Source organism: Pseudomonas sp. EL_65y_Pfl1_R83, assembly GCF_963970695.1.
Lineage (GTDB): Bacteria > Pseudomonadota > Gammaproteobacteria > Pseudomonadales > Pseudomonadaceae > Aquipseudomonas > Aquipseudomonas tritici.
Genome location: NZ_CAXAQI010000003.1, coordinates 171,323 through 283,360, shown reverse-complemented (window position 1 = coordinate 283,360; position 112,038 = coordinate 171,323). Strand labels below are relative to the sequence as shown.

108 protein-coding genes, 1 other RNA gene, 3 pseudogenes and 1 riboswitch (2 of these 113 only partly in view) are annotated in these 112,038 nt (G+C 59.8%); of the genes and pseudogenes, 43 read left to right on the top strand and 69 right to left on the bottom strand.

The features are described from left to right. From AACY08_RS05740 to AACY08_RS05715, 6 genes and pseudogenes are all read left to right on the top strand, one after another. Nucleotides 1-800, top strand: partial view of an efflux RND transporter periplasmic adaptor subunit gene (locus tag AACY08_RS05740; RefSeq protein ID WP_339468531.1) — the 3' portion only. It extends 367 nt beyond the left edge of the window; 800 of the gene's 1,167 nt are visible here — the last part of the coding sequence; its start codon lies off the left edge, out of view; the stop codon is at nt 798-800. Next, complete coding sequence (locus tag AACY08_RS05735; protein WP_339468529.1) at nt 797-3,895, top strand: multidrug efflux RND transporter permease subunit; 3,099 nt, start codon at nt 797-799, stop codon at nt 3,893-3,895. The genes AACY08_RS05740 and AACY08_RS05735 overlap by 4 nt, the downstream gene beginning before the upstream one ends. Before the next feature lie 31 nt (nt 3,896-3,926). After that, nucleotides 3,927-4,016, top strand: a pseudogene (locus AACY08_RS05730) (DNA-binding response regulator); the annotation flags it as partial. Further along, nucleotides 4,016-4,363, top strand: a pseudogene (locus AACY08_RS05725) (histidine kinase dimerization/phospho-acceptor domain-containing protein); the annotation flags it as partial. The pseudogenes AACY08_RS05730 and AACY08_RS05725, both read left to right, overlap by 1 nt. Before the next feature lie 312 nt (nt 4,364-4,675). Further along, nucleotides 4,676-5,998: an OprD family porin gene (locus AACY08_RS05720; protein ID WP_339468528.1), complete on the top strand. Its 1,323-nt coding sequence runs from the start codon at nt 4,676-4,678 to the stop codon at nt 5,996-5,998. Between the two features lie 84 nt (nt 5,999-6,082). Then, nucleotides 6,083-7,585, top strand: a complete 1,503-nt coding sequence (locus AACY08_RS05715) for a GGDEF domain-containing protein (protein ID WP_339468526.1) — start codon at nt 6,083-6,085, stop codon at nt 7,583-7,585. Nucleotides 7,586-7,779: 194 nt separating this feature from the next. Here AACY08_RS05715 and lpxC read toward each other — a convergent pair whose 3' ends face one another. From lpxC to rsmI, 18 genes are all read right to left on the bottom strand, one after another. Beyond that, nucleotides 7,780-8,691, bottom strand: coding sequence for a UDP-3-O-acyl-N-acetylglucosamine deacetylase (lpxC, locus tag AACY08_RS05710; RefSeq protein WP_003171886.1), 912 nt, complete (start codon nt 8,689-8,691; stop codon nt 7,780-7,782). Between the two features lie 112 nt (nt 8,692-8,803). Further along, on the bottom strand, nt 8,804-10,000 hold the full coding sequence (gene ftsZ / locus AACY08_RS05705) for a cell division protein FtsZ (RefSeq protein WP_339468525.1): 1,197 nt from the start codon (nt 9,998-10,000) through the stop codon (nt 8,804-8,806). Between the two features lie 130 nt (nt 10,001-10,130). Beyond that, nucleotides 10,131-11,393, bottom strand: a complete 1,263-nt coding sequence (ftsA, locus tag AACY08_RS05700; protein ID WP_339468524.1) for a cell division protein FtsA — start codon at nt 11,391-11,393, stop codon at nt 10,131-10,133. A gap of 15 nt (nt 11,394-11,408) precedes the next feature. Beyond that, nucleotides 11,409-12,278, bottom strand: coding sequence for a cell division protein FtsQ/DivIB (locus AACY08_RS05695; protein WP_339468522.1), 870 nt, complete (start codon nt 12,276-12,278; stop codon nt 11,409-11,411). A 3-nt stretch (nt 12,279-12,281) separates the two neighbouring features. After that, nucleotides 12,282-13,238 (bottom strand): D-alanine--D-alanine ligase, encoded by a 957-nt coding sequence (locus tag AACY08_RS05690; protein WP_339468521.1) that lies wholly within the window; start codon nt 13,236-13,238, stop codon nt 12,282-12,284. Then, the gene (gene murC, locus AACY08_RS05685; RefSeq protein ID WP_339468520.1) at nt 13,235-14,695 is read right to left on the bottom strand and encodes a UDP-N-acetylmuramate--L-alanine ligase; all 1,461 of its coding nucleotides are present in this window, start codon (nt 14,693-14,695) and stop codon (nt 13,235-13,237) included. The genes AACY08_RS05690 and murC overlap by 4 nt, the downstream gene beginning before the upstream one ends. Further along, on the bottom strand, nt 14,688-15,758 hold the full coding sequence (gene murG / locus AACY08_RS05680) for an undecaprenyldiphospho-muramoylpentapeptide beta-N-acetylglucosaminyltransferase (protein ID WP_339468519.1): 1,071 nt from the start codon (nt 15,756-15,758) through the stop codon (nt 14,688-14,690). Before murG ends, murC begins: the two co-directional genes overlap by 8 nt. Next, the gene (gene ftsW, locus AACY08_RS05675; protein ID WP_339417582.1) at nt 15,748-16,971 is read right to left on the bottom strand and encodes a putative lipid II flippase FtsW; all 1,224 of its coding nucleotides are present in this window, start codon (nt 16,969-16,971) and stop codon (nt 15,748-15,750) included. Before ftsW ends, murG begins: the two co-directional genes overlap by 11 nt. Then, nucleotides 16,968-18,314 (bottom strand): UDP-N-acetylmuramoyl-L-alanine--D-glutamate ligase, encoded by a 1,347-nt coding sequence (murD, locus tag AACY08_RS05670; protein ID WP_339468518.1) that lies wholly within the window; start codon nt 18,312-18,314, stop codon nt 16,968-16,970. The genes ftsW and murD overlap by 4 nt, the downstream gene beginning before the upstream one ends. Before the next feature lie 6 nt (nt 18,315-18,320). Continuing rightward, nucleotides 18,321-19,403, bottom strand: a complete 1,083-nt coding sequence (gene mraY, locus AACY08_RS05665) for a phospho-N-acetylmuramoyl-pentapeptide-transferase (protein ID WP_065875052.1) — start codon at nt 19,401-19,403, stop codon at nt 18,321-18,323. Further along, nucleotides 19,403-20,776, bottom strand: a complete 1,374-nt coding sequence (locus tag AACY08_RS05660; RefSeq protein WP_339468517.1) for a UDP-N-acetylmuramoyl-tripeptide--D-alanyl-D-alanine ligase — start codon at nt 20,774-20,776, stop codon at nt 19,403-19,405. The genes mraY and AACY08_RS05660 overlap by 1 nt, the downstream gene beginning before the upstream one ends. Next, entirely contained in the window at nt 20,769-22,232 is a 1,464-nt protein-coding gene (locus AACY08_RS05655; RefSeq protein ID WP_339468515.1) for a UDP-N-acetylmuramoyl-L-alanyl-D-glutamate--2,6-diaminopimelate ligase, read from the bottom strand. The genes AACY08_RS05660 and AACY08_RS05655 overlap by 8 nt, the downstream gene beginning before the upstream one ends. Beyond that, nucleotides 22,232-23,974 carry a peptidoglycan D,D-transpeptidase FtsI family protein gene (locus tag AACY08_RS05650; RefSeq protein WP_339468674.1) on the bottom strand — a complete coding sequence of 581 codons (1,743 nt, stop codon included), beginning with the start codon at nt 23,972-23,974 and terminating at the stop codon, nt 22,232-22,234. Before AACY08_RS05650 ends, AACY08_RS05655 begins: the two co-directional genes overlap by 1 nt. Further along, nucleotides 23,974-24,267: a cell division protein FtsL gene (gene ftsL, locus AACY08_RS05645; RefSeq protein WP_339417576.1), complete on the bottom strand. Its 294-nt coding sequence runs from the start codon at nt 24,265-24,267 to the stop codon at nt 23,974-23,976. Before ftsL ends, AACY08_RS05650 begins: the two co-directional genes overlap by 1 nt. Then, nucleotides 24,264-25,211 (bottom strand): 16S rRNA (cytosine(1402)-N(4))-methyltransferase RsmH, encoded by a 948-nt coding sequence (rsmH, locus tag AACY08_RS05640; RefSeq protein WP_445261416.1) that lies wholly within the window; start codon nt 25,209-25,211, stop codon nt 24,264-24,266. Before rsmH ends, ftsL begins: the two co-directional genes overlap by 4 nt. Continuing rightward, complete coding sequence (mraZ, locus tag AACY08_RS05635) at nt 25,208-25,663, bottom strand: division/cell wall cluster transcriptional repressor MraZ (protein ID WP_003171868.1); 456 nt, start codon at nt 25,661-25,663, stop codon at nt 25,208-25,210. The genes rsmH and mraZ overlap by 4 nt, the downstream gene beginning before the upstream one ends. A 354-nt stretch (nt 25,664-26,017) precedes the next feature. Further along, nucleotides 26,018-26,371, bottom strand: an RNA gene (rnpB, locus tag AACY08_RS05630) — RNase P RNA component class A. Nucleotides 26,372-26,467: 96 nt separating this feature from the next. Beyond that, nucleotides 26,468-27,373, bottom strand: coding sequence for a 16S rRNA (cytidine(1402)-2'-O)-methyltransferase (rsmI, locus tag AACY08_RS05625; protein WP_339468514.1), 906 nt, complete (start codon nt 27,371-27,373; stop codon nt 26,468-26,470). Between the two features lie 176 nt (nt 27,374-27,549). On the opposite strand from rsmI, the gene AACY08_RS05620 reads away from it, so the two are divergent. The 4 genes from AACY08_RS05620 (at nt 27,550) to AACY08_RS05605 (ending at nt 30,996) form a co-directional block, all read left to right on the top strand. Then, nucleotides 27,550-29,361: a penicillin-binding protein activator gene (locus AACY08_RS05620; protein ID WP_339468513.1), complete on the top strand. Its 1,812-nt coding sequence runs from the start codon at nt 27,550-27,552 to the stop codon at nt 29,359-29,361. Beyond that, nucleotides 29,361-29,732, top strand: coding sequence for a YraN family protein (locus AACY08_RS05615; RefSeq protein WP_339468512.1), 372 nt, complete (start codon nt 29,361-29,363; stop codon nt 29,730-29,732). Before AACY08_RS05620 ends, AACY08_RS05615 begins: the two co-directional genes overlap by 1 nt. Nucleotides 29,733-29,824: 92 nt before the next feature. Continuing rightward, nucleotides 29,825-30,418, top strand: a complete 594-nt coding sequence (locus AACY08_RS05610; protein WP_007904374.1) for a phosphoheptose isomerase — start codon at nt 29,825-29,827, stop codon at nt 30,416-30,418. Beyond that, complete coding sequence (locus tag AACY08_RS05605; protein ID WP_065875057.1) at nt 30,415-30,996, top strand: BON domain-containing protein; 582 nt, start codon at nt 30,415-30,417, stop codon at nt 30,994-30,996. The genes AACY08_RS05610 and AACY08_RS05605 overlap by 4 nt, the downstream gene beginning before the upstream one ends. A gap of 126 nt (nt 30,997-31,122) precedes the next feature. Here AACY08_RS05605 and AACY08_RS05600 read toward each other — a convergent pair. The 3 genes and pseudogenes from AACY08_RS05600 to AACY08_RS05590 all read right to left on the bottom strand — a co-directional run. Beyond that, nucleotides 31,123-31,758, bottom strand: a pseudogene (locus AACY08_RS05600) (IS4 family transposase); the annotation flags it as partial. Between the two features lie 188 nt (nt 31,759-31,946). Further along, a complete protein-coding gene (locus AACY08_RS05595) occupies nt 31,947-32,720 on the bottom strand; it encodes an OmpA family protein (RefSeq protein WP_339417569.1) in 774 nt (257 codons plus the stop codon). Nucleotides 32,721-32,911: 191 nt separating this feature from the next. Further along, nucleotides 32,912-33,556 (bottom strand): MBL fold metallo-hydrolase, encoded by a 645-nt coding sequence (locus tag AACY08_RS05590; RefSeq protein WP_339417568.1) that lies wholly within the window; start codon nt 33,554-33,556, stop codon nt 32,912-32,914. Nucleotides 33,557-33,718: 162 nt separating this feature from the next. Between AACY08_RS05590 and AACY08_RS05585 the strand changes: the two genes are divergently transcribed. Genes AACY08_RS05585 through AACY08_RS05570 form a run of 4 tightly spaced genes read left to right on the top strand, consistent with a single transcriptional unit; the run spans nt 33,719 to nt 37,164 of the window. Then, nucleotides 33,719-34,309 carry a paraquat-inducible protein A gene (locus AACY08_RS05585; RefSeq protein ID WP_012722281.1) on the top strand — a complete coding sequence of 197 codons (591 nt, stop codon included), beginning with the start codon at nt 33,719-33,721 and terminating at the stop codon, nt 34,307-34,309. Next, nucleotides 34,306-34,950 carry a paraquat-inducible protein A gene (locus AACY08_RS05580; protein ID WP_339468511.1) on the top strand — a complete coding sequence of 215 codons (645 nt, stop codon included), beginning with the start codon at nt 34,306-34,308 and terminating at the stop codon, nt 34,948-34,950. Before AACY08_RS05585 ends, AACY08_RS05580 begins: the two co-directional genes overlap by 4 nt. Then, complete coding sequence (locus AACY08_RS05575) at nt 34,931-36,586, top strand: PqiB family protein (protein WP_339468509.1); 1,656 nt, start codon at nt 34,931-34,933, stop codon at nt 36,584-36,586. The genes AACY08_RS05580 and AACY08_RS05575 overlap by 20 nt, the downstream gene beginning before the upstream one ends. A gap of 17 nt (nt 36,587-36,603) precedes the next feature. Further along, the gene (locus AACY08_RS05570) at nt 36,604-37,164 is read left to right on the top strand and encodes a PqiC family protein (protein ID WP_339468508.1); all 561 of its coding nucleotides are present in this window, start codon (nt 36,604-36,606) and stop codon (nt 37,162-37,164) included. A 12-nt stretch (nt 37,165-37,176) separates the two neighbouring features. Here the strand turns inward: AACY08_RS05570 and AACY08_RS05565 are convergent, their stop codons facing one another. The 5 genes from AACY08_RS05565 to AACY08_RS05545 all read right to left on the bottom strand — a co-directional run bounded on the left by AACY08_RS05565 (nt 37,177) and on the right by AACY08_RS05545 (nt 46,177). Beyond that, the gene (locus AACY08_RS05565; RefSeq protein ID WP_339468507.1) at nt 37,177-39,906 is read right to left on the bottom strand and encodes a LuxR C-terminal-related transcriptional regulator; all 2,730 of its coding nucleotides are present in this window, start codon (nt 39,904-39,906) and stop codon (nt 37,177-37,179) included. Nucleotides 39,907-40,092: 186 nt separating this feature from the next. Further along, complete coding sequence (locus AACY08_RS05560) at nt 40,093-41,457, bottom strand: DUF1329 domain-containing protein (protein ID WP_339417560.1); 1,365 nt, start codon at nt 41,455-41,457, stop codon at nt 40,093-40,095. Between the two features lie 29 nt (nt 41,458-41,486). Next, nucleotides 41,487-43,355, bottom strand: coding sequence for a DUF1302 domain-containing protein (locus AACY08_RS05555; protein WP_339468506.1), 1,869 nt, complete (start codon nt 43,353-43,355; stop codon nt 41,487-41,489). 331 nt (nt 43,356-43,686) lie between these two features. Next, entirely contained in the window at nt 43,687-45,369 is a 1,683-nt protein-coding gene (locus tag AACY08_RS05550) for a fatty acid--CoA ligase (protein ID WP_339417557.1), read from the bottom strand. Nucleotides 45,370-45,544: 175 nt separating this feature from the next. Next, complete coding sequence (locus tag AACY08_RS05545; protein WP_339468504.1) at nt 45,545-46,177, bottom strand: LysE family translocator; 633 nt, start codon at nt 46,175-46,177, stop codon at nt 45,545-45,547. Between the two features lie 84 nt (nt 46,178-46,261). Here AACY08_RS05545 and AACY08_RS05540 point away from each other — a divergent pair, with 84 nt between their 5' ends. The 3 genes from AACY08_RS05540 to AACY08_RS05530 all read left to right on the top strand — a co-directional run bounded on the left by AACY08_RS05540 (nt 46,262) and on the right by AACY08_RS05530 (nt 49,102). Beyond that, nucleotides 46,262-47,227 carry a 2-hydroxyacid dehydrogenase gene (locus AACY08_RS05540; RefSeq protein ID WP_339468503.1) on the top strand — a complete coding sequence of 322 codons (966 nt, stop codon included), beginning with the start codon at nt 46,262-46,264 and terminating at the stop codon, nt 47,225-47,227. A gap of 30 nt (nt 47,228-47,257) precedes the next feature. Continuing rightward, the gene (locus AACY08_RS05535; protein WP_339468502.1) at nt 47,258-48,256 is read left to right on the top strand and encodes a class I SAM-dependent methyltransferase; all 999 of its coding nucleotides are present in this window, start codon (nt 47,258-47,260) and stop codon (nt 48,254-48,256) included. A gap of 51 nt (nt 48,257-48,307) precedes the next feature. Next, a riboswitch (yybP-ykoY riboswitch) is annotated at nt 48,308-48,429 on the top strand. Between the two features lie 88 nt (nt 48,430-48,517). Continuing rightward, nucleotides 48,518-49,102, top strand: coding sequence for a TMEM165/GDT1 family protein (locus AACY08_RS05530; RefSeq protein ID WP_339468672.1), 585 nt, complete (start codon nt 48,518-48,520; stop codon nt 49,100-49,102). A 75-nt stretch (nt 49,103-49,177) separates the two neighbouring features. Here the strand turns inward: AACY08_RS05530 and AACY08_RS05525 are convergent, their stop codons facing one another. Further along, entirely contained in the window at nt 49,178-49,996 is an 819-nt protein-coding gene (locus AACY08_RS05525; protein ID WP_339468501.1) for a M48 family metallopeptidase, read from the bottom strand. A gap of 242 nt (nt 49,997-50,238) precedes the next feature. Here AACY08_RS05525 and AACY08_RS05520 point away from each other — a divergent pair, with 242 nt between their 5' ends. Then, nucleotides 50,239-52,377 carry a methyl-accepting chemotaxis protein gene (locus AACY08_RS05520; RefSeq protein WP_339468500.1) on the top strand — a complete coding sequence of 713 codons (2,139 nt, stop codon included), beginning with the start codon at nt 50,239-50,241 and terminating at the stop codon, nt 52,375-52,377. 59 nt (nt 52,378-52,436) lie between these two features. On the opposite strand, the gene AACY08_RS05515 is transcribed toward AACY08_RS05520, so the two are convergent. Genes AACY08_RS05515 through AACY08_RS05505 form a run of 3 tightly spaced genes read right to left on the bottom strand, consistent with a single transcriptional unit; the run spans nt 52,437 to nt 53,548 of the window. Further along, on the bottom strand, nt 52,437-53,057 hold the full coding sequence (locus AACY08_RS05515; protein WP_339468498.1) for an SOS response-associated peptidase: 621 nt from the start codon (nt 53,055-53,057) through the stop codon (nt 52,437-52,439). A 36-nt stretch (nt 53,058-53,093) separates the two neighbouring features. After that, nucleotides 53,094-53,354, bottom strand: a complete 261-nt coding sequence (locus AACY08_RS05510) for a putative signal transducing protein (protein ID WP_339468497.1) — start codon at nt 53,352-53,354, stop codon at nt 53,094-53,096. Nucleotides 53,355-53,365: 11 nt separating this feature from the next. Further along, nucleotides 53,366-53,548, bottom strand: a complete 183-nt coding sequence (locus tag AACY08_RS05505) for a CPXCG motif-containing cysteine-rich protein (protein ID WP_339468496.1) — start codon at nt 53,546-53,548, stop codon at nt 53,366-53,368. 133 nt (nt 53,549-53,681) lie between these two features. On the opposite strand from AACY08_RS05505, the gene AACY08_RS05500 reads away from it, so the two are divergent. Then, a complete protein-coding gene (locus AACY08_RS05500; RefSeq protein ID WP_175402970.1) occupies nt 53,682-54,845 on the top strand; it encodes a 1-acyl-sn-glycerol-3-phosphate acyltransferase in 1,164 nt (387 codons plus the stop codon). A 119-nt stretch (nt 54,846-54,964) separates the two neighbouring features. On the opposite strand, the gene AACY08_RS05495 is transcribed toward AACY08_RS05500, so the two are convergent. Then, nucleotides 54,965-55,222 (bottom strand): hypothetical protein, encoded by a 258-nt coding sequence (locus AACY08_RS05495; RefSeq protein WP_339468494.1) that lies wholly within the window; start codon nt 55,220-55,222, stop codon nt 54,965-54,967. A gap of 183 nt (nt 55,223-55,405) precedes the next feature. Here AACY08_RS05495 and AACY08_RS05490 point away from each other — a divergent pair, with 183 nt between their 5' ends. Further along, complete coding sequence (locus AACY08_RS05490; protein ID WP_049709958.1) at nt 55,406-55,615, top strand: hypothetical protein; 210 nt, start codon at nt 55,406-55,408, stop codon at nt 55,613-55,615. Nucleotides 55,616-55,669: 54 nt separating this feature from the next. Here the strand turns inward: AACY08_RS05490 and AACY08_RS05485 are convergent, their stop codons facing one another. Next, complete coding sequence (locus AACY08_RS05485) at nt 55,670-56,257, bottom strand: YajG family lipoprotein (protein ID WP_065875075.1); 588 nt, start codon at nt 56,255-56,257, stop codon at nt 55,670-55,672. Nucleotides 56,258-56,451: 194 nt separating this feature from the next. Here AACY08_RS05485 and AACY08_RS05480 point away from each other — a divergent pair, with 194 nt between their 5' ends. Together AACY08_RS05480 and mqo are read left to right on the top strand one after the other, a co-directional pair. Then, nucleotides 56,452-56,685: a hypothetical protein gene (locus tag AACY08_RS05480; protein ID WP_339468492.1), complete on the top strand. Its 234-nt coding sequence runs from the start codon at nt 56,452-56,454 to the stop codon at nt 56,683-56,685. 726 nt (nt 56,686-57,411) lie between these two features. After that, nucleotides 57,412-58,920, top strand: coding sequence for a malate dehydrogenase (quinone) (gene mqo / locus AACY08_RS05475; protein WP_339468491.1), 1,509 nt, complete (start codon nt 57,412-57,414; stop codon nt 58,918-58,920). A gap of 68 nt (nt 58,921-58,988) precedes the next feature. Here mqo and AACY08_RS05470 read toward each other — a convergent pair whose 3' ends face one another. The 4 genes from AACY08_RS05470 to AACY08_RS05455 all read right to left on the bottom strand — a co-directional run bounded on the left by AACY08_RS05470 (nt 58,989) and on the right by AACY08_RS05455 (nt 60,956). Next, the gene (locus AACY08_RS05470) at nt 58,989-59,276 is read right to left on the bottom strand and encodes a PA4642 family protein (protein WP_339468490.1); all 288 of its coding nucleotides are present in this window, start codon (nt 59,274-59,276) and stop codon (nt 58,989-58,991) included. Nucleotides 59,277-59,406: 130 nt separating this feature from the next. Beyond that, complete coding sequence (locus AACY08_RS05465; RefSeq protein ID WP_339417538.1) at nt 59,407-59,892, bottom strand: hypothetical protein; 486 nt, start codon at nt 59,890-59,892, stop codon at nt 59,407-59,409. A gap of 35 nt (nt 59,893-59,927) precedes the next feature. Next, nucleotides 59,928-60,395, bottom strand: coding sequence for a WbuC family cupin fold metalloprotein (locus AACY08_RS05460; protein WP_339468489.1), 468 nt, complete (start codon nt 60,393-60,395; stop codon nt 59,928-59,930). A 3-nt stretch (nt 60,396-60,398) separates the two neighbouring features. Further along, on the bottom strand, nt 60,399-60,956 hold the full coding sequence (locus AACY08_RS05455) for a hypoxanthine-guanine phosphoribosyltransferase (protein ID WP_339417533.1): 558 nt from the start codon (nt 60,954-60,956) through the stop codon (nt 60,399-60,401). Nucleotides 60,957-61,119: 163 nt separating this feature from the next. On the opposite strand from AACY08_RS05455, the gene upp reads away from it, so the two are divergent. Continuing rightward, a complete protein-coding gene (upp, locus tag AACY08_RS05450; RefSeq protein ID WP_339468488.1) occupies nt 61,120-61,758 on the top strand; it encodes a uracil phosphoribosyltransferase in 639 nt (212 codons plus the stop codon). A gap of 2 nt (nt 61,759-61,760) precedes the next feature. Beyond that, entirely contained in the window at nt 61,761-63,035 is a 1,275-nt protein-coding gene (locus tag AACY08_RS05445) for a uracil-xanthine permease family protein (RefSeq protein WP_339417532.1), read from the top strand. Between the two features lie 65 nt (nt 63,036-63,100). Here the strand turns inward: AACY08_RS05445 and hisC are convergent, their stop codons facing one another. The 10 genes from hisC to AACY08_RS05395 all read right to left on the bottom strand — a co-directional run bounded on the left by hisC (nt 63,101) and on the right by AACY08_RS05395 (nt 71,331). After that, the gene (gene hisC / locus AACY08_RS05440; protein ID WP_339468487.1) at nt 63,101-64,153 is read right to left on the bottom strand and encodes a histidinol-phosphate transaminase; all 1,053 of its coding nucleotides are present in this window, start codon (nt 64,151-64,153) and stop codon (nt 63,101-63,103) included. Nucleotides 64,154-64,156: 3 nt separating this feature from the next. Then, nucleotides 64,157-65,476 (bottom strand): histidinol dehydrogenase, encoded by a 1,320-nt coding sequence (hisD, locus tag AACY08_RS05435; RefSeq protein ID WP_339468486.1) that lies wholly within the window; start codon nt 65,474-65,476, stop codon nt 64,157-64,159. 376 nt (nt 65,477-65,852) lie between these two features. Continuing rightward, nucleotides 65,853-66,488, bottom strand: coding sequence for an ATP phosphoribosyltransferase (gene hisG / locus AACY08_RS05430; protein ID WP_049709970.1), 636 nt, complete (start codon nt 66,486-66,488; stop codon nt 65,853-65,855). 165 nt (nt 66,489-66,653) lie between these two features. Continuing rightward, nucleotides 66,654-67,919 carry a UDP-N-acetylglucosamine 1-carboxyvinyltransferase gene (murA, locus tag AACY08_RS05425; RefSeq protein WP_339417528.1) on the bottom strand — a complete coding sequence of 422 codons (1,266 nt, stop codon included), beginning with the start codon at nt 67,917-67,919 and terminating at the stop codon, nt 66,654-66,656. Nucleotides 67,920-67,942: 23 nt separating this feature from the next. Next, nucleotides 67,943-68,182 carry a BolA family protein gene (locus AACY08_RS05420; protein ID WP_049709972.1) on the bottom strand — a complete coding sequence of 80 codons (240 nt, stop codon included), beginning with the start codon at nt 68,180-68,182 and terminating at the stop codon, nt 67,943-67,945. Nucleotides 68,183-68,296: 114 nt separating this feature from the next. Further along, nucleotides 68,297-68,602, bottom strand: a complete 306-nt coding sequence (locus tag AACY08_RS05415; protein ID WP_339468484.1) for an STAS domain-containing protein — start codon at nt 68,600-68,602, stop codon at nt 68,297-68,299. Beyond that, nucleotides 68,599-69,246, bottom strand: a complete 648-nt coding sequence (locus tag AACY08_RS05410) for an MlaC/ttg2D family ABC transporter substrate-binding protein (protein ID WP_339468483.1) — start codon at nt 69,244-69,246, stop codon at nt 68,599-68,601. The genes AACY08_RS05415 and AACY08_RS05410 overlap by 4 nt, the downstream gene beginning before the upstream one ends. Before the next feature lie 11 nt (nt 69,247-69,257). After that, entirely contained in the window at nt 69,258-69,725 is a 468-nt protein-coding gene (gene mlaD / locus AACY08_RS05405; RefSeq protein ID WP_339468482.1) for an outer membrane lipid asymmetry maintenance protein MlaD, read from the bottom strand. Next, complete coding sequence (mlaE, locus tag AACY08_RS05400; RefSeq protein WP_339468480.1) at nt 69,725-70,522, bottom strand: lipid asymmetry maintenance ABC transporter permease subunit MlaE; 798 nt, start codon at nt 70,520-70,522, stop codon at nt 69,725-69,727. Before mlaE ends, mlaD begins: the two co-directional genes overlap by 1 nt. Beyond that, nucleotides 70,522-71,331 carry an ATP-binding cassette domain-containing protein gene (locus AACY08_RS05395; protein WP_339417520.1) on the bottom strand — a complete coding sequence of 270 codons (810 nt, stop codon included), beginning with the start codon at nt 71,329-71,331 and terminating at the stop codon, nt 70,522-70,524. The genes mlaE and AACY08_RS05395 overlap by 1 nt, the downstream gene beginning before the upstream one ends. Before the next feature lie 298 nt (nt 71,332-71,629). Between AACY08_RS05395 and AACY08_RS05390 the strand changes: the two genes are divergently transcribed. The 10 genes from AACY08_RS05390 to AACY08_RS05345 all read left to right on the top strand — a co-directional run bounded on the left by AACY08_RS05390 (nt 71,630) and on the right by AACY08_RS05345 (nt 78,638). After that, the gene (locus AACY08_RS05390) at nt 71,630-72,604 is read left to right on the top strand and encodes a KpsF/GutQ family sugar-phosphate isomerase (RefSeq protein WP_339417518.1); all 975 of its coding nucleotides are present in this window, start codon (nt 71,630-71,632) and stop codon (nt 72,602-72,604) included. After that, on the top strand, nt 72,605-73,129 hold the full coding sequence (locus AACY08_RS05385) for a KdsC family phosphatase (RefSeq protein ID WP_339417516.1): 525 nt from the start codon (nt 72,605-72,607) through the stop codon (nt 73,127-73,129). Between the two features lie 8 nt (nt 73,130-73,137). Next, complete coding sequence (lptC, locus tag AACY08_RS05380) at nt 73,138-73,710, top strand: LPS export ABC transporter periplasmic protein LptC (protein ID WP_339417514.1); 573 nt, start codon at nt 73,138-73,140, stop codon at nt 73,708-73,710. After that, nucleotides 73,697-74,230, top strand: coding sequence for a lipopolysaccharide transport periplasmic protein LptA (lptA, locus tag AACY08_RS05375; RefSeq protein ID WP_339468478.1), 534 nt, complete (start codon nt 73,697-73,699; stop codon nt 74,228-74,230). The genes lptC and lptA overlap by 14 nt, the downstream gene beginning before the upstream one ends. Then, the gene (gene lptB, locus AACY08_RS05370; RefSeq protein WP_004372092.1) at nt 74,230-74,955 is read left to right on the top strand and encodes an LPS export ABC transporter ATP-binding protein; all 726 of its coding nucleotides are present in this window, start codon (nt 74,230-74,232) and stop codon (nt 74,953-74,955) included. Before lptA ends, lptB begins: the two co-directional genes overlap by 1 nt. Before the next feature lie 185 nt (nt 74,956-75,140). Then, the gene (locus AACY08_RS05365; RefSeq protein ID WP_339417510.1) at nt 75,141-76,634 is read left to right on the top strand and encodes an RNA polymerase factor sigma-54; all 1,494 of its coding nucleotides are present in this window, start codon (nt 75,141-75,143) and stop codon (nt 76,632-76,634) included. 74 nt (nt 76,635-76,708) lie between these two features. Next, a complete protein-coding gene (gene hpf / locus AACY08_RS05360) occupies nt 76,709-77,014 on the top strand; it encodes a ribosome hibernation-promoting factor, HPF/YfiA family (RefSeq protein ID WP_003171804.1) in 306 nt (101 codons plus the stop codon). A gap of 10 nt (nt 77,015-77,024) precedes the next feature. Continuing rightward, nucleotides 77,025-77,489 carry a PTS IIA-like nitrogen regulatory protein PtsN gene (ptsN, locus tag AACY08_RS05355; protein ID WP_339468476.1) on the top strand — a complete coding sequence of 155 codons (465 nt, stop codon included), beginning with the start codon at nt 77,025-77,027 and terminating at the stop codon, nt 77,487-77,489. A 2-nt stretch (nt 77,490-77,491) separates the two neighbouring features. After that, nucleotides 77,492-78,349, top strand: coding sequence for an RNase adapter RapZ (gene rapZ / locus AACY08_RS05350; RefSeq protein ID WP_049709982.1), 858 nt, complete (start codon nt 77,492-77,494; stop codon nt 78,347-78,349). Nucleotides 78,350-78,365: 16 nt separating this feature from the next. Then, nucleotides 78,366-78,638 carry an HPr family phosphocarrier protein gene (locus AACY08_RS05345; RefSeq protein ID WP_012722237.1) on the top strand — a complete coding sequence of 91 codons (273 nt, stop codon included), beginning with the start codon at nt 78,366-78,368 and terminating at the stop codon, nt 78,636-78,638. 48 nt (nt 78,639-78,686) lie between these two features. On the opposite strand, the gene AACY08_RS05340 is transcribed toward AACY08_RS05345, so the two are convergent. The 6 genes from AACY08_RS05340 to pmbA all read right to left on the bottom strand — a co-directional run bounded on the left by AACY08_RS05340 (nt 78,687) and on the right by pmbA (nt 83,941). Next, nucleotides 78,687-79,580, bottom strand: a complete 894-nt coding sequence (locus tag AACY08_RS05340) for a ZIP family metal transporter (protein ID WP_339468475.1) — start codon at nt 79,578-79,580, stop codon at nt 78,687-78,689. A 33-nt stretch (nt 79,581-79,613) separates the two neighbouring features. Further along, nucleotides 79,614-80,225 carry a superoxide dismutase gene (locus tag AACY08_RS05335; RefSeq protein ID WP_339468474.1) on the bottom strand — a complete coding sequence of 204 codons (612 nt, stop codon included), beginning with the start codon at nt 80,223-80,225 and terminating at the stop codon, nt 79,614-79,616. 1 nt (nt 80,226) lies between these two features. Then, on the bottom strand, nt 80,227-80,655 hold the full coding sequence (locus AACY08_RS05330; protein ID WP_339468473.1) for a hypothetical protein: 429 nt from the start codon (nt 80,653-80,655) through the stop codon (nt 80,227-80,229). 27 nt (nt 80,656-80,682) lie between these two features. After that, a complete protein-coding gene (locus tag AACY08_RS05325) occupies nt 80,683-82,059 on the bottom strand; it encodes a class II fumarate hydratase (RefSeq protein ID WP_339468472.1) in 1,377 nt (458 codons plus the stop codon). Then, nucleotides 82,052-82,447, bottom strand: coding sequence for a FagA protein (locus AACY08_RS05320; RefSeq protein ID WP_339437887.1), 396 nt, complete (start codon nt 82,445-82,447; stop codon nt 82,052-82,054). The genes AACY08_RS05325 and AACY08_RS05320 overlap by 8 nt, the downstream gene beginning before the upstream one ends. Nucleotides 82,448-82,594: 147 nt before the next feature. Next, the gene (gene pmbA / locus AACY08_RS05315) at nt 82,595-83,941 is read right to left on the bottom strand and encodes a metalloprotease PmbA (RefSeq protein WP_339468471.1); all 1,347 of its coding nucleotides are present in this window, start codon (nt 83,939-83,941) and stop codon (nt 82,595-82,597) included. A 108-nt stretch (nt 83,942-84,049) separates the two neighbouring features. Between pmbA and yjgA the strand changes: the two genes are divergently transcribed. Continuing rightward, complete coding sequence (gene yjgA / locus AACY08_RS05310) at nt 84,050-84,571, top strand: ribosome biogenesis factor YjgA (RefSeq protein WP_017738766.1); 522 nt, start codon at nt 84,050-84,052, stop codon at nt 84,569-84,571. 47 nt (nt 84,572-84,618) lie between these two features. On the opposite strand, the gene tldD is transcribed toward yjgA, so the two are convergent. The 8 genes from tldD to mreB all read right to left on the bottom strand — a co-directional run bounded on the left by tldD (nt 84,619) and on the right by mreB (nt 95,834). Further along, nucleotides 84,619-86,061, bottom strand: a complete 1,443-nt coding sequence (tldD, locus tag AACY08_RS05305) for a metalloprotease TldD (protein WP_339468470.1) — start codon at nt 86,059-86,061, stop codon at nt 84,619-84,621. 16 nt (nt 86,062-86,077) lie between these two features. Then, complete coding sequence (locus tag AACY08_RS05300) at nt 86,078-86,926, bottom strand: carbon-nitrogen hydrolase family protein (protein WP_339468469.1); 849 nt, start codon at nt 86,924-86,926, stop codon at nt 86,078-86,080. Nucleotides 86,927-86,974: 48 nt separating this feature from the next. Further along, nucleotides 86,975-90,790: a YhdP family protein gene (locus AACY08_RS05295; protein ID WP_339468467.1), complete on the bottom strand. Its 3,816-nt coding sequence runs from the start codon at nt 90,788-90,790 to the stop codon at nt 86,975-86,977. 76 nt (nt 90,791-90,866) lie between these two features. After that, nucleotides 90,867-92,324, bottom strand: a complete 1,458-nt coding sequence (gene rng / locus AACY08_RS05290) for a ribonuclease G (RefSeq protein WP_339468466.1) — start codon at nt 92,322-92,324, stop codon at nt 90,867-90,869. A 71-nt stretch (nt 92,325-92,395) separates the two neighbouring features. Then, nucleotides 92,396-92,992 carry a Maf family protein gene (locus AACY08_RS05285; protein WP_339468465.1) on the bottom strand — a complete coding sequence of 199 codons (597 nt, stop codon included), beginning with the start codon at nt 92,990-92,992 and terminating at the stop codon, nt 92,396-92,398. 51 nt (nt 92,993-93,043) lie between these two features. Beyond that, complete coding sequence (gene mreD / locus AACY08_RS05280) at nt 93,044-93,532, bottom strand: rod shape-determining protein MreD (RefSeq protein ID WP_339468464.1); 489 nt, start codon at nt 93,530-93,532, stop codon at nt 93,044-93,046. After that, nucleotides 93,532-94,656 (bottom strand): rod shape-determining protein MreC, encoded by a 1,125-nt coding sequence (gene mreC, locus AACY08_RS05275; protein WP_339468671.1) that lies wholly within the window; start codon nt 94,654-94,656, stop codon nt 93,532-93,534. The genes mreD and mreC overlap by 1 nt, the downstream gene beginning before the upstream one ends. Nucleotides 94,657-94,796: 140 nt before the next feature. Then, the gene (gene mreB, locus AACY08_RS05270; protein ID WP_002555108.1) at nt 94,797-95,834 is read right to left on the bottom strand and encodes a rod shape-determining protein MreB; all 1,038 of its coding nucleotides are present in this window, start codon (nt 95,832-95,834) and stop codon (nt 94,797-94,799) included. A 210-nt stretch (nt 95,835-96,044) separates the two neighbouring features. Here mreB and gatC point away from each other — a divergent pair, with 210 nt between their 5' ends. From gatC to AACY08_RS05240, 6 genes are all read left to right on the top strand, one after another. After that, complete coding sequence (gene gatC, locus AACY08_RS05265; protein WP_049709995.1) at nt 96,045-96,332, top strand: Asp-tRNA(Asn)/Glu-tRNA(Gln) amidotransferase subunit GatC; 288 nt, start codon at nt 96,045-96,047, stop codon at nt 96,330-96,332. 16 nt (nt 96,333-96,348) lie between these two features. Then, nucleotides 96,349-97,800 (top strand): Asp-tRNA(Asn)/Glu-tRNA(Gln) amidotransferase subunit GatA, encoded by a 1,452-nt coding sequence (gene gatA / locus AACY08_RS05260; RefSeq protein WP_339468463.1) that lies wholly within the window; start codon nt 96,349-96,351, stop codon nt 97,798-97,800. A gap of 10 nt (nt 97,801-97,810) precedes the next feature. Further along, nucleotides 97,811-99,256, top strand: coding sequence for an Asp-tRNA(Asn)/Glu-tRNA(Gln) amidotransferase subunit GatB (gene gatB, locus AACY08_RS05255; RefSeq protein WP_339417480.1), 1,446 nt, complete (start codon nt 97,811-97,813; stop codon nt 99,254-99,256). A 157-nt stretch (nt 99,257-99,413) separates the two neighbouring features. Then, the gene (locus AACY08_RS05250) at nt 99,414-99,785 is read left to right on the top strand and encodes a septal ring lytic transglycosylase RlpA family protein (RefSeq protein ID WP_339468462.1); all 372 of its coding nucleotides are present in this window, start codon (nt 99,414-99,416) and stop codon (nt 99,783-99,785) included. Nucleotides 99,786-99,843: 58 nt separating this feature from the next. Then, on the top strand, nt 99,844-100,890 hold the full coding sequence (locus AACY08_RS05245; protein ID WP_339468461.1) for a calcium/sodium antiporter: 1,047 nt from the start codon (nt 99,844-99,846) through the stop codon (nt 100,888-100,890). After that, nucleotides 100,887-101,270, top strand: a complete 384-nt coding sequence (locus AACY08_RS05240) for a carboxymuconolactone decarboxylase family protein (RefSeq protein ID WP_339417475.1) — start codon at nt 100,887-100,889, stop codon at nt 101,268-101,270. Before AACY08_RS05245 ends, AACY08_RS05240 begins: the two co-directional genes overlap by 4 nt. A 51-nt stretch (nt 101,271-101,321) precedes the next feature. On the opposite strand, the gene AACY08_RS05235 is transcribed toward AACY08_RS05240, so the two are convergent. The 5 genes from AACY08_RS05235 to kdgD all read right to left on the bottom strand — a co-directional run bounded on the left by AACY08_RS05235 (nt 101,322) and on the right by kdgD (nt 107,880). Continuing rightward, the gene (locus AACY08_RS05235; protein WP_339468460.1) at nt 101,322-102,263 is read right to left on the bottom strand and encodes an AEC family transporter; all 942 of its coding nucleotides are present in this window, start codon (nt 102,261-102,263) and stop codon (nt 101,322-101,324) included. 176 nt (nt 102,264-102,439) lie between these two features. Beyond that, nucleotides 102,440-103,993, bottom strand: coding sequence for a galactarate dehydratase (garD, locus tag AACY08_RS05230; protein ID WP_339468459.1), 1,554 nt, complete (start codon nt 103,991-103,993; stop codon nt 102,440-102,442). Between the two features lie 11 nt (nt 103,994-104,004). After that, a complete protein-coding gene (locus AACY08_RS05225) occupies nt 104,005-105,369 on the bottom strand; it encodes an MFS transporter (RefSeq protein WP_339417471.1) in 1,365 nt (454 codons plus the stop codon). Nucleotides 105,370-105,468: 99 nt separating this feature from the next. Beyond that, on the bottom strand, nt 105,469-106,914 hold the full coding sequence (locus AACY08_RS05220; RefSeq protein WP_339468458.1) for an aldehyde dehydrogenase family protein: 1,446 nt from the start codon (nt 106,912-106,914) through the stop codon (nt 105,469-105,471). A 54-nt stretch (nt 106,915-106,968) separates the two neighbouring features. Further along, a complete protein-coding gene (gene kdgD, locus AACY08_RS05215) occupies nt 106,969-107,880 on the bottom strand; it encodes a 5-dehydro-4-deoxyglucarate dehydratase (protein ID WP_049710004.1) in 912 nt (303 codons plus the stop codon). Between the two features lie 233 nt (nt 107,881-108,113). Between kdgD and AACY08_RS05210 the strand changes: the two genes are divergently transcribed. Together AACY08_RS05210 and AACY08_RS05205 are read left to right on the top strand one after the other, a co-directional pair. Beyond that, on the top strand, nt 108,114-109,271 hold the full coding sequence (locus AACY08_RS05210) for a phospholipase (RefSeq protein WP_339468457.1): 1,158 nt from the start codon (nt 108,114-108,116) through the stop codon (nt 109,269-109,271). A gap of 150 nt (nt 109,272-109,421) precedes the next feature. After that, on the top strand, nt 109,422-109,613 hold the full coding sequence (locus AACY08_RS05205; RefSeq protein WP_339468456.1) for a hypothetical protein: 192 nt from the start codon (nt 109,422-109,424) through the stop codon (nt 109,611-109,613). A gap of 9 nt (nt 109,614-109,622) precedes the next feature. Here the strand turns inward: AACY08_RS05205 and AACY08_RS05200 are convergent, their stop codons facing one another. The 4 genes from AACY08_RS05200 to AACY08_RS05185 form a co-directional block, all read right to left on the bottom strand. Then, nucleotides 109,623-110,372 carry a FadR/GntR family transcriptional regulator gene (locus AACY08_RS05200; RefSeq protein WP_339468455.1) on the bottom strand — a complete coding sequence of 250 codons (750 nt, stop codon included), beginning with the start codon at nt 110,370-110,372 and terminating at the stop codon, nt 109,623-109,625. Between the two features lie 158 nt (nt 110,373-110,530). Further along, nucleotides 110,531-110,950, bottom strand: a complete 420-nt coding sequence (locus AACY08_RS05195) for a ClpXP protease specificity-enhancing factor (RefSeq protein WP_339417464.1) — start codon at nt 110,948-110,950, stop codon at nt 110,531-110,533. Between the two features lie 17 nt (nt 110,951-110,967). Next, a complete protein-coding gene (locus tag AACY08_RS05190; RefSeq protein ID WP_339417462.1) occupies nt 110,968-111,585 on the bottom strand; it encodes a glutathione S-transferase N-terminal domain-containing protein in 618 nt (205 codons plus the stop codon). 149 nt (nt 111,586-111,734) lie between these two features. Then, nucleotides 111,735-112,038 carry the 3' end of a cytochrome c1 gene (locus AACY08_RS05185; RefSeq protein WP_065879619.1) on the bottom strand. Its footprint extends 476 nt past the window's final position, so the window shows 304 of its 780 coding nt (coding positions 477-780); the start codon falls outside the window, past its right edge; the stop codon is at nt 111,735-111,737.

Below are 112,038 nucleotides of genomic sequence, written 5' to 3'. Positions count from 1 at the left end.
AGGTCAACCTCAAGCGCTACAAGGAGCTGAGCATTGATGATGGTATCTCCAAGCAGACCTACGACCAGCAACAAGCGCTTGTCAACCAGCTGAAAGCCACGTTACAGGGTAATCAGGCCGCCATCGACGCGGCCCAGGTGCAACTGTCTTACACACAGATTCGCTCGCCCGTCACCGGCCGCGTCGGTATCCGTAGTGTGGATGAAGGCAACTTCCTGCGCATGAGCGATGCCCAAGGGCTGTTCTCGGTCACACAGATCGACCCGATTGGCATCGAATTCTCCCTGCCACAGCAGATGTTACCGACGTTGCAGGGCCTGATCGCAGCCGCTTATCCCGCCCGCGTGGATGCCTACCTGGGTGCCGATACCGAAGGCGACAACGCCGACCTGCTGGGCCAGGGCCGCCTGAGCCTGATCGACAACCAGATCAGCAGTACCACCGGCACCCTCCGCGCCAAGGCCGAATTCAGCAACAGCACACAGAAACTCTGGCCGGGCCAACTGGTGACGATCAAGCTCCAGACCGCCCTCGACCGCAACGCCCTGGCGGTTCCGCCAAGCGTGGTGCAGCGCGGCCTGGACTCGCACTTTGTGTACCGCGTCAACGGTGACAAGGTTGAAATCGTGCCGGTGCAAGTGGTGTATCAGGACAGTGAACGCAACATTCTCAAGGGCATCCAGGCGGGCGATGTGCTGGTCAGCGATGGTCAGTCGCGGCTCAAGGCGGGCGCCAAGATAGAGGTTCTCAAAGAACCACCCCAAGTGATCCAGACCGCTGACGTCAAGGTGCAGCCATGACGACATCCCGGGGCTCGATTTCCGCCTGGTGCATCGACCGCCCGGTCGCCACCCTGCTGCTCACCTTCGCCCTGGTGCTGCTCGGGCTGATTGCCTTTCCAAAATTACCCATCGCCCCACTGCCACAGGCTGAGTTTCCCACCATTCAGGTGACCGCACAGTTACCAGGCGCCAGCCCCGACACCATGGCATCGTCGATTGCGACCCCGCTGGAAGTGCAGTTCAGCGCAATCCCTGGCATGACTCAGATGACCTCCAGCAGTGCCTTGGGCTCCACTCTGCTGACCCTGCAATTCACCCTCGATAAAAGCATCGATACGGCTGCGCAGGAAGTGCAGGCAGCTATCAATACCGCTGCCGGCAAACTGCCGAGCGATATGCCGAGTCTGCCGACCTGGCGCAAGGTAAACCCGGCGGACAGTCCGATTCTGATCGTCAGTGTCAGCTCCCACGACATGCCCGGCACTGAACTGAGTGATTTGGTCGAAACCTTGTTGGCACGCCAGATCAGCCAGCTCGACGGCGTAGGCCAGATCAACATCACCGGCCAGCAGCGCCCGGCGATTCGCGTGCAGGCTTCTCCCGATAAGCTCGCCGCCATCGGCCTGACCTTGGCCGACATCCGCCTGGCGATCCAGCGATCCAGCCTCAACCTGGCCAAAGGGGCGCTATACGGCAAAAACAGCGTCTCGACCCTGGCAACCAACGATCAGCTATTTCACCCAGATGAATACGGCGACTTGATCGTCTCCTACAAGGATGGCGCCCCTGTTCAACTGCGCGACGTCGCCAAAGTCGTCAGCGGATCGGAAAACGCCTACGTTCAGGCGTGGGCCGTCGACACGCCTGGCGTTAACCTGGTAATTACCCGCCAGCCCGGCGCCAACATCGTCGAGACCGTGGAGCGCATCCAGGCCGAATTACCACGGCTGGAGGCCATGCTGCCGGCATCGGTGCAGGTCAGCGTGCTGATGGACCGTACCACCACCATCCGTGCCTCGCTGCACGAAGTGGAAATGACCTTGTTGATCGCCGTATTGCTGGTGGTCGGGGTGATGGCGATTTTCCTGCGCCAATGGTCGGCAACCATGATTGTCTCCAGCGTGCTGGGCGTATCGTTGATCGCGAGTTTTGCACTGATGTACGTGCTGGGCTTCAGCCTGAACAACCTGACCCTCGTAGCCATCGTGGTGGCCGTAGGCTTTGTGGTGGACGATGCGATTGTGGTGGTGGAGAACATCCATCGCCATCTTGAGACCGGTATGGACAAGCGCGAGGCGGCGATCAAGGGGGCCAGTGAAATTGGCTTTACCGTGGTGTCTATCAGTGTGTCCCTGGTGGCCGCCTTTATTCCGCTGCTGTTCATGGGCGGCGTAGTCGGCAGGCTGTTCAAGGAGTTTGCCTTGACTGCCACGTCGACCGTCCTGATTTCCGTCGTGGTGTCCCTGACGCTGGCGCCGACCCTGGCGGCATTGTTCATGAATGCACCGAACCACCGCGCGCATGACAAACCCGGCTTTGGTGAAAGACTGCTGGCAGCCTACGAAAGAACCTTGCGCCGCGCCCTGGCCCACCAGCGCACCATGGCTGGCATCTTCATGCTGACCCTGGCGCTGGCCGTGGCCGGGTATGTGTTTATCCCCAAGGGTTTCTTTCCGGTGCAGGACACCGGTTTTATCCTCGGCACCAGCGAGGCGGCGGCGGAGGTGTCTTACCCGGACATAGTCGCCAAGCACAAGGCGCTGGCGCAAATCATGAAGAATGATCCGGCTGTGCGAGCGTTCTCCCACTCCGTCGGTGTAACCGGTAGCAACCAGACCATCGCCAACGGGCGCTTCTGGATTTCCCTCGTACCCCGAGGTGATCGGGATGTGTCCGCCAGCCAATTCATCGACCGCATCCGACCCAAGCTGGCCAAGGTGCCTGGCATCGTGTTGTACCTGCGCGCGGGCCAGGACATCAACCTCAGCTCCGGCCCAAGTCGTAGTCAATATCAGTACGTGCTCAAAAGTAGCGACGGCGCGACGCTGAATACCTGGACCCAACGCCTGACCGAAAAACTGCGTTCCATTCCGGCGTTCCGCGACATATCCAATGACCTGCAACTGGGCGGCAGCATCACCCACATCACGATCGATCGCCGCGCTGCCGCACGGTTCGGGCTCACCGCCACCGACGTCGATCAGGCGCTGTATGACGCCTTCGGCCAACGCCAGGTCAATGAGTTCCAGACCGAAATCAACCAATACCAAGTGGTACTGGAATTGGACACCCAACAGCGCGGCAAGGCCGAAAGCCTGAATTACTTCTACCTGCGTTCGCCGCTGACCAATGAAATGGTGCCGCTGTCGGCATTGGCGCGCGTCGAAGCGCCCACTGTTGGGCCGCTTTCCATCAGCCACCACGGCATGTTCCCGGCCGCCAACCTGTCGTTCAACCTGGCGCCCGGTATTGCGTTGGGTGATGCGGTGATTCTGCTCAACCAGGCTAAAAACGAGATCGGCATGCCGGCTTCGATCATCGGCAATTTCCAGGGTGCGGCGCAGGCCTTTCAGAGTTCGCTGGCCAGCCAGCCGTGGCTGATCCTTGCGGCATTGGTGGCGGTCTATATCATTCTCGGCGTGCTGTATGAGAGCTTCGTGCACCCGCTGACGATCATCTCGACGTTGCCCTCGGCAGGCCTGGGTGCGCTGGTCATGCTGTGGCTGTTGGGCCAGGATTTCTCGATCATGGCGCTGATCGGCCTGGTGCTGTTGATCGGCATCGTCAAGAAGAACGGTATCCTGCTGATCGACTTCGCGCTGGACGCCCAGCGCACGCGTGGGTTGTCACCGCAGGATGCGATCTTCGAAGCCTGCATCACACGGTTCCGACCGATCATCATGACGTCCTTGGCCGCGCTGCTCGGCGCCCTGCCGCTGATGCTCGGCTATGGCGCCGGTGCGGAGCTGCGCCAGCCGCTGGGCATCTCGGTGGTCGGCGGGCTGCTGGTCAGCCAGGCGCTGACGCTGTTCACCACGCCGGTCATATACTTGTACCTTGCGAAGTTTTTTCACAGGCCCAAACCAACACCTGCGTTGGCGACCACACATTGAGGCTGGGGCCCCGCCCTAGAGCAAAAGGCTCATGCGCGTCCTGATTATTGAAGAAGAAGAAAAAACCGCGGACTACCTGCACCGCGGCCTGACAGAACAGCGCTACACCGTCGATGCCGCGAGCTGCGTTCGCCACTGACCAATCTTATCGGCCAGACCCAGGTGGCGCTGACCCGAGGGCGTTCGGCCGAGCATTATTTCGAGGTACTGCAATCCAACCTCGAAGAGCTGGAGCGCCTGCGCTCGATCATCAATGACATGCTCTTCCTCGCCAGCGCAGACCAGAGCAGCAAGGCCACCAAGCTGATCGAAAGCTTTTATCGGGTGGATGCGTCACGCAGCAACAGCGGCGCGAATCATGGACTGGGCCTGGCCATCGTCAAGGCGATTGCGCTGATGCACGGCGGCGATGTGTTTGTGCGCAGCAAGCACGGTGGCAATACCTTCGGCATCACCCTTCCCGTGTAGCCCGCTCCCACAGTTTGTTCGATGTACATCAGAGAGAGAGATCAGGCAGCCCGACTGTTGCAGTTTGGGCAACAGTCATTATCTTGTTACACTCTGTATCGTACCGCTCACCTGCGTTAATTTGACGCATCGATGAGCGCGACGGCAAAGGCAGCTTGCGCTTACCCGAATTTCCCTCGACTTATTTCCAGGGCTCTATACTGGGAATCTGTCTTAAAGCCGCTGACTTCAGCGGCTTTTTTTTGCCGTAAAAAAGGCCAGGCACACCCCCACGACATTGGCCGTTCCAGATTGACCAAAGGAGCTCCACCGGTGAAGAACTCGCTGACGTTCACCCCGTTATTCCTCGCGATTTCAGCAACGATTACCCCTCTCGCCCATGCGGCAGACACTCCCCCTGCCGATGGCTTTGTCGAAGGTTCCAGCCTCACGCTAAACGCCCGCAATTACTACATGAACCGCGACCGGCGCGACATCCACACCGATGACAGCAAAGAATGGGGCCAGGGTTTCATTGGCACTTTTGAATCCGGCTACACCCAGGGCACTGTCGGCTTAGGCCTGGACGCTCAGGCCATGCTTGGCCTCAAGCTCGACGGCGGTGGCGGCACTGATGGCTCCAGCATCCTTCCCTACGGCAGCGGCAACGGCAAGGCACCCGGCTCGTTTTCCACAGCCGGTGGCACCTTGAAAATGCGTGCGTTCGATACCGAGCTGAAAGCCGGCGACCTGTTTCTGAATAACCCGGTGATCGCCGGCGGCATGACGCGCATGCTGCCACAGACCTTCCGCGGTGTGAGCCTGGCCAACCACAGCCTGGATGGCTGGATGTTCGAAGGTGGCCAGGCCAGCTTCACCAAGCTTTATAACCAGAGCGGCCACCGGCGCATCGGCACCAGCTACGGCGCTCTGCCGAACAACGCGGACAGCCAGCACATGAACTGGGCAGGCATGTCGTTCAGCGGCATCGATGAGCTGACCAGCAACCTCTACGCCTCAGAACTCAAGGACGTGTGGAACCAGTACTACTACGACCTGGATTACACCTACGTGGTGAACGAGATGATCAGTCTCAACCCCGGCCTGCACTACTATCACACTCAGGACACCGGGCAGTCGCTGCTGGGAGATATTGATAACAATACTTACAGCCTGCATTTCACCGTGAACGCGGGTCATCACAGCGTCACCGCCGCCTACCAGCGAGTCAATGGCAACATGCCGTTCGACTACATTGCCCAGGGCGATAGTGTGTACCTGGACAACTCCCAGCAATACTCCGACTTCAACGGCCCCAACGAACGCTCGTGGAAGCTCAAGTACGCCTATGACTTCGGCGGCCTGGGCCTACCCGGCCTGAGCACGGCCGTGTCCTATATCAGCGGCAAGACCGACCTGACCAAAGTCGATCCGCAAAGCCGTGGCTACAGCGCCTGGTACAGCGCTGACGGTAAGAACGCCAAGCATTGGGAACGGGATATCGATGTGAAATACGTGGTACAGGGCGGCAAGGCCAAGGACTTGGCATTGCGCCTGCAATGGGCGGTCAACCGGGGCAGCAACGGTTACTCAGCGGTGGATCGGGATGTGGATGAATATCGGGTGATCGTCGACTATCCGATCAACGTGTTCTGACACTCTCATTTCTTTCGCGGCGATTATTTGATTTTCATCGGGTAGAGCTAAACTGCCAGTATTTTCCCTGCTGAAGCCTGCGCGATGAGCCAACGCCGCACTCGTACCCTGCCTGCGCGCCCGGAGCTGTTACTGATTCTGGGCAGCGGTTTCACCGTGACCTTGATTGTGATCATTGTCGCGGCGCTGTTGATTCGTGAACACGCCAGCACCTTGCAGGCCGCTCAACGCTCGACGAGCAACATCACACAACTGATCAACGCCGACGTGTTGCGTAACGTCGAACTCTATGACTTTGCCTTGCAGGGATTGATCACTGCCAGGCAGCGTCAGGACTTGTCCCAGGCATCGGCGGTCATTCAGCACCTGGTGCAGTTTGATCAATCCATCGCCGCGCCTTTCAAAGGCGAGGTCCTGCTGTTGGATGCCAATGGTTCAGTGATCGCAGACTCATCGACACTCACGCCGACACCGCGTAATTTCGCCAACCGTGACTATTTCCTGGCACACAAAAACGCTGAGCAAACGGGGTTGTCCATCAGTCGTCCATTCCGCATCCACTGTCACTGCGATCAAGTGTGGCGCATTGCATTCAGCCGGCGCGTATCCGGCCCCAATGGCGAGTTTGCCGGCGTAGCGGTAGCGACCATGCGCCTGGCTTATTTCGACCAACTGTTCAGTCGCCTGACGATCGGCAACGGCAGCTCGGTCAACCTGCTCAACAACCGCGGCATTCTGTTAGCCCAGCAACCACTGCTGGAGCGCGACATGATTGACAAGGACCTGAGCGATCGTCCGAACTTCAAACGCATGCTCGATGAAGGCAGCGGGAGTTTTCAGGCCATCTCGACCATCAACGGCAAGGAGCGCCTGTATACGTTCACTAATGTCGGGGCATTGCCGCTGATCGTGGTGGTGGCGCTGTCCAGCCAAGACGTGCTCGCGCCATGGAAGCGCGCCGCGCTGCTCACCAGTGGGGCCACCGGCATCCTTTGTATTGGCGTGTTATGGCTGACCTGGATGCTGCGCCGGGAACTGCGGCGCCGTTATCGCGCTGAACGTGTACTGTCAGAACTGGCAGCCACCGATGCCCTGACCGGCCTGGCCAACCGCCGTATCCTCGACGAACGCCTGCGCCTGGAATGGGAGCGCGCCCAGCGCTCGGCCGAGCCACTGACGGTGCTGATGATTGACGTAGACCACTTCAAAGCCTTCAACGACCGCCACGGCCATCACGGTGGGGACGAAGCGTTGCGCACCGTGGCCCAAGTGATCGTCAGCAACATCCGTCGCCCTGGCGACCTGGCCGCGCGCTATGGTGGAGAAGAGTTTGCAGTGGTGCTGCCGCATACCGATGCCAAGGGCGCCAGGGTGATTGCCGAGCACATCCGCAGCAGCATCGAGCATTTGCCACGGGTGGCAGGGGATGAGCGGCCGATTACCGTGAGTATCGGCGTGAGCACTTGGGACAAGCGCAGTCACATGTCGCTGGAGGCGTTGTTGTTGAGTGCGGATCGGGCGCTGTATGAGGCCAAGCACAGTGGGCGCAATAGAATTGTGGATGCTGCATCCCTGCGGGATGTGTGAGCCCGGTCAATGTGGGAGCTGGCTCGCCTGGGATGCAGACGACTCATTACTGCAGGCACACTGAGGTGATCCCACCGCAGCCCCGCTGGGGCTCGACAGCCCCACATTCGAGTTGCTTTGCTCTCAGAAACAGCGCACATAAAAAAAGGCCACCCAAAGGCAGCCTTTCAAAACTAAAGAAAGAGAGTTGTTACTTACACCGCCGCGACGGGACGCATGTAAGAGATCGGTGCGGTGCTGGCATCTTCGAAGGTCACAACTTCCCAAGCATCTGTCTGCTCAATCAACTTGCGCAGCAGCTGGTTGTTAAGGGCATGGCCCGACTTGAAGCCTTTGAACTCGCCTATCAGGCTATTGCCCAGCAGGTAGAGGTCACCGATTGCATCGAGGATCTTGTGCTTCACAAATTCGTCTTCGTAGCGAAGGCCGTCTTCGTTCAGTACACCATCCGCGTCGACCACAATGGCGTTTTCAACGCTGCCGCCGAGTGCGAGGTTGTGCTTGCGCAGGTACTCGATGTCACTCATGAAACCAAAGGTACGGGCGCGGCTGACTTCTTTTACGAACGAAGTGCTGGAAAAATCCACGCTTGCACTTTGTGTGCGGTCACGGAATACCGGGTGATCGAAATCGATCTCAAAGCTCACTTTAAAGCCTTCGAACGGGACGAAGGTGGCGCGCTTGTCGCCGTCTTCTACTGTCACTTCCCGCAGAATGCGAATGAACTTCTTGGCTGCGTCCTGTTCTTCCAGGCCGGCAGATTGAATCAAGAATACGAAGGGTCCAGCGCTGCCATCCATGATCGGGACTTCGGACGCGGAGAGCTCGACGTAGGCGTTATCGATGCCCAGGCCAGCCATGGCCGAGAGCAAGTGCTCCACCGTGTCCACTTTGACGTCACCGTTGACCAATGTGGTCGACATCGTGGTTTCGCCAACGTTTTCCGCGCGAGCAGGAATCTGCACCACAGGGTCCAGGTCGGCACGAACAAACACGATGCCGGTGTCGACAGGTGCAGGTTTGAGGGTCAGGTATACCTTCTCCCCGGAGTGCAGACCTACACCTGTGGCACGGATAATATTCTTCAGGGTGCGTTGTTTAATCATGGCTTGGACCGCTTGAGCGCAAATTGCGAACTGGTATCAACAAAGGCTGGCGATAATAGCAGACCAGACCTTTGCTGAACACCAATCACCTTCATAGCCCTGATACATTCCATCAATCGGCCTGACGACGCAAAAATGCCGGGATGTCCAGATAGTCCAGATCATCTTGCGGATTCGGGCTACGGGACGCAGCAGCACCGGCCTGAGCCTGGTTGCGCATCACGGTCGGACGGTCCAGATCACGGTAGTTCACCGACGGCAGTTCCTGGCGCGAAGGCGCTGGAGCAGCAGCCGCTTGGCTGTTGTGGCTGGTATGAACGGTATTGTCGATCACCTTTACAGGCTTCTCGATTTTAGCGCCCAGGCCGGTCGCAACCACGGTCACGTGCAATTCATCACGCATGTCTGGATCGATAACGGTACCGACTTTGACCATCGCGTGCTCGGAAGCGAAGGCTTCGATGATGCTACCCACGTCGGAGTACTCACCCAGGGACAGGTCAGGACCGGCGGTGATGTTCACCAGAATGCCGCGTGCGCCTTGCAGGTTCACGTCTTCGAGCAACGGGTTGCGGATGGCCGCCTCAGTCGCTTCACGTGCACGGTTCGGACCGCTGGCGCAGCCAGTGCCCATCATCGCCATGCCCATTTCGCTCATGACAGTGCGTACGTCGGCAAAGTCGACGTTGATCATGCCTGGGCGCTTGATGATGTCGGAGATACCGCGAACGGCACCGGCCAGTACATCGTCAGCCTTGGCGAACGCGGACAGCAGGCTTGCGTCCTTGCCCAGGATGGTCAGCAGCTTCTCGTTGGGAATGGTGATCAACGAGTCGACGCTTTCAGACAGCAGACGGATGCCTTCGTCGGCGATCTGCATGCGCTTGCGACCTTCGAACGGGAACGGACGGGTGACGACAGCCACCGTCAGAATGCCCATTTCCTTGGCCACTTCGGCAATGATCGGCGCAGCACCGGTACCGGTACCGCCGCCCATGCCGGTGGTGATGAACACCATGTTGGTGCCTTGCAGCACTTCAGCAATACGCTCACGGTCTTCCAGCGCGGCTTGACGGCCGACTTCCGGATTGGCGCCAGCGCCGAGGCCTTTGGTCACGGCTGTGCCCAATTGCAGGATGGTCCGCGCGCCGATGCTTTTCAGCGCCTGGGCATCAGTGTTGGCGCAGATGAATTCAACGCCTTCAATGTTGCTCTTGACCATATGGTTCACAGCGTTACCGCCGCCACCGCCGACACCGATCACTTTGATGACCGGGCTAGCGGGGATGTTGTCTACGAGTTCGAACATGTTCCCTCTCCTTTCATTTTCTCTAGTTTTTTCGCCTACTGCTTTACATCAGCTACAAGTTGCAAGCTATTAGCTGCAAGCTTGAAGCGTGTTACTTGAAGCTTGTAACTTGCCGCTTGAAGCTACTTCTTTAGAAGTTGCCCTTGACCCATGCCTGCAAACGCTCGAACAACGGCGCTTTCGCCTCGTCGTCGCCGCGGTAACTGTCACGGTTGCTCGGGCCCGACAAGGAAATGCCGTCGGCCTGCTTTTGCAGCCCGTACAACAGCAAGCCCACACCGGTGGAATAAATCGGGTTGCGTACCACGTCGCCCAGGCCTTTGACGCCATGGGGCAAGCCCAGGCGGACGGGCATGTGGAAGATTTCCTCGGCCAGTTCGACCGCGCCTTCCATCTTCGAGGTACCACCGGTCAGCACGATGCCGGCCGGGATCAAATCTTCGTAGCCGCTGCGACGCAGTTCAGCCTGGATCAGGGTGAACAGCTCGTCGTAGCGCGGCTCGACCACTTCGGCCAGGGCCTGACGCGACAATTCGCGCGGTGGACGGTCGCCCACGCTTGGCACTTTGATGGTCTCGCCGGCACCGGCCAGCTTGGCCAGGGCGCAGGCGTAGCGGATCTTGATTTCTTCGGCGTACTGGGTCGGTGTACGCAGCGCCATGGCGATGTCGTTGGTCACCTGGTCGCCGGCAATCGGGATCACGGCGGTGTGACGGATCGCACCCTCGGTGAAGATCGCGATGTCGGTGGTGCCGCCGCCGATGTCGACCAGGCATACGCCCAGTTCTTTTTCATCGTCGGTCAGTACCGAGTAGGCCGAGGCCAGTTGCTCGAGAATGATGTCGTCGATTTCCAGGCCACAGCGGCGCACGCATTTCTCAATGTTTTGTGCAGCGTTGACGGCGCAGGTCACCACGTGGACCTTGGCTTCCAGGCGCACGCCCGACATGCCCAGAGGCTCACGAACGCCTTCCTGGTTATCGATCACGTAGTCCTGCGGCAGGGTGTGCAGCACACGCTGGTCAGCCGGAATCGCCACGGCCTGGGCAGCGTCGAGTACACGCTCAAGGTCAGCCGAGCTGACTTCGCGGTCGCGGATCGCCACGATGCCGTGGGAGTTCAGGCTGCGGATATGGTTGCCCGCCACGCCGACAAACGCCGAATGGATCCGGCAACCGGCCATCAGCTGCGCTTCTTCGATAGCGCGCTGGATCGATTGCACGGTGGACTCGATGTTCACCACCACGCCCTTCTTCAGGCCACGGGACGGATGCGTGCCAATACCGACGATTTCGATCGTGCCGTCTTCCCCGACCTCGCCCACCAGCGCCACCACTTTGGAGGTGCCGATATCGAGACCGACGATCATTTTGCCGCTTTGCACGTTTGCCATGGGTCCTGCCTCTTCTTAATTCTTCGCGACAGCGGGTTGCGCTGCCGTGGGCGCAGCCGGTTCACGCCAGCCGACGGCAAGGCCGTTGGCGTAACGCAGGTCGACGCTCGCAATGTTCGTAATCTGTTCTTTCAAGGTCTTGTCATAGATGGCAATGAAGCGGCGCATCTTTTCCACCAAGTGGTCGCGTCCCAGCAACAACTGGATGCCCGGGCCGGAACTGCCAGCCCCGGTCGTCAAAAACCAGCTGCCCCGTTCACGCAGTTCCAGGCGTGCAATGGAGAAGCCCAGTGGCCGCAGCATCTGGCTCAAGGCCTGGTACTGCTGCATCACTTGCTGCTGCGCCCGCTGCGGCCCGAACAACTGCGGCAGGTGCTCGTAGTTGGCCAGCTCTCGCGGGGTGAACGCCTGGCCCTGGTTGTTCAACAGTGCTTCATCACCCCAACGGGCCACGGGCAGTTGTTCTTCCAGGCGGATCGTTACCTGGTCCGGCCATACACGGCGGACTTCGGCGTGGGCGATCCACGGCATCTGTTCCAGCTCCGCGCGCATTCCGGCCAGGTCGATGGTAAAGAAGCTCGCCGCCAGGTACGGGCCAATACGCTGCTGTACCGCTTGCTGGCTGATGTAGCTCAAGTCGCCCTGCACACTGATCTTGGTGATCGGCCGGTCGGCGTACGGCAGTAGACGCTGTGCGCCCTCGTAAGTGCCAAAACCCAACACCACCAGCAGCACCGGCCAGAACAGCGCCTTGAGGAAACCAAAATTGGCTTTCGGCAGGCGCGCCGACATCGGCTCTTTAGCCACCATTCGGCTGGCACCCCGAGGCACCGGCTTGCGGTTCGGTGCTTGTGGGGGCTGATGACGAAGCGATGCGCCTTTCATGTCTTAGCCTCTGGGCTCAATGCTTGCCGCGAGGATCGCCAGCACCAACTGCTGAAAATCCAGACCGGCTGCGCGAGCGGCCATGGGCACCAGGCTGTGATCGGTCATGCCCGGAGCGGTGTTGACTTCAAGGAACCAGAAATTCCCTTGGTCATCCTGCATCACGTCTGCCCGCGCCCAACCGGCGATACCCAGTGCCTCACAGGCTCTCGCCGTGAGGTCCATCAATTCCTGTTCTTTGGTTGCATCAAGGCCGCACGGGATCCGGTACTGGGTATCGGAAGCCACGTACTTGGCGTCGTAGTCGTAAAAGGTGTGGGGCGTGCCCAATGCGATGGGCGGCAATACCTGGCCACGCAGGGTGGCGATGGTGTACTCGGGACCCTGGATCCACTGTTCAACCAATACTTGCGAATCGTAGGTGCTTGCCGCTTTCCATGCGTCGATCAATTCGGCGGCCGAGTTCACTTTGGCCATGCCGATACTGGAGCCTTCATGGGCTGGTTTGACGATCAAAGGCAGGCCCAGTTCCTTGGCTGCAGAAATACAATCGTCTTCGCTGCACAGCACGCTGTGACGCGGGGTCGGAATGCCCAGGCTGTGCCACACCTGCTTGGTGCGCAGCTTATCCATGGCCAATGCCGACGCGAGGATGCCGCTGCCGGTATAAGGAATGCCAGCGCACTCCAGCAGGCCTTGCATACTGCCGTCTTCACCGCCACGGCCGTGCAGGATGATGAAGGCGCGGTCAATTTTCTCGGCCTGCAGGCGGGCGAGGAAGTCGTCGCCTACGTCGATACCAAACGCGTTCACACCAGCGCTTTGCAGGGCTTCAAGCACGGCGTTGCCGGACTTGAGCGACACGTCGCGTTCAGCGCTTTTGCCGCCGAACAACACCGCCACGCGACCGAAGTCGGTAGGCGTGATAGTGGAGAACAGGGAGGCGTAGTCAGTGGTCATTTCGCCCCCCCCTTCGCGGCCGCAAACACTTCTTTTACAAACAATGGGCTCGCCAACAGTTTCGGGGCAAGGCCGCCAATGTCACCGGCCCCCTGGCACAGCAGAATGTCGCCGGCACGCAGCAGTGGCTTGACGATAGGGGCCAGGTCCACACCGCGCTCGATGTAGATCGGGTCCAACTGGCCACGCTGACGGATGCTGTTACACAGCTTGCGGCTGTCGGCACCCGGGATCGGTTCTTCACCGGCCGGGTAGACTTCCATCAACAACAGCACGTTGGCATCGGCCAATACATTGACGAAATCGTCGTACAAATCCCGGGTACGGCTGTAACGGTGCGGCTGGTAGACCATCACCAGGCGGCGCTCCGGCCAGCCACCACGCACGGCCTTGATCACGGCGGCCACTTCGGTGGGGTGGTGACCATAGTCGTCCACCAGCATCACGTCGCCGCCTTCTACCGGCAGTTGGCCGTAGACCTGGAAGCGACGGCCCACGCCGGCAAAGCGCGACAGACCTTCGACGATGGCTTCATCGCTGACGCCCTCGTCGCTCGCAATGCAGATAGTCGCGAGCGAGTTCAAGACGTTGTGGTTGCCCGGCATGTTCACCGAGACATCCAGCGGTTCACGGTCCGGGCGCAGCACGGTGAAATAGGTCTGCATGCCTTCCTGGCGCACATTGATCGCGCGCACGTCGGCGTCTTCGCTGAAGCCGTAGGTCACGGTTGGGCGCTTGACCGATGGGAGGATTTCACGCACCACCGGATCATCCAGGCACACCACCGCCAGACCGTAGAACGGCAGGTTGTGCAGGAACTCGACGAAGGTTTTCTTCAACTTGTTGAAGTCGCCGTCGTACGTCGCCATGTGGTCTTCGTCGATGTTGGTGACGACGGCGACCATCGGCTGCAGGTGCAGGAAGCTCGCATCACTTTCATCGGCTTCGGCGATCAAGTAACGGCTGGTGCCGAGCTGGGCATTGGTGCCGGCTGCATTCAGGCGGCCGCCGATCACGAACGTTGGGTCCAGGCCACCGGCCGCGAACACCGAGGCGATCAGGCTGGTCGTGGTGGTTTTGCCATGGGTACCCGCAACGGCAATGCCGTGGCGATAGCGCATCAGCTCGGCGAGCATCTCGGCGCGTGGCACCACGGGAATACGGCGCTCAAGGGCCGTGGCCACCTCCGGGTTGGAGGTGTTCACAGCGCTGGACACTACCAGCACGTCGGCTTCGGCGGCGTTCTCGGAACGGTGGCCGATGAAGATCTGCGCGCCAAAGGTTTTCAGGCGCTCGGTGACCGGCGACTCTTTCAAGTCAGAGCCGGACACCTGGTAGCCCAGGTTCAGCAGTACTTCGGCGATACCGCACATACCCACGCCGCCGATACCGACGAAGTGGATGCGACGGATGCGGCGCATTTCCGGTTGCGGCATGGCTTTCTGATTCTCAACCATGGGCCACCTCCAGGCAGATATCGACCACGGTGCGGGTTGCGTCAGGTTTGGCCAGGCGGCTTGCGGTGCTCGCCATGTTATTGAGTCGTTCCGGTTGCATCAAAACCTCGGTCAGGCGTGCGGCCAAATCGGCGGCGCCAGTCGTTCTTTGCGGCAGCAGGAAGGCAGCGCCCTCCCCGGCCAAATATTCGGCGTTGCGGGTCTGGTGATCGTCAATCGCGTGGGGCAGAGGCACCAGCAAGGACGGCAGACCGGCGGCGGCCAGTTCACTGACGGTCAGCGCACCAGCGCGACAAACCACCAGGTCGGCCCAGCCATAGGCTTGGGCCATGTCTTTGATGAAGGGCTGTACGTTCGCCTCTACACCGGCTTCGCGGTAGCGCGTCGCGGTGACTTCATCGTGATGCTTGCCGGCCTGATGGAAGACCTCCGGGCGCACTTCCACAGGGAGTTGCGCCACGGCTTCCGGCAGCAGTTTGTTCAGCGGCTCGGCGCCGAGGCTTCCACCCAGGATCAGCAGGTGCGCCTTGCGCCCGCCCAATGCTTCGCGAGCGATGTCCATAAACAGTTCAGTGCGCACCGGGTTGCCGGTGGTGCGACGCTTGTCCGATGCTGCAAACGTATTCGGGAACGCTTCACACACCCGTGCAGCCAAGGGCACCAGCAGGCGGTTGGCAGTACCGGCGACGGCGTTCTGTTCGTGCACGATCACCGGCACGCCGGCAAGCTTGGCGGCGACGCCACCCGGGCCGGTCACGTAACCGCCAAAGCCGAGCACGCACACCGGTTTCAATTCGCGAATGACCTTGCGCGCTTGCCATACCGCCTTGAGCAACACAAACGGCGCCTTGAGCAAGGACAATTTGCCTTTGCCACGCAGGCCGGTGACGTTGATCAGGTGCAGGGGCAAGCCGGCATTGGGTACCAATTCGTTTTCAATGCCACGCGGTGTTCCCAACCAGTGCACGGTGTAGCCACGGTTCTGGAATTCGCGCGCGCAGGCCAGGGCCGGGAACACGTGGCCCCCGGTGCCGCCCGCCATGATCAGCACGTTAGCGCCCATGGGTCGGCTCCTCGGCGAAGTCACTTTCGCTGAACTCCATCTCCTCACTGCCCAAGTGGGTTCGACTCTCCCACTCGATACGCAACAACAAGCCCAGACAGATGCAGCAAATCACCAACGAACTGCCGCCGTAGCTGAGGAACGGCAGGGTCAGGCCCTTGGTCGGCAGCCGCCCGATATTTACCCCGACGTTAATCAGGAATTGGCCGATCCATAGGAAAGCCAACCCATACGCAACGTAGGCGGCAAAGTACTGCTTGGCTTTCTCTGCCCACAGGCCTATGTACATGGCGCGCACACAGACAAATACAAACAGCGCAACAGTGCACAGCGAACCCACGACACCAAGCTCTTCCGCCAGTACCGAGAACACGAAGTCGGTGTGGGCTTCCGGCAGGTAAAACTGTTTCTGCACACTGTTCCCCAACCCCACGCCAAACCACCCGCCGCGGCCAAAGGCGATCAGCGCCTGGGTCAACTGGTAACCCGCGCCAAACTGATCGGACCATGGGTCGGTAAAGGTAATCAGGCGGGCCATCCGATAGGGTTGCGCCAGGACCAGAAGGTAGACCGCGACCACCGCCAGCACGACCATCAAGGCGAAGCGTACGAGCCCGACGCCACCGAGGAATAGCATCGCCGCCGCCGCGCCCATCATGACGACGGTGGCACCGAAGTCGGGCTCCATCAGCAACAGGCCGGCCATAGGCAGCAGCACGATGAATGGCTTGAAGAAACCCATCCAGCTTTCGCGCACCTCTTTCTGGCGCCGCACCAGATAGCCGGCGAGGTAGATCACCACGAATACCTTGGCGATTTCGGACGGCTGCACGTTGAACGCACCGAAACCGATCCAGCGCATCGAACCGTTCACCTCGCGGCCGATGCCGGGCAGGATCACCATGACCAGCAAGCCAAACGCTCCGATCAGCATCAGCCAACCCAGGCGTTGCCAGGTAGCGATCGGGATCATCATGGTTACGACGCAGGCACCGAGGCCGATCACCAGGTACACCAAGTGACGGATCATCATGTACAGGGTGTTGCCCGACTGCACGGCGGCCACCTCGGAGGACGCCGACGTGATCATCACCAGGCCCAGGCCAAGCAGGGCCAGGCAACCGGCGAGCATTGGGAAATCCAGGTCGATACCGCGCCCGGTAATAATCGGCGACGGGTACGGCTTGATGATGTTTCTGAAGTCGATACTCATGCCAAGGCCTCCACGGCGCGGGCGAACAGCTGGCCGCGCTCTTCGTAGTTCTTGAACATGTCGAAACTGGCGCATGCCGGCGACAGCAGCACCGCATCGCCCGGCTGGGCAAGGGCTTTGCACTGGGCGATGGCGTCGTCCAGGGACGTGGCGCGTATGTGTTGCACGCCTTCGCCCAACGCAGCAGCGATCAAGTCAGCATCGCGCCCCATCAGCACCACGGCACGGCAATGTGCAGCGACCGGACCTTTAAGGTCCTTGAAGTCGGCACCTTTGCCGTCACCGCCAGCGATCAGCACCAGCTTGCCTTCGATATCGGCACCAAGGCCCTCGATGGCAGCCAGCGCCGCACCGACGTTGGTGGCCTTGGAATCGTTGTAATAGCTCACGCCATCCAGGTCGCGGACCCACTGGCAGCGATGCTCAAGACCGCCGAAGGTGCGCAGGGCCGATAACATAGCGTCGAACGGCAGGCCCACGGCATGGCCGAGCGCCAAGGCCGCCAGGGCGTTGGACTGGTTATGTGCGCCACGGATTTTCAGCTCGCGCACCGGCATCAAGTTCTGGAATTCGAAGGCCAGGTATTTCTCGCCGTTCTCTTCGCGAATGCCGAAGGTTTTGAAATCCGGCTTGCCGAGGCCGAAGGTCCAGCACGGCAGGCCCTCGCCCATCAGCGGGCGGCTCAATGCATCTTGGCGATTGACCACCACTTGCCTGGCGCCACGGAAGATCCGGTGCTTGGCCAGATGGTACGCAGGCAGGCCGCTATAGCGGTCCATGTGATCTTCGCTGACGTTCAATACGGTGGCGACTTCAGCACCGAGGTCGTGAGTCGTTTCCAGCTGGAAGCTCGACAACTCCATCACGTAAAGCTCGACGTCGTCGCTCAGCAGGTCCAGCGCCGGCGTGCCGAGGTTGCCGCCCACGGCCACGCGCTTGCCGGCCGCCGCGGCCATCTCGCCAACCAGAGTGGTCACGGTGCTTTTCGCGTTCGAGCCGCTGATGGCGATGATCGGTGCCTTCGCGTTACGTGCGAACAGATCAATGTCGCCGGACAGCTTGACGCCCCGCGCTGCTGCGGCTTGCAGGGCCGGTGTCGCGATTGCCAGGCCGGGGCTCACGTAGAGCTCGTCGGCACGGCACAGAAACTCGACATCCAACTCGCCACAACGCACTTCCACGTGCGGGTAGTCACGGCGCAGCGTGACCAGCTCCGGTGGATTTTCCCGCGTGTCCGCCACGGCAAACGACGTGCCCCGGTTCGCCAGGAAGCGAACCAGGGACATGCCGCTCTTGCCGAGGCCGACAACGATGCGGAAGTGGTCTGAAGCGATCAGGGACACTCGTTTCTACCTCAGTTTCAGGGTGGCAAGGCCGACCAGGACCAGAATCACGGTGATGATCCAGAAACGGACAATCACGCGCGGCTCGGGCCAGCCCTTGAGTTCAAAGTGGTGGTGAATCGGCGCCATGCGGAACACACGACGCCCGGTCAATTTGAAGGAGGCCACCTGGATGACCACCGACAGGGTTTCCATCACGAACACACCGCCCATGATGAACAACACGATTTCCTGGCGAACGATCACCGCGATGGTGCCCAGGGCCGCGCCCAGTGCCAGTGCGCCGACGTCGCCCATGAAGACTTGTGCCGGGTAGGTGTTGAACCACAGGAACCCCAGGCCAGCACCGATCAGCGCGCCGCAGAACACGATCAACTCACCCGCGCCTGGTACGTAAGGGATCAGCAGGTATTCAGCGAATTTCACGTTACCCGACAGGTAGCAGAAGATGCCGAGCGCACCGCCGACCATCACCGTCGGCATGATCGCCAGGCCGTCGAGGCCGTCAGTCAGGTTGACCGCGTTGCTTGAGCCAACGATCACGAAATAGGTCAGCACCACAAAGCCGATGCCCAGTGGAATGCTGGCGTCCTTGAGCATTGGGATGATCAAAGTGGTCTCGACTGCGCTCGGCGCCGTCATGAACAGGAAAATCGCTGCGCCCAGGCCGAACACCGATTGCCAGAAATACTTCCAGCGGCTTGGCAGCCCCTTGGAGTTTTTCTCGATCACCTTGCGGTAGTCATCCACCCAGCCGATGGCGCCGAACAACAAGGTCACCAGCAGCACCGTCCAGACATAACGGTTGTGCAGGTCAGCCCACAGCAAGGTGCTGATGCCGATGGACGAGAGGATCAGCGCGCCGCCCATGGTCGGCGTGCCGGATTTGGACAGGTGCGACTGCGGGCCGTCATTGCGAACCGATTGACCAATTTGCAGGTTCTGCAGGGTGCGGATCATCCACGGCCCCAAAAACAGCGACAGAGACAGCGCGGTCAGCACACCCAGGATCCCGCGCAGGGTCAGGTACTGAAAGACCGCGAAGCCTTTGTGGAACTGTTGCAGATACTCAGCCAGCAGCAGCAGCATTAATGTTTCTCCGTACTTGAGCCACACAAGGCCGCGACGACGTTTTCCATCACCGCGCTGCGCGATCCCTTGATCAAAATGGTTGTGTGTTTGTCTTGTTCAGCCGCCGTCAGCGCCTGGATCAGCTCGGCCTGGGTCGCGAAATGCCGCGCGCCGGAACCAAAGCTGTTTACCGCGTGAGCCATGTTCGGGCCGACGGCGTAGAGCGCGTCAACGTTGCCTGCGGCATACGCACCGACTTCTCGGTGCGACTGTTCGGCCCACTCGCCTAGTTCGGCGATATCACCCAGCACCAGTACCTTGCGACCGTCAAAGCCTTTGAGCAGGTCAATGGCGGCGCAGACCGACGACTGGTTGGCGTTGTACGTGTCATCAATCACGCGCATGCCGTTGGTGGCCAACTGCGCCACAGTGCGGCCCTTGACCGGCTGCACCGCGCCCAACCCGGTGGCGATACCGAACAACGATACGCCCAAGGCGTAAGCAGCAGCGGCGGCGGCCAAGGCGTTGGCGACGTTGTGGTTGCCCAGCAGGTTCAACTGCACGTGCTCACTGCCTTGCGGAGTGTGCAAGGTAAAGGACGGGCATCCACGCGCATCGACCGTGATGTTGGAGGCATGGAAATCGGCCGCTGCATTCAGCACGGCAAACGTCAGGACCTTGCGCCCGGCAGCGCGTACCCGCCAGGTTTCGAAAGCCTTGTCGTCAAGATTCAGAACAGCAGTGCCCGACGCATCCAGGCCCTCAAGGATTTCACCTTTGGCTTGGACGATTTTTTCCGGGCCACCGAACTCGCCGACATGGGCGGTACCGGCATTGTTGATGATTGCCACGTGAGGCTTGGTCAAGGTCACGGTGTAGGCAATTTCACCGACGCGCGAAGCGCCCAGTTCGATCACAGCCGCGGTGTGTTCCGGGGCGAGTTCAAGCAGGGTCAGCGGAGCGCCGAAGTCATTGTTCAGGTTGCCACGTGTGGCAAGGACCGGCCCGCGCGTGCGCAGCACACCGGCAAGCAGTTCCTTGACCGTGGTCTTACCGCTGGAGCCGGTGATGGCTGCAACCGGCTTATCAACAAAGGCGGCGCGGTTCAACGCGCCCAGCTGGCCCAAGGCCAGACGGGTATCGGCGACCAGCAATTGCGGCAAGGTGGAATCGGCGACTTCGTACTGCACCAACGCGCCGACGGCGCCTTTGGCGGCGACGTCATTCAGGTAGTCATGACCGTCGAAACGCGGACCGGTCAGGGCAACAAACAGTTGCCCCGGCGTGATGGCGCGGCTGTCGATACTGACGCCGTCGAAACTGCAATCGCCCGACAACACACGGGCCGACAGCGCCTGGGCAAGTTCGCTGAACGTCATCGCTTTAAGCATGAGCGACCTCCCAGGCCGTCAAGGCATGCTCAGCCTCGAGCAGATCGGAGAAGGCATGCCGCTCGCCGTTGATTTCCTGGTAGTCCTCGTGACCTTTGCCGGCCAGCACGACCACGTCGTCAGCGCTGGCGCTGGCGATCAGTTGGGCGATAGCGGCGCCGCGACCGGCAACGAACGTGGCCTTGGACGCCTCTTTGAAGCCAACACGAATGTCGTCAAAAATCTGGCTCGGGTCTTCGCTGCGTGGGTTGTCGTCGGTGACGAGCACGCCATCAGCCAGGCGTTCGACAATGTCGGCCATCAGCGGGCGTTTGCCGCGATCGCGATCGCCGCCGCAACCAAACAGGCATAGCAATTTGCCCTTGGCGTGCGGACGCAGGGCCATCAGTACTTTTTCCAAAGCGTCTGGCGTGTGGGCGTAATCGACCACCACCAACGGCTGCGTGCCGCCACCCAGGCGCTGCATGCGACCGGCCGGCCCCTCCAGCTTGGGCAGTACGCGCAGGATTTCGTCCAGGGCGTAGTCCAGGCCGAGCAACGCGCCGATAGCGGCGAGTACGTTGCTCAGGTTGAAGCGACCGAGCAAGGTGCTGCGTAAATGGTGTTCGCCTTGCGGTGTAACCAAGGTGGCGCGCACGCCTTCGTCATTGAATTGGGCTTCGCGGCAATACAGGTAAGCGCGGGAGTCTTCCAGGCTGTAGCTGATCAGGCGCGATTCACGGTCTTCGGCTGCCAGTTGGCGACCGAACGCGTCGTCCAGGTTCACGACCCGGCACTTGAGGTCATTCCAGGCAAACAGCTTGGCCTTGGCTGCCGCGTAGGCTTCCATGGTGCCGTGGTAGTCCAAGTGATCACGGGACAGGTTGGTCATCACCGCCACATCAAACGCCAGCGCGGTGACGCGCCCCTGGTCCAGGCCATGGGACGACACTTCCATCGCAACCGCCTTGGCACCGGCCTTTTTCAGGTCGGCCAGGGTCGCTTGCACAGCGATCGGGTTTGGCGTGGTGTGCAGGCCGCTGTGCAGCGCGCCGTAGAAACCGGTGCCCAAGGTGCCAACAATGCCGCAATGCTGGCCGAGCAGGTCAAGGGCCTGGGCGACCAATTGGGTCACGCTGGTCTTTCCGTTGGTACCGGTCACGCCGACCAGATTGAGCTGGCGGCTCGGGTCGCCATAGAAGCGGCCGGCAATGTCGGACAATTGCGCAGCCAGGCCTTTGACCGGAATCAATGGCACGTCAGTGATCGGCAGCACGGTAGCGCCTTCCACTTCGTAAGCCACGGCGGCTGCACCACGCTGCAACGCGTCTGCGATATGCGCGCGGCCATCGAATTTACCGCCAGGCACGGCCAGGAACAGGTCACCGGCACGCACACTACGACTGTCCAGGCTCAACTCGCGAATCAACAAATCGCGACCAGCGTGGGCAAAAATCTTGTTCAGGCTAAGAGACATCAGCCGCGCCCTCCATTGGCTTTTACAGCAGCGGTCGGTGGTCCGGCGTTCGCTTGTTGAGTCGGCGGCAGGTTGTCCGGCGTGATGTTCATCAGGCGCAGGGTGCCGGACATTACTTTGCTGAACACCGGCGCCGATACCAGGCCGCCGAAGTAGCCCGCTTTGCTCGGCTCATCGATCACGACGACGATGGCGTAGCGTGGGTCGCTCATCGGACCGAAGCCGGCGAACAACGAACGGTAGGAGTTTTCGGCGTAGCCCCTGGTGCCGACCGATGTCTTGCGCGCGGTACCCGACTTGCCGGCCACGTGATACGCCGGCACTTGGGCACGGAATACACCGCGCGGTGCTTCGATCACTTGTTGCAGCATGCCTTGGATGGTCTTGGCGACGTTTTCCGGGATGACCTGGGTGGCTTTCGGCGCTTCGTCGATGTGGATCAGGCTCAGCGGAACCATCCGGCCATTATTTGCCAATACAGAGAAAGCATGGGCCAGTTGGATCGCCGTCACCGACAGGCCGTAGCCGTAGGAAAGTGTGGCGGTCTCGGCCTTTTTCCAGTCGCGATAGTTAGGCAGGTTGCCCACACGTTCGCCAGGGAAATCCAGGCCGGTGGGTTGGCCCAAACCGAGCTTCTGCGCCAGGTGGTAAATGGTTTCGCCGCCGATATCGAAGGCGACCTTACTCATGCCCACGTTACTGGAGTTGATCAGGATACCTGTCAAATCCAGCACAGGACCTTCGGAGCGAGATACGTCGCGAATGGTGTATTTTCCCAGCTGCAAGGTGCCTGGGTACACCTCGACCTTGTCGCTGGGTTTCCAGCGTCCGGTTTCCAAGGCGGCACTCATCGAGATGGCTTTCATGGTCGAACCTGGTTCGAACACGTCGATCATCGCGCGGTTGCGCATCATCGCCGGTTGCAGGTTGCGACGGTTGTTGGGGTTGTAGGTCGGCTGGTTGACCATGGCAAGAATCTCGCCGGTCTTCACGTCCATGATCACCAGGCTGCCGGCCTTGGCGCCGTTCTCGATGATCGCGTTACGCAGCTCGCGGTTGGCCAGGTATTGCAGGCGCAGGTCAATCGACAACGCCAAGGGCTTACCGGCCTTGGCGTTTTTGGTGACCTGGACATCCTTGATCAACCTCCCGCGCCGATCCTTGATGACTTGTCGCTTGCCGGGAACTCCGGCGAGCCATTCATCGTAGGCGAGCTCCACACCTTCTCGGCCGTGGTCATCGATGTCGGTAAAGCCGACCATGTGCGCGGTGGTTTCACCCGCCGGGTAGAAACGACGGAATTCCTCGATGCCGTAGACACCGGGGACTTTAAGATCGAGCACTTGCTGGCCCTGTTCGGGGGTGAGGCCGCGAACCAGGTAGATGAATTCTTTGTTGGCTTGCGCTTCCAGACGCTCGGCCAAGGCTTTCGGGTCTTGGCCGAGGGCAGCGGCAAGCGCTGGCCAACGATCCTTGGCCACCTGCAGTTCCTTGGGGTTTGCCCACAGGGTAGTCACCGGGGTGCTGACGGCCAAAGGCTCGCCATTACGGTCGGTGATCAGGCCGCGGTGCGCAGGAATCGGAATATGCCGCAGACTGCGTGCATCGCCCTGGCTGATCAGGAACTCACGGTCGATCACTTGCAGATCAATGATCCGCCAGGCGATCGCACCCACCATCAATGCCAGCAACCCCACCACCAGGCGGAAGCGCCATGGGTAGAGTGCGCCTTCGAGCTTCATCATGGCGTCACCATGCGAACTTCGGCCGCGCCGGGGATGTGCATTTTCAACTGTTCGGTGGCCAGCACTTCGATGCGACTATGGGCGGTCCAGGTGCTTTGCTCCAGGATGAGCCGGCCCCACTCGGCTTGCGCCTTGTCCCGCACACTCAATTCCCCGTACAGGGTATTGAGCAATTGACGGTTGTAGTGCGCGCTGTAGGACACCGCAATCGCGGACACCAGCACGCCAACGTACAACAGCATCATGAAGAAGCTGCCGCCCGGAAGAGGCTTGGCAAAAAGCTTGCTCACCGCAACTTCTCCGCGACGCGCATGACGGCACTGCGGGAACGTGGGTTAGCCTTGAGTTCGGCCTCGGAAGCGAACTGCGGTTTGCCATGGATTTTGATTTTCGGCACAAAGGCGTCGAAACGTACCGGCAGGTTGCGCGGCAGGTTGTCGGACTCACCCTTGACCAGGCGACGCATGAACAGTTTGACGATACGGTCTTCCAGGGAGTGGAAGCTGATCACAACAAGTCGACCGCCCACTTCCAGCGCCTCGAGGGCAGCTTCGAGGCCGGCCTCCAGGTCGCCCAATTCGTTATTGACGTGAATACGCAAGCCTTGGAACGCACGGGTCGCCGGGTTCTTGCCTTTTTCCCACGCGGGGTTGGCGACTTTCAGCACTTCGGCGAGATCAGCGGTGCGCTCGAATGGCTGGATTTCGCGGCGCTCGACCACGGCACGGGCCATGCGACCGGCGAAGCGTTCTTCACCGTATTCCTTGAACACACGGGCGATTTCTTCCACGGGTGCGGTGGCGATGAACTGGGCAGCACTGACGCCACGCGTAGGGTCCATGCGCATGTCGAGCGGGCCGTCATTCATGAAACTGAAGCCGCGCTCCGGGTCGTCGAGCTGTGGCGAAGACACGCCCAAGTCGAGCAAAACCCCGGCCACCTTGCCCGCCATGCCGCGCTCGGCGACTTCAGCGCCCAGTTCGGCAAAGCTACGCTGCACAACGACAAAGCGGCCGTCTTCGGCCGCTAGCGCTTGCCCGGTGGCAATCGCTTGGGGGTCTTTGTCGAACCCGAGGAGTTTACCGTCCGACCCAAGCTGGCTGAGGATCAACCGGCTATGCCCACCCCTGCCGAAAGTGCCATCCAAATAGCAGCCATCCGCGCGTACGGCGAGAGCCTCAACAGCTTCGTCAAGCAGTACGGTGATGTGGTTAAAGCCGCTATCAATAGTCACAGGATCAAATCACGCAGTTCATCAGGCATAGCGCCCGGTTGTTGAATAGCAGCCAGGTCTGCTGCAGAAACAGCATCCCAGGCATCTTCGTCCCACAATTGGAACTTGTTCAGTTGGCCGACCAGCATTGCGCGCTTATCCAGCTTGGCGTACTCGCGCAAACGCGGAGGCACCAGGAAGCGACCGCTGCCATCGAGTTCGAGGTCGACGGCATTACCAATCAGCAAACGCTGCAGGCGGCGGTTTTCTTCACGCAATGAAGGCAGGGCGCGCAGTTTGGTTTCAATCAACTCCCACTCATCGAGCGGGTAAACACATAAACAAGGGTCAACGGCATCGATGGTGATGATTAACTGCCCGGAACTTCGCGAAATCAGCTCGTCGCGATACCGGCTCGGCATAGCGAGACGGCCTTTTGCATCGAGACTGATTGCATTAGCTCCGCGAAACACAGATGCGTTTCTCCAAATTTTAGCGTTTTACGTTCAAAAAACCCACTTTGTGCCACTTTCCGCCACTTGCGCACACTATAGGAATGCGCCCACCACACCGTCAAGGCACGGATTCAAGGAAAAGCCTTACAGAACGGAGATTTAGGAGCGTAAACGGAGGAGAAACCAGAGTTCGTCGGTATTTTTGGCTCAACAAGCACAGATAGCTCAAAGAGCTATGGCTTAAAGTTAAAGTGATTTATTAAGAGTAAGATTTTTTTGGTATTACGAAGATGCATCTGCCAATGATTTGGCAGGGAGGGATTCTTGCGCTACTACCGGTTTTCTGCCCGAGATTCAGACAGAAGAAAAAAGGTGGAGAGTCGATCTGTAAGCCGGGTTCTGTCTTGAACAGTCATTCGTCTACGATGGCCATCACTGGACACCTTTAGCAACCTACCCGGTCCCAGCGCGGGCCACGCCTTGGGACCCTATTTGGTCTTGCTCCAAGTGGGGTTTACCTAGCCACGAACTGTTGCCAGTCGTGCGGTGCGCTCTTACCGCACCTTTTCACCCTTACCGGCACCGAAGCGCTTAGGCGGTTATTTTCTGTGGCACTTTCCGTAGGCTCACGCCTCCCAGGCATTACCTGGCACTTCGCCCTATGGAGCCCGGACTTTCCTCCCCCTCCTAATTTTCATAGAAGGCAGCGACTGTCCAATCGACTCTCCGCCGCGAAGGTTAACGGCACGGCGGACTTAGGACAAGTAATAAAAGTTCAGAATTGCCATCACGTTCAGACGGAATACAGGTTTTAGCCAAAAACTATTCGGCTTTCTGTTTATCCAGCGCAGCCTGGTACAAGAGGTTCTTGCGAACGCCGGTAATTTCCGCCGCCAGGGCCGCAGCACGCTTGAGGGGCATTTCCTTGAGCAGCAGGTCAAGGATGCGCATCGCCTCGCTGCCCACGGCGTCTTCATCCTCCGGCGCCGTCCAGCCCGCCACCAGCACCACGCACTCGCCGCGCTGTTGATTGCTGTCGCCCTCGACAAACCCGCGCAGCGCTTCCAAAGGCAGGCCCTTTAGTGTTTCGAAGGTCTTGGTCAGCTCACGGGCCAGCAGTGCCAGGCGTTCGCCGCCAAACACCAGCTCCATGTCTTGCAGGCATTCAAGGATGCGGTGCGGGGCCTCGTAAAAGATCAGGGTGCGCGGCTCTTCCTTCAACGCCTGAAGACGCGCGCGACGGCCCACGGCCTTGGCCGGCAGAAAACCTTCGAAGATAAAACGGTCGGAGGGCAAACCTGCCGCCGACAATGCGGCGATCAGCGCGCACGCCCCCGGAACAGGCACTACATTGATACCCGCAGCCCGCGCCTGGCGCACCAGATGGTAGCCTGGGTCGGAAATCAGCGGCGTGCCCGCGTCGGAGATCAGCGCCACATCGTCGCCGGCCAGCAGGCGCACGATAAAACGACTGCCCTCTTCGCGCTCATTATGTTCATGGCAGGCCGCAAGTGGGGTGCTGATACCAAAATGCTGCATTAATCGCTGGGAGTGCCGCGTGTCTTCAGCCGCGACCAATTTGACGTCGCGCAACACCTTAAGCGCCCGCGCACTGATGTCGTCCAGGTTGCCAATGGGCGTCGCCACGACAAAAAGCGAGCCTGCAGTGGAATTCAAAGGACCTGGAGCAGTCAAAACGCACACCTCGTTGGTTGGCAAAAGCGACATTGTAGCGCGTAGGCGCCTTGAAAATATGCCATCAAGGTTGATGCCGTTTCAGCCGTTAGTCGCTGGTAGCAACATTTACACGACCTAAATCGACAGTTTCACGCCACTAACATCGCGCCTGGGCCAGTGCTTGGGTACAATTCCACGCTAATTTGATCGGTATCAGGAACACTTACATGATCGCTTGCCTGCGGCTGCTCTCAGCCCTCTGCCTCGCTGCCTTGCTGGCCGCTTGCGCCAGCTCGCCCTCGTCCAGCCTTGGCGACCTTCCACGGACTCCGGACGCCAGTATCGAGCAACTGCTCGAACAGGCCACGACTGCCAACACGCCAGAAAAGGCCGCCATGCTACGCCTGAGTGCGGCAGACATGGCGTACAAACAGCACAACTCAGGCCGCTCAGCGCAGATTCTGGCGCAGGTGCCCCTGGATATCCTCAAGCCAGCCCCGCAGGTTTTTGCGAGCACCCTGGCCGCCGAATTGGCCATGGCACGCAACCAGCCCAAGGCCGCCTTGACCGCCCTGAGCCACCCGAGCCTGCAAAACCTGAAGGACCTGCCGCCTGAACAGCAGATCCGCACAGGCAGCGTGCACGCCCGTGCTTATGAAGCCGATGGCCAGACCCTGGCGGCTGCGCGTGAGCGTGTTGCCATGGCCCCGCTGCTCACTGGCGATGCCGCCAACAGCAACCACGAAGCCATCTGGGCACTGATTGGCGCCCTGCCGGCCGAACAGCTGCAAGCCAGCGGGAACCCAGTGCTGGACGGCTGGATCACCCTCGCCCAGTCGGTCAAGGGCGCCGGTACGCTGGAGCAACAACAAGCCGCGATCGACACCTGGCGTGCACAGAACCCGGGCCACCCAGCCGCCGTGCAACTGCCGTCGCCGCTGATCAAACTCAAGGAGCTGGCCAGCCAGCCCCTGACCAAGATTGCCCTGCTGCTGCCCCAAGGCGGCCCGCTGGGCGCCGTCGGCAAAGCACTGCGCGAGGGTTTCATGGCTGCGCACTACCAGGCTGAACAAGCCGGGCAAAAGCCGCCGGTCATCGAGTTCTATGACAGCTCGCGCCTGACGTCCATTGATGAGTTCTACGCCAAGGCCCAGGCCGCAGGCGTGCAACTGGTGGTCGGTCCGCTGGAAAAACCACTGGTCAAACAGCTCAGCGCACGGCCTCAGTTGCCGATTACCACCCTGGCGCTGAACTACAGCGAGACTGACCAAGGCCCGCCGCAGCTGTTCCAGTTCGGCCTGGCTGCTGAAGACGAAGCCCGCGAAGTGTCGCGCCGCGCACGTGCCGACGGCCTGCATCGCGCTGCGGCGATGGTGCCACGTGGTGAGTGGGGCGAGCGTGTCTACAAGGCCTTCCGCCAGGATTGGGAAGCCAATGGCGGCACGGTGATGGGTGTCGAGTATGTCGACCAGCCAGTCGCCCTCGCCCAGCAAATTGCCGAACTGCTCCAACTGCGTAAAAGCGAAGGCCGCGCCAAGAGCCTGCAAAGCACCGTCGGCACCGACGTAGCCGCGCAACCCTCGCGTCGCCAGGACATTGAGTTCATCTTCCTGGCCGTGACCCCGCAGCTGGCCCAGCAGATCAAGCCGACCCTGAACTTCCAATACGCCGGTGATTTGCCGGTGTACGCCACGTCCCACGTGTTCAGCGCCAGCGGCGACAAGAACCAGTACCTGGACATGACTAACGTGATGTTCTGCGAAACCCCTTGGCTGCTCAACACCACCGATCCTCTGCGCAACCAGGTTGCTGCCCAATGGCCGCAAGCCAATGGCAGCCTGGGTCGCCTGTATGCGATGGGCGTCGATGCCTACCGCCTGGCGCCGCGCCTGGGCCAACTCAAGGCATTGCCGGATACCCGTGTTGACGGCCTTTCGGGCAACCTGGGCATCAGCACCAACCAGCGCGTTGATCGCCAGCTGCCATGGGCCAAGTTCGTCGGTGGCGGGATCCAGCGCCTGCCGGACACCCCGCGCTGATGCCCGAGCGGTCCAACGCACAAAGCGGCAAGGACGCCGAACTTCAAGCACTGAAACACTTGCAACAGCAGGGTCTGCGCCTACTGGCGCAGAACTGGTTGTGCAAACGCGGCGAGCTTGATCTGGTCATGCTTGACGGCGATACAGTAGTATTCGTCGAGGTCCGCTACAGAAAACACGCACAATGGGGTGGCGCGCTCGCCAGTATCGACGGGCGCAAGCGTCAGAAACTGATACTCGCGGCGCAGTTTTTCCTGCAAAAAGAGCATCGCTGGGCCGACGCCCCCTGCCGTTTCGATGTGGTTGCCATAGAAAGCACACCGTCTGGTCAGGCTGATCTGAACTGGCTTAAAAATGCCTTCGACAGCTGATTCGCCGGACATCTTCACCACACACTTTTGCTCTTTGCTTTGCGGGCTACACATTCCTGTGCCAAACAGCCGCGCTACTTAAGGTCACACAGATGGACATGCAATCCCGAATTCGCCAGCTTTTCCAGGCCAGCATCGACACCAAGCAACAGGCGATGGACGTACTTGCACCGCACATCGAGCAAGCCAGTCAGGTCATGGTCAATGCCCTGCTCAACGAGGGCAAAATGCTCTCGTGCGGCAACGGCGGTTCGGCCGGCGATGCCCAGCATTTTTCGTCGGAGCTGCTCAACCGTTTCGAACGTGAGCGCCCGAGCCTGCCGGCCATTGCCTTGACCACCGACTCGTCGACGATCACCTCGATCGCCAACGACTACAGCTACAACGAAATCTTCTCCAAGCAGATCCGCGCCCTGGGCCAACCCGGTGACGTGCTGCTGGCGATTTCCACCAGCGGCAACTCGGCGAATATTATTCAAGCGATCCAGGCCGCACATGATCGCGAAATGATTGTCGTAGCATTGACCGGACGCGATGGTGGCGGCATGGCCTCGCTGCTGTTGCCGGAAGACGTGGAGATTCGCGTCCCGGCCAATGTCACCGCACGTATTCAGGAAGTCCACCTGCTGGCGATCCACTGCCTGTGCGATCTGATCGACAGCCAACTGTTTGGGAGTGAAGAATGACCGTTAACCGCCTCAGCCTTTTGGCCATTACCCTGTGCCTCGCTATCAGCGGCTGCAGCACGGCCATCACCGCAACACGTGACACCCCTATTCAGGACGACAAGGGCACCCGTACCTTCGGCAGCAAGATCGATGACTCGCTGATCGAAACCAAGGTCGAAGTCAACGTCGCCAAGGCCGCGACCGACCTGGGCAACGGCGCATCACGCATTGTTGTCACCAGCTTCAACGGCGTCGTGCTGCTAGCAGGCCAGACGCCACGCGCCGACCTCAAGGCCCAGGCCGAGCAAGCCGCTGCCGCTGTGCAGCGCGTGAAGAAGGTGCACAACGAGTTGCAGGTGATGGAACCGATCACTCTGCTGGCCATCAGTAATGACGCCCTGCTGACCACCAAGATCAAGGCGCAGATGCTCACTGATAACGCGATCCCTGGTTCGCGCATCAAGGTCGTCACCGACAACGGCATCGTTTACCTGATGGGTCTGCTGACCCAGGCGGAAGCAACCCGTGCATCCAATCTGGTGCAGGGTGTGTCCGGCGTGCAAAAAATCGTCAAGGTCTTCGAGTACATCGATTGACCTGAACACGCAGCCACAAAAAAGGCCGCCGCATGGCGTAATGCCAGTCAGTTAAGCTGACTGGCATTTTTATTTTTCGATCGGGTACTTCGGCGATTTCAGCCGGATAGCCCAAGTACACGCGGTGAAGCTCAGTTCGCACAGATGGATGCCCGGACAATGGCGGCTCATTCCCACCATCTGATAACGCAACAGGTTGTAGCCCAGCACCTCCCCCACAACTCTTGGTCGATCATCTCGGGCGTCTTGCTACCCAGCGTGTAGCTGCTGTTGAGCAGTGTCTGTTTCATCCCGGAACCCTAATTCGATCTCCCGGCGATGGCTGTACAGGTCGACGATTTCATCAGGTGGGAAGCGCAGAGAGTCGGCCATCGACGTCAAAGTCTGACAGACCTTGCCCTTGACGGTTTTGCTCAGGAGCCTTGCGGTCAGGCGCTCCGGCAATCCCGGCCATTGCTTGCGGGCCTGCGGCGAAGTGCTTAACGAGACCACCGCATCCTGACGGCCCAATCGCTGAATGACTTCGTACTGCGCCCCTTTGCGTAACGGCATAAACCAATGCCGCTCGGTGCCGGCCTGCTGCCACTGATGCAGCAACCCCAGGGAGTAAAAGCCGCGATCGAACAGCGTCAACGAGTGATCCGGCGTGGTGTCGATCAGTTGCTCTGCCAGCTTCATTTCGTTGCTGCGATAAGCGCCGCTTGCGCAAGGTGGCGACACGGCCTGTTGCAATGCCTGCTCGACCAGAGAGGGATCAAGCAACGAATCCAATCCCTTGAGGGAATCGGGAGTCGAGACGACGTTGTGGGCTAGTTCCAATGCCCGAGCCAGACGCGTAAAAAAATCCGATGCCTATTCAGGCATCGGATTTTGATTTCTTGCGGCCAAAGGTCAAGCAATGAGGCTTAACTGATCGGCATTAGCCGCATGGCGCCCTTTTTTATTAACGTTTATTGGTATTGAGAGTACGGATTACCCTGGAACTGGTTGTTCTGCTGTGGCGCCTGTTGCTGGGCACCTGGCTGGCCATACTGCTGGCCTGGGATTGGACCGAGGTTCACTTCAACGCGACGGTTCTGGGCACGGCCGTTAACGTCTGCGTTACTGGCAATCGGGTTATCCGGGCCGGCACCGCGTGCAGTCAGGTTGGCACCATTGACACCCTGGGACGTCAGGTAGTTGGCCACGCTCTGCGCACGACGCTGGGACAGATCCATGTTCAACTGGCGGCTGCCGGTGCTGTCGGTGTAACCAACGATCTGAATGGTATTCTGGTTGAACTGCTTGAGCGAGTTGGCCAGGTTGTTCAGAGGCTGGTAGAAGCTGCTGGAGATCGCATCCGAGTTGGTCGCGAAGGTGATGTTGCCCGGCATGATCAGCTTGATCTGGTCGCCCTGGCGCTGAACTTCAACACCGGTATTGGCCATGCTTTCACGCAGTTTCTTTTCCTGCTGGTCGGCGTAGTAGCCATAGCCCGCAGCACCGGCACCCGCAACCACTGCACCGATCAGTGCGCCCTTGCCACGGTTGTTATGGTCGATGGCCGCCCCCGCCAATGCACCCGCCAGGGCACCCAGGCCACCGTACTTGGCGGTCTTGCTCATACCGCCGGACTGGTTACTCGCCTGTCCCTGGCTGCTGCCGTCATAAGGGTTAGGTGATGCGCAGCCGGACAACAAGGCTACGGCGGTAGCAACAACAAGCAGACGACGCGAAGTGAACATGGGGGAGCTCCTACTTTTGCATTCTAAGGTGCAAAGGACATTGGCAATGGACCTGTGCCGAGTTTGGAACGCGACAAACGGTAAAAATTCCGTGGCTACAGAAACCGTAGCAGACGCACGCTGAACACGACCTGAGTTTTTGCGACAAGGCGTGCCTGCTATAGAACAGCACCTGCCTGGCAATTATTGCGTTACGCCCGCACAAAAGGGTTCTCGCGCATTTCATCACCCAGCCGGGTATCGGGGCCGTGACCGGTCACCACCGTCGCGCCCTCATCCAAGGTATACAAGCGCTGCTTGATCGAACGCACAATGGTCGCCTGGTCCCCGCCCCACAAATCTGTACGCCCGATACCGCGACGAAATAGCGTGTCACCCGCAATCAGCAGCTTGGCATCGGCAAACCAGAAGCTCATCGACCCCGGCGTATGCCCCGGTGTGTGCAACGCCACACCGCAGCCGCAGGCCAATTCTTCATCATCTTCCAGCCAGCGATCAGGCGAAGGCACCGGGGTGTAGGGAACGCGAAACATCTGGCATTGCATTTCCAGATTGTCCCAGAGGAATTGATCCTCCTTGTGCAAGTGCAACGTGGCGCCGGTCTTCTCTTTCAACTGACCGGACGCCAGGAAGTGATCGAGATGGGCATGGGTGTGGATAATGCTCACGACCTTGAGGCCCAATGCATCAAGGCGCGCCAGGATCAGCTCATGGTTGCCACCCGGGTCGACCACGATGGCTTTTTTGCTGATCGGGTCGCCGATGATGGTGCAGTTGCACTGCAGCGGGCCGACGGGAAAGGTCTCGCGGATGACTGCAGCGTGTTCAATATTCATCAGTGCTCCAGCAGGCTCTATGGCATATTCGGCACAGAGTATGGGTGACGACACCCCTGACCCGAAAGGGAGCATTGCGTCCCGAGTACCAACGGCTAAGCTTTCCAAGCGCCATTGAAGAACCATCCAAGACCGCAACCGCGCCGCGCTGGAGCGAGCCCCATGGCGAATCAGCTGATCATCTGCGAGCACTGCGACTGTGTGTACGAAAAAGTCACGCTCGCCAAACATCAAAAAGCCCATTGTGTGCGCTGCGCGGGCGTACTCCAGCGTTACAACGGTCTGTCAGTACAACAACGTCTCGCCCTGACCCTGACCGCCGCCGTGTTATGGACTTTCGCCAATTTCTATCCGGTGATGAGCATCAGCCTGCAAGGCCTGAAAAACAGCGCCACCCTGTGGGATTCAGTGGTTGCGCTGAGCCTGGGGCCGATTACCTTTATCGCCTTGGTGGCCGCTATTTCCATCATCATCGCACCGGTGTTTCAGCTATTGCTGCTGACCTGGGTGCTGAGTTTCGCCCTCTCGGGCAGACGTTCGCCCGCCTTCAAGCTATGCATGCGCTGGCTGGAAGCGCTCAGACCATGGAGTATGCTGGAAGTGTGCCTGCTCGGTGCGATGGTGGCCGTGTTCAAGCTGGCCGGTATGCTGGATGTGATCCCCGGCACTGGGCTATTTGCCCTGGCGGCGCTGAGCCTGTTGCTGATCCGCATTGCCGGTCGTGACGTGCGCGATCTGTGGGACGCCGTATGAACCCGCCACCGACTGCCAGCGAGCTTAACCTGTGCCTGTGCCACAGTTGTGGCCTGTCTGCCGACATCAGCACCGGCGCGCCGGAATGCCAGCGCTGTGACGCCCCCCTGCACCGGCGCAAAGTCAACTCGCTGACCCGTACCTGGGCCTATATGCTGACGGCGCTGGTGTTTTATGTACCGGCCAACCTGCTGCCTGTGATGAACACCACCATGCTCGGTTCAGGCGCGGACAGCACTATCATGAGCGGCGTGCTGGAGTTCTGGCAGCATGGTGCGTGGGACATTGCGCTGATTATTTTCATCGCCAGCATCGCGGTGCCCGGCATCAAGTTTGCGTCATTGACGCTGCTGCTGGTTACCGTGCAGCGCAACAGCCGCTGGGCGCGCAAGGAACGTTCGAAGCTGTTTCGGTTTGTCGAACTGATCGGCTACTGGTCCATGCTCGACGTGATCGTGGTTGCGCTGGTGGCCGCGCTCGTCAAGTTCCAGGCCCTGGGCACCATCGAGCCACGCCTGGGCATTCTGTTTTTCGGCCTGGTGGTGGTGTTTACCATGCTGGCCGCCATGAGCTTCGACCCGAGGCTGATCTGGGAAACCCCACACACCAAGGATACCCCGGATGACGTCCCCCACCGCTGACACCCCGCAATCCCCTGGCTCGCCGGCCGTCAAGACTCGGCGTTTCAGCGTTTCGCTGGTTTGGATCGTACCGATCGTTGCGGTGTTAGTGGGGATTTCACTGGTGGTTCACAGCGTGCTCCAGCAAGGCCCGACTATCATCCTTAACTTCAAGACCGGCAGTGGCCTGACCGCGAATAAAACCGAGGTCAAATACCGCAACGTGGTGATCGGCCAAGTGACCGAAGTGGCCTTGAGTGACGACCAGAAAAGCGTCAACGCCACCGTAAAGCTGGCCAAGCAGGCCGACAGTTTTACCCGCGCCGACTCGCAGTTCTGGGTGGTACGCCCGCGCATCGGCGCCGGCGGCGTGTCCGGCATCGACACCCTGCTCTCCGGCGACTACATCGGCGCCGACATTGGCCAGTCCGACACCCGCGCCAAACAGTTCACCGGCCTGGAAAACCCGCCGCCCATCACTTACGGCGAACCGGGCAAGCGCTTCACCCTGCACACGCAGAACCTGGGTTCGCTGGATATCGGCTCGCCGGTGTATTACCGCAAAATCGAGGTCGGCCAGGTCGTGGCGTACAAGCTGGATGCCGAAGGCAAGGGCGTCGATATAGAGGTGTTCGTGCACGCGCCCAACGATGTCTACGTCACCGAAAATACGCGGTTCTGGAACGCCAGCGGCATTGACCTGAGTGTGGGCGCCAATGGCTTCGCGCTGAAAACCGAATCACTGTCGTCCATGCTGGTCGGCGGTATCGCTTTCCTGGCACCGCCTTACAGCCCCAATGACAAGCCGGCCGGTGAAGAGCGCACGTTTGAACTGTTCGACGATCAGCTCGCCGCCCTCGCCCCGCCCAATGGCCAGGGGCAATACATGAGCCTGCGCTTCGACCAGGCGCTGCGCGGGCTCAAGATCGGCGCACCGGTGGAATTCCTAGGCGTCGAGTTTGGCAAGGTGGTGTCGATCAACCTGGATTTCGACGCGAAGAAGCGCAGCTTTCCGCTCAACGTCGGCATCGTGATCTACCCGCAATTGCTCGGTCAGGCCCATACCAAGTTGCTCAAGACGATGAACCATGACCCCAATGACGAAGCCGCCGGTGTGCGCCTGATCGGTTCGTTTATCGAAAACGGCCTGAGGGCCCAGGCGCGCAGCGGCAATTTGCTGACCGGCCAGTTGTATATCGCCCTGGACTTCTACCCGAAAGCCGAGAAGGTGGCGTTTGATCCCAAAGCCCGTCCGGTCAGCATTCCCACGATTCCTGGCAACCTGGAACAGTTGCAGGAAAAACTCGAAAATATCGTCAACAAAATCAACCAGTTGCCGATCGAACGTATCGCCGGCAACCTCGACAGCAACCTCGTGGAATTGCGCAAAGGACTGACCCAGTTCAACGCCAAGACCTTGCCCAGCGTCCAGAACACCCTGGCTGACGTGAGCAAGACGTTGCAATCGGCCAACTCGACCCTGGCCGAAGACTCACCGCAACGTGAGCAACTGACCCAGACCCTGGATGAACTGGGTCGCATGTCGCGTTCCTTGCGCGAGCTGTCGGACTACCTGGGCCGACACCCGGAATCACTGATTCGCGGCCGCCCCGACAACGCCGCCCCGTTGGACCTGCAAGGACCGCCGCGCAAATGAACCGTGGAGCAAGCGCCATGACGTTAACGTTGAAAATCACCCTGCTCAGCGCATTGCTCGCGCTGGGGGCATGCAGCAGTACACCGATCACCTTCCATACCCTGACCCCGGCGCAGTGGAGCAATACCACCGGGGCCGCCGCGGGTGGGATAAAAATCGAAAGTATCAGTGTGCCGCCACAAGTCGACCGTCCGCAGATAGTGATTCGCCAAGGCAACAGTGGCGTGGCGATCCTGGACACCCAGTGGTGGGCTGCCAGCTTGGTGGATGAGTTGAGGAGCGCGCTGGTGGATCAATTGGCTAACAGCAACCCTCGGCAACCCATGCTGTTGCGCCTTGAGGTGCAGCGCTTTGACTCCGTGCCCGGCCAGTACGCACTGCTCGACGTCAAATGGCGTCTGCGGTCAGCCAGCGGCAGTGATCGCGCGCCACTGACCTGCCGCACCACCTTGCAGTCGCCGGCCGGCGCGAGCATTGACGACCTGGTACTCGCCCACCAGAACAATCTCAAACGCTTCGCGGCGCAGATTCTTCAGGCAGTCGACAGGTCGTCCAACCAGTGCCCAAGCGCGCCATAGACGTCGGAGGGTCTACGCCAGCAGGCCCATTGCCTTGGCACGGGCCACCGCCTGGGTCCGCCGCTCCACCCCCAACTTGCTGTTGATGTGGCTGGCGTGGGTCTTCACGGTGTGCAGTGAGATGAACAGCTGGTTACTGATTTCCTGATTCGAGCAGCCTTGGGCAATCAGTTTCAGCACCGCCAACTCACGCGCGCTCAAGGTTTCGTGAGCCGGCGCTATCTCAGGTGTCACGATCGTCGGTAGACGCACCAGCAAACTCTGGTTCAGCGGCCCCTGCGCATCCTTGCCCAGTTGCTCGCGCATCCAGCCAGGGTGCCTTTCCAGCAACCGCTGGAAAGGTTGCAATGCCCCTCCGGCGCCGGCCTCAAGGGCCTGGACCAGAACCGCGCGCGCCTTGGCTTCCTGGCCACTTTCCAAGAGCAACTGGGCCTGCTGCGTCAGCGCCATCAGTGCAATCATCTGGCGGCCGCTGTTGTGCGCCTGCTGCGCCAACGCTTCAAGCCGCTGCAATGCCGCAACGGGTTGATGGCGAGTGGCATCCAGCGCCGCTTGTTGAAGCTCGATATGTTGTGGCAGGTGTGGGTGAAATTCCGGCGCGGCGGCGGCCTGCTCGCCGTTGTAGGTTTGCCCCAGGCGCATCAGCCAGGCGTCGGCCAAATCGGTGCGGCCCTGGGCCAGCCACAGCTCGCATTTAATCAGGGTGATCATTGCCAGGTAGTAGATCGGCGGCACGTCCCAGATATGCATCAGGCGCTCGGCCTCGGCGAGTTCGGCAAAGGCTTTGGCGAAGTCACCACGGCGGCCTTCGAAATTGGCGATCACGCAATGCCCGATCAACACACTGATGTCGCGGCAGGCACGGGCTTCGACGAGCCCGGCGCGCAAGCGGGCGAGTCCGGCTTCGGGTTGTAGCCGCACCAGCAGCAAAAAACCTTCGTAGAGTGACAACCGCGCGCGCACCGCGTACAACCGCTGCGGTGCTAAGCCCTGCAGGCGTTGCAGGCCCTGATGCACTTCATCCAGGGAGCGCAGGATTTCACCGCGGGCCTGCAACACCCGCGCACGATCGTAATGGGCCAGGGCCTCGAACAATGGGTTGCCGATGCGCTGCGCCAACTCCAGGGATTCGCGATTCAAGCCACGCGCACGCCACAGGTCGGCATCGACAATGGCCAGGTTGGAAAGGGTCGACAGACACATCAACCGCTGGCCGTAACGCCGTTGCGGCAGGCTTTCCAGCGCCTCGCTGCAATAGCGCTGGGTCAGCTCGCGATCGCCCCGGCCCCGGGCGATGATCCCGCTCAGCGCCAGCCACTGTGCCAGCATCGATTTTTGTGCGGTGGCCGACGGTGCTGGCAGGAAGCGGCTGAGGTAGCTGGATAATTCTTCCGCCGCATCCAACTGGCAGGCCAGGCCCAAGGCCCAGCTGTAGAGCACGATCAGGCGCGGCGTGCTGATCAGCAAGCTGTCGGGCAAGTCCATTTTCCAACGCAGCAGCATGCCCACATTCTGCTCGGCCAGCAGTTGCTCTTCGGACAGGTTCTGAACCAGGTTGGCGGCGACATCCAGATGGCCGGCGCGCAACGCTTGCTCCACTGCCTCATCGATCAAGCCCTGGGCATTGAACCAGCGGCACGCGCGTAGGTGCAGGCTGGCCGGCGGCAGCACATTGCTGCTGGCGCGGCGGGTGCGCAGCAAGTCTGAAAACAAATGGTGATAACGGTACCAGTGGCCCTGCTCGTCCAGGGGCACCAGGAACACTTGGTGGGCTTGCAGGTAACGCAGGATTTCAGCGCTGTCATGGGCTTCGCGCACCGCGTCGCAGAGTTCGCTGCAAAACCGATCCTGAGGGGCAGTGTCGTACAAAAACGCCTGTACCTCGGCCGGGAGGCAGTCGATCACCTCTTCCAGCAGGTAATCACGGATCAGCCCTTCGCCGCCATGCAAGCTCTGCGGCAATGCACTGTCGTTGCCGGCCTCGGAAGCGGCGAGCAACCAGAAGCGCAGCCCGGCAACCCAGCCTTCGCTGCGGCGGATCAGGTTGTCGAGGGCTTCGCCGCGCAAGGAACTGCTGTGGCGATCCAGCACCGCCAGGGATTCGCTGTGCGTCAGGCGCAAATCCTGTTCGTGCAACTCCAGCAGGTGGCGCGATAAACGCAGCCGCGCCAGATGCCAGTCCGGGCGCTGACGGCTGGTGACCAGCACGACCAGGCCATCGGGCAAATGGTTGAGGAAAAACTGCAGGCAACGGTCGAGCACGGGCCCCTGGGCCAGATGGTAGTCATCCAGTACCAATAACAACGGCGCGCGCGGGGACAGGTGCACGGTCAGCTCATCGAGCAGGCCGTCCAGCCATTCTTCAAAGGCAAAGGGTTGGTGACGCTGGCGCATTTTCAGCAGCCCCAGGGATTGGGCGCCGAGTTGCGGGAAAAATTGCTGCAGCCCCTCGAGCAGGCGCTCAAGGAAACGGCCGGGGTCGTTATCCCGTGGGCTCAGGCCCAGCCACAGGCTTTGCCAATGGGCCGGCAGGCTCTGGCAGAACTCCACCGCCAACGAACTCTTGCCGAACCCTGCGGGTGCACTCACCAGCAGCAGCCGCCCTTCCAGGCCAGCACTCAGGCGTTCGCACAGGCACGGACGCAGCACATAGCCGTCAGGCAGCGGTGGCCTGTAGAAGCGACCCTCCAGGGTGGGGATTACCGCACTGGCAGGCCCTTGGATTCGGGACAGATCAGTCATCGCCGGGCTCTTGTAGAAGGCTGTTGTCGGCATTGCAGATGTCCGCAGACTAGCGGTAAAAGCAGCAGGTTTGTAGATCTTTGCAACATTTGCTTGAAAAGAACTGCGACAAAAAAATTCGCCATACAAAAAAGCCCCGAACGGGTCGGGGCTTCTTTCCAAGGAGGCTGCCTCGGTTAACTCAGCTTAGCGCACGCCGTCCTGGCGCAGCGCCGCTGGGGTGAAGTCGCTGGTGGTGGCGGTGAAGCCGAAGTCATACGCCTGCTTCTCTTCGTTCTTCATGCCCAGTGCAAGGTAGCGGCCGGACTGCAGGTCGTAGAGGGTTTCCAGGGCGTACCACGGCACTTGCTTGTCGTAGTAGTTCTCGGCATGCGCTTCAGCCACGCGCCACAGTTGGCCACGGCCATCGTAGTGGTCGATGACGGCTGCTTGCCAGGTGTCTTCGTCGATGAAGAAATCACGCTTGGCGTAGATGTGGCGCTGACCTTCTTTCAAGGTGGCGACTACATGCCAGACGCGGCGCAGCTCGTAGCGAGCCAGGTCCTGGTTGATGTGGCCGGCCTTGATGATGTCTGCATACTTGAGCTTCGGATCGTCGATCTTGTAGCTGTTGGAGGCGATGTAGATTTCTTTCTTGCCTTCCAGCTTCCAGTCGTAGCGGTCCGGTGCGCCGTTGTACATGTCGAGGTTATCGGAGGTACGCAGGCCATCGGCCGCGGTACCCGGACCGTCATAGGACACTTGCGGTGCCCGGCGCACACGGCGTTGGCCGGCGTTGTAGACCCACGCCGAACGTGGCTCCTTCACTTGGTCCAGGGTTTCGTGCACCAGCAGCACACCACCGGCCAGACGGGCCGGCGCGGTCACTTGCTGCTTGAAGTAGAACAGCACGTTGCCCGGATTTTTCGGGTCGAAGTCTTTCATTTTGTCGCGGAACACGAACTGGTCTTTGAAATACACCAGGCTGAAAGAGCCGTTGGTTTGCGGCGTAGCCTGGGTTACCAAGCGGGTCACGCTGCCCCCGCGATAGCGAGTGATGTGGTTCCAGATCACCTCCACGCCGCTTTTCGGAATAGGGAACGGCACAGCGGTTTCGAAATTTTCCAGGCCGTTACCGCCAGATACCAGGTTAGTGGTGGTGGCGTTCTTCTTGATGGCCGCGAACACATCCGCTGGCACCGTAGCGCCGCGATGGGTTGGGTAGACCGGCATCTTGAAGGTGTCCGGGTAACGCTTGAACATCGCGTACTGCCCCGGCGCCAGCTTGTCTTTGTACTGCTCGACATTTTGCGCGGTGATGGTGAATTGCGGCTGTTCACTGGCGTAAGGATTGGCCAGGAATCCGCGGGCGTCGACAGCGCCAGCGTTGGTTGGCAGCGGCGACCATTTAGGAATGGTGCCTGCGGCGTTACCGGCCATTTCAGCGCCCATCGGGGTAAGACTCGTGCCCAGCTTCGCGGCTTCATCCGCCGAGACGGCCGCCATGACGTTGCTCGCCAGGATCGACAGCCCAAGCACACCTACGTGCAACAGACTTTTGGTTATTTTCATATTCTGGTCTTCCTGAAAATACAGTGTGCTTAGAAGTTCACGCCAAGGCTGAGCGCAACAAAATCGCGGTCATTCACGGTCGTGAAATCACCTCCGAAGAAGTTGGTGTAGTTCAGGCTGGCGGTGTAGGTGTTCTGGTATTCGGCGTCCAGGCCGAGGCTGACGGCTTTGCGACCTTCTTCGAAGTTAGCGCCTGGGCCAGGGGAATAACCCTTGACGTCATGAGACCAGGCCACGTTCGGCTTGAGGTTCACACCCGCGAAGGCATCCGGGTATTCCCAGATAGCCCGACCGCGATAGCCCCAGGAAGTGGCGGTGGTGAAACCATCATTGTTGCAGTTGGTGTTCAGGCCGTTGGCGTTGCCCAAGCCAGCGCCTTGAGCCGTAGAGAGGTTGAGTGCTGCACAAGCATTGTTCGGAAGCGTGCCTGGACCAAAGACCGGGTCACGACCGTAACGCGCGTCCGATTTGCTCTCTAGGCCACCCACATGGGTAACACCGACTTCACCCACCAACGTCAAGCGGCTCGCGCCCATGACTTGGTCGAAGAAGTGAGTAAAGGTGGTTTGGAACTGGGAAATTTCCTTACGACGATAGCCATGCAGGTCTTGGCCTGGGCTGCCATTGAGCAACGATGCGTTACCCAATACTGGCCCGCCAATCGGCTTGACGCCCGCGAACAGTATATCGGTAGAGTTCAACTGCACCGGCGCATTGGGACGGTAGCTCAACTCACCACTCCACGCGGTACCCGTAGGCAACGTGGTGGAGAAGCTCAAACCGTAGAGCCGGATGTCTTCTGGGTATTCGATGAAGTAATTGGAGTTGCCCGCGACAACCAATGGGCGCAACTGTGGCGGCAGTCCAGGCGTAGGACCGGTAAAGGCCGATTGCGGAGCCCCCTGTGCACTGAAAATCGGCGCACGGCTGTGATAGTTCATAAAGTAGGCGCCGAACTCTGTGTCCAACGGCTCGAAGTTGTAATGGAACGCGACGCCGAATTGGCCGCTGTCACGTGCATCACGGTCGGGCCCACGACGAACCAGCACGCCCTCGTTGTTGACGTCAACACCCGCAGCCGCCAACCCTGGGTTAAGTGCGGCCGGTAGCGTACGGCGGCTATTCAGCACGCGAAGGTTGTCTTTACAGCCATCAGACACAATGTCCGGCTGCGAGAAGAACGTACCGCAGTTATCGGTAACCGTCTGGTCCCACTCCAACTGGTAGAACGCTTCCGCCGACAAGTTATCGGTCAGCGTCTGCGACACATAGAACATGTTGACCGGAATCAAGCCCTCCTTGATTTCAGCCCCCGGACGACGAAACGCAGACACGTCGATCGGGTTGATGGAGTTGATGCCGCCGCCGATGAAGGTACTTTCACCCCAGCTCACTACCTGCTTACCGAATCGCACGTTACCCGGCTGATCGGCAATGCTGTAGTTGTGGTAGATGAACGCATCGAGAATTTGCCCGCCCGAGGACTTGGCGCCCTCTTTGCGGTTGCTGTTGCTGATGTCCTTAAACTCGCGGCTCTCGTCCTGGAGTTCGAAGTCATACCAGTACTTGCCACGCACAAATACGCCGGTGTCGCCGTATTTCAGCTCCAGATCATGGATGCCCTTGAAGATTTTCGAGAACGTCTCACCACGCTTGAAGTTCAGGTGGCCGTCATCGGACGTCTGGGACAGACCATTGCCACCATTGTTGGCGCCGATCAGATCCTGATTGGGCTTGGCTGTCGACCAGCTCGCCCCCACGGAAAGAGACGAGTCAAAACTCCCTTCGATTTCACCGATATTGAAACTGACGCCGAATGCGGGCCCGGCGAGCGTAGAGGCGAGACTGACGGCCAGGGGCAGTTTTGCCCGGCGCCAGAACTGGTTTACTGAGGTCATCGACGCTACTCCATGTGCATTATTGTTATGGCAGTGAGTTCGTTCTTTGATGCTTGTAACGGCCGGAATACAACGATTCCAATGCCGGACTGCAACTGAACCTCCATGGTCCGCAGCACCGCATCCTTGAAAAACTCTGGGAGGGACTATAGCCAGCAGGGGGTAGTGCTTGATCCCTCTAAAGTGTGATTTGCATCACCAACCCGTCTGCCACGACCCTTTCGCCATGTCGGCGAAGGCCGACGCAGGAAGGATGGCTGAAAATTGGCAAATCACAAGTAAAGGCGCCAGATAGAGCATTGCCGTGCCCGGACGGGCACGGCGAGGGGCTTCAGAGGGTGGACAGGAACGTGCTGTTGTTGGCCTGCCATTCGATGATGTCAATGCGGATACGTTTTTTGTCGAGCTTGCCGACGCTGGTCTTGGGAATTTCAGTAACAACAGCGATCTGGCTTGGGATCGCCCACTTACTCAAGTGGCCCAACTCCACGAACGGCTTGAGGTGTTCCTTGAGCTCGCGGGCCCCTATCACATGGCCATCATGCACCACCAACAACGCAAACGGACGCTCCCCCCATTGCGGATCGGCGATGCCCACCACCGCTACTTCGCGTACCGCCGGGTGACGGCTGACCAGGTCTTCGAGGGCCAGAGAAGAGATCCACTCGCCGCCGGTCTTGATCACATCCTTGATGCGGTCGCGGATATCGATCACGCCAAAGGCGTCAAGCGTCGCCACGTCGCCGGTGTGCATCCAACCGCCCGCCCACAGCTCGGCGCCTTTCTGCGGCTCGTTGTAATAACCTTCGGTCAGCCACGGTGCACGTAATACCAGTTCGCCCTGGGACTCGCCGTCGGCGGGCAGGAAATGGCCGTCGCCGTCGATGATCGCGGCTTCCACCAACGGCCCGGGCACGCCGGCCTTGATGCGATAGGTGGTGCGCTCATCCTCGGTGCCCGCCATCAGCTCTTCGTTGAGGTGCGCGCAGGACACCAGCGGCCCGGTCTCGGACATGCCATAGGCGGCGGTCAGTTGAATGCCACGGGCCTTGGACGCTTCATACAAAGTGCGGTTGAGCGCGCTGCCGCCAATGACGATTTTCCAACCGCCAAAATCCACGTCCTGAGCGGCTTTTGCATTGAGCACCATTTGCAGGATGGTCGGCACGCAATGGGAGAAAGTGACCTTTTCCTTGCGCCACAGCTCCACCAGGTATTCCGGTTCGTAGCGGCCGGGGTAGACCTGCTTCAGGCCAAGCATGGTCGCCACGTACGGCAGGCCCCAGGCGTGTACGTGGAACATCGGCGTGATCGGCATGTACACATCATTCGTGCCCAATAGCCGCACGCTGTCGACGCTGCCCATGATGGTGGCCACGCCGATGGTGTGCAGCACCAGTTGGCGATGGGTGAAATACACGCCCTTGGGATTGCCGGTGGTACCGGTGGTGTAGAAGGTGGTGGCGACGGAGTGTTCGTCAAAATCCTGGAAGTCGTACTTCGGGCTGGCGGCGGCGAGCAGGGTTTCGTACTCGCCCACCAGGTCTGGCAGCTCGGCGGTCTTGGCCTCGCCATCGGTGAGCAGCAACGTCTTGTCGACGGTAGTGAGTTGCCCGGCAATGGCCTGGTAAAGCCCCACGAACTCGCTGTTGACCAATACAAAGCGGTCCTCGGCGTGGTTCATGGTGTAGAGGATCTGTTCCGGCGACAGGCGCACGTTGATGGTGTGGATCACCGCACCAATCATCGGAATGGCGAACATGCATTCCAGGTAGCGATGGCTGTCCCAGTCCATCACCGCCACCGTGTCACCGGCCTTGACCCCGGCTTCTGTCAGCACATTGGCCAGGCGCGCGACCCGCTCGATCAGGGTTGGATAGGTGTAGCGCAATTTATCGCGGTAGACGATTTCCCGGGTTTTCTCGTAGCGGGTCCCGGACATCAGCAGGCGCTTGATCAGCAGCGGGTATTGGTACGCACCTTCGGCGGGCGGAATGACACGGGTCTGCAACATACGAATCCCTTTTATGACTGTACGGTCTTGGCTTGAAGACCTGCACTTTAGAGACCTTATGTTTCAGCCAAATCAGCCAAAGGAATGATTTGCAGCGCCCAATGAATGCTAGCTTTGCGCCAGCACTGAAGCCTTACTAAGATCCAATGTGGCGGTGCTCACTCGAGAATGTCGTTTACTTCATGCTGGTAAACGCCAGCTTCACCCCAATCGCAATCAACACCGCACCCATGGTCCGATCAAACCAATGCCCCATCCGCGCAAAACCTGCACGCACCCGCTGCTGGCTGAACAACATCGCCACCAGGCAGAACCACAGCGCCGTGGCCACCGCCAGGTACACGCCGTAACCGGCCTGGACCGCCAGTGGCGTGTGCGGGTTGATCACCACGGTGAACAACGATAAGAAGAACAACGTGGCCTTGGGGTTCAAGCCATTGGTCACAAAACCTGCGGTAAACGCGCCACGGGGCGTGCGTTCGCCCGCTTCGCGATGCAATTCACCCTCGGCCGCGGGCTTGGCTGGCTGCGCGCGCAAGGCCTTGAAGCCGATGTACAGCAAGTAGGCGGCCGCGGCCCATTTCAGCGCGTTGAACAGCACGATGGATTGGGACACGATCAAGCCGATACCGAGCAACGAATAACCCACATGCAGGAAAATAGCCGACCCCACGCCCAGCGCAGTCCAGGTCCCGGCGCGACGGCCGTGGGTCACGCTCTCACGCACCACCACCGCGAAATCCGGGCCGGGGCTAGCCACCGCCAATAAGTGAATCAGCGCTACGGTTAAAAACTCGGTGGCGTACATACTCACTCCATTAAGTAACGGATTATTTCATCTGATAGTCTCGGCAGATTACGCCTTCAAACCCTGTCGCAAAAGGTACAGTTGATGACGAACAATCGCCGCGCCGTCTTCCTTGATCACCCGTCCCTTGACTTGGGGGACCTCGACCTCAGCGAACTGCGCAACAGCTTCAGCGACCTGCACTTGTTCAGCGACACCACGCCGCTGAACGTGATCGAACACCTGCAAGGCGCTCAGGTTGCGATCAGTAACAAGATCGCCCTCAACAGCGAAACCCTGGCGGCCTGCCCGGCGCTCAAGCTGATCCTGGTGTCCGCCACCGGCACCAATAACGTCGACCTCGAGGCCGCCCGCGCGCATGGCATTACCGTGAGCAACTGCCAGGGCTACGGCACGCCGTCCGTGGCGCAGCACACGATCATGCTGTTGCTCAACCTGGCGACGCGCTTGAAGGATTATCAACGGGATGTGGGCGCCGGTCAGTGGCAGCAAGCCAAACAGTTCTGCCTGCTGGACCATCCGATTGTCGAGCTGGAAGGTAAAACCCTTGGCTTGCTCGGTCACGGTGAATTGGGCAGCGCGGTCGCGCGCCTGGCTGAAGCCTTTGGCATGCGCGTGTTACTGGGAGCCATTCCGGGCCGCCCGGCCCGCGCTGATCGCGTCCCCCTGGATGAGCTGTTGGCGCAGGTTGACGCGCTCACCTTGCACTGCCCCCTCAACGACCACACCCGTGACGTTATCGGCGCCCGCGAGCTGGCGCTGCTCAAGCCCGGCGCGTTTGTGGTCAACACCGCGCGCGGTGGCTTGATCAACGAGCAAGCCTTGGCCGATGCGTTACGTAACGGCCACCTGGGCGGCGCGGCGACCGATGTGCTGAGCGTAGAGCCGCCGGTGAACGGCAACCCGCTGCTGGCCGGCGATATTCCCCGGCTGATCGTGACCCCGCACAATGCCTGGGGCAGTCGCGAGGCGCGCCAGCGCATTGTCGGCCAGTTGGCGGAAAACGCCCGGGGCTTTTTCAGCGGCGCCCCGCTGCGCGTCGTGAGTTGATAAACTGCGCCCCTTTTCGAGGAGCAGACCATGGATCCGCGCAGTGAAGTACTGCTTCGTCAGGCCGAACTTTTTCAAGGCAACCTGCTGTTGGTAGGTTTGCCCGCCGACGACCTGCTCGGTCGCCTGCCCAACGCGCACGGCTGGTGCTGGCATGCCGGCGACCAAGCGGCGCTGGACGCACGCTTCCCCGAGCGCTGCCAATTTGGCGTGAATGTGCCTGAGCGCGAATTCGACGCGGCGGTGATCTTCCTGCCCAAGTCAAAGGACCTCACCGACTACCTGCTTAACGCCGTGGCCGCGCGCCTGCCCGGCGCCGAGGTGTATCTGGTGGGGGAGAAAAAAGGCGGTATCGAAAGCGCCGCCAAGCAGATGATTCCCTTTGGCAAACCGCGCAAGCTCGACAACGCGCGGCATTGCCAACTGTGGCAAGTCACCGTGGCCAATGCCCCACAAGCGGTCGAGCTGGAGAGCCTGGCTCAGGTGTTCGACGTGCCTTTGGCTGAAGGGCCACTCAAGGTGGTGAGCTTGCCCGGTGTGTTCAGCCATGGTCGCCTGGATCGCGGCACCGAGCTGTTGCTGGAGCACCTGGATAAACTGCCGAGCGGCCATCTGCTGGACTTCGGTTGCGGTGCCGGTGTGCTGGGTGCTGCGGTAAAACGCCGCTACCCGCACAACACCGTAACGATGCTCGACGTGGATGCGTTTGCCGCCGCCAGCAGTCGTCTGACCCTGGCCGCCAATGGCCTGGAAGCCGAGGTGCTGACCGGTGATGGCATTGACGCAGCGCCGATGGGCTTGAACGCGATCCTGACCAACCCGCCGTTCCATGTCGGGGTGCACACCGATTACTTCGCCACAGAGAACCTGCTGCGAAAAGCCGGCAAACATCTGGCAAAAGGCGGCGAACTGCGCGTAGTCGCGAACAGCTTCCTCAAGTACCAACCCTTGATTGAAGAGCACTTGGGTATCTGTGCGGTCAAGGCCGAAGGTAATGGTTTTCGCATCTACCGTGCCAAGCGCGGCTGACGGGCGTTTGGAAAAAGAAGACTTGCCGAATGGATTTTGCCTAGGCAGAATCCGCTCCGTCCTAGGGGAGTAGTCTCCCACGAGCGCCACGCTCGTCCGGCATACGTCAACATACTTGGTCAACAGACCATGGCGTATGCGACCCAGGAGTCCGCACAGACGGACCGGGGTTTGACAAGACCTATGACACGCACACCTTACCCGGGGCGGGAAGGCTGTACGTGTCATAGCCGTGTCGACCCGCCCCTGGAAACCTACCTGATGCTGGATTCATTACTCGTTCCTACTGCAATCGTTGCCTTGGCCGAAATCGGCGACAAGACGCAACTGCTCGCGCTCATCCTTGCTGCTCGCTTTCGCAAGCCCTGGCCGATCATCGCCGGCATCGTTGCCGCGACCCTGGCCAACCACGCGGCCGCCGGTGCCGTTGGCGCCTGGTTCGGGAGTTTCTTCTCGGACGCGGTATTGCACTGGATCCTGGCGGCAAGCTTCTGCGCCACGGCCCTGTGGACCCTGGTGCCGGACAAACTCGACGATGACGAAGCCAGCACCACGCGCAAATTCGGGCCGTTCCTGACCACGCTGATTGCGTTCTTCCTCGCCGAGATCGGAGACAAGACGCAGATCGCCACGGTCATGCTGGCGGCGCAGTATCCGGAACTCTGGCTGGTGATTATCGGGACGACCGTGGGCATGCTGATTGCCAACGTGCCGGTGGTATTGGCGGGTAATTTTGCGGCGGAGAAACTGCCGTTGACCTTGATTCGCCGGTTAGCAGCTACGGCGTTTTTCATCCTGGCTATCGTGGCAGTGTACAAGGCCATGCAAAGCAGCGGATGGGTCTGACTACAAGCTGCAAGCTGCAAGCTGCAAGACGGTAGCAGTACCTTTTCTTGCAGCTTGAAGCTTGCCGCTAAAACCCTAAGACTTCCTGGCCTGCTGGTAAAGCGGCATCACCTTCGGAATCGCCGCCTGCAACGAGGCAATCCGGCTGTCGGAAGCCGGGTGAGTACTCATGAACTCCGGCGGTGCGCCTTCCGAGGCCTTGGCCATTTTGTTCCACAGCGTGATGGCCGCGTTCGGGTTGTAGCCGGCGCGGGCCGACAGTTCCAGGCCGATCAAGTCCGCTTCGTTTTCATTGCTGCGGCTGTTGGGTAAGGTCATGCCGTAGTTGGCTACCGTGTCGGCCAGTGCCAGGCTGTCCTGGCCGAGACCGAACAACGCACCGGCGCCCTGCTTGGCAATCTCGATCCCGTAGGCCTTGGACATGGCTTCGCGGCCATGCTCACGCAAGGCGTGGGCGATTTCATGGCCCATGACGGCGGCCAGTTCGTCATCCGTGAGCTTGAGGTTATCGATCAACCCGCTGTACACGAAGATCTTGCCGCCAGGCCCACAGTTGGCGTTCATCTCGTCGCTCTTGATCAGATTCACTTCCCACTGCCACTGCGCAGCATCGGGGCGGAAGGTCGGCGCCTGGGCGATCAAACGCTTGGCAATGGCCTGCACGCGCTTGGCGTTGGCACTGGTCTTGTCCAACTGGCCTTTGCTGCTGGCTTCGCCCAACGTCTGCTGGTAGGACTGGGCATACATCTGGTCGACTTCCTGGCTCGACAGCATGCTGAACATGTACTGCTTGCGCTCCACCCCAACGGCGCCGCCGCTGGTGGTATTGACCGACTGACACCCGGCCAGCAGCATCGCTGCAACCAAACCACTTATCACCAATGACTTCTTCATGAACACTCTCCCTGAAAATACGCCCTGAAACATGGCGCGTATCGTAGGCGCACATTTGTATCTGCGCCAGATACACCAGACGTGTAACTAACGATTTTCGGATACATCTCACCTATCCCATCAACGGCGGCGGGCATTCCATTCGCGACACCCCTGACATTTTTGTCGGAAAAATGCTCATGCCCACCGCGGCCGTGGCCGATACAAAAAGGCGGTCCCTCCCCTCAGTGCCCGGAGTTTTCATGAAATTCAAGTCGATTCAATTTTCTGTCGCGGCACTGGCTGGCGCTATTGTCCTGAGTGTGGTCGCAGTGCTGGTGCTTTACGCCTTGTTTGCCGGCGCACGAACCCAGGCGATGGTGCAGGAGCGCACCCAGGCTCAGTTCGAACAGATCGTCGAGCAACGCCTCACCGCCCTGGCGCACACCCAGGCCACGTTGATCCAGCGTGAGCTTGAAGCCCCGCTGGTGACCGCCAAGAGCCTGGCCACCGCCAACGCCCTGCTCGGCATGAAAGACACCAAGGGCGAACCTGCCCTGCAGGTCGGCCGCGAACAATTGATCAACCTGCTGCATGAAACCGTGGTGCGCAACCCGAAGATCCTCGGTGCCTATATTGGCTGGGAGCCCAATGCCATTGATCACAACGACACGGCCTACGTGAACAGCCCCATTCTCGGTATGGGCGCAGACGGACGTTTCCTGCCGTGGTGGTACCGCAACGCGGATGGCAGCCTGGGGCTGGATAAACTCGCTGACGTGGCCGACCAGAAAATCCTCTCCACCGGGGTACGTGCCAGCGAGTACTACCTGTGCTCCAGGGAAAGCAAAAAAGCCTGCGCCATCGACCCGGCCCCTTACAAGGTGGGCAATGCGATGGTGATGCTGGCTTCTTTTATCGAGCCGATCCTGATCGACGGCAGCTTCCAGGGCATCGTCGGTGCCGATCTCTCAGTCAATTTCATCCAGGACATGCTCACCAGCGCCGATCAGAAACTCTACGACGGTGCCGGTGAACTGGCACTGATCTCCAGTAACGGACGCCTTGTGGCCTATACCAAGGACGCCAGCAAACTCGGTGAAAAAGCCAGCGACCTGCTCGACGGCAACGAACTGGCCAACCTCGGCCAACTCAAAGCCGGTGAAGTACGCTACGACATCGACCGGGAACACGGGCATATCGAGCTGTTCCTGCCCTTCAGCATCGGCCAGACCGACGCGCGCTGGACCTTGATGATGCAGTTGCCCCTGGGCGCAGTGATGGCCGACTCGCAGAAATTGCAAAGCGACCTGGAAGCCCAGCGCGAGACCGATATCTTCGGCATGACCATTGCCGGCCTATTGATCGCCGGTGCCGGCTTGCTGGTGATCTGGCTGGTGGGCCACGGCATCGCCCGCCCCCTCAAGCAGATGGTGGCCATGCTCAATGACATCGCCCAGGGCGAAGGCGACCTGACGCGGCGCCTGACCAGCGATCGCGCCGATGAACTGGGCGCGATCGCCAACGGCTTCAACACCTTCCTGATCAAGCTGCAAGGCATGATCACCCAGGTGGTGAGTTCAGTGCAGAAGGTCAGTGACTCGTCGGAGCACACCGCTGACATTGCGATTCGCACCAACCAGGGCGTGCATAAACAAATGGTGGAAATCGACCAGGTGGCCACCGCCGTGCATGAGATGACTGCCACTGCGCAAGACGTTGCGCGCAATGCCACCCAGGCCGCGCAAGCCGCCAGCCATGCCGATCAGGCCGCGAGCCAGGGCATGCGCATTGTGCGCGACACGTCGATCTCGATTGGCGCGCTGGCCGCAGAAATTGGCAAGGCAGTGGGCGTGGTGCAAACCCTGGCCAAGGACAGCGAGAACATCAACGCTATCCTCACCGCGATTCGCGGTATCGCCGAGCAGACCAACCTGCTGGCGCTCAATGCTGCAATCGAGGCGGCACGTGCTGGCGAGCAAGGCCGAGGTTTCGCCGTAGTCGCTGACGAAGTGCGCAACTTGGCGCAGAAGACTCAAAAAGCCACTGAAGAAATCCAGACCATGATCCAGCAGTTGCAACAAGGCACGCGGGACGTGGTACGGGTGATGGAGGACAGCCAAAGCCGCACCGATGAAAGCGTCCAACACGCGGCGAAGGCGGGCGAAGCGCTGGAAACCATCACCCAGGCGGTGTCGGTGATCAACGACATGAACACCCAGATCGCCAGTGCGGCCGAAGAGCAGAGCGCAGTGGCAGAGGACATCAATCGTAACGTGATCAACATCGGCCAGGTGGCCAATGAAGTGGCGGGCGGCGCGGATGAATCCAGCGCGGCCAGTGCGGATTTGACCAAGCTGGCGGAGCAGCAGCGGCGCTTGATCAATCAGTTCAAGGTTTAGGGATTTGCGGCAGGCTTGCTCGCGAAGAGACCAGTGAAGGCAACAGATAGCCAATAGGCTCAAGCCGGGGTCAAGCACTCCGGCCCATTGAGCTTCGGATCATTGACCATGTTGGCCAACACCCGCTCGCGCAACGCGGTGGGCTCACTGGCCAGTAAAGCCTGCAACACCGGCAGCGGTGTTTCGGGATTGAGCCAGGCCGCCTGCCCCGCCGCATCCAGGATCAGCGGCCGACGCTGGCTCTGCGCAGCCTGGGTCACCACCGCGGTGCTCAGCCACACCTGTTCCTGTACCGGATACGCTTCCCAGATCGCGGCAAAAAACAAGGTGGAACCCTCTCCTGGCGTCAGCCAGTACGGACGCTTGCGCTGGGTGCCGCGCCATTCGTAGAACCCATTGGCCGGCAGCAGGCAACGGCGCAGGCGGAACGCTTCGCGAAACATCGGTTGTTCGGCCAGGGTTTCGGCGCGGGCATGGGCCGGCGTGCGCGAAAGGTCGGTCAGCCAGGGCGGTGTCAGGCCCCAGCGGGCCCGCGCCAGGGTGAGCTGGCCTTCGGCGGTGCGCTGGATCAGCACCGAATCGTTCGGGGAGATGTTCCACTGGGCCTGCTGGTCGGCCGGGAAACCCGGCAAGGCAGCAAAAGCGGGGTTCCAGCGAAACAGGGCATAACGTCCACACATGGGGCAACATGACTCTTGGGTAAACCGACCGACAGCCTAACAGACCAGCACGTCGGGGAAGCTGTCAGGTTCGTCACCCGGCAGGGGTTGCGCGCCGATGTAGGCGGTGATCAGCTCACGCGCGTCAACGGCCCGGTCGTTGTCCACCTCCAGGCCCAGCAGGCCGAAGATGGGCAGTTCGCCAGTGCCGCCGAGCAAATGCCGGCCCACCAGGTGGGCCTCGATACCTTCACTGGCGAGCATCTGTTGCAGCAACTCGCCTTCCATCAGGCTTTCCGGTTCGTAGATTCGCTGCATGGGCGTACCTGTCATTCGTTTTCGCTACGGGTTTCGAGCATCCACTCGCCACCATGCACCTGTAGATTGAAACTGATTGGCCGGCAACACACCTGACAGTCTTCTATATACGTCTGATCGCCGCCGGACAAATCCACCGTTGTCTCGACCTCTTCACCACAATAAGGACAATCGTACGTCGCAGTTTCCAGCATCGCAGCCTCCAAGGTGACTTGTGCGTATAATCGCCGGTCTATTTACAGGGTTATATTTCGGCTGAGCCCATTACTCAGGCCGCACCCTGGTATTTCCTTTACTTACCCTAGCCGTTTCTAACAAGAGAGCATGATGGGCGAATTCGATACCATCCGACCTTACAACGACAGCGAAGTCCCGGCAGTGCTGGCACGCCTGTTCAGTGACAAGGCCTTTCTGGACATCCTGACCCACTTCCGCTTCCCGCGCTTTGCCGGCGCCCTGGGCTGGCTGCTCAAGCCGATGATCGCCCGCAAACTGCGCCGTGAATTCGCCGGCGTCACCACCGTTGCTACGCTGCAGGACAAAGTCGAGTACTACGTCGACCACACTATTGACCGGGCGACCGACGGTGTGACCTACACCGGCGTCGAGCAGCTCAAGTCCGGCACCGCCTACCTGTTCCTCGCCAACCACCGCGATATCGTGATGGACCCGGCCTTCGTCAACTACGCCGTGTACCACGCCGGCCTGCCGACGCCGCGCATCGCCATCGGCGACAACCTGCTGCAAAAGCCGTTTGTCAGCGACCTGATGCGCCTGAACAAGAGCTTTATCGTGCACCGCTCGATCACCGGGCGAAAGGAAAAGATGGCGGCATTCAACCTGCTGTCAGCCTACATCAACCATTCGATCCGCAACGACTGCCAATCGATCTGGATTGCCCAGGCCGAAGGGCGCGCCAAGGATGGGGATGACCGCACCGAGTCGGCGATCCTCAAGATGTTCCACGTCAGCCGCAAGGATGAGCCGTTTGCCGAGGTCATCCAGTCGTTGAACCTGACGCCGGTGTCGATCAGCTATGAATACGACCCGTGCGATACCGCCAAGGCTCGCGAGCTGTACATCCGCGCCACCACCGGCACCTACAGCAAGGCGCCGGGCGAGGATGACGTGAGCATCGCCCTTGGCATCACGGGCTACAAGGGGCGGGTGCACATCAACTTCGCACCGCCGATCACCGAGCGTTTCGAAGACACCAAGCTGCTGGCCGTGGAAATGGACCGGCAGATTCTCGGCGGTTACCGGCTGTTCCCGGTGCATTACCTGGCGTATGCCCAATGGAGCGACGCCGACCCGCAATTGCAGGTGCCGACGGCGGCCGAGGTATTCCCGGCCGACGAACTGGCCAAGGCGAAAGCAGAATGGGAGCGGCGCTTGAACGAGTGCCCCGCCGAGCACCGACCGTTCCTGGTGGTGCAATACGCTACGCCGGTGCGTAATCAGTATCGGGTCAAGGCCGGCATACCTTTGTAATACAGACCAAAAATGTGGGGGTAGGCTAGCTCGCGAAGGCGGTTAGTCAGTCAATCATGTGTTGACTGACACTCCGCCTCCGCGAGCAAACCCACCCCCACATGTGTTCTGCGCCGTAATTACAAATGGGTACTGAGCCAGGAAATAGCCAGCGCCATCCCCAGGCAGGCAAACCCAACACGGTAAGCCACCCGATGCGCGCGCTCGGTGCGCACATCCAGAAACAGCATCGGCTGGTCGATGGTGCGGTCTTCGCTTTTCGCGGTCAGGTCGGCCATCGCGCGTTGTTCGCGCAGGCGGGTGATGAACAACAGTGCCGCTCCCGGGCACGCTACCGCTAACGCTACAACATTGATCAGCAGTGCGGACAGCGCCATGGCGAACCTCAGTGGAACAGTGTCTTGGTATCAGCTCAGTTACCAACCTGAACGATAGTGGCGTCCGGCGCCTGAAATGCTCCCTCCCCCATTGACGTCTAATGTATCCAGTAATTTACGGCGTCACCTGAACGTCACCTTAACAGTCCACTCTGTTGCCCTTTGACGCCTCAGGAGCTTGTCATGTTGCACGCGCAAAACCAGGATCGGCTGTATCTGGTCGCCCAAAGCGATGAGCAGGAAGCGCTGATCGGCGGCCTGGCTTTCAACGTCCAGGATCGCCACTGGCTGGTGTATTGCGCCCTTGGCGGGCACCAGCATGCGGACCTTCCGGAGACCGATCTGTTAACGGGGGTGAGCCTGCTGGACTTCTGCATCGACACCGCCGCGTGAAACAGGAGGCGAAAAAAAACCGGACTCAACTGAGCCCGGTTTTTTAACAATCGTTTATTGCGCGCTGAGCAACGAACCGATGCTTGGGTCTTTGAACAGTCGGGTCAAGGCGTCACTCAGGACGTCGCTGACCAACTTGGTATTGGTTTCCTGGTTCGGCGACATGCCGAAACGCTGGTTCAGGGAGGCGCCGTAGCGACCGCTGTAGCGACGGGTACCGGCGGTGACGTCAGACTTGAACGTCGCACCGATGGAAGCTTCGGTCACGTACAGCCCGTCCTTAGGCGATTGATACTTCAATTCAGCCAGGGTGATCGTCAATTGCGGAGCACCCGGTGCATTGGCGCTCGGGGTGAAACCCAGCAAGCGCACGGCGGCTTCAGCCTGGGCCTGCAGCTTGGGCAGTACGTCTTGAGCGTTCACCGAGATCAGAGCGGTTTCCGGGTACAGGCCGCCGCGTGAGCCGAGCGTAGGCGATGGACGACCATCCACCACCCGCACCGACACCGCCTGGCCGTGGCCCACCGGGGCCAGCTGCGTGGTGAGTTTCGGTTCCGGGGTCAGTTGTTGCGGGCTGTTGGCGCAGCCCACCAGGGTCAAACTGGTCACAGTGATCAAACCGAACAACAGGCGTTGCAACATGCGCTTCTCTCCAGAAATCAGGATCCGACAGGCCGGCAGTATAGCGGGGCGCCACTGCGGGGAACTAGCATCAGTTACAACCTGTGACCCCACGTGTGGAGCGCGGTTCGCTGTCACCGAGATGTCACACCCGTTACATGGGCTCGTCATCCAGCGCAGGCATGCTTGGCCTCAATCTCAGGAGGTCAATCGTCATGCAGTTTCTTTGGTCATTGTTTACGCGCAAGCCGGCCCTTCGTCAGTTCGCCCTGCTCGATGCACAAGGTCGTTGCCAGGCCTTCAAAGAGTGCTGCGAGCCGCCCGTAGGCGACGGCTGGGTGGAAATCGATGAGATTCGCCTGAGCTGGATGCATCACCCACTGCCCGCTCGCGCCCGCGTCAGCCCACGCCCAGCGCGGTCGTCACGGCATCAGCCGTTGGCTGCCTGACCGAACGCCTAATAAAAGTCATAAAACACGCCCATTTCCCCAGCGTTCTTCGCTACAATCTCCCCCCGATTATAAGGACGTCTCCTGATCGGGCCTCGCAGCATCGTTAATGCCTCGGTGTTAACCCCAAGAATCGCCCACAGAGAGCCGCCCACACAGATCGAGTGAAGCTGGCGCGCTTGCTGTTTTCTTTGCAAACCACCCGTCTTTACCGAATCTGCCAGAGCTGCCATTGCGCTCGGCCACTTGAGTTGTTTGCCCGTTTTGCCGCATGTCGGCAAGGTTTTCCGGGCCAGGTGCCAGGCTGGGGCAGCCCTTTTTTGAGGTTCACGTCTTCAAAAGAGCGTGAAAAAACGGGTTTTCACAACTTCACAAGAGTGTGGCGAGCAAATGAATAGTTTGGCGTTTGTACAAGCACCATCAGCGTCTGGAACAGCCCAACCACACAGGACCGAGTACGCCTTAAAAATCGGAGCTTGAGCCTGTCCGCTACGGATTGATTGCACGAATCACACGCTTTGACCATAAGTCGAATTGCCACAGGCGCCCATGAATGCGTTCATAGGCAGATTAGCCCGGTAGGAAGCGTGTGCTGAAGTTGCAAAGAATTGCGAAACGGACATGGCGATCCTGGCCATGGGTAACCTGGGGCAACACGTGAACCGCCCCGTCACTCCTGGCAGCCATGCCGTCAATTTGGTGCTGCAGATTTTGGAGACGCGTTAAATGGCGCATAACGAAACAGTCGACGTAGTACTGGTAGGGGCCGGCATCATGAGTGCCACCCTGGCCGTACTGCTCAAAGAGCTCGACCCCGGCCTCAAGCTGGAAGTCGTTGAGCTGATGGATTCGGGTGCCGCGGAGAGTTCCAACCCGTGGAACAACGCCGGTACCGGCCACGCCGGGCTGTGTGAGCTGAACTACACACCGCAGGCTGGCGATGGCTCCATCGACATCAAGAAAGCCGTGCACATCAATACCCAGTTCGAGGTGTCGAAGCAGTTCTGGGCGTACTTGACCAAAAAGGGCACCTTTGGCTCGTCCAAGTCTTTTATCAGTCCGGTGCCGCACCTGAGCTTCGTACAGGGCGAAAAAGGCGTGTCCTTCCTCAAGAAGCGCTTTGAAACCCTCAGCCAGCACCACGCGTTTTCGGACATGCACTACACCGAAGACCGTAGCGAGATGGCCGAGTGGATGCCGCTGATGATGCCAGGCCGCCCGCTCGACGAAAAAATCGCGGCGACCCGTGTCATGAACGGCACCGACGTCAACTTCGGCGCGCTGACCAACCAACTGCTCAGCCACCTGACCAGCTCGGCAGACGCCCAGGTCAAGTACAGCAAGCGCGTGACCGGTCTCAAGCGCAACGGCGCGGGCTGGACCGTAAGCATCAAGGACGTCAACAGCGGCAACAGCCGTGAAGTGGACGCCAAGTTCGTGTTCCTCGGCGCCGGTGGCGCGGCGCTGCCGCTGCTGCAAGCCTCGGGTATCGAAGAAAGCAAAGGCTTTGGCGGTTTCCCGGTCAGCGGCCAGTGGCTGCGTTGCGACAACCCGGAAGTGGTCAAGCACCACCAGGCCAAGGTCTACAGCCAGGCCGCCGTGGGTTCGCCGCCAATGTCCGTGCCGCACTTGGACACTCGCGTAGTGGAAGGCAAAAAGTCCCTGCTGTTTGGGCCCTATGCCGGCTTCACCACCAAGTTCCTCAAGCACGGTTCGTTCCTTGACCTGCCACTGTCGGTTCGCGCCGGCAACATTGGCCCGATGCTCGCCGTGGCCCGCGACAACATGGACCTGACCAAGTACCTGGTCAGCGAAGTGATGCAGTCGATGGAACAGCGCCTGGAATCCCTGCGCCGCTTCTACCCGCAAGCCAAAGCCGAAGACTGGCGCCTGGAAGTGGCCGGCCAACGGGTGCAGATCATCAAGAAAGACCCGAAAAAAGGCGGCGTGCTGCAATTCGGCACCGAACTGGTCGCGGCCAAAGACGGCTCGCTCGCGGCACTGCTGGGCGCGTCCCCGGGTGCTTCGGTGACCGTTTCGATCATGCTCGACCTGATCGAGCGCTGCTTCCCGGCCAAGGCTGCCGGAGAGTGGGCGGCCAAGCTGCACGAGATCTTCCCGGCGCGGGAAAAGGTCCTGGAAACAGATGCCGAGCTGTATCGCAAGATCAATGAGCAGAACAACATCAGCCTGGAACTGGTTGAGCCTGCTGCCGAGACCGAGAGCTACGCTTGAGGCTTTAAGGCAATAAAAAACGCCCCGCTCTCGGTATGAGAACGGGGCGTTTTTTATTGCCTGGAGAATCAACCGCGAGCGTTGTTGATCAACTCGATGTACTCGTCTGCGTGACGCTGGTCCTTGATCAGGTCGACGAAGGTCAGGCCATGCTCATCCTTGCCGTCCAGGTCCAGACCGGCTTCCTTGAAGAAACCCAGGAAGCGCTCAAAGTCGTCGATACGCAGGCCACGGTAGGCCTTGATGAGTTTATGCAGGGACGGGGAAGTCGCGTCAACCGGCTCGAAGTCGAGGAACAACTTGATCTGATCGTCGCCAATCTCGTCACCAATCACCTGTCTCTTATCTTTACGCATTACCGACTCCAGCCTGCAGACATTTACACGGGGCTTGAAGTCTACCTGTGAGACGCAGGCTTCGGAAGCAGCGCAGACTCCATGTGCGAGCGGGCTTGCTCGCTCCCACATTTGGACATCAGTGTTCTCGCTATCGAGCGCGAACGGCGCCGGTATGCAAATCCGCCCAGATATGCCCATTGGCATAACTCAGGAACTGCACGTAGACCGTGTCATTGCGCAGCAGGTCGACGATCACTCGGTACTGGGCCACCGGGTAGGACAACGTCAGGGTCTTGCTCTTGTCGTCGTAGACCGGCTTTTTCAGGCTTTTGCTTTCGGCATCGAAGTTGAGCACCACCTGGCTAATAGTCGCACCCTTGTTCAGGGACTTGCCCTTGAGGCGGATCATCAGCGGCGAGGTCACCGGGATCGGTTGCTGGCTGGATTGGCGCTGATTGCCCACCACGACCGCGTACTCGGTGACTTGCAGCAATTGCTGCTGGTCAGGGGCTTCGGCGCGCAGGGTCAGGTCGTCGGAGGGCAGGAATTGGCTGTGCAACGGCGCAGGCGCGGCGGCCAGCGGCAAACTGAGGGTCAACGCCAGGGCGGCGCAAGTACGTATCAACAGGTTCATGGGCCGCTCCGTGCGAGATAGCCCAGCACTGTAGCTCAATCGAACTGGGCAAGCATCCAACGTTGATACGCAGCCACGCCAGCCTCGCCTTCACGCGGCGCCCAATTGGCCAGCTCACCCTCGCCTACCGGGCGATAAGGTCCGGCTTTGCACTCGAACATCACCGTGTCGGGCTCCAGCACCACCAAACCGTGAAACACACCGGGTGGCAGATCGACACCCGCGCATTCGCCCCCCGCCTGCATGACGCGCTTGGCCAGCACCTCGCCGGTTTCGCTGAACACCAGCAGACCCAGGCGGCCCTGAAGCACGAGCAAGGTTTCCGCCTTGTCCGCACTCAGGTGCCGATGCGGCGGCACATAAGTGCTGGGCTGCAGGCCCACGGCCAGACGATGGCACGGCTCTTCCATCTGGTGGAGGTTGTGATGGTGCCGGCCACGGGGGCTGGCGCCCGCTTTCTCAGCCAATTCGGCAAACAGCGTTTGATCAAGAAAGCGGGTCATGGCTTACATCCCTTTGACGGCGTAGATCCCATTGGCGTTGCGCCAGTAGCCTTTGTAGTCCATGCCATAACCGAAGATGTAGCGGTCGATGCACGGCAGGCCAACGAAATCGGCTTTCAGCTCTGGGCGGGCCTTACGATCGTGGTCTTTGTCGATCAGCACGGCAGTGTGTACTTTTCGCGCGCCAGCGTGCTTGCAGAAGTCAATGATCGCGCCGAGGGTGTGACCTTCGTCGAGGATGTCGTCGATGATCAGCACGTCGCGGTCGATGAACGAGACTTCCGGCTTGGCTTTCCAGAACAGGTCGCCGCCGGTGGTTTCGTTGCGATAGCGGGTGGCGTGCAGATAGGACGCTTCAAGCGGGAATTGCAGGTGGGTGAGCAATTTGCCAGCGAAGATCAGACCACCGTTCATCACGCAGAAAACCACCGGGTTGGTGTCAGCCATTTCGCGGGTGATGTGCGCGCCGACCTTGGCGATCGCCTCTTCGACTTGCGCTTCAGTGTACAGGCAGTCAGCCTCGCGCATGATTTGACGGATATGCTCGAGATCAGCGGACATGGCGCTCTCCAAGGGGTGCTGTGGCAAGAAAAGCGGGCGAAGGTACGCTTCTCGTGCGCTCCGGGCAAGCCTTAATGGACTAACGTGCTAGATGTCTATAGGACAACACCCTCGGATAGATTAATCTAGGCCGGTTTTTTTGCCCGCCGCCGGAGCCATTCCCATGCCCACTCGCGAGATCCGCCATCCGCTGATCCGACACAAGCTCGGCCTTATGCGCCGCGCCGACATTAGCACGAAGAACTTCCGTGAGCTTGCTCAGGAAGTCGGAGCGTTGCTGACTTACGAAGCCACTAAAGATTTACCCCTGGAAACCTACGACATCGAAGGTTGGGCCGGTACCGTGCAGGTCGAGAAAATCGCCGGCAAGAAAATCACCGTCGTGCCGATCCTGCGCGCCGGTATCGGCATGCTCGAAGGCGTACTCAGCCTGATCCCGGGCGCCAAGGTCAGCGCCGTGGGGGTGGCCCGCAATGAAGAAACCTTGCAGGCCCATACCTACCTGGAAAAACTGGTGCCGGAAATCAACGAGCGCCTGGCGATGATCATCGACCCGATGCTCGCCACCGGCAGCTCCATGGTCGCCACCATCGACTTGCTGAAAAAAGCCGGTTGCAAGGACATCCGCGCCATGGTGCTGGTGGCCGCGCCCGAAGGCATCGCCGCCGTTGAGAAGGCCCACCCGGACGTGGAGATCTACACCGCGTCCATCGATGAGCGCCTGAATGAACACGGCTACATCATCCCAGGCCTGGGCGATGCCGGTGACAAGATCTTCGGTACCAAGCAGAAGGACGGTTGAGCATGCAGGATGAATTCAACGACCCGCTTTGGCGCCAGATCCTGTCTGGCGCACAAATGCTCTTCGTGGCATTTGGCGCGCTGGTGTTGATGCCGCTGATCACAGGTCTTGATCCAAACGTTGCACTGTTCACCGCAGGCCTGGGCACGTTGTTGTTCCAGGTGGTGACAGGGCGGCAGGTGCCGGTCTTTCTGGCGTCGAGCTTTGCCTTCATTACTCCGATCATTCTCGCCAAAAGCCAGTTCGGCCTCGCGGCGACCATGGGCGGGGTAATGGCGGCCGGTTTCGTCTATACCTTCCTCGGGCTCGCGGTGAAGATCAAGGGCACCGGTTTCATCGACCGGCTGCTGCCGCCGGTGGTGATCGGGCCGGTGATTATCTCCATCGGCCTGGCCATGGCGCCGATTGCTGCCAACATGGCGATGGGGAAATCCGGCGACGGTGCCGAGCTGATTCATTACCAGACGGCAATGATGATCTCGATGCCGGCGCTGCTGACCACGTTGATCGTGGCGGTGTTCGGCAAGGGCATCTTCCGCTTGGTGCCGATCATCTCCGGCGTGTTGGTCGGTTTTGCCATGGCGTTCTATTTTGGTGTGGTCGACACAGCAAAGATCGCCGCCGCCCCCTGGTTCGCCCTGCCCCACTTCACCGCGCCTGAGTTCAACTGGCAGGCGATCCTGTTTATCATCCCGGTGGCCCTGGCCCCGGCGATCGAGCATATCGGCGGTGTGATTGCAGTCGGCAGCGTGACCGGTCGTGACTACCTGAAAAAGCCGGGCCTGCACCGTACCCTGCTGGGTGACGGCATTGCCACCACGGCCGCGGGCCTGTTTGGCGGCCCGCCGAACACCACGTACGCCGAAGTGACAGGCGCGGTGATGCTGACCAAGAACTACAACCCGAAGATCATGACCTGGGCGGCGGTGTTTGCCATCAGCCTGGCGTTTATCGGTAAGTTCGGCGCACTGCTGCAGAGCATTCCGGTGCCAGTGATGGGCGGGATTCTGTGCCTGCTGTTCGGTTCGATTGCCGCAGTGGGGATGAACACGCTGATCCGCCACAAGATCGACCTGGGCGAAGCGCGCAACCTGGTGATTGTGTCGGTGACGTTGGTGTTCGGGATTGGCGGTGTGCTGGTCGGCACGGGCACCGGCCCGGATGATTTCGGCCTGAAGGGTATCGCCCTGTGTGCGGTGGTAGCGATTGGTTTGAACCTGCTGCTGCCGGGCAATGATGGCTGGAAGAACAAGAAGCCGGATGAGCCGTTGCTCTAGCTAACACCGCAAAACCAAATGTGGGAGCAAGCCCGCTCCCACATTTTTTTGACCCTCAGTGTGGCTTACAGCTCACCAAGCCCATCAATCAGCGCCTGATTCTGCTCCGGCGTACCGATGCTGATGCGCAGAAACTGGGCAATCCGCGCCTGCTTGAAGTGCCGCACGATCACACCCTGCTCACGCAACTTGGCCGCTAGGCCAGCGGCGTCATGTTGAGGGTGGCGAGCAAAGATAAAGTTGGCCGCCGACGGCAACACTTCAAAACCTTTTGCCTCCAACTGCGCAACCACCTTGTCGCGGCTATCGATGACCAACTGGCACGTCTTCTCGAAGTACTCACGGTCCTCGAACGCTGCCGCCGCGCCGACAATCGCCAGGCGATCCAGCGGATAAGAGTTGAAGCTGTTCTTGACCCGCTCCAGCGCCTCGATCAGGTCCGGGTGGCCCACGGCCAGGCCCACGCGCAAACCGGCCAGTGAGCGCGATTTGGACAGCGTCTGGGTAACCAGCAGGTTCGGGTAGCGATCCACCAGGCTGATCGCGGTTTCGCCGCCGAAGTCGATATAGGCTTCATCCACTACGACCACCGAGTCCGGGTTAGCCTTGAGGATCTGCTCCACCGCGTCCAGCGCCAGCACGCAGCCAGTCGGCGCGTTCGGGTTGGGGAAGATGATCCCGCCGTTGGGCCTGGCGTAATCCGCCACGCGAATCTGGAACTGTTCGTCCAGCGGCATCGGGTCGGACTTGATGCCGTAGAGGCCGCAGTAAACCGGGTAGAAGCTGTAGCTGATATCCGGAAACAACAGCGGTAGTTCGTGCTGGAACAGGCCGTTGAAAATGTGTGCGAGGACTTCATCGGAACCGTTGCCGAGGAAGACCTTACTGGCGTCGATCGCGTAATACTTGGCCACGGCCTGCTTGAGCAGGTCGCTGTTGGGGTCCGGGTACAGGCGTAGGTTGTCGTTCAGCTCGGCCTGCATCGCGGCCAACGCCTTGGGCGACGGGCCGTAGGGGTTTTCATTGGTGTTGAGCTTGACCAGCTTGGTCAGCTTCGGTTGTTCGCCAGGCACGTAGGGCACGAGGTCCTTGACGAAGGGACTCCAGAATTTGCTCATGTCTCAGTTCCCCTCTTCAAGGATGCGGTATTCAGCACTGCGGGCGTGGGCACTCAGGGATTCACCACGAGCCAGCACCGAGGCGGTCTTACCCAGCTCGGACGCACCCTGCGGTGAGCAGAAGATGATCGACGAACGCTTCTGGAAATCGTACACGCCCAGTGGCGATGAGAAACGCGCGGTGCCGGAGGTCGGCAGCACGTGGTTCGGGCCTGCGCAATAGTCACCCAGCGCTTCGCTGGTGTGGCGACCCATGAAGATCGCGCCGGCGTGGCGAATCGATGGCAACCAGGCTTGTGGGTCGGCCACGGACAACTCCAAGTGCTCCGGCGCGATACGGTTGGCCACTTCGATGGCTTGCTCCATGTCGCGCACCAGGATCAGCGCGCCACGGCCATTGATCGATTTCTCGATGATCTCGGCACGCTCCATGGTCGGCAGCAGCTTATTGATACTCGCGGCAACGTTGTCGAGGAACTCGGCGTCCGGGCTGACCAGGATCGCTTGAGCGTCTTCGTCGTGCTCGGCCTGGGAGAACAGGTCCATGGCGATCCAGTCCGGATCGGTCTGGCCGTCGCATACCACGAGGATTTCCGATGGGCCGGCGATCATGTCGATACCGACCTGGCCAAACACGTGACGCTTGGCGGTGGCGACGTAGATGTTGCCGGGACCAACCACCTTATCAACCTTCGGCACGCTTTCGGTGCCATAGGCCAGGGCGGCAACGGCTTGCGCGCCACCGATGGTGAAAACGCGGTCGACGCCGGCAATGCAGGCGGCGGCCAATACCAGCTCGTTGATTTCACCGCGCGGTGTTGGCACGACCATGACCACTTCGGTCACGCCCGCCACTTTGGCCGGGATCGCGTTCATCAATACTGACGATGGGTACGACGCCTTACCGCCCGGCACGTAAAGGCCGGCGCGGTCCAGTGGCGTGACCTTCTGGCCCAGTACAGTGCCGTCTGCCTCGGTGTAGCTCCAGGAGTCTTGCTTCTGCTTTTCGTGATAGCTGCGCACCCGCGTTGCCGCCACTTCCAGGGCTTCTCGCTGTGGCGCGGTGATACGCGTCAGCGCCAACTCCAGGCGTTCGCGGGGCAGGATCAGGTCGGACATGGACTTGACGTCCAGCCCGTCAAACTGGCGGGTGAAGTCCACCAACGCCGCATCGCCGCGCTCGCGAACAGCCTTGATGATGTCGAGCACCCGCACGTTGACCGAGTCGTCGGACACGCTTTCCCAGCTCAGCAGATGATCCAGATGATGGGCGAAATCCGGATCGGCAGCGTTGAGTCGGGCAATTGCAGTGGACGTGGTCATAGCGAGGGCCTCATTGGATTGGCAAAAACTCACGCGCCCGAAGGTGCGCTGACGTTCACTAACGAAGCGCGTTGGTACTGTGGTTGTGCCAGGCAAGGCGCGGGACGCTGGTAAGGGTTGTTTCCTTACCAAGTCCCGCAACGCAGCATGGCGCAACCACAGTGCCAACCCGCAGGGCCTTACCTAAAAGGCAGACTGCTACGCGTCGCTAATTATTGAAAAAGAATCTTCTACTAACATAAGTTGCCTTTTGGGGTAAGGCGCGATTCGTTATTGAACGTCAGCGCACCTTCCCAGCAGTCGATCCGCTTGGGCACCTGAGAATTCTGGCTATGAGGCGGATAGACGGGCGCAGCCTTTCAGCTACGCGGGTGAGTCAACCGCGGTGTCGCGACTCCACTGCTTTGCGCAGGGTATCAATCAACGCCTGGATACGGGCGTGCTGCATCTTCATCGACGCTTTGTTGACGACCAGGCGGGAGCTGATATCGGCAATGAATTCCTGGGGCTCAAGGCCGTTGGCACGCAGGGTGTTGCCGGTGTCGACCACGTCGATGATTTTGTCGGCCAGGCCGATCAGCGGCGCCAGCTCCATCGAGCCGTAGAGCTTGATGATGTCGACCTGACGGCCTTGTTCGGCGTAGTAGCGCTTGGCAACGTTGACGAACTTAGTGGCCACGCGCAGGCGGCCCTTTGGCTCGACGTCACCGACGCGCCCGGCGGTCATCAGCTTGCATAGGGCGATACGCAGGTCCAACGGCTCGTACAGGCCCTGGCCACCGTATTCCATCAGCACGTCTTTACCGGCGACACCCAGGTCGGCCGCGCCATGTTCAACATAGGTCGGCACATCGGTAGCCCGCACGATCAACAGGCGAACATCGTCCTGGGTCGTGGGAATGATCAGCTTGCGGCTCTTATCCGGATTTTCGGTCGGCACGATGCCCGCTTCAGCCAGAAGCGGCAACGTGTCGTCAAGGATACGGCCCTTGGACAGTGCGATGGTCAACATGGAAGCGTCAGTCCTTCATCTGGCTATTGCTGTCCGGGCACAAACGGCGCCAGACACAGATCGAGGCCATTACAGCCTCGATTTGAAACAAATTCAGCATACCGCCTATTCAACGGCAACCATCTTGTAGTGAGCGGGCCAAGCCCGCTCACTACAAGCCCGGAACTAGCCCGGTACGCGGCGGATTTTAGCGCCGAGCATCTGCAGTTTTTCTTCGATGCACTCGTAGCCACGATCTATGTGGTAGATGCGGTCGATCAGAGTATCGCCTTCAGCGATCAGCGCCGAGATCACCAGGCTCGCCGAAGCCCGTAGGTCAGTCGCCATGACTGGCGCGCCCTTGAGTTTCTCGGTACCGGTAACGATGGCGGTGTTGCCTTCAACCTGGATCTTCGCGCCCATGCGGTGCAGTTCATACACGTGCATGAAGCGGTTTTCGAAGATGGTCTCGATCACGGCACCGGTGCCTTCAGCAATGGCGTTCAAGGAGATGAACTGCGCTTGCATGTCGGTCGGGAACGCCGGGTACGGAGCGGTACGTACGTTGACGGCCTTAGGACGCTTGCCGTGCATGTTCAACTCGATCCAGTCTTCACCGGTGGTGATTTCTGCGCCAGCTTCGCGCAGTTTTTCCAGGACCGCTTCCAGGATGGTCGGATCGGTGTCCTTGACCTTGACGCGGCCACCGGTAACGGCAGCGGCAACCAGGTAGGTACCGGTTTCGATGCGGTCTGGCATGACCTTGTAGGTGGTCGTGTGCAGGCGCTCAACACCGTCAATGGTGATGGTATCAGTGCCGGCGCCGGAGACCTTGGCACCCATAGCGTTCAGGAAGTTCGCCAGGTCGACGACTTCAGGCTCACGGGCGGCGTTTTGCAGCACGCTACGGCCTTTGGCCAGGGCTGCGGCCATCATGATGTTCTCGGTACCGGTCACACTGACGGTATCAAAGAAGAAGCTGGCGCCACGCAGGCCGCCTTCAGGCGCCTTGGCCTTAATGTAGCCGCCTTCGACGTCGATGGTCGCGCCCATGGCTTCGAGGCCACGAATGTGCAGGTCGACCGGACGCGAACCAATGGCGCAACCACCAGGCAATGCCACTTCAGCTTCGCCGAAACGGGCAACCATCGGGCCGAGCACCAGGATCGACGCACGCATGGTTTTCACCAACTCGTACGGGGCGATCAGGGTCTTGATGGTGCGTGGGTCGATTTCGACGGACAGCTTCTCGTCGATCACCGGCTCGATGCCCATGCGACCGAACAGTTCGATCATCGTGGTGATGTCGTGCAGGTGTGGCAGGTTGGCCACGGTGACCGGGCCATCGCACAGCAGGGTCGCTGCCAGGATCGGCAAGGCGGAGTTTTTTGCACCGGAGATGCGGATCTCGCCATCAAGACGGGCACCGCCGGTAATAATCAATTTATCCATAAGAATCTCGACGCCTTGGGGGCTCAGGTGCGCTCGGCCCAGGCCGCGCGGCTGAAAAATTTCATAGTGACCGCATGGATGCTGCCATCGGTGATCCACGGGTTCAAATGGGCATAGATCTGCTGCTGACGCTTGACCGGGCTAAGTGCCGCCAGTTCATCGCTAATCACATTCAGCTGGAAGTTGCAGCCTTCGCCTTCGACTTCAACACTCGTTTCGGGCAGCTTTCCTTCAAGGAAGCTTTTAACTTCTAGGGCCTGCATGATCAACCTCTATCGGCGCCCAGTGCGCGCGGGTCGCACATCATACAAAAAAGCCCCGCGCCTGCGAACCCCGCATAGCAGGACTCTGACGGGGGGCTTCTCTAATGATGTGTATTAAGGATGCGCCAACAGCTCGGTCAGCTCGGAAACTTCGGCAATTTCACGCATGTCTTCGGGCATCGCACGGATGCTGACCGGCTTATTCACCGCCTCGGCGTCACGCATAAAGCACAGCAGCAGCGACAAACCAACGCTGCTGGACTTGGTCACACCCGAACAATCCAGCACCAGTGCAGGCGCAGCACTGGTGTTGATCAGTGCCAGGCCCTGCTTGCGCAGGTCAGGCCCGGTGCGGTAATCCAGCACGCCGCTGATGAAGAGCTCGCCGGCGTCGCCGAGACGAACAGCCGACTCGGTCATTGTGCGGGCTTCCCGGCAGCTTTATCGGTTTCTTCCTTGGCCTTGGCCACTTCACCGGCCCAACCATTGATGGTTTTGTCCAGGTCATTGCCATTGCGCTGCATGGCATCAGAGAACTGATCACGGAATAGCTTGCCGATGTTGATGCCATTGATGATCACGTTACGCAGCTTCCACTCGCCGTTGACCTTCTCCAGCGTGTACTGCACAGGGTAGACAGCGCCATTGTTGCCCTTGACGCTCATGTTCACGCTGGTGCGATCACCTGATTCATCCCCGGCTGGAGCGACGGTAATACCCTGGTTGTTGTACTCAAGCAGCGCGTTACCGTAGAACTGGAACAGGCCTTTCTTGAAGTTTTCCTGAAAGGTCTGCATCTGCGCCGGGGTAGCCTTGCGCGAGTACTTGACCGTCATGATGCTGCGGGAAATGCCTTCGGCATCCACAACAGGACCGACAATAGTATTGAGCGCGCTGTAGAACTGACTTGGATCTTGTTTGTACTTTTCTTTGTTGGCCGACAGGTCAGCCAACATCTTGTTGGTTGTGTCCTGCACCAATTCGTGCGCAGAACCTGCTGCGTTGGCCATCAACGGCAGCGCTGCAAGCAGTACCAGGAGGCCACGTCGCAAGGTAGAGATCATGTACAGATTCCTCATTTAGCGTCTTTATTGACCGTATTAAGCAGGAATTTACCGATCAGGTCTTCAAGCACCAGCGACGACTGTGTGTCGTGGATTGTCGAACCATCCTTGAGCAGAGCTGAGTCCCCGCCCACGCTGACACCGATGTATTTCTCGCCCAGCAAACCCGCAGTGAGGATAGATGCAGTGGAGTCAGTTGGCAGGTTATCTACCTTCTTATCCAGTTGCATGGTCACTCGCCCGGTGAAGCTGTCGCGGTCCAGATCGATTGCCGTGACCTTGCCGATGGTCACACCGGCCATGGTCACTTTAGCTCTGACAGTCAAACCGGCGATATTGTCGAAGTACGCGTAAAGTTTATAAGTATCGGCGGTGGGGCTGGCCGAAAGGCCGCTGACTCGCAGGGCCAACAACAATAAAGCCAGGATGCCAGCCAGCAAGAAAAGGCCGACACCGATTTCCACAGTGCGGTTTTGCATCAGAAGTCTCCAAACATCAAGGCGGTCAAAATGAAGTCAAGGCCCAGTACAGCCAGTGAGGCGTACACAACGGTCTTGGTGGTGGCGCGACTGATCCCTTCTGAAGTGGGCTCACAGTCGTAGCCTTGGAATACGGCGATCCAGGTCACTACAAAAGCGAAGACGATGCTCTTTATGATGCCGTTGAGCACGTCACCGCTGAAGGTGACGCTGTTTTGCATGTTGCCCCAGTAGGAGCCGTCATAGACGCCCAACCAGTCAACCGCGACCCACGAACCGCCCCAGATACCCACCACGCTGAAAATCATCGCCAGCAGAGGCAGTGAAATGAAGCCGGCCCAAAGGCGCGGCGCAACGATGTACTTGAGCGGGTCCACGCCGATCATTTCGAGGCTGGACAATTGCTCGGTGGACTTCATGTTGCCGATTTCGGCGGTCAACGCAGAACCCGCGCGGCCCGCAAACAGCAAGGCAGTGACCACCGGCCCCAGCTCGCGCAAGAGCGTCAGCGCGACCATCTGCCCAACGGCCTGCTCCGAACCGTAGCCGGAAAGGATATTGAACCCCTGCAACGCCAACACCATGCCGATGAAAACCCCGGAAACCACGATGATCACCAGCGACATCACGCCGACTGAATGCAGTTGCTTGATCAACAGGCCAAAACCGCCGCCAATGCCACCACGGCCGAGCAAGGCGTGGAACAGGAAGATTGTCGAACGCCCCAGCACTTCGATCATATCGATGCCGGAGCGACCGAAAAGGCGCACCTTCTCGAGTAAAGATGTCTTGCGCATCAACGCTTCCCCAGAAGATCTGAGCGGTAATCCGTTGCCGGAAAGTGAAAAGGCACAGGGCCATCAGGGTCGCCGGTCATGAATTGGCGAATACGCGGATTGTCTGCATTCATCAGTTCTTCAGGCGTGCCCTGCCCCAGCACCTGGCCATCGCCTACTACATAGAGGTAATCGGCAATGCTCGCGGTTTCTGCAAGATCGTGGGAAACCACGATACTGGTGATACCCAGCGCATCGTTGAGCAGGCGGATCAGACGCACCAGCACGCCCATTGCGATAGGGTCCTGGCCGACGAAAGGTTCGTCGTACATGAGTATCTGCGGGTCGAGGGCAATGGCGCGCGCCAGGGCGACCCGACGCTTCATGCCACCGGACAGTTCGTCGGGCATCAGGTCGGTGGCACCGCGAAGGCCTACGGCCTGCAGTTTCAGCAACACGATGTCACGAATCATTTCGTCGGACAGCTGGGTGTGCACCCGCAGAGGAAAGGCCACATTCTCGAAAACATCGAGGTCGGTGAACAATGCACCGCTCTGGAACAAAACGCCCATGTGCTTGCGTGCGTCGAACAGATCGCTGCGCGACAATGTCGGCAGGTTCTGGCCGTTGACCCACACTTCACCGGCACTGGGCCGCAATTGCATGCCCATCAGGCGCAACAGGGTGGTCTTGCCACAACCGGAAGGCCCCATGATGCCCGTGACCTTGCCGCGCGGAATGCGGATATCGATGTTATTGAAGATGCTGCGCGTCCCGCGCTTGAAGGTCAGTCCCTTCAGCTCGACCGCGTAGGCGTTATCGGCACTCATCTAAACTCCTTGGGATGCAGCCTCTCACTCAGACACCATGCTTGCGACAAACGTTTGCAATGATTGTGCAATAGTTGACCATATGGGCTGGGCGGACCGAACTGGCGGCGAACTATATCACTGCTGGTACGAGGCGCCCAAGGCCGGAACAGCGCTTGTTCAGATTAAGGACAGGGAAAAAACGTTGCTTCAGATGAATCTCAAGCGCGTCGCGAACAAACCCTGACGAACTTGCGTGAGGGAATTGATCATTACCGTTATAATCGCCGACTTTTCGTCAGGCTATACGATTCCAGACATGAGCCAATCCAGCGACCTTATCCAATCCGCACAACGCACCATCCGCCTCGAGCTTGAAGCCGTAGAAGGCTTACTGGCCCATATCGACGCAGATTTCGTACGCGCTTGCGAGATGATTCTGGCCAGCAAGGGCCGCGTCGTCGTGGTCGGCATGGGCAAGTCAGGCCACGTCGGCAACAAGATCGCCGCCACCCTGGCCAGCACCGGGACCACTGCGTTTTTCGTACACCCGGCCGAAGCCAGTCATGGCGACATGGGCATGATCACCAAGGATGACATCATCCTGGCGCTGTCCAACTCCGGCACCACCAATGAAATCGTGACTCTTTTGCCCCTGATCAAGCGCCTGGGCATCCAGATGATCAGTGTTACCGGCAACCCGGAATCAACGCTGGCCAAGGCCGCCGAAGTGAACCTAAACGTTCACGTGGCCCACGAGGCCTGCCCGCTGAACCTGGCACCAACCTCTTCCACCACCGCCGCGCTGGTCATGGGCGATGCCCTGGCCGTGGCACTGCTGGAAGCCCGCGGGTTTACCGCCGAAGACTTCGCATTTTCTCACCCAGGTGGTGCCTTGGGCCGCCGCCTGCTATTGAAAGTGGAAAACGTCATGCACTCGGGCGACGAACTGCCCCACGTCCAGCGCGGCACTTTGCTGAAGGACGCGCTGATGGAAATGACCCGCAAGGGCCTGGGTATGACCGTTATCCTCGAAGCCGACGGGCGCCTGGCCGGGGTCTTTACCGACGGCGACTTGCGCCGCACCCTGGACCGCACCATCGACATCCACACCGCCACCATCGATGCGGTGATGACACCCCACGGCAAGACCGCCCGCCCTGAAATGCTGGCAGCCGAAGCCTTGAAGATCATGGAAGACCATAAGATCGGCGCGCTGGTGGTGGTCAATAGCGACGACCGCCCGATTGGCGCCCTGAACATGCACGACTTGCTGCGTGCGGGAGTGATGTAAATGACCGACGACCTGTTGCAACGCGGCAAACACATCAAACTGGCGATTTTCGACGTTGACGGCGTGCTGACCGATGGCCGCCTGTACTTCCTTGAAGACGGCAGCGAATTCAAGACGTTCAACACCCTAGACGGCCAGGGCATCAAGATGCTGATGGCGTCGGGTGTGCAAACGGCGATTATCAGCGGCAGGAAAACCCCAGTTGTGGAACGCCGTGCACAAAACCTCGGGATTCCTCACCTGTATCAGGGCCGCGAGGATAAACTGGTGGTTCTGGACGAGCTTCTTGGCCAACTCAACCTAAGCTATGAGCAGGTGGCCTACTTGGGCGATGACCTGCCAGACCTGCCGGTGATTCGCCGAGTGGGCCTGGGCATGGCCGTTGCCAATGCGGCAGGCTTTGTTCGCGAGAACGCCCATGGCATCACCACTGCACGTGGCGGTGAAGGTGCCGCCCGCGAGTTCTGCGAGCTGATCCTGCGTGCCCAAGGCAGCCTTGAAGCGGCCCATGCCGCCTACTTATAGAGCGTTTTATGCTGAGTAAAAAGATTCGCAACTTCCTGCTATTCGCAGTCATCGCCGCACTGTTCCTGGCGGTGGGCTACTGGAATATCAGCCCGGAGCGCTTTCTCGACCAGCCTGCTGCGCAGGTTGACGAGGGGGTTATCGACTATTACGCCACCAATGCCAAAAGCGTGCAGTTCCTGCCCGACGGCAAGGTGCAGTACGAGATGACCTCGGACAAGGTCGAGCACGTGAAAGCCAGCGAAGTTACCTTGCTGACCAACCCGGACATGAACATTTACCGCGGTACCGAGTTCCCATGGCACGTCACCAGCAAGCGTGGCGAGGTCAACCCGGACGGTACCGAGGTGGAACTGATCGACTCGGTGCGCGTTGCGCGCACTGACGATAAAAAACGTGAGACCGTGATTACCACCAGTCGCATGACCGTATTCCCGCAGAAGCAATATGCGCAGACCGAGCAAGACGTTAGAATCGACGGCGCTGGCGGTGTAACGACTGGCAAGGGAATGAAAGCGTATTTGAAAGAAAGCAGGATACACCTGCTATCGAACGTAAGAGGACAGTATGAGGCTCGTTAAAACTCTCCCTATTTTGCTCGGTTTGGGCGCAGCACTGGGAAGCGTGAGCGCCTGGGCTCTGCCGAACGATAGCCAGCAACCGATCCACATTTCGGCTGACGATGCGCAGCTGGATGACAAGCAAGGCGTTGCAACCTATACCGGCGGCGTGATCATCACCCAAGGCTCGATGAAGATCACCGGCAACACGGTGACGCTGACTCGTACCCAAGCGGGCGATATCGACGTGGTCACTTCGGTGGGCAACCTGGCTTACTTCGAACAGAAGCAGTCGGCCACCGACACCGCCCCGATGAAGGGCTACGGCAAGACCATCCAGTACCATGCCCAGCAGAACCGCATTGTACTGATCGACCAGGCCAAGGTGCTCAGCCCCGATGGCAACTCCACGGAAGGTGAGAAAATCACCTATGACACCGTGAAACAGATCGCTAACGCCGGTCGTGCCAATGGCAACAAGGTCACCGCGCCTCGTCCACGCATCGACATGGTTATCCAGCCGAAGAAGAAGGCCGAGTAATGGCAACCCTCAAAGCCCAGCATCTGGCCAAGGCCTATAAAAGCCGTCAGGTCGTGCGCGACGTCAGCCTGTCGATCGACAGCGGCCAGATCGTCGGCTTGCTCGGCCCCAACGGCGCCGGCAAGACCACGTGCTTCTATATGATCGTAGGCCTGGTCCAGGCGGACCAGGGTCGCGTACTGATCGACGACCTGGACGTGAGCCACCAACCAATGCACGGCCGCGCACGCGCCGGTATCGGCTATCTTCCGCAAGAAGCGTCGATCTTCCGCAAATTGTCGGTCGCCGATAACATCATGGCCATCCTCGAGACCCGCAAGGAACTCGACCGTGACGGTCGTCGCCAGGAGCTGGAAAGCCTGCTGCAGGAATTCCACATCAACCATATCCGCGATAACCTCGGCATGAGCCTGTCCGGTGGTGAGCGCCGCCGCGTAGAAATCGCTCGCGCCCTGGCCACTGCACCGAAATTCATCCTCTTGGACGAACCGTTTGCCGGCGTCGACCCGATATCGGTCGGCGACATCAAGCAGATCATCCACCACCTCAAGGCTAAGGGCATTGGCGTGCTGATCACTGACCACAACGTCCGTGAGACGCTCGATATCTGCGAAACCGCGTATATCGTCAACGATGGCCAACTGATCGCTGAGGGCGACTCCGCCACCATCCTGGCCAATGAACTGGTCAAGGAAGTGTACCTGGGTCACGAGTTCCGCCTGTAAACACCGTGGTGCCACGGCCCATTGCCAACGTGCGCGGGAGTCAATGAAAACCTCTGGATTTTTATTGTTACCGCGCTCTAGGCAAAGCCCCCGCTATCAGGCATATAATTTGCTTATGTTTGGCGCTCACGCGCCCTGTCGTGGATGGCGCATTGCGCCGGCGAATAAGGTGTTAAGCCCCTGCCATGAAACCATCGCTAGTCCTGAGAATGGGCCAGCAGCTGACGATGACACCGCAGCTGCAACAGGCCATCCGCCTGCTCCAATTGTCGACCCTGGACCTGCAACAGGAAATCCAGGAGGCCCTGGAGTCCAATCCGATGCTCGAACGCCAGGAAGAAGGCGACGACTTCGATAATGCAGACCCGCTGGCCGATAACATCGAGCAAAAACCCAACCCCGATGTGCAGGAACCCTCCTACCAGGAAACCGCCCCAACGGTGGATAACCTCGAGGAAGGCGACTGGAACGAACGCATTCCCAACGAGCTTCCCGTCGACACCGCCTGGGAGGACGTCTACCAGACCAGCGCCAGCAGCCTGCCCAGCAATGACGATGACGAGTGGGATTTCACCACCCGCACCTCCGCCGGCGAAAGCCTGCAGAGCCACCTGCTGTGGCAACTGAACCTGGCGCCGATGTCGGACACCGATCGCCTGATCGCCGTGACCCTGATCGACTGCATCAATAACCAGGGCTACCTGGACGAGACGCTTGAGGAAATTCTCGAAGCATTCGACCCTGAACTGGATATCGAGCTGGACGAGATCGAAGCCGTCCTGCACCGCATCCAGCAGTTCGAACCCGCTGGCATCGGCGCGCGCTCCCTCAGTGAATGCCTGCTGCTGCAATTGCGCCAACTGCCCACCAAGACCCCCTGGCTCGCCGAGGCCCAGCGCCTGGTAACCGATTACATCGACATGCTGGGCAGTCGCGACTACAGCCAACTGATGCGCCGCATGAAGCTCAAGGAAGACGACCTGCGCCAAATCATTGAGCTGGTACAAAGCCTCAACCCGCGTCCTGGCTCGCAAATCGAGTCCAGCGAAGCCGAATACGTGATTCCTGACGTGATCGTGCGCAAGGATAACGAGCGCTGGCTGGTTGAACTGAACCAGGAGTCGGTGCCACGCCTGCGGGTCAACCCGCAATACGCCGGTTTTGTACGTCGCGCTGACACCAGCGCCGATAACACCTTCATGCGCAACCAGTTGCAGGAAGCTCGCTGGTTTATCAAGAGCCTGCAAAGCCGCAACGAAACCCTGATGAAGGTGGCCACCCAGATCGTCGAGCACCAGCGCGGCTTCCTGGAATACGGCGATGAGGCGATGAAACCGTTGGTACTGCATGACATCGCCGAGGCGGTTGGCATGCATGAATCGACGATTTCTCGGGTAACCACGCAAAAATTCATGCATACCCCACGGGGTATTTATGAACTGAAATACTTTTTCTCCAGCCACGTCAGCACCTCCGAAGGCGGTGAATGCTCGTCCACGGCGATTCGCGCGATCATCAAAAAACTGGTTGCCGCGGAAAATCAGAAAAAGCCATTGAGTGACAGTAAGATCGCTGGTTTACTGGAGGCACAAGGCATTCAGGTCGCCCGTCGAACCGTCGCCAAGTACCGCGAGTCCCTAGGGATCGCGCCTTCCAGCGAGCGTAAGCGTTTGATGTGACGGGCGGGCACAGCGTTCCAGTGGCAGGCGCTTTCGCCTGTCGCTTTATGCACTGGCAACGAAGGAGAAGCTGTATGCAAGTCAACATCAGTGGACACCAGCTGGAAGTCACCAAACCCCTGCGTGAATACACCGAAAGCAAGCTGAACAAGCTTGCGGGGCATTTTGACAAGATCACCAACGTGCAGGTCATCATGGAGGTCGATAAGCTCAAGCAGAAAATCGAGGCCACCCTGCACGTACCGAATGCCAAGCTCGTCGCCAATGCTGAACATGAGGACATGTACGCGGCGATCGACTCGCTCTACGACAAGCTGGACCGCCAACTCATAAAGCATAAGGAAAAGAATCTGCACCTGATGCAAGGTACAGGTCGTTAACTCTCCCCCCATGATCCGACTTGAAACCATCCTGACCCCCGGCCGTTCCCTTGTGAACGTGCCGGGCGGCAGTAAAAAACGCGCCCTCGAACAAATTGCCAACCTGATCGGCCGTGAAGTGCCTGAACTGGAAACGCAAGCTGTGTACGAGGCACTGATTGCTCGTGAAAAACTTGGCTCGACCGGTTTTGGTAATGGCATCGCTATTCCCCACTGCCGCCTCAAAGGCTGCGAGACGCCTGTCAGCGCCCTGCTGCACTTGGACCATCCCATCGATTTCGACGCAATCGATGGCGCCCCGGTCGACCTGCTGTTTGTTTTGCTGGTCCCGGAAGCTGCCACCGATGCACACTTGGAACTGCTTCGGCAGATCGCCAGCATGCTCGACCGCAAGGAAGTGCGCGACAAACTGCGCAGTGCCAGCAGTAATGAGGCGCTGTATCAGGTTGTACTGGACGAACAGAACGGGCAGTAATCATGCGCTTGATCATCGTCAGCGGCCGTTCCGGCTCAGGTAAAAGCACCGCCCTCAACGTCCTTGAGGACAGCGGTTTCTACTGCATCGACAATTTGCCTGCCGGCTTGCTGCCGGAATTGGCGGAACGCGCGTTGATCCATACCGAACTGGCGCAACCTCTGGTCGCCGTTTCGATAGATGCCCGCAACCTGCCCAGCCATCTTGAGCGATTTCCGCAATTGCTCGAGGAAGTGCGCGCCAAGCACATTCATTGCGATGTGCTGTACCTGGATGCCGACGAAGAGACACTGCTCAAGCGTTTCTCCGAAACACGCCGACGCCACCCCCTCAGCAGCCCGCACCGCTCCTTGGCCGAGGCCATCGAGGACGAAACCAAGCTGCTGGGACCGATCATTGACCTCGCCGACCTCAAGATCAATACCACCAGCCTTAACCTGTACCAGTTGCGCGATGCCATCAAGCTGCGTCTGTTGAACCAGCCGGAGCCAGGCACAGCGTTTCTCGTGGAGTCGTTTGGTTTCAAGCGCGGAATGCCGGTAGATGCAGACTTGGTGTTTGATGTGCGCTGCCTGCCGAACCCCTACTGGAAGCCGGAACTGCGCGAACAATCCGGGCTGGATCAACCTGTTGCCGACTACCTGGCTGCGCAACCGGATGTTGAGGAGATGTTCCAGGACATTTCCAGCTACCTGCTCAAATGGTTGCCACGCTTTGCAGCAAGCAATCGTGCCTATGTCACCATTGCCATTGGCTGCACCGGCGGCCACCACCGCTCCGTCTACCTGACCGAACGCTTGGGCCAGGTGCTGCAACAAACCCTCAAGAACGTTCAGGTCCGCCACCGCGACCTTAGCTGAAAGGAACACCTGCGCGATGCCCGCTCTGGAAATTGAAATCATCAACAAGCTGGGCCTTCACGCCCGAGCTTCGGCCAAATTCGTGGGTGTGGCTGGGCAGTTTCCCTGCCAGATACGGGCCGGGCGCACGCCGGAATCCATGGTAGATGGCAAAAGCATCATGGCAATGATGATGTTGGCGGCCGGCAAGGGCACCAAGATTCACTTGAAGACAGAAGGCGAGCAAGAGCAGGAAGCGATGGACGCGCTGGTTGCGCTGATCAATAACTACTTTGATGAAGGCGAATAACCCTTTGTAAGCGCCCAGTTTGCTGGGCTCCGACAAAGGGAGCGGGCATTAGCCTAAAGCCGTATCCATCACCATCATCAGGCAAAAACCGGTGCACAACCCCAGACTGGCGAGTTTTTCGTGACCATTGCGTCGCGATTCAGGGATGACTTCGTGAGTCACCACCAATAGCATCGCGCCAGCAGCCAAGGCCAGGCCCAAAGGCAACAGTACCTCGGCCAGGCTCACCAACCAGGCGCAGAGCACAGCAAACACCGGCTCCACCAAGCCTGACGCAGCACCGATCATAAAAGCCTTGACCCGCGACATCCCTGCCCCCGCCAACACCAGCGCGATCACGAGGCCTTCAGGCACATCCTGCAAGGCGATGCCCATGGCTAGGCTATTGGCCTCCGGCATGCCGCCACCGGCGGAGACGCCGACCGCCATGCCTTCAGGGATGTTGTGGGCGATGATAGCAAACACAAACAGCCAGATGCGCGGCGGGATCACCGGCTTGTCCGGCGTGCCGACGAGCATTTCCGGGCTCGCGCCGGAAACCTTGCGGTCAACCAGGTATAGCCCGAACGCCCCAAGCATAATGCCGAAGCTGATCAAGCCACTGGCCTCCCAGGGCGACAATCCCAAGCTTTCAGCCGCGGCAATGCCTGGCACGATCAGCGAAAACGCCGTCGCAGCGAGCATCACCCCTGCCCCAAAGCCCAGCAGTGTATCGCTCAACGCCACCGGCATCCGCCGAATGACCAGCACAGGCACCGCGCCGAGCGCCGTGCCGAGTGCGCAGATGGACCCGCCCTGCAGGGCCCGCAGAATGCGCGGTTCCAAGTCAAGCCAGGCCAGCCCGTGGGCCACCAGCAATGCAGTACCTGCCAATAGCAGCAGCGAGCCAAGTGCATAACGAAACATCCGCCCGCTGCTGATCGCCAGTGTGTCAGTGCCCATAGTCGGCCTTAGATCTTGTTACAGGGGTGGATGTCAGGCCACAGCGGCCTGATAGCGTGCGGCGACTTCAGGCCAGTTAATGACACTGTAGAACGCATTGACGTATTCCGGGCGACGGTTCTGATAAAGCAGGTAGTAGGCGTGCTCCCAGACGTCGAGGCCGAGGATCGGCGTATTACCGCTCATCAGGGGGCTGTCCTGATTGCCGCTGCTTTCCACCACCAGGGTTTTTTGCGGGGTGACGCTCAGCCAGGCCCAGCCGCTACCGAAGCGCGTCAACGCGGCTTTGGTGAAAGCATCCTTGAAGCTGTCGAAACCGCCCAGTTGTTCCTCGATCGCTTTGCCCAGTGCGCCCTCGGGCTTACCACCACCTTTGGGCGACATCACGGCCCAGAACAGCGAGTGGTTGGCGTGGCCGCCGCCTTGGTTAATCACGGCTGCACGAAGTTTTTCCGGCAACTGCTGCACGCTGGATACCAGTTTTTCCACCGGCCAGCCCGCAAACTCAGTGCCCTCAACTGCGGCATTAAGGTTGTTGATATAGGTCTGGTGGTGCTTGGTGTAATGGATCTCCATGGTTTGCGCATCGATATGCGGTTCCAAGGCGTCGTAGGCGTAAGGCAAGGCAGGCAAGGTGTAGGTCATATCAATGTGCTCCGTAATGAGGAGTGGTCGGCTGCGCCGCAGTACCGCCCAGCAAGCGATGGGTACGCGGGTACTCGCCGTGATCGCTGATGAAATTCAGTAGCTCGACGTAGGTCTTGCTGCTCTGGCGCAGGGCCGCTTCCCGCAATTGCGGGCTCAGACGCGAGTCCTGCATGGTCTGCAAAAGACGCTGGTGAATAGCGCAAAGGTATTCCGCGCTTTCTTCCGGCTGGTTCAGGCGCAGGTGCAAGTCCGCCAGGTTGTGATGAGAAATGACGCTCGCCGCCACTGCTTCGTCGGCATCCGCCCAGCGCTCGAGCAGCACTTGAGCCAAGGCCAGGGCTTGCAAATAGGCCTCGCGAGCGTCAACCAACTCGCCCGCCATAAAGCAGCGATTGGCCCGTTCGATCGTGCGTTTCCAGTGCTCCATGGTGAGCCTCCAAAGCAGGGTCGGTGATTACACGCCGCCGGCCGTCAGCTTTTCCGGATCCAGCAGGACTTCCAGTTGGCTGCGCGGCAGGTCGGTGTGCTCGAGGGCGACATCAATCACCGGACGGCCTTGCTGATACGCCTTCTTGGCAATTTCAGCGGCCTTTTGGTAACCGATGATCGGGTTGAGTGCGGTGACCAAAATCGGGTTGCGCGACAGCGCTTCCTTGAGCTTGGCTTCATTGACCTTGAAGCTGGCGATGGCCTTGTCCGCCAGTAGACGGCTGGAATTGGCCAGTAATTCGAGGCTGCTGAGCAGGTTCTGGGCGATGATCGGCAGCATCACATTCAGCTCGAAGTTGCCCGATTGACCAGCGATGGTGATCACTGTGTCATTGCCGATGACCTGCGCGGCGACCATGGCCGTCGCTTCCGGGATCACTGGGTTGACCTTGCCAGGCATGATCGAAGAGCCAGGCTGCAGGCCTTGCAGTTCGATTTCACCAAGGCCTGCGAGCGGGCCGGAGTTCATCCAGCGCAGGTCGTTGGCGATTTTCATCAACGACACGGCGGTGGTTTTCAACTGGCCGGAAACGGCGACGGCGGTGTCCTGGGAGCCGATCAACGCGAACAGGTTTTTGCCTGGGGTGAATTTCACACCAGTCAGGCTGCTCAACTGCTGGCTGAATCGCGCAGCGAATTGCGGGTGTGCGTTGATCCCGGTGCCAACCGCTGTGCCGCCCTGGGCCAGCGCTTGCAGACTTGGTAGAAGGTCCTGCAAATGCGCGATATTAGCCTTGAGTTGCTGCGCCCAGCCATTGAGCACCTGGCTCATGCGTACCGGCATGGCATCCATTAAGTGAGTGCGGCCAGTCTTGATGAACGGGTGAACCTCTTCGGCCTTCTGCTCGATGACTTGAACGAGGTGCAACAGGGCCGGCAGTGTTTGCTCATGCAGCACCAATGCGGCGCTGACGTGGAGGGTGGTTGGAATGATGTCATTGCTGCTTTGACCGCAGTTCACGTGGTCATTGGGGTTGACCGGCTCGCCGAGCAAACGACTGGCGAGGGTGGCAATCACCTCGTTGGCATTCATGTTGGAACTGGTGCCGGAACCGGTCTGGAAAATATCCACCGGGAAATGCGGCATGAAATCGCCTTCCAGCAGGCCTTGGGCCGCATCGACAATAGCCTTGCCCTGCCCTGCGCTGATTTGTTCGAGGTCGACGTTAACCTTGGCTGCCGCAACCTTGGCCAAGATCAGGGCGCGAATGAACTGCGCCGGCATGCGTTGATGGCTGATCGGGAAGTTGTTCACCGCACGCTGGGTTTGAGCGCCATACAAGGCTTCGGCAGGCACTTGCAGCTCGCCCATGCTGTCGCGTTCGATACGGGTGTTACTCATCGTTAGATCCTTGCACGAGGTCGGAGTGAGAAATAGACGGCAGCAATTCGCAGGTCGCCAATTGCCAGGCAAAGGTTTGCCAGCGCTTGAGACGGCAGGCACATTGAGAAAGCTGTTCCAGGTCGCGCAGTGGACGCCAGGCCTGGTCCAGGCAAACGGAACGCCAGTGCCACGGCAGCGCTATATCGCTGGCGGTGTCGAGCAATAAGCGCAATGAGGTCTCAGCGATCGTCCAGGGATGGGTCGCGGTGCAGCACGCCAGGTATCGACCTTCGTTGAGGTAATGCTCGATCAGGCGAGGCTCATTTGGATCGAGTGCGCAGCGGATTTGACGACTCATCCAGCGCCAGCTTTCCAGATAAGGATCCTCATGCAGGACAGAACTCATGATCCACACTCGCTCGATAATGATATTAATTATTAAATGATATTAAGAATCAAAACAAGCATGCCAAAGGATTCGTCTCACGATAGAGTTACAAAAAAGGCGCGCCATCCGTGGGATGGCGCGCCTTTTTCAGGGAGCGTTGAGGGGTTAGCTGCCGGCGACGGTCATCCGCTCGATCAGCACAGAACCTGTGCGAATGTTGCTGCGCAGTTCCAAATCATTACCCACGGCAACGATCTGCTTGAACATATCGCGCATGTTGCCAGCGATAGTCACTTCCTGAACGGCAAACTGAATCTCGCCGTTTTCTACCCAGAACCCCGCCGCGCCACGGGAGTAATCACCGGTGACCATGTTCAGGCCATGGCCCATCAATTCCGTGACTAGCAAGCCACGGCCCATGCGCCGCAGCAACGCCGCCTGGTCTTCATCGCCATGGGTGACAAACAGGTTGTGCACGCCACCGGAGTTCGCCGTGCTTGGCAGGCCGAGTTTGCGGCCGGAGTATGTACCCAATACGTAGGAGACCAACTCGCCGTTCTCGACGAACGGCTTGGCATAAGTCGCCAGGCCATCACCATCGAACGACGTGCTGCCCATGGCACGCATCAGGTGCGGGCGTTCATCGATGGTCAGCCATTCGGGAAACAGCTTCTGGCCAATTGCACCTTCCAGGAACGAGGATTTACGGTACAAGTTGCCACCGGAAATCGCCCCCAGGAAGCTGCCGAACAACCCACCGGCAAGTTCTGCTGAAAACAACACAGGCACTTCGCAGGTCGGCACCGGGCGCGCGCCCAGGCGGCTTGCGGCACGCTGCGCAGCACGCTGGCCAATGCTCACCGGGTCCGCCAGTAAATCGCCCTGGCGATTCACGTCGTACCAGTAATCGCGCTGCATCTGCCCGTTGGCTTCGGCAATCATCACGCAGCTCAGGCTATGACGAGTGGACGCATAACCGCCGATAAAACCATGACTGTTGCCATACACGCGGCAGCCCTGATGCGTACTCAACGTGGTGCCATCAGCATTCTTGATGCGGATATCGGCGTCGAACGCCGCCGCTTCACAGATCAATGCCTGTTCGATGGCTTGCTCGGGCGTGATGTCCCAGGCGTGGAACAGATCGAAATCCTTAAGGTCCTTGGCCATCAGCGCCTTATCGGCCAAACCCGAGCTTTCATCCTCCGAGGTGTGCTTGGCAATCGCCAACGCAGCCGCCACCGTTTCGCGAATCGCTTCCGAGCCACTGGCCGACGTACTGGCCGAACCTTTGCGCTGCCCGACATACAAGGTGATGCCAAACCCTTGATCGCGATTGAACTCAACGGTTTCCACTTCACGCTGGCGGACCGACGTCGACAGCCCCTGCTCCAGCGACACCGCCACCTCACAGGCACTGGCCCCCTGGCGCTTGGCCTCGGCAAGGATCTGCTCGACTTGTTCCTGCAGTGCCGGTAACGCTTGCGGACCGACGCTTTGGGCTGCACTCATGGTTTTCTCCACTCAAATTCTGCTTTCGGTTAAGGCCATCGAGCGACCGGGCCGGACAAGCGGCCCCCGACTGGTTATCATGGCGGCGTTTCTTTGCGGACTGCCACCATGGTTGATTCTTACGACGACTCCCTCGATGGGGAGAAAAGCAAAACCCAGGTCAAACGCGAGCTGCATGCTCTGGTTGACCTTGGCGAGCGCCTTACAACGCTCAAGAAAGATTTGATTGCAAAACTGCCTTTGACCGACGAAATGCGCCGGGCCTTGGCTGATGCGCCCAAGCACACCGCGAATATCGCGCGTAAACGGCACATCATGTTTATCGGCAAACTCATGCGCGATCAGGACACTGACGCCATTCTGGCTTTGCTTGATCAAACCGATGCCTCCACTCGCCAGTACAACGAACGCTTCCATAACCTGGAGCGTTGGCGTGATCGCCTGATCGCGGGCGATGACGCCGTGCTGGAGAAATTTGTACTGGACTACCCGGACGCGGACCGCCAGCAACTGCGCTCCCTGATCCGTCAGGCCCAGCACGAGCAGGCGCATAACAAAGCGCCGGCCACCAGCCGTAAAATCTTCAAGTACATCCGAGAGCTGGACGAGACTCAACGCGGCCTGCGCTGATCCTCTTCCCCGGGTGGTGGTCTTCGCCACCCGAAGCTCCAACTTTCTTACGAGCCCGTGCCACCCACGGTGATCGCATCAATTTTCAGCGTTGGCTGCCCGACCCCCACCGGCACCGACTGCCCGTCCTTCCCGCACGTGCCCACGCCGCTGTCGAGCGACAGGTCGTTACCGACCATCGACACCTTGCTCATGGCTTCCGGACCGTTACCAATCAACGTTGCCCCTTTGACCGGCGCAGTAATCTTGCCGTCTTCGATCAGGTACGCCTCGCTGGTGGAGAACACGAACTTGCCGCTGGTGATGTCCACCTGGCCGCCACCGAGGTTGGCGCAGTAGATGCCGCGCTTCACCGAAGCGATGATTTCCGCCGGGTCGCTTTCGCCACCGAGCATGTAGGTGTTGGTCATGCGTGGCATCGGCAGGTGCGCGTAGGATTCGCGACGGCCGTTACCGGTGCGCGCCACGCCCATCAAGCGGGCGTTGAGCTTGTCTTGCATGTAGCCCTTGAGCACGCCGTTTTCGATCAGGGTGGTGCACTCGGTCGGCGTACCTTCGTCATCGACGCTCAGCGAGCCACGACGCCCGGCGAGGGTGCCGTCATCGACGATGGTGCACAGCTTGGAGGCAACCCTCTCGCCCATGCGACCGCTGTAGGCCGAACTGCCCTTGCGGTTGAAGTCACCTTCCAGCCCATGGCCGACCGCTTCGTGCAGCAGTACGCCGGACCAGCCCGACCCCAGCACCACCGGCAAGGTACCCGCCGGCGCCGGAATGGCTTCCAGGTTGACCAGCGCCTGGCGCAGGGCCTCACGGGCATAGCCCATGGCACGGTCGTCGTTGAGGAAGTAGCGGTAGTCGGTACGCCCGCCGCCGCCATGGCCACCGCGCTCGCGGCGACCGTTCTGCTCTACGATCACACTCACATTGAAGCGCACCAGCGGCCGTACATCCGCCGCCAGGCCGCCGTCGGTGGATGCCACCAGAATGCGTTCCCACACACCGGCCATGCTCACGGTAACCTGTTGGATACGCGGATCGAGGGCGCGGGTGGCCACGTCGATACGCTTGAGCAGCTCGACCTTTTCCGCACGACTGATGACCTCCAACGGGTTATCCGGCGCGTACAACTGCGCCACATCTTGAGTGCTGAACGCCTGAACCGTGCCATTTTGGCCAGCCCGGGAGATTGAGCGCGCAGCACGCGCCGCCAGGCCCAAGGCTTCCAGGGTGATCGCGTTGCTGTAGGCAAAGCCGGTTTTTTCACCGGATTGCGCACGCACGCCGACACCCTGGTCGAGATTGAAGCTGCCTTCCTTGACGATCCCGTCTTCCAGGGACCAGGACTCGGAGATTTGGCCCTGGAAATACAGGTCAGCCGCATCAATGCCCGGTCCGGCCAGATCGCCGAGCACGGTTTGCAAGCTTTCGATGGTCACGCCACCGGGTGCCAGGAGGTGTTCACTGACTGAGGACAACAACTCGCTCATAGGTATGGCCTTAAATTCATCGTTCCGAAGCAGGCCGCTGTGCGCCCTGCGAGAAAAAGCGCCGATGGCTGACCACCGGCATACGCGCCCTTATCGACGCCTGTTCACTGCTATCGCGCTCGGCAAGCAACACCGCTTCGCCTCTATCCTGTTGCGTCAGCACACGCCCCCAAGGGTCGACAATGGCCGCGTGGCCATGGGTTTCCCGTGGGCCCGGGTGTACGCCACCCTGAGCCGCCGCCAGCAGGTAGCACTGGGTCTCGATGGCCCGTGCGCGAACCAGCACGTCCCAATGGGCGGCACCGGTCACTGCCGTAAACGCCGAAGGCGCCGTAATCAATTCAGCCCCCGCCGCACGCAACTCGCTGTAGAGCTCGGGGAAGCGCAAGTCGTAACACACCGTCAAGCCCAAACGGCCGACGGGCGTATCTGCCACCACCACATTACCCCCGAAAGCATAGTCGTCGGATTCACGGTAACGACCGCGAGCATCAGCGACATCCACATCGAAAAGGTGCAGCTTGTCGTAACGGGCAACGATTTCGCCGCGATCATCAACCAGCAGCGAGCAGGCGTTGGACTTGGCGTGCGGTTGGCCCTCTGGCGGCAACGGCAAAGTGCCTGCCACTATCCATAAGGTGAGGTCGCGGGCGGTCTGTTTCAACCACGGCAGGATCGGACCTTCGCCCAGCGCCTCGGCGCGGCCGATATCAGCTATATCGCGACGCCCCATGCCGGCGAAGTTTTCCGGCAGCACCGCCAGCTTCGCCCCACCCGCCGCAGCCTGCTCCAGCAAGCGCCGGGCCTGGGCCAGGTTGGCCAGCACATCGCTCTGGCTGACCATTTGAATTACCGCAAAGGACATGGGCCGACACTCCAGAAAAAGCATGCGGCCATGCTACTCCACAGGCTCTCAGTTTGGTTTTTCAAATGGCTTGTCGAAGGTGATTTTCGGGTCCTTCCAGGGCCCTTCGACCTTGTATTGCACGCTCGCGAAGCGTGCAACACGATCACCAATCAGCTTGTCGATCAGGAACAGCGCGCCACCAATGGCGGGCGCCCCCACGATCAGCGCCGCGATCGGCAGGTTATTGGTAACCGGCAGGGTGACCAGCAGCTTGGCGTCGACACGGTCTGCTACCAGGTCCAGGGTGCCGTTGAGCTCCAGGTTGGTAGAAGGCCCAGTCATGGTGATCGGTTCACGGGTTACGAACACACCGTTACTCGCCGCCAACAAACCTTTGACTCGGTCATAGCTCAAGCCCTTGCCGAGCAAGTCCGAGAAGTCCAGACGCAACCGGCGCCCGATGGAGTTGAAGTTCAGCAGGCCGAACACCCGCAGGGCCTGGGCGCCACCCTCCACTTCCACGAACTGACCGTTGCGGAAAGCCGCATCCAAGCTGCCGGAGAAGCGCTTAGGCCCGACATAGGCCGGCGAACCAGGCCAGCGACCATCCACATCCAAGTGGAAATCATGGCTGGTGACGGTGGGAGCATAGCCCCAACCCTTGAGCACATCGGCGATATTCTTACCGTCCAAACGGCCCTTGTACCAACTGCTGCTATCGCCCGCCGCCCCCTCCCAACCACCGGCCCCCTTGAGCTGCATACCCTTGAGGCCCAGGTCCAGGTTATTGAAGACCAGGCCTTGGGCGGTCGGGCGGATGTTCAGCGACCAGGCGCCCACCAGTTCCGGGCCCTGGAACAGCTGATCAATGGAAATATCCAGCGCCGGAATATCCTTGGGATCAATACTTGCCAAAGGGTCCGGCGCGTTTTCGTCCGCCTGCACCGTCGGATCCCCCCCCGGCAGTTTCACATATTGCAGGTTGATCGCAATCGGCGCGCCCTTGGCGTCAGGCAGGTTGACTGTGCCCTTGGCCTGCTGGCTGTCGAGCTGCAAGCCCCAGGCCGCCTGTTTGCGGTTGAGTTGCAGGTTGACCTGATCGAACTGGGTGCCCAGACCGGTGAGTTTGCCGACTTTGAAGTCGGCACTGCTCAGCAGTTGCTTGGCACTCCCCCCCGGGTCATTGCCGGCGTACTGGTTCACCAGCTTTTTCCACGGATCGATGTCCAGCTCCGAGAGCACACCACGAATGCGCAAACCCTTGGCACCCGGCAGCACGGCGCCCCCATCCCCGAGGAACAGTTCACCGCGGCCATCATTGAATCTGTCCGGTGGCGCAGCAAAGGTGAAGCTCGCCAGTTCGCCGTAATCGAACCAATAACGGCGCTCGGCGCCCTGCAAGGTCATGCGAAACACACTGTCACGCCCCTGGTTGGCTGGCATCCCGAACGGAGCGGGCAAATCCACCACCACACCTTTGAGGTTGGAACTGACCATCAGTTGGCTGTCCGCGCCGTCCAGGGTCAATTGCAGTTGGTAGGGAATATCGCCGGACACCGGCAGCGGTTGGCTGACTTTCAACCAGTCCGTCAGCCGCTTGACCGTCACCTGGCCCTTTGCAGCCACGCGGGTGCTGATGCTGCCCGGCTTGCCATCGGCGAAAATCTGCGCGGTGATCGGCCGGTCGAACGCTTGAGCCGTGATGTTCTGGCCACTGAGGCCTTTAGTGCTGTCAAAACGGAAATCACCCTTGAGTTGGGTCAGGTCCAGGGTCGGCTCAGCCAGTTGCAAGCGCGACTTATCGGCTTTGAAGTCCACCACGATTTTTGGATCGGCACCCTTGGTCAACGGAATATCCAGGTCAAGGCTGCCTTGCAAGTCGCCCTCACCCTTCCATCCGGCGAACGTCGATGCGGTGCCAATCGGCGCTTCCTGGAGGATTTTCAGACCATCGCCCAAGCCACCGGCAAAATTACCGGTGAGCAACAGGTGACTGTCCTTGCCCGCAGGTGCGTGAGGGATATTGACGTAGATGTCCTTGACCTTCGTGTCGAGCAACTGGCCTTTGCTGGCCAGGATGCGCACACCGCTTTCCTCGACAAACACTTCACCATTAACCTTGCTCACATGGGGCCAGCCAGGCTGAAAGGCCAGTTCGGCGTCATGCACCTTGAAAAACAGGCTGATATTGCGCGAAGCCGGCAGCGCGTCGTGGTTCAGCGAACCCTGGTACTGGAAGAACCCTTGATCCACCGCGCCCTTGAGAATCGCCGTGCGCAACCATTCATCCAGCGCGGGGCTCAATACCGCCGGCAAGTATTTGGGGGTGAAGCGCCCATCACCCTCGACCATGCCGACGCGCAGGTCCATGTAGTCTTCCTGGCTGTGGTCAAAATGTAGGCGAATCAGGAAGTCAGCCGCCACCTTGCCCTCTTCGCCCAGCACCTTGATATAAGGGGCGATCAGGGTGAAGCCTTCTTTGTCCAGCTTCCACGTCAGGCGCGCATTGGCCTGGATGTAGTGCCACGGCTTGGCAAAGATCGGATCGAGGTGCAGGGAAAAGTCCTTGCTGTCCATGCGCAACTCGCCCTGGCCCAAGTCGCCGCTGATGCTGCCGGAGACGTTACGCGCGGCCGGCGCGCCAGAGTAGGCATCAAAACCGATACGCTCGAGGTTGGCAGCGAAGCTGAGTTTTTGATCGGTAGTGTCTTGAGGGCGAAAATCCACCAGCACATTACGCAGCATGCCAGTGGCCTTGAGGTGCTCTACAGTCTTGGCGAACCCTTCCGGCAGCGGTGCCAGGGCGTTGAGCAGTGGCGTGATTGGCGTCAGGTCAAGGCGGTCGGCCTGCAGCTTCCAGACTTCCTGAGCCTTGTCGGTGGCCAGGGTTTGCTGCAGTTGCACGCGCGACTCCCAGCGCGTTTCCCCCAGGTTCATCGCCAGTGAGTCGAACAGCACCTTGAGACCCGTGTCACTGCGTTGCAGGTAGGCGGTGAGCGCAAGGTTTTCGATATGCACGGGCTTGCGATCGGCGTAGCTGCCCTTGACCTGCGCAGAGTTCAGACGCGCCACCGCACTCTGTACGGTACCGTTGGCCCAGTTCAGCCAGAATTCGCCACCGGCCTTGAACTGGGTGAGTTTCCACTGCTGGGTCAGCTTGGCAGGAATCCATTTGGCCCACTCGCTTTGCGGCAGGCTCAGATAGGCCTGGACTTCAGCGTCTTTCCACTGGCTGGCACGAATACGCGTGCGCAGACTCATGGCAAGGGGCTGGCCGTCCGGCAAGGTCAAGCGCACATCCAAGCGTTGGCGGGTGATGCCGGTATGCAAGCTGAGGCCGACATACGTCAGGGTCACTGGCGCATGGTCAAACGGTTGCAACGTCACCTGGCTGTCGAGCAGCGACACACGCTTGACCAACTGCATGCGCTTGAGCAACTGCTCCGGGTCCAGCGGCTGGTCGTCCTGCAACGGCAGGCCTTGCAGGACCCATTTCCCGTCCTTGTCTTCCTTGGCACTGAGTTGCAGGCCACTGACTTGCAAGTGCGCAATGCGCACTTCGCGGGCCACAACGCTGGCCCAGATGTCCGGTACCACTTCAACCTGGTCCAGGCGCAAGCCACTGTTGCCCTCGCCCACCATCACATCATGGGCCAGCAATACCGGCGCGAAGCCGCTCCAGCGGCCTTCCAAGCTGCCGATGTGCACAGGCATGCCCACCGCAGCCTGGGCCTTGACCTCGACATCCGCACGGTACTCGGCCACCAGCGGCGTCAATTCACGCCCCAGACTCACATACACCGCTGCCAATACCAGCAGCAAGGCACAAAGCCCAAGGCCCCAACGGGTCAAAGCGGCAAAAAAGCGTATCAGACGCTCCATGTCAGGCGACCCTCGAGGCGGTAGTCGGACGGCAGATCAAGGTCTGCCAGTCGCATAAAAAGAAAACGATTGGGGATCAGAGCAGCACCACGTCGTATTGTTCCTGGGAATACATGGTTTCAACCTGGAAGCGTATCGTGCGCCCGATAAACCCTTCCAGTTCGGCAACGTTGCCGGACTCTTCGTCCAGCAGCCGGTCCACCACTTTTTGGTTGGCTAGCACTCTATAACCTTCGGCCTGGTAGGCACGTGCCTCTCGTAGGATTTCGCGGAAAATCTCGTAGCAAACCGTTTCCGGGGTCTTCAATTTACCGCGTCCCTGGCAGCTGCTGCACGGCTCGCACAGCACCTGCTCAAGGCTTTCGCGGGTGCGCTTGCGGGTCATTTGCACCAGGCCCAACTCGGTAATGCCGATGATGTTGGTCTTGGCGTGATCGCGCTCCAACTGCTTCTCGAGGGTACGCAGCACCTGGCGCTGGTGCTCTTCATCTTCCATGTCGATGAAATCGATGATGATGATCCCGCCCAGGTTGCGCAGGCGCATCTGGCGGGCAATCGCGGTGGCCGCTTCGAGGTTGGTCTTGAAAATGGTTTCTTCAAGGTTGCGATGACCAACAAATGCGCCGGTGTTGACGTCGATGGTGGTCATGGCTTCTGCCGGGTCCACCACCAGGTAGCCGCCGGATTTGAGCGGCACCTTGCGTTCCAGGGCTTTCTGGATTTCGTCTTCGACGCCATACAGGTCGAAGATCGGCCGCTCGCCGGGGTAGTGTTCCAGGCGGTCGGCAATTTCCGGCATCAATTCGGCAACGAATTGCGTGGTGCGCTGGAAAGTTTCCCGCGAGTCGATGCGAATTTTCTCAATCTTGGGGCTGACCAAGTCGCGCAACGTACGCAGGGCCAGGCCCAAGTCTTCATAAATAACGCTGGGCGCACTGATGGTCTTGATCTGGGCATCGATCTGGTCCCACAGGCGTCGCAGGTAGCGGATGTCCATGAGGATCTCATCGGCACCAGCGCCTTCAGCGGCGGTGCGCAGGATAAACCCACCGGCTTCCTTGATGCCCTCGGCCGCCACGCAGTCGCTGACCACCTTTTTCAGGCGCTCGCGCTCGGCTTCGTCCTCGATCTTCAGGGAAATGCCGACATGCGCGGTACGCGGCATGTACACCAGGTAACGCGACGGAATCGACAGCTGAGTGGTCAGGCGTGCGCCCTTCGAGCCGATGGGGTCCTTGGTGACTTGCACCACCAGGCTCTGCCCTTCATGCACCAGGGCGCTGATACTTTCGACCGCCGGGCCTTCGCGCAGGGAAATCTCGGAGGCATGGATAAACGCAGCTCGGTCCAGGCCGATATCGACAAATGCCGCCTGCATCCCCGGCAATACCCGCACTACCTTGCCTTTGAAGATATTGCCGACGATACCGCGCCTCTGGGTGCGCTCCACGTGCACTTCTTGCAGAACACCGTTCTCTACCACCGCCACGCGCGATTCCATCGGCGTGATATTGATCAGAATCTCTTCACTCATGGCTAGGTCTCGTTCAGGCGTTTTCACAATAGTGACCGGTCGCTTAAGGCTGGGCGCGCAAGTAAAGGCGTTCAGCGCGCGGTAAGGTTTTGCCAACAGGGTATGCCGAATTGGTCGAGCAGTTGCGCGGTTTCGCACACCGGCAGCCCTACCACGGCGGAATAACTGCCATTGAGGCCGGCGACAAACACCGAACCCAACCCTTGGATAGCATAGCTGCCTGCTTTGTCCTGAGGTTCACCGCTGTGCCAGTAGGTTGTAGCCTCCTCGACAGAAATCCCACGAAAAAGGACACGACTGCTGACACATCGGGTTTCGCAACGCTGGCCGTCGGTAAGGGATATGGCAGTGAGCACTTCGTGTTCACGCCCCGACAGGGCCATCAACATCGCCAAGGCATCGGCTTGGTCCGCGGGTTTGCCGAGGATTAGGCCCTCGACGATCACCGCAGTATCGGCCCCCAGCACACAGGCGCCAGCAGGGCGTTCAAGCGCAGCAAAACCCGCCGCTGCCTTGCCCCGCGCTAAACGCTCGACGTAGGAAACAGCAGATTCGTTTGAAAGAGGGGTTTCATCAATGGCGGCGCTGACCACGGTGAAGGGCACACCGATCTGGGTCAGCAGTTCACGCCGCCTCGGTGAGCCCGAGGCCAGGTAAAGCGAGTTCATTGCAGACTCTCCCTGTAGGGTTCGATAACCAGGCAGAGCCTCGCAATCCATTCAATTGATCTTATAGCGACGACACAACCCACGCAGGCCGAAACTGATCCATGGCCACAGCAAGGCGCTGACCAGGGCCGGCAACACCAGCGCAAGGGTCGGCTGCCGGTTACCGGTCAAGGCGCTTAGCCACAGCTGAACAAGCTGCGCCAGGCCGAAGATAACCAGGATCACCAGGCACTGCTGCCACATCGGGAACATGCGCAGACGCTGCTGCAACGACAGCACCAGGAAAGTGATCAGGGTCAGGATCAACGCGTTCTGGCCCAGCAAGGTGCCATAGAGCACATCTTCCGCCAGACCCAGGAACATGGCGGTGACCATACCGACTTTATGCGGTAGGTTCAGCGACCAGAAAGCCAGCAACAGCGCCAACCAGAGCGGGCGCAAAATTTCCATGAACTGTGGCAGCGGCGAAACGCTGAGCAGCAAACCGATGGCGAAAGTCAGCCAGACAATCCAGCCATTTTGCGAATGAGTACCGGCCATTATTCCTCCCTCTGCCGCGTGGTTGCCGGGGCGGTAGCGGCTGGGCGCGCAGCCGGAGCAGCAGGCGGTTTAGTCGCGGGGGTTGCAGCAGCCGGCGTCGACGCAGGTGGTTTGGTCGCGGCCGGTTTAACCGGGTGCGCCACTGGCTTGACGGGCGTGGCCACAGCCGGAGTCACCGCCGGCAAAGCCGGTGCGGCAGCGGCAGGCTTAGGCGCGGCGGCCGGAATGATCGGCGCCGTGCCGTTCTTCTGGTCCTCCGCTTCCTGAGCCTGGGCGGCGTCGTTGGCACGCTCTTCCGGGGTGCGATTGTCGCTGAACACCAGCAGCAGGTAGCGACTGCGGTTCAAGGCGGCAGTTGGTACGGCACGCACAATGGCGAACGGCTGACCGGAATCGTGGATCACTTCCTTCACCGTCGCCACCGGATAACCCGCCGGGAAACGCTGACCCAGGCCGGAGCTGACCAACAGGTCGCCTTCCTTGATGTCGGCGGTATCGGCCACATGGCGCAGTTCCAGGCGCTCGGGGTTGCCGGTGCCGCTAGCAATCGCACGCAGGCCGTTGCGGTTGACCTGCACTGGAATGCTGTGAGTGGTGTCCGTCAGCAGCAATACCCGCGAGGTGTAGGGCATCAGCTCAACCACCTGGCCCATCAGGCCACGTGCATCAAGCACCGGCTGGCCGAGGACCACACCGTCGCGCTCACCTTTGTTGATGATGATGCGGTGGGTAAAGGGGTTGGGGTCCATGCCGATCAACTCGGCCACTTCGACCTTTTCGTTGACCAACGCGGAGGAATTAAGCAACTCGCGCAGCCGAACATTCTGTTCGGTGAGGGCCGCGAGCTTTTGCATGCGCCCCTGCAACAGCAGGTTTTCGGTCTTGAGTTTTTCGTTCTCGGCAACCAGCTCAGTGCGGCTGCCAAATTGGCTGGCCACGCCCTGGTACAGACGTTGCGGCAGGTCGGTGATCCAGTAAGCCTGCATCAACACCAGCGACATCCGGCTGCGCACGGGCTTAAGCAATGCGAAGCGGGCATCGACCACCATCAGCGCGACCGAAAGCACGACCAGCACCAACAGGCGCACGCCCAATGAGGGGCCTTTGGCGAAAAGCGGTTTAATAGGCCGCTCCTCCCAGACAAATGTTCTCTTTATTCATACGGCATCTAACCGGCCTGGATGCAGATTGAAGAAGATAAACGCCAACAGGCAGCACTGCAAAGTGCTGCCTGTTGGCGAAACATGGGCTTACCAGCAATGACTCATTCGCTGGAGAGCAGGTCCATGGTGTGTTTATCCATCATTTCCAGTGCACGGCCACCGCCACGGGCGACGCAGGTCAGCGGGTCTTCGGCGACGATCACCGGCAGGCCGGTTTCCTGGGCCAGCAGTTTGTCGAGGTCGCGCAGCAAGGCGCCACCACCGGTCAACACCAAGCCACGCTCGGCGATGTCGGAAGCCAATTCCGGCGGCGATTGCTCCAGGGCGCTCTTCACAGCCTGAACAATGGTGGCCAGGGACTCTTGCAGAGCTTCCAGCACTTCATTGGAGTTCAGAGTGAAAGCACGTGGAACGCCTTCGGCCAGGTTGCGACCGCGAACATCAACTTCGCGCACTTCGCCGCCCGGGTAAGCGGTACCGATTTCCTGCTTGATGCGCTCAGCAGTGGACTCACCAATCAGGCTGCCGTAGTTACGACGCACATAGGTGATGATCGCTTCGTCGAAACGGTCGCCGCCTACACGTACGGATTCGGCATACACCACACCGTTCAGGGAAATCAGGGCGATTTCAGTGGTACCACCACCGATATCCACCACCATCGAACCGCGGGCTTCTTCAACCGGCAGGCCGGCACCGATCGCAGCAGCCATTGGCTCTTCGATCAGGAACACTTCGCGGGCACCGGCGCCGAGGGCCGATTCACGGATGGCACGACGCTCAACCTGGGTGGACTTGCACGGAACGCAGATCAGCACACGAGGGCTGGGCTGCAGGAAACTGTTTTCATGAACCTTGTTGATGAAGTACTGCAGCATCTTCTCGCAGACACTGAAGTCAGCGATCACGCCATCTTTCATCGGACGAATGGCGGCAATATTGCCTGGTGTGCGGCCGAGCATGCGCTTGGCCTCGGTGCCGACGGCAACGACACTTTTCTGATTACCATGGGTCCGAATGGCCACAACTGATGGCTCATTCAGGACGATACCGCGCTCGCGCACGTAAATAAGGGTGTTGGCAGTGCCCAGGTCAATGGAAAGATCGCTGGAAAACATGCCACGCAGTTTCTTGAACATGGGAAAGGGACCCTAGGCAACGCGTGGGTAAAAAAGTGCGGCAAACTCTAACAACGACAGGGATTTTGGGCAAGGCGCCAATGTGCTAAATTGGCCGACTTTCTGTGCACCAACCCCCACAATCGCGGCCGTAAGACCGTAGAAATGCGGTAGTGTTCCGACAATCTAACACACGGACAGCCTCCGTTCTGTTTTCCACTGGAGATTCCCATGACACTTGAACGCTCCGACGTGGAAAAAATCGCGCATCTGGCCTCGCTTGGCCTTAATGATGCCGATCTTCCACAGACCACCGCAGCCCTGAACAGTATTCTCGGGCTGGTCGACCAAATGCAGGCCGTGAATACCGACGGCATCGAGCCCCTGGCTCATCCACTGGAAGCCAGCCAGCGCCTGCGCGCAGACGTCGTGACCGAGCATAATAATCGCGAGGCTTACCAGTCCATCGCGCCAGCGGTCGAAAACGGCCTGTACCTGGTTCCGAAAGTCATCGACTAAAGGGAAAGAGCCTGCAATGCATCACATGACTCTGGCCGAGATCGCCCGCGGTCTCGCCGACAAAAAGTTTTCTTCCGAAGAGCTGACCAAGACCCTGCTTGCGCGTATCGCCGAGCTCGATCCAAAGGTTAACAGCTTCATCAGCCTCACCGAAGAGCTGGCCCTGAGCCAGGCCAAGGCTGCCGACGCACGTCGCGCCAACGGTGAAAATGGCGCGCTGCTGGGCGCACCTATTGCCCACAAGGACTTGTTCTGCACCCAGGGCATTCGCACCAGCTGCGGCTCGAAGATGCTCGACAACTTCAAGGCGCCCTACGACGCCACCGTGGTGTCCAAGCTGGCCGCCGCCGGCGCCGTGACCCTGGGCAAGACCAACATGGACGAATTCGCCATGGGGTCGGCCAACGAGTCGAGCTACTACGGCGCAGTGAAAAACCCCTGGAACCTGGACCACGTGCCCGGCGGTTCCTCCGGTGGTTCGGCTGCCGCAGTGGCTGCGCGCTTCCTGCCCGCCGCCACCGCCACCGATACCGGCGGCTCGATTCGCCAGCCGGCCGCGTTCACCAACCTCACCGGTTTGAAGCCGACGTACGGTCGCGTTTCCCGCTGGGGCATGATCGCCTACGCGTCCAGCCTCGATCAGGGTGGCCCGCTGGCACGCACGGCTGAAGACTGCGCGATTTTGTTACAAGGCATGGCAGGGTTCGATAAGCAGGACTCCACCAGCATCGATGAGCCCGTGCCGGACTACAGCGCCAGCCTGAACACCTCGCTCAAAGGCCTGCGCATCGGCGTGCCAAAGGAATACTTCAGCGCCGGCCTCGACCCGCGTATCGCGGAGCTGGTGCACAACAGCGTCAAGACGCTGGAAGGCCTCGGTGCCGTGATCAAAGAAATCAGCCTACCGAACAACCAGCACGCGATTCCAGCGTACTACGTGATCGCCCCGGCAGAAGCGTCATCCAACCTGTCGCGCTTCGATGGCGTGCGCTTCGGCTACCGCTGCGAAAACCCGAAAGACCTCACCGACCTTTATAAGCGCTCGCGTGGCGAAGGCTTCGGTGCCGAAGTGCAACGCCGCATCATGGTCGGCGCCTACGCCCTGTCGGCTGGCTACTACGACGCGTACTACCTCAAGGCGCAGAAAATCCGTCGCCTGGTCAAGAACGACTTCATGGCAGCCTTTGAAAACGTCGACGTGATCCTCGGCCCAACCACGCCGAACCCAGCCTGGAAGATCGGCGCCAAGACCGGCGACCCGATCGCCGAGTACCTGGAAGACCTGTACACCATCACCGCCAACCTCGCGGGCTTGCCGGGCTTGTCCATGCCTGCCGGTTTCGTCGATGGCCTGCCGGTGGGCGTGCAATTGCTCGCCCCGTATTTCCAGGAAGGCCGCCTGCTCAATGTGGCGCACCAGTACCAGTTGAACACTGACTGGCACACCCGCCCCCCTACCGGCTTCTGAGGAGAACACTATGCAATGGGAAGTTGTGATCGGGCTGGAAATTCATACCCAGCTCGCCACCCAATCGAAGATTTTCTCCGGTAGCGCCACCACGTTCGGCTCCGAGCCCAACACACAGGCCAGCCTGGTAGACCTGGGCATGCCCGGCGTACTGCCGGTGCTGAACCAGGAAGCGGTGCGCATGGCGGTGATGTTCGGCCTGGCGATTGACGCCGAGATCGGCCAGCACAACGTGTTCGCGCGCAAGAACTACTTTTACCCGGACCTGCCCAAGGGCTACCAGATCAGCCAGATGGAATTGCCGATCGTCGGCAAGGGCCACCTGGACATACCTCTGGAAGACGGCACCATCAAGCGCGTCGGCGTCACCCGCGCCCACCTGGAAGAAGATGCCGGCAAGAGCCTGCACGAAGAATTCCCGGGCGCGACCGGTATCGACCTGAACCGTGCCGGTACGCCATTGCTGGAAATCGTCTCCGAACCGGACATGCGCAGCGCCAAGGAAGCCGTGGCCTACGTCAAGACGATCCACGCGCTGGTGCGCTACCTAGGCATCTGCGACGGCAACATGGCCGAAGGCTCGCTGCGCTGCGACTGCAACGTGTCGATCCGTCCTAAGGGCCAATCCGAGTACGGCACCCGCTGCGAGATCAAGAACGTCAACTCGTTCCGCTTCATCGAGAAGGCGATCAACAGCGAAGTGCGTCGCCAGATCGAACTGATCGAAGACGGCGGCAAGGTCATCCAACAAACCCGCCTGTACGACCCGAACAAAGACGAAACCCGCGCCATGCGCAGCAAAGAGGAAGCCAACGACTACCGTTACTTCCCCGACCCGGACCTGTTGCCGGTGGTCATCGAGGATTCGTTCCTCAATGACGTGCGCGCCACCCTGCCGGAGTTGCCGCAGCAAAAACGCGAGCGCTTCCAGGAGCAGTTTGGCCTGTCGGTCTACGATGCCAGCGTTTTGGCCTCCAGCCGCGAACAAGCCAACTACTTTGAAAAAGTCGTGAGCATTGCCGGTGACGCCAAGCTGGCGGCCAACTGGGTGATGGTTGAGCTGGGCAGCCTGCTGAACAAGCAGGGCCTGGAAATCGACGAAGCGCCGGTCTCCGCCGAGCAGCTGGGCGGCATGCTGCTGCGCATCAAGGACAACACCATCTCCGGCAAAATCGCCAAGACCGTGTTTGAAGCCATGGCCAGCGGTGAAGGCAGCGCGGACGAGATCATCGAGAAGCGTGGCCTCAAGCAAGTCACCGACAGCGGCGCGATCTCGGCCGTACTCGATGAAATGCTCGCGGCCAATGCCGAGCAGGTCGAGCAATACCGTGCGGCAGACGAAGCCAAGCGCGGCAAGATGTTCGGCTTCTTTGTGGGCCAGGCGATGAAAGCCTCCAAAGGCAAGGCCAACCCGCAACAGGTGAACGAGCTGCTGAAAAGCAAGCTTGAAGGCTGATAGCGATGAATGGTCCGGGCGCAGCTTTCACTTCCAGCCCGGATACCCTGTGGGAGCTGGCTTGCCTGCGATTGCATCACCTCGGTGTTCTTGAGACACCGAGTCGTTTGCATCGCAGGCAAGCCAGCTCCCACATTTGTTATGGGGCATCTTGAAAATGAAGCGTCTACTTGGCCTACTGGCCTTGTTCTCTCTACTGGCCGGTTGCGCCAGCGGCGTCATCAACCCCAACGGCTATGACGAAACCGGCACCGCCTCCTATTACGGCGCCAAACACCACGGCAATAAGACTGCCAGCGGTGAACCCTTCAACCAATACGGCCTGACCGCCGCCCACCGGCGATTACCGTTCGGCACCCAGGTCAAGGTCACCAATCTCGACAACGACAAATCCGTGGTTGTCCGCATCAATGATCGCGGCCCGCACACCCGTGGGCGCTTGATCGATCTTTCACGCAAGGCTGCCGAGCAGTTGGGCATGATCAGCAGCGGTACAGCGCGGGTGCGCGTACAAGCCTTGAGCAACTGACGATGGAGGCCTGGCCATTTTCGGACTAACCGCTCTCTCACCCTGGAGCCTGCTGGAATTGGTCAGCGGCCTCTTGCTGCTGATCATCGGCGCCGAAATCCTGGTGCGCGCCGCCGTGCGCCTGGCCGCAAGCCTCAAGGTACGGCCGCTGATCATCGGCCTGACGATTGTCGCCTTCGGCAGCAGCGCGCCACAGATGACCGTCAGCCTGCAAGCCACCCTGGCGGGCAATACGGACATCGCCGTGGGCAGCGTAATCGGCAGCAGCATCTTCAACATCCTGGTGACCCTGGGCCTGTCGGCGCTGATCATTCCGCTGCGAGTCTCGCGGCAGCTGGTGCGCCTGGACATCCCGGTGATGATCCTGGCCGGGCTGCTGGTGTTTACCCTGGCGGGCAATGAAGAACTTACCCCAACCGACGGCCTGTTGCTGCTCGTGGCCCTGGCCGCTTACCTCGGCGTTTTGCACTACCAGACCCGTCACTCTCGCCGCCCACGCACGCTGGATACAGTGGCCCGCGCGCCCTGGCTGAGCAGCGTGCTGCAGATGCTCAGCGGGTTGTTGATCCTGGTGCTGGCCGGGCATTTGCTGCTGGGCGCAGCGGTGGATGTGGCGGGCGATCTGGGCCTGTCGGAGCGCGTGATTGGCCTGACGCTGATCGGCGTCGGCACCTCGCTGCCGTGCCTGGCGACTTCGCTGATTGCCGCCCTGCGCGGGCAGCGGGAAATTGCCGTGGGCAACGTGATCGGCAGCAACCTGTTCAACCTGCTTGGCGTCTTGGGCTTGACCGCCGTGCTCGCCCCTTCGCCGCTGTCAGTATCGCCCAACGCTCTGGACTTCGACCTGCCGGTGATGCTGGCTGTCGTGGTCCTGTGCCTGCCGATGTTCTATACCGGCTACCGCCTGACTCGCGCCGAAGGCCTGGTGCTGCTGGGCCTATACCTGGCCTACGGGCTGCACGTAATGGCGTTCACCACCGGTATGCCACTGGCCAACAAGCTTGAACAACTGATGGTGTTTTATGTCCTGCCAGTGCTGGTGGCTTTTCTGTTGTTCAGCACGCTGCGAGCCTGGCGCCGCCAACACAAGAGGGAATCGCAATGACCGATCAGAAAAAGCCCGGGGTTGAAATGCGTCGCCAGGTCATGGGCGATGTGTTCGTCGACCGCGCCCTGGGCAATGCCACTGAGTTCACCCAGCCGCTGCAGGACTTCGTCAACGAACATGCCTGGGGCAGTGTGTGGAACCGCGAAGGTTTATCGCTGAAAACCCGCAGCCTGATCACCCTCGCCGCCCTGACCGCGCTGAAGTGCCCGCAGGAACTCAAGGGCCACGTGCGGGGCGCACTGAATAATGGTTGTACGGTGGAAGAGATCCGCGAGGCGCTGCTGCATTGCGCGGTGTATGCCGGTGTGCCGGCGGCGATTGATGCGTTTCGGGCGGCGCAGGAAGTGATTGAGGCGTATCAGGCCGATAAGCAGTGACTGTCAGATAGCGGGCTTGCCTGCGATTGGCCCTGAACCACACCACCGATCTCAGATCCAACCACCGGCCTGCAACACAAAGATCCCGATATTCGTAGTCACCGCCGCTATCAGCGTGGTGATTACGATAATCGCCGCCGCCAATTCATGGTTACCGTCAGCTGCCCTCGCCATCACGAAGCTTGCAGCGGCAGTCGGTGCGCCGAAGTACAGGAACAGAATCCCCAACTCTGGCCCTCGGAAGCCAAGCCACCATGCCCCCAGAGTGGCGACGACCGGGAGCCAGACCATTTTCATCAAGCTCGCGCTCAACGCCATGTTGCCGCTCTTGCGCAGCGCCGCCAAGGACAACGTGCCGCCAATGCAGATCAACGCCAGTGGCAACGTAGTGTCTGCCAGGTACTGCAGAGATTTTTCCAGCCAGCCCGGCAGGCCGATCTGAAAATAGGCGAACGGCGCAGCCACGATCACACTGATGATCAGCGGGTTGGCCGCCACACTTTTGAAGATGCTCCATGGGTCGGACTTGATCACCGGGCTGTACACCGCCAGCACAATGGTCGACAGCGTGTTGTAGAACAGGATCACCAGCGCCGCGAGGATCGCACCGAGGGAGATGCCGTAGTCGCCGTACATACTGGCCGCGAGCGCCAGGCCGATCACCCCGTTGTTGCCGCGAAACGCGCCTTGGGTGTAGATGCCTCGGTCTTCACGCTTGCATCTAAAGATCGCCCAGCCCCAAGCCAGGGCAAAGCTGAGCAAGGTGGCGACGGAAAAGTAAATCAGCAAGCCCGGCTTGAGCGCCGAATGCAGGTCGGCATGCAGGATGCCGAGGAACAGCAACGCCGGCATGGTGACGTTGAACACCAGGGATGAAGCCGTGTGGATAAAGTTGTCGTTGATCCAGTGGATGCGCTTGAGCAGCACACCGAGAAACAGCATGGTAAACACCGGCGCGGTGATGGTGAGGGTGGTGAGGAAAATTGCCAGCATGCCGGGGAGAACCTTGGTGAGCGTCGTTAGGTGGCTAATGATAAGCCAGTGTGGGCCGCTTCGTCTGGTCTACCGCTTTCGCGAGCAAGCCCGCCCCCACATTTTGACCGCATTCCTCCAGCATGAACGCGGTCGAATGTGGGAGCGGGCTTGCTCGCGAAGCTGGCGACTCGGTCTCAAGTAATAGGCGCAGGGTTAAACAAGGTGATGTCGTTATGCAGCTTGTGATGCTCGGCCCACGTCTGCTTTTTGCCGCTGGCCACATCCAGGTAGAAGTGAAACAACTCCCAACCCAACTCCTCGATGCTCGCGCGCCCAGTGGCAATACGCCCGGCGTCGATATCGATGAGGTCGGGCCAGCGCTGCGCCAGCTCCGTACGGGTCGACACCTTCACCACCGGCGCCATCGCCAGCCCATAAGGCGTGCCACGCCCGGTGGTGAACACATGCAGGTTCATCCCCGCCGCCAGTTGCAAGGTACCGCACACAAAGTCACTGGCCGGCGTGGCGCAAAAGATCAGGCCCTTGCCCTTGAAACGCTCGCCCGGGCCCAGTACACCATTAATTGCGCTGCTGCCGGATTTGACGATAGAGCCCAAGGACTTCTCGACGATGTTCGACAAGCCGCCCTTCTTGTTGCCCGGCGTGGTGTTGGCACTGCGATCCGCTTCGCCCTTGGCCAGGTAACGGTCGTACCAGTCCATTTCCCTGACCAGTTCCTGGGCAACTTCCTTGCTCTCTGCACGCGAAGTCAGCAGGTAGATGGCATCACGGACTTCAGTGACTTCGGAAAACATCACCGTCGCCCCCGCCCGCAACAGCAAATCCGAGGCGTAGCCCAGTGCCGGGTTGGCGGTGATGCCGGAAAATGCATCGCTGCCACCACACTGCATGCCCAGGATCAGCTCGGACGCCGGCACGGTTTCCCGGCGACGCTGATCGAGTTTCTTCAGGCGCGTCTCGGCCAGCGCCATGATCTGCTCGATCATTTCGGTGAAACCGTGGCTGGAGTCCTGCAGCCGATACAGCCACGGCTCGCTGAGGTCGACGGAGCTGTCGTTATCGTGCATGACCTGCCCGGCCTGCAATTTCTCACAGCCCAGACTGATCACGAGTGCTTCGCCCCCCAGGTTCGGGTTGCGCGCCAGGTTGCGCACGGTACGGATCGGGATGTAGGCATCCGTCGCCGTGATCGCCACCCCGCAGCCGTAGCTGTGGGTCAGCGCCACTACGTCGTCGACATGTTGGTACTTGGGCAGCAACTCATCCTTGATGCGCTTGACCGCATGGTCCAGCACCCCGGTGACGCACTGCACCGTAGTGGTGATGCCGAGGATATTGCGCGTGCCCACGGTGCCGTCGGCATTGCGGTATCCCTCGAACGTAAACCCTTCCAGCGGCGCCTGGGTCTCAGGCACCTCGGTGGACAGCGGCAAGCTGTCCAGCGGCGGCGCGGTCGGCATGCGCAGTTGATCTTCCTGCACCCAACTGCCGCGCGGAATCGGCGCCAAGGCGTAACCGATGGTCTGGCCGTAGCGAATTATCTGACCGCCTTCAGGGATATCTTCCAAGGTCACCTTGTGGCTCTGGGGGATGAAATCCACGGTCACCAGGCCATCCGGAAACTCCGTCCCGGCCGGTACACCCTGGTCATTGACCACGATCACCACGTTGTCGCGCTCGTGCAAACGAATCGAGCGCGGCGAGTCGGCATGTTCAATCAACTGCATTACATCGCCCCTCAGGAATGCGCTTCGGTAAGGTTGGTCAGCTCTGGGCCTTTGGCTGGTGGCTCTTTGAGCACCACACGCTTGATCGGACCGACGATGACCAAGTAGCTGAATACCGCCACCAGCGCGTTGGCGCCGACGAACACCAGGGCCCACTTGAACGAACCGGTGGTGGCGATGATGTAGCCGATGACAATCGGGGTGGTGATCGACGCCAGGTTACCGAAGGTGTTGAACAAGCCGCCACTGAGGCCGGCGATTTGTTTCGGCGAAGTGTCGGACACTACCGCCCAACCCAGTGCGCCAACGCCTTTGCCGAAGAAGGCCAACGCCATGAAGCCCACGACCATCCACTCAACGTCAACGTAGTTACACGCGATGATGCTGCTGGAGACCAACAGGCCGGCAATGATCGGCGCTTTGCGCGCGAACGTCAGGGAATGGCCCTTGCGCAGCAGGTAGTCGGAAATCACCCCACCGAGCACGCCACCGATAAACCCGCAGATCGCTGGCAACGAGGCGATGAAACCCGCCTTGAGGATGGTCATGCCACGGTCCTGCACCAGGTACACAGGGAACCACGTCAGGAAGAAATAAGTGATGCCGTTGATGCAGTACTGGCCCAAATAGACGCCGAGCATCATGCGGTTGGTCAGCAGCTGGCGGATGTAATCCCACTTCGGACCGTCAGTTTTCTTGCCCTTGCCTTTGTCCTGATCCATATCGACCATCGCGCCGTTGGCGGCGATGTGATTGAGCTCTGCTTCGTTGATCAGCGGGTGCTGGCGCGGGCTGTGGATAACTTTCAGCCAGATCAGCGAGAAGGTAATGCCGATCACGCCCATCACGATAAACACGTGCTGCCAGCCAAAGCGGTAGACGATCCAGCCCATCAGTGGCGCGAACAACACAGTGGCAAAGTACTGCGCTGAGTTGAAGATCGCCGAGGCGGTACCGCGCTCTGCGGTAGGGAACCACGCTGCCACGATACGTGCGTTACCGGGGAAGGATGGCGCTTCGGCCAGGCCCACCATGAAGCGCAGCATAAACAGCGCAACAACGGCGGTGGAGACGCCGAACTCACCGACATAGCCTTGCAGCACGGTGAACAGTGACCAGGTGAAGATGCTCAGGGCATAGACTTTTTTCGAGCCGAAACGGTCCAGCAGCCAGCCGCCGGGGATTTGCCCGGCCACGTAGGCCCAACCGAATGCGGAGAAGATGTAACCGAGGGTGACCGCGTCGATACCGAGGTCTTTTTGCAGGCTGGAGCCTGCGATGGCGATGGTGGCCCGGTCGGCGTAGTTGATCGTGGTCACCAGGAACAGCATGAGCAGGATCAAATAGCGGACGTGGGTCGGCTTGGTCGCTTGCATGTAGAAGTACTCCCACTAATTATTTTTTTTGCGGGTAATGGTTTTCTGTTTTTTTGTTGGGGGAGCCAGCAGGCATCTGGCCCCCACCTGGTGTCGCTGTTACGAACCGATGTAGCTGGTCTTCACCACGGTGTAGAACTCTTGTGCATAGCGACCTTGCTCACGCGAACCATAGGATGAGCCCTTACGGCCACCGAATGGAACGTGATAATCCACACCCGCGGTTGGCAGGTTGACCATCACCATCCCGGCCTGGGAGTGGCGTTTGAAGTGGTTGGCGTACTTCAGCGAAGTAGTGGCAATGCCCGCCGACAAACCGAACTCGGTGTCGTTGGCCATGGCCAGCGCCGCTTCGTAGTCCGCCACGCGCACAACGTTGGCGACTGGGCCAAAGATTTCTTCACGGCTGATGCGCATGGCGGCTTCGCTGTCGGCAAACAGCGTCGGCGCCAGGTAGTAGCCTTCGGTATCACAGGTCACCAGGCCGCCACCGCTGACCAGCCGCGCACCTTCACTTTGGCCGATGTCGATGTACTTGAGGTCCTGGTCCAACTGGGCCTGGGAAACGACCGGGCCGATATCGGTGCCGCTTTTCAAGGCGTGGCCGACTTTGATCGACTTCATGCGCTCAGCCATGGCCGCGACGAACTGGTCGTGAATACCGGCGGTGACGATCAAGCGGCTGGAGGCGGTGCAACGCTGGCCGGTGGAGTAGAACGCGCTCTGTACCGAGAGCTCGACGGCCTGCTTGAGGTCGGCGTCGTCGAGGATGATCTGCGGGTTCTTGCCGCCCATTTCCAATTGCACTTTGGCCTGGCGCGAGACACAGCTGACAGCGATCTGGCGACCTACACCGACAGAACCAGTGAAGCTGATGCCATCGACTTTCGGGCTGTTGACCAGCACATCGCCCACCACACGACCGCTGCCCATCACCAGGTTGAATACACCGGCAGGGAAACCGGCGCGCGAGATGATTTCGGCCAGGGCCCAGGCGCAGCCCGGTACCAGTTCAGCAGGTTTGATCACTACGCAGTTGCCGTAGGCCAGGGCTGGGGCGATCTTCCACGCGGGGATGGCAATCGGGAAGTTCCACGGAGTGATCAGGCCGACCACTCCCAAGGCTTCGCGAGTGACCTCAACGTTGACGCCTGGGCGTACCGACGGCACGTAGTCACCGGACAAGCGCAGGCATTCGCCGGCGAAGAACTTGAAAATGTTACCGGCACGGGTCACTTCGCCGATGGCCTCGGGCAGGGTCTTGCCTTCTTCCCGAGCCAGCAAGGTGCCGAGCTCTTCGCGGCGCGCGAGGATTTCGCTGCCGACTTTATCCAAGGCATCGTGGCGCGCTTGAATGCCGGAAGTGGACCAGGCCGGGAACGCCGCGCGAGCAGCATCGATGGCGGCGTTGACTTGGGCGACATCAGCCTTGGCGTATTCACCAATGACATCGGACAACTCCGACGGGTTGACGTTGACGCAATAGTCAGCGCCGGCCACCCATTGGCCGTTGATGTAGTTGTCAAAACGTTGGGCTTGGGACACGAATCTTCTCCTGACGCAAAAGGCCGCTGATTGCTCAGCGGCCTTATAGATAGGTTATTGCGGGCCTTGCTTGTCGATCAGCGCGGCCAGGGCTTCGTACTCTTCCGGCAACAGGTCGGTCAGCGGCGTACGCACCGGGCCGGCGTCATAGCCTGCGATTTTTGCACCGGCCTTGACGATACTCACGGCATAACCGGATTTGCGGTTACGGATGTCCAGGTATGGCAGGAAGAAGTCGTCGATGATTTTGCCAACGGTAGCGTGATCTTCGCGGGCAATCGCGTGATAGAAATCCATCGCGGTTTTCGGGATGAAGTTGAACACCGCCGAGGAGTACACCGGTACGCCCAAGGCCTTGTAGGCAGCGGCGTAAACCTCTGCCGTCGGCAGGCCGCCAAGGTAGCTGAAACGGTCACCCAGGCGACGGCGGATCGACACCATCAACTCAATGTCACCCAGGCCGTCTTTGTAGCCGATCAGGTTCGGACAGCGCTCGGCCAGACGTTCCAGCAGCGGTGCGGTCAGGCGGCAGACATTGCGGTTGTAGACCACCACGCCGATCTTGACCGATTTGCACACCGCTTCAACGTGAGCGGCAACGCCGTCTTGGCTGGCTTCGGTGAGGTAGTGCGGCAGCAACAGCAGGCCTTTGGCCCCCAGACGCTCGGCTTCTTGAGCGTACTCGATAGCTTGTCGGGTCGAACCGCCCACGCCGGCGAGGATCGGCACGCTGGTCGCGCAGGTATCAACGGCGGTTTTCACCACCTGGGAATATTCGCTGGCAGCGAGGGAGAAAAACTCACCAGTGCCGCCGGCCGCGAACAAGGCGGTCGCGCCATACGGTGCCAGCCACTCTAAACGCTTGATGTAGCCCGCCTGGTGAAAGTCTCCCTGGGCATTGAAATCGGTCACCGGGAAAGAGAGCAGACCGTGGGAGAGGATGGACTTCAGTTCTTGTGGATTCATTATTCGAACACCCTGGGTAAAGACTTTCTGTCGAAAGGTTATTGTTGGTTTTGGTGATGTCGTACGTCATCGTACAACTATAAAAATATTCGTCAACTGCAATTCATCAAACTTCATCCGCAAGGTGTTTAGAGCCGCCTTCTTGACGTAGGAAAATTTTCCTCTAAGCTCGCCAATACTGTACGAACATACAGCAATCACGGAAGATTTTTACGACATAGCAAGGAGCTAACATGTCAGGTCTTGAACTCGCGGCACCCGAAAAAAACCCGCCTACCCTACGTTTCGAAGGCGGTGAACACACTGCCATCGGCGATGACACCCTGTTGCGCTTCGTCAAGGACGCACCGGCGATCCCCGCGCGCCAAGTCGAACTGCACCTGCCCAACGGCTTGGCGCTCACCTATGGCCAAGTGATCGCCCTGGGCGGCGACTTCTATGGCATCCCCGGCCAGCCCATCAGCGATGGTGCATCCCCGGCAGAGCGCGTGCAGCGCTTCACTGGCGCTTTCAACTCGCTGGCCGTGCTGCCCGCTTCGCGAGAAGAAGCACACAAGATCCTGGCGGTGATGCAAAAGGAGATCACTGCGGTCAAACAGGCAATAAAGGACGGCAAGCAGGCTCATCAAGCCTATGACGCCCTGGGCGATACGCTGTCTGAGGAATGGAACCGCATCACTGGGGGTGGCAGCGCTGTTTCGGCGCTTGTCCCGTTGGGCCGCTACCTGAAACTGGCGGCGGACAATGCCGACCACTTCGGCGAATGGGCGCTGTCGGCCTATTTGGCGGGGCATACGGCGGCGCTGCAACAAGCCGTGGTGGCTCACCAAACCGGCACCGACCAGGCCCTGGAACTGGCGTATGCCATGAACAGCTTTGCTGATCACTTTTTGACCGATCTGTTTTCCGCAGGCCACTTGCGGGTCCCGCGCAAGCAGTTGGCGGCAGTGGTAACGCCCGGTGAATTGGGCTCGCTGATCAGCCGTTTCATGCACGATGAAGACAGCACGTTCGGGCTCAAGGTGCGCAATGCCCTGGGAGATCAGTGGCACGCTTATGGGGATAAACGCTACTTCGACGCCATCGACGCGGACAACCGGACGCAGGTAAAACGTGCGGTGCAGGCCTCGGCGGATGAGGTCTTCGACACCTTCATCAGTGGTGTTCCGCCCTCCCCGGCCAACTTCAAGGCACCGCTGCATGTGCCGGACCTGAATGCCGCGCAGAACCCGGCGAATAACTTCTCACCGCTGTTTAAGGTAGAGGGTGAAAAGGTGCTGAGGCGCAAGGATGTGAATGACTTGAACGACAAGCACTGGACGAATGATTGGTGGGGGTGGAGTACGTATCTGTTGTTGAGGGACTACACGCCGAATAACCCGCAGCCTTGAGTTGAGCAAAGCCTCATGCGCGTTTGACACCGCTCGTCAGAACTGTGAATTCTGACAGTGTCGCGGCATTTCCAGCCATCCTAAGGTGATTGAGCCCGCACGAGACGTGCGGTGCTCACCCAATCTTCTGTTACTCAATGAGGCTTGATCATGGCGACTAAAATTTCGGTTACATTCAAAGGCCCCAAGAAAAACAGCACTTCGAATATCGACATCAGCGAACTGCCCAACAAAGGAGACCATATCAACCAGGACGGTCACCTTTTTGTCGTTGTGAGTAAAACGTTCTACTCGGAGAACGATGTCATCACTGGCGTTGAGTTCGAGTTGGCTGCTGCCTGATAGGCTTTTCTAAAGGCGCTGCGCCTCCGCCTCCTCATGAGCATGGCGCAGCCGCTCCCGACTATTCGTCAAATGCAACCGCATTGCCGCCCGCGCCGCATCTGAATCCCGGCGCGCAATCGCCTCATAAATTTCTTCGTGCTCGCGGCTCAAACGCCCCATGTAATGCTGCTGGTCATCATGCGCCAAGCGCGCAGAATTCAAACGCGTACGCGGAATGATGCTGGTACCCAGGTGGGTCATGATATCGGTGAAGTAGCGGTTACCGGTCGACAGCGCAATTTCGAGGTGAAACGCAAAATCGGAGGCTACAGCATCGCCGGCATGGGCCGCGCTTTCATTCAGGGCATCGAGCGCCGCACGCATGGCGGCCAGTTGCTCGTCGCTGCGACGCAATGCGGCCAACCCTGCGGACTCCACTTCCAGGCTGATCCGCAATTCCAGAATCGCCAGCACATCACGCAGCGTTACCACCGTGGCCGGGTCGATACGGAAGCCGCTTGGGCTCGGCGTATCCAGCACAAACGTGCCGATACCGTGACGGGTCTCGACCTGCCCCGCCGCCTGCAAGCGTGAGATGGCCTCACGCACCACGGTGCGGCTGACCCCATGGGCATCCATGATCGCCGACTCGGTGGGCAGTTTATCGCCACGCTTGAGCTGACCGTCGCGGATCTGCTCGGACAACACCGTGACCAATTCCTGGGCAAGGCTGCGACGCTTGCGGGGAAGACGAGGGGCGGTGGCAGCGTTATCCATGATGATCCATTTTTCTCGGCGAACTTGAACACGCATCATAGCCCATGGCGGTTGTACGATCACTGCCCGGGCACGACTTTCATTGATATCCTGCGCGCAAAAAAATGCCCCGACACAGATCGAGGCATTTTTGAGGCTCACCCGAGGGTGAAAACCGGTTACTTCACGACTTTCAGGCTCGGCCGGCCGCTAGGGCGCGGTGGCTCGGAATCCGGTGGCGGCAGATCGTCGCCATCTTCTGCTTCGATCGTTTCGTCATCCTCGAAAGGCGACTCCAGATCGAACACCATGCCTTGGCCGTTCTCCCGGGCATAAATGCCGAGGATGGCGCCAGTCGGCACGTAAAGCGTATGCGGTACGCCGCCGAAACGCCCTTCAAAGCTCACGGCTTCGTTGTCCATGTGCAGGTGGCGCACGGCACTCGGCGATACGTTCAGCACAATTTGTCCATCACTGGCAAAACCCTCCGGTACCTGAACCGCAGGAAATTCGGAATTGACCAGCATGTGCGGGGTGCAATCGTTGTCCACAATCCACTCATAGAGCGCGCGGACCAAGTAGGGTCGACTGGAGTTCATCAGCGGCTCCTTAAGCCTTAGCGCATATCGCGTTCGACACCAGACAGACTCGCCTGGAAAGCCTCACGCGCAAACTGGCGCTCCATGTAATCAAGCAGCGGCTTGGCCGGCCGCGGCAGTTCAATACCGAGAATCGGCAAGCGCCAGAGTATCGGTAATAGGCAGCAATCCACCAAGCTTTGTTCCTCGCTGAGGAAAAAAGGTTTGTCGGCGAACAACGGCGAAACACCGGTCAGGCTCTCGCGCAATTCCTTACGCGCCTGCACTCGTGCCGGCTCTTTACTGCGTGTGTCCAGAATCAGATCCACCAGCCCACACCAGTCACGCTGGATCCGATGGATCAGCAGGCGGCTGTTGGCACGCGCCACCGGGTACACCGGCAGCAAAGGTGGATGCGGGTAACGCTCATCCAGGTATTCCATCACCACGGTTGACTCCCACAACGCCAGGTCACGATCGACCAGGGTGGGCAAGCTGCCGTAAGGGTTCACTTCGATCAGTTTCGGTGGGTGGCGACCTGCCTCCACAGTGATGATCTCGGCGCTGACACCCTTCTCTGCGAGCACGATGCGTACTCGGTGGGAATAGTGGTCGGCGGGGTCGGAGTAACAGGCCAACCGGTTGGTCACGCCCATGGCGGTCCTCCTCGCGTGTTGAAATTATCGAAAGCTCAAAAACGAGCGCGCCCAGAGAGCATCTCTATAACGCCTGGCACAACCAGATCGCTACGTGTTCAGAGATGCCGCTGGGCGCGCAAGATTAACAGCAATTGCTTACGGTTGGATCAATGCACATCCTTCCAGTATTCGCGTTTGAGCAGATAGGCGAATACGAAGAAGAAAGCCAGGTACAGCAACACATACGTACCGATGCGCTGATGCTGCAATTTGACCGGGTTGGCAGAGTAGGCCAGGAAGGTCACGAGGTTCTTGACCGTCCCGTCGAACTGCTCCTCAGTCTGGGAACCTGGAGTCTCTATCGTCAGTTGATCGCACGCTTCATGAGTCAAGGGCGTGCCGGTCAACGGATCGTATTGCTTCTTGCCGTCTTCAACGACCTGAATCTGCTTGCATCCTACCACTTGCTTG

What these genes read in the sequence shown, in the direction of transcription:
- AACY08_RS05455 (WP_339417533.1), bottom strand. Translation starts at nt 60,956, where the DNA reads ATGTCCGCTGATCTCGAGCATATCCGTCAAATCATGCGCGAGGCTGAC.
- AACY08_RS05340 (WP_339468475.1), bottom strand. Translation starts at nt 79,580, where the DNA reads ATGGGCACTGACACACTGGCGATCAGCAGCGGGCGGATGTTTCGTTAT.
- AACY08_RS05595 (WP_339417569.1), bottom strand. Translation starts at nt 32,720, where the DNA reads ATGTTCACTTCGCGTCGTCTGCTTGTTGTTGCTACCGCCGTAGCCTTG.
- AACY08_RS05465 (WP_339417538.1), bottom strand. Translation starts at nt 59,892, where the DNA reads ATGAACCTGTTGATACGTACTTGCGCCGCCCTGGCGTTGACCCTCAGT.
- AACY08_RS05550 (WP_339417557.1), bottom strand. Translation starts at nt 45,369, where the DNA reads ATGTTGCAGACCCGTGTCATTCCGCCCGCCGAAGGTGCGTACCAATAC.
- yjgA (WP_017738766.1), top strand. Translation starts at nt 84,050, where the DNA reads ATGGTTGATTCTTACGACGACTCCCTCGATGGGGAGAAAAGCAAAACC.
- AACY08_RS05585 (WP_012722281.1), top strand. Translation starts at nt 33,719, where the DNA reads ATGGCGAATCAGCTGATCATCTGCGAGCACTGCGACTGTGTGTACGAA.
- lptB (WP_004372092.1), top strand. Translation starts at nt 74,230, where the DNA reads ATGGCAACCCTCAAAGCCCAGCATCTGGCCAAGGCCTATAAAAGCCGT.
- hisG (WP_049709970.1), bottom strand. Translation starts at nt 66,488, where the DNA reads ATGTTGACCATCGCACTGTCCAAGGGCCGTATCCTTGACGACACGTTG.
- ftsA (WP_339468524.1), bottom strand. Translation starts at nt 11,393, where the DNA reads ATGGCAAACGTGCAAAGCGGCAAAATGATCGTCGGTCTCGATATCGGC.
- lptC (WP_339417514.1), top strand. Translation starts at nt 73,138, where the DNA reads ATGCTGAGTAAAAAGATTCGCAACTTCCTGCTATTCGCAGTCATCGCC.
- AACY08_RS05420 (WP_049709972.1), bottom strand. Translation starts at nt 68,182, where the DNA reads ATGCAGGCCCTAGAAGTTAAAAGCTTCCTTGAAGGAAAGCTGCCCGAA.
- pmbA (WP_339468471.1), bottom strand. Translation starts at nt 83,941, where the DNA reads ATGAGTGCAGCCCAAAGCGTCGGTCCGCAAGCGTTACCGGCACTGCAG.
- hpf (WP_003171804.1), top strand. Translation starts at nt 76,709, where the DNA reads ATGCAAGTCAACATCAGTGGACACCAGCTGGAAGTCACCAAACCCCTG.
- ftsW (WP_339417582.1), bottom strand. Translation starts at nt 16,971, where the DNA reads ATGAGTATCGACTTCAGAAACATCATCAAGCCGTACCCGTCGCCGATT.
- rapZ (WP_049709982.1), top strand. Translation starts at nt 77,492, where the DNA reads ATGCGCTTGATCATCGTCAGCGGCCGTTCCGGCTCAGGTAAAAGCACC.
- AACY08_RS05235 (WP_339468460.1), bottom strand. Translation starts at nt 102,263, where the DNA reads ATGCTGGCAATTTTCCTCACCACCCTCACCATCACCGCGCCGGTGTTT.
- AACY08_RS05490 (WP_049709958.1), top strand. Translation starts at nt 55,406, where the DNA reads ATGTTGCACGCGCAAAACCAGGATCGGCTGTATCTGGTCGCCCAAAGC.
- AACY08_RS05445 (WP_339417532.1), top strand. Translation starts at nt 61,761, where the DNA reads ATGCAGGATGAATTCAACGACCCGCTTTGGCGCCAGATCCTGTCTGGC.
- AACY08_RS05385 (WP_339417516.1), top strand. Translation starts at nt 72,605, where the DNA reads ATGACCGACGACCTGTTGCAACGCGGCAAACACATCAAACTGGCGATT.
- AACY08_RS05615 (WP_339468512.1), top strand. Translation starts at nt 29,361, where the DNA reads ATGCCCGAGCGGTCCAACGCACAAAGCGGCAAGGACGCCGAACTTCAA.
- hisD (WP_339468486.1), bottom strand. Translation starts at nt 65,476, where the DNA reads ATGACCACGTCCACTGCAATTGCCCGACTCAACGCTGCCGATCCGGAT.
- AACY08_RS05660 (WP_339468517.1), bottom strand. Translation starts at nt 20,776, where the DNA reads ATGCTTAAAGCGATGACGTTCAGCGAACTTGCCCAGGCGCTGTCGGCC.
- AACY08_RS05505 (WP_339468496.1), bottom strand. Translation starts at nt 53,548, where the DNA reads ATGCTGGAAACTGCGACGTACGATTGTCCTTATTGTGGTGAAGAGGTC.
- AACY08_RS05495 (WP_339468494.1), bottom strand. Translation starts at nt 55,222, where the DNA reads ATGGCGCTGTCCGCACTGCTGATCAATGTTGTAGCGTTAGCGGTAGCG.
- AACY08_RS05575 (WP_339468509.1), top strand. Translation starts at nt 34,931, where the DNA reads ATGACGTCCCCCACCGCTGACACCCCGCAATCCCCTGGCTCGCCGGCC.
- AACY08_RS05415 (WP_339468484.1), bottom strand. Translation starts at nt 68,602, where the DNA reads ATGACCGAGTCGGCTGTTCGTCTCGGCGACGCCGGCGAGCTCTTCATC.
- AACY08_RS05690 (WP_339468521.1), bottom strand. Translation starts at nt 13,238, where the DNA reads ATGACCACTGACTACGCCTCCCTGTTCTCCACTATCACGCCTACCGAC.
- AACY08_RS05325 (WP_339468472.1), bottom strand. Translation starts at nt 82,059, where the DNA reads ATGAGTAACACCCGTATCGAACGCGACAGCATGGGCGAGCTGCAAGTG.
- AACY08_RS05485 (WP_065875075.1), bottom strand. Translation starts at nt 56,257, where the DNA reads ATGTTGCAACGCCTGTTGTTCGGTTTGATCACTGTGACCAGTTTGACC.
- AACY08_RS05460 (WP_339468489.1), bottom strand. Translation starts at nt 60,395, where the DNA reads ATGACCCGCTTTCTTGATCAAACGCTGTTTGCCGAATTGGCTGAGAAA.
- AACY08_RS05610 (WP_007904374.1), top strand. Translation starts at nt 29,825, where the DNA reads ATGGACATGCAATCCCGAATTCGCCAGCTTTTCCAGGCCAGCATCGAC.
- hisC (WP_339468487.1), bottom strand. Translation starts at nt 64,153, where the DNA reads ATGAGCAAATTCTGGAGTCCCTTCGTCAAGGACCTCGTGCCCTACGTG.
- rng (WP_339468466.1), bottom strand. Translation starts at nt 92,324, where the DNA reads ATGAGTGAAGAGATTCTGATCAATATCACGCCGATGGAATCGCGCGTG.
- AACY08_RS05735 (WP_339468529.1), top strand. Translation starts at nt 797, where the DNA reads ATGACGACATCCCGGGGCTCGATTTCCGCCTGGTGCATCGACCGCCCG.
- AACY08_RS05320 (WP_339437887.1), bottom strand. Translation starts at nt 82,447, where the DNA reads ATGAGTTCTGTCCTGCATGAGGATCCTTATCTGGAAAGCTGGCGCTGG.
- mqo (WP_339468491.1), top strand. Translation starts at nt 57,412, where the DNA reads ATGGCGCATAACGAAACAGTCGACGTAGTACTGGTAGGGGCCGGCATC.
- AACY08_RS05565 (WP_339468507.1), bottom strand. Translation starts at nt 39,906, where the DNA reads ATGACTGATCTGTCCCGAATCCAAGGGCCTGCCAGTGCGGTAATCCCC.
- AACY08_RS05250 (WP_339468462.1), top strand. Translation starts at nt 99,414, where the DNA reads ATGAAGCGTCTACTTGGCCTACTGGCCTTGTTCTCTCTACTGGCCGGT.
- mlaE (WP_339468480.1), bottom strand. Translation starts at nt 70,522, where the DNA reads ATGCGCAAGACATCTTTACTCGAGAAGGTGCGCCTTTTCGGTCGCTCC.
- AACY08_RS05300 (WP_339468469.1), bottom strand. Translation starts at nt 86,926, where the DNA reads ATGTCCTTTGCGGTAATTCAAATGGTCAGCCAGAGCGATGTGCTGGCC.
- AACY08_RS05590 (WP_339417568.1), bottom strand. Translation starts at nt 33,556, where the DNA reads ATGAATATTGAACACGCTGCAGTCATCCGCGAGACCTTTCCCGTCGGC.
- AACY08_RS05295 (WP_339468467.1), bottom strand. Translation starts at nt 90,790, where the DNA reads ATGGAGCGTCTGATACGCTTTTTTGCCGCTTTGACCCGTTGGGGCCTT.
- lptA (WP_339468478.1), top strand. Translation starts at nt 73,697, where the DNA reads ATGAGGCTCGTTAAAACTCTCCCTATTTTGCTCGGTTTGGGCGCAGCA.
- AACY08_RS05285 (WP_339468465.1), bottom strand. Translation starts at nt 92,992, where the DNA reads ATGAACTCGCTTTACCTGGCCTCGGGCTCACCGAGGCGGCGTGAACTG.
- AACY08_RS05715 (WP_339468526.1), top strand. Translation starts at nt 6,083, where the DNA reads ATGAGCCAACGCCGCACTCGTACCCTGCCTGCGCGCCCGGAGCTGTTA.
- kdgD (WP_049710004.1), bottom strand. Translation starts at nt 107,880, where the DNA reads ATGAATCCACAAGAACTGAAGTCCATCCTCTCCCACGGTCTGCTCTCT.
- AACY08_RS05515 (WP_339468498.1), bottom strand. Translation starts at nt 53,057, where the DNA reads ATGTGTGGACGTTATGCCCTGTTTCGCTGGAACCCCGCTTTTGCTGCC.
- mreD (WP_339468464.1), bottom strand. Translation starts at nt 93,532, where the DNA reads ATGGCCGGTACTCATTCGCAAAATGGCTGGATTGTCTGGCTGACTTTC.
- rsmI (WP_339468514.1), bottom strand. Translation starts at nt 27,373, where the DNA reads ATGTCGCTTTTGCCAACCAACGAGGTGTGCGTTTTGACTGCTCCAGGT.
- mlaD (WP_339468482.1), bottom strand. Translation starts at nt 69,725, where the DNA reads ATGCAAAACCGCACTGTGGAAATCGGTGTCGGCCTTTTCTTGCTGGCT.
- AACY08_RS05330 (WP_339468473.1), bottom strand. Translation starts at nt 80,655, where the DNA reads ATGGAGCACTGGAAACGCACGATCGAACGGGCCAATCGCTGCTTTATG.
- AACY08_RS05335 (WP_339468474.1), bottom strand. Translation starts at nt 80,225, where the DNA reads ATGACCTACACCTTGCCTGCCTTGCCTTACGCCTACGACGCCTTGGAA.
- mreB (WP_002555108.1), bottom strand. Translation starts at nt 95,834, where the DNA reads ATGTTCAAGAAACTGCGTGGCATGTTTTCCAGCGATCTTTCCATTGAC.
- gatA (WP_339468463.1), top strand. Translation starts at nt 96,349, where the DNA reads ATGCATCACATGACTCTGGCCGAGATCGCCCGCGGTCTCGCCGACAAA.
- AACY08_RS05570 (WP_339468508.1), top strand. Translation starts at nt 36,604, where the DNA reads ATGACGTTAACGTTGAAAATCACCCTGCTCAGCGCATTGCTCGCGCTG.
- AACY08_RS05200 (WP_339468455.1), bottom strand. Translation starts at nt 110,372, where the DNA reads ATGGATAACGCTGCCACCGCCCCTCGTCTTCCCCGCAAGCGTCGCAGC.
- AACY08_RS05560 (WP_339417560.1), bottom strand. Translation starts at nt 41,457, where the DNA reads ATGAAAATAACCAAAAGTCTGTTGCACGTAGGTGTGCTTGGGCTGTCG.
- AACY08_RS05695 (WP_339468522.1), bottom strand. Translation starts at nt 12,278, where the DNA reads ATGAAAGGCGCATCGCTTCGTCATCAGCCCCCACAAGCACCGAACCGC.
- AACY08_RS05535 (WP_339468502.1), top strand. Translation starts at nt 47,258, where the DNA reads ATGGATCCGCGCAGTGAAGTACTGCTTCGTCAGGCCGAACTTTTTCAA.
- mraY (WP_065875052.1), bottom strand. Translation starts at nt 19,403, where the DNA reads ATGCTGCTGCTGCTGGCTGAGTATCTGCAACAGTTCCACAAAGGCTTC.
- AACY08_RS05365 (WP_339417510.1), top strand. Translation starts at nt 75,141, where the DNA reads ATGAAACCATCGCTAGTCCTGAGAATGGGCCAGCAGCTGACGATGACA.
- AACY08_RS05240 (WP_339417475.1), top strand. Translation starts at nt 100,887, where the DNA reads ATGACCGATCAGAAAAAGCCCGGGGTTGAAATGCGTCGCCAGGTCATG.
- ptsN (WP_339468476.1), top strand. Translation starts at nt 77,025, where the DNA reads ATGATCCGACTTGAAACCATCCTGACCCCCGGCCGTTCCCTTGTGAAC.
- AACY08_RS05225 (WP_339417471.1), bottom strand. Translation starts at nt 105,369, where the DNA reads ATGCAAGCGACCAAGCCGACCCACGTCCGCTATTTGATCCTGCTCATG.
- AACY08_RS05510 (WP_339468497.1), bottom strand. Translation starts at nt 53,354, where the DNA reads ATGCAGCGAATCTACGAACCGGAAAGCCTGATGGAAGGCGAGTTGCTG.
- lpxC (WP_003171886.1), bottom strand. Translation starts at nt 8,691, where the DNA reads ATGATTAAACAACGCACCCTGAAGAATATTATCCGTGCCACAGGTGTA.
- AACY08_RS05190 (WP_339417462.1), bottom strand. Translation starts at nt 111,585, where the DNA reads ATGGGCGTGACCAACCGGTTGGCCTGTTACTCCGACCCCGCCGACCAC.
- AACY08_RS05410 (WP_339468483.1), bottom strand. Translation starts at nt 69,246, where the DNA reads ATGATCTCTACCTTGCGACGTGGCCTCCTGGTACTGCTTGCAGCGCTG.
- AACY08_RS05390 (WP_339417518.1), top strand. Translation starts at nt 71,630, where the DNA reads ATGAGCCAATCCAGCGACCTTATCCAATCCGCACAACGCACCATCCGC.
- ftsZ (WP_339468525.1), bottom strand. Translation starts at nt 10,000, where the DNA reads ATGTTCGAACTCGTAGACAACATCCCCGCTAGCCCGGTCATCAAAGTG.
- AACY08_RS05605 (WP_065875057.1), top strand. Translation starts at nt 30,415, where the DNA reads ATGACCGTTAACCGCCTCAGCCTTTTGGCCATTACCCTGTGCCTCGCT.
- AACY08_RS05580 (WP_339468511.1), top strand. Translation starts at nt 34,306, where the DNA reads ATGAACCCGCCACCGACTGCCAGCGAGCTTAACCTGTGCCTGTGCCAC.
- gatB (WP_339417480.1), top strand. Translation starts at nt 97,811, where the DNA reads ATGCAATGGGAAGTTGTGATCGGGCTGGAAATTCATACCCAGCTCGCC.
- gatC (WP_049709995.1), top strand. Translation starts at nt 96,045, where the DNA reads ATGACACTTGAACGCTCCGACGTGGAAAAAATCGCGCATCTGGCCTCG.
- AACY08_RS05520 (WP_339468500.1), top strand. Translation starts at nt 50,239, where the DNA reads ATGAAATTCAAGTCGATTCAATTTTCTGTCGCGGCACTGGCTGGCGCT.
- AACY08_RS05655 (WP_339468515.1), bottom strand. Translation starts at nt 22,232, where the DNA reads ATGTCTCTTAGCCTGAACAAGATTTTTGCCCACGCTGGTCGCGATTTG.
- AACY08_RS05395 (WP_339417520.1), bottom strand. Translation starts at nt 71,331, where the DNA reads ATGAGTGCCGATAACGCCTACGCGGTCGAGCTGAAGGGACTGACCTTC.
- garD (WP_339468459.1), bottom strand. Translation starts at nt 103,993, where the DNA reads ATGCAGTTGATTGAACATGCCGACTCGCCGCGCTCGATTCGTTTGCAC.
- AACY08_RS05470 (WP_339468490.1), bottom strand. Translation starts at nt 59,276, where the DNA reads ATGCGTAAAGATAAGAGACAGGTGATTGGTGACGAGATTGGCGACGAT.
- tldD (WP_339468470.1), bottom strand. Translation starts at nt 86,061, where the DNA reads ATGAGCGAGTTGTTGTCCTCAGTCAGTGAACACCTCCTGGCACCCGGT.
- AACY08_RS05480 (WP_339468492.1), top strand. Translation starts at nt 56,452, where the DNA reads ATGCAGTTTCTTTGGTCATTGTTTACGCGCAAGCCGGCCCTTCGTCAG.
- AACY08_RS05210 (WP_339468457.1), top strand. Translation starts at nt 108,114, where the DNA reads ATGTCAGGTCTTGAACTCGCGGCACCCGAAAAAAACCCGCCTACCCTA.
- AACY08_RS05195 (WP_339417464.1), bottom strand. Translation starts at nt 110,950, where the DNA reads ATGAACTCCAGTCGACCCTACTTGGTCCGCGCGCTCTATGAGTGGATT.
- AACY08_RS05205 (WP_339468456.1), top strand. Translation starts at nt 109,422, where the DNA reads ATGGCGACTAAAATTTCGGTTACATTCAAAGGCCCCAAGAAAAACAGC.
- upp (WP_339468488.1), top strand. Translation starts at nt 61,120, where the DNA reads ATGCCCACTCGCGAGATCCGCCATCCGCTGATCCGACACAAGCTCGGC.
- murC (WP_339468520.1), bottom strand. Translation starts at nt 14,695, where the DNA reads ATGGTTGAGAATCAGAAAGCCATGCCGCAACCGGAAATGCGCCGCATC.
- AACY08_RS05620 (WP_339468513.1), top strand. Translation starts at nt 27,550, where the DNA reads ATGATCGCTTGCCTGCGGCTGCTCTCAGCCCTCTGCCTCGCTGCCTTG.
- murA (WP_339417528.1), bottom strand. Translation starts at nt 67,919, where the DNA reads ATGGATAAATTGATTATTACCGGCGGTGCCCGTCTTGATGGCGAGATC.
- AACY08_RS05540 (WP_339468503.1), top strand. Translation starts at nt 46,262, where the DNA reads ATGACGAACAATCGCCGCGCCGTCTTCCTTGATCACCCGTCCCTTGAC.
- AACY08_RS05500 (WP_175402970.1), top strand. Translation starts at nt 53,682, where the DNA reads ATGGGCGAATTCGATACCATCCGACCTTACAACGACAGCGAAGTCCCG.
- AACY08_RS05345 (WP_012722237.1), top strand. Translation starts at nt 78,366, where the DNA reads ATGCCCGCTCTGGAAATTGAAATCATCAACAAGCTGGGCCTTCACGCC.
- AACY08_RS05555 (WP_339468506.1), bottom strand. Translation starts at nt 43,355, where the DNA reads ATGACCTCAGTAAACCAGTTCTGGCGCCGGGCAAAACTGCCCCTGGCC.
- AACY08_RS05545 (WP_339468504.1), bottom strand. Translation starts at nt 46,177, where the DNA reads ATGTACGCCACCGAGTTTTTAACCGTAGCGCTGATTCACTTATTGGCG.
- AACY08_RS05525 (WP_339468501.1), bottom strand. Translation starts at nt 49,996, where the DNA reads ATGAAGAAGTCATTGGTGATAAGTGGTTTGGTTGCAGCGATGCTGCTG.
- murG (WP_339468519.1), bottom strand. Translation starts at nt 15,758, where the DNA reads ATGGGCGCTAACGTGCTGATCATGGCGGGCGGCACCGGGGGCCACGTG.
- AACY08_RS05650 (WP_339468674.1), bottom strand. Translation starts at nt 23,974, where the DNA reads ATGAAGCTCGAAGGCGCACTCTACCCATGGCGCTTCCGCCTGGTGGTG.
- AACY08_RS05530 (WP_339468672.1), top strand. Translation starts at nt 48,518, where the DNA reads ATGCTGGATTCATTACTCGTTCCTACTGCAATCGTTGCCTTGGCCGAA.